Raw genomic sequence first — 114,882 nt, 5'->3', positions numbered from 1 at the left:
AATAATGCGATGGCAGCGGCATTTGGTAAGCTCAAAAAGTAAAGAGAAGACCAATCTCAAGCTAAGTATCAAAGTAATTACAGGCCCTAGTGGCCTGTAATATTTCTGTCATATATTTCTATATAATTGGAAATATGAAAAATATAGATGCTGTTCAAGCTTTTTTGGCTTTAGGCCAAGAATCTAGACTCAATGTCTTTCGTTTGATTGTGCAGCGAGGGGATGTTGGTCTAACACCAAGTCAAATTATTGAGAAGTTGGGTATTCCGAATGCTACTTTGAGTTTTCATCTCAAGGAGCTAGTTCATGCTGATCTCTTAATTGTTGAGAGGCAGAGTAGGAACTTAATTTATCGACCGAATGCCAAGCTTGTACAAAATCTCAGTGAATTTTTATTAGAAAACTGCTGTGGTGGGAAAGATTGCGGCACTGTCAAAGTAGTCAAAAGCTCTAAATCGGTATGAAGCAATACAACATTCTTTTTCTTTGCACTCATAATTCAGCGCGCTCAATCTTGGGGGAGGCATTGGCCTCTACACATCCAAGTGGCAAGTTAAGAGGTTTCTCAGCAGGCTCTACACCTGGAACCAGTGTTAATCCGATTGCGGCAGATATCGCTGTGGAACTTGGTATGGACCGCGCCTTACTCAAATCCAAAAGCTGGGACGTTTTTGGTGAGCCCAATGCGCCTAAGATGGATTTCATCGTTACTGTTTGCGACAATGCTGCGGGTGAGGTCTGCCCATTCTGGCCTGGTAATCCAGTAACGGCACACTGGGGCTTTCCAGACCCATCCAAAGTGCAGGGCACTGATATAGAAAAGAGGGCAGCTTTTAATGAGGTGATGAATGGTCTCAAAAAGCGCATCGATATCTTGGCAGCAATGCCATTAGATAAATTAGATTCCATGAGTCTCAAGAACATTCACGCACAGATACCAACAGCATCATGACTTCACTAACTAAAAAACTGTCTTTTCTAGATCGCTACTTAACAGTATGGATCTTTATCGCCATGGCGTTGGGCATAGGCTTGGGATACTTTTTTCCTGGAGTAGAGGGATTCATCAACTCATTTCAGGTGGGTAGCACCAATTACCCCATTGCCATTGGCTTGATTTTGATGATGTATCCACCGTTCGCAAAGGTTCGCTACGAAGACTTGCCAGACGTCTTTAGAGATAAGAAGATCTTTGCCATTGCCTTCCTAATGAACTGGATCATTGCACCTGCATTTATGTTTATTCTGGCGATTACATTTGTGCCTGACCAACCAGAGTACATGGCTGGACTGATCTTGATAGGCATTGCGCCGTGTATCGCCATGGTGATTGTTTGGAATGACATTGCTAAAGGCTCTACAGAATATGCAGCTGGCTTGGTAGCATTTAATGCCATTTTTCAGGTTCTATTCTTTAGTCTGTATGCCTATTTCTTTTTAACAGTACTGCCACCATACTTCGGATTGGCTGGCTCTAATGTCAGCATCACCATTGCCGAAATAGCTAAAACAGTCTTTATCTACCTGGGTATTCCTTGTATTGCCGGATTACTCACTAGATACATCACACTTAAATTTGTCTCTAAAGAGTGGTATCACGAACACTTTGTGCCAAAGATTGGGAAGATCACTTTAATCGCCTTGTTATTCACAATCGTGGTGATGTTTAGCTTGAAAGGCAAATTGATTCTGCAGTTACCTGGCGATGTATTAACTATTGCCATTCCACTGCTCGTTTACTTCGGTGTGATGTTTGTGATTACCTTTGTTATAACGACCAAGATGGGGATGGATTACAAGCGCTGCTGTACTTTGTCTTTCACAGCTTCGAGTAATAATTTTGAACTCGCTATTGCAGTTGCCATTGCCGTATTTGGTATTAATTCAGGAGCGGCATTTGCAGCGGTGATCGGGCCACTCGTTGAGGTTCCCATCATGATTGGCTTGGTTGCGGTTGCTCTGAGGATAAAAGACCGTTATTTCAATACCTTACGTAATTAGACAACGTTTTTGCTGAGAATTTCCCCCGTTGAAGTAACAAATTCTCTAAACTATTAGATTATTTGTTAAATCACGAAAGGCTAGGTTACTGTGAAAATGTCTAAATCAATTTTCCGCATTGCAGCAATTTCGCTGTGTGCATTAGGAGTCAGCATTTCTGCTGCCAAAGCAGCTGACTTCCCTGGTGATCGCCCAATTACATTAGTTGTCCCATTCTCCGCTGGCGGACCAACCGATAAGGTTGCACGTGAACTTGCTCTGGCTATGGGTAAGCAGCTCAAAGGCCAAGTGATCGTGGATAACAGTCCTGGTGCAGGTGGCACCATTGCTGCTAAGCGAGTGATTAACTCCAAGAATGACGGCTACACATTATTGATTCATCACATTGGCATGTCTACAGCACCAGCTTTGTATAAAAACTTGGGCTTTGATCCAATGAATGATTACGAGTATGTTGGTCAGGTTGCTGACGTTCCAATGATTTTGGTTGGCAATAAAGACCTGCCACCAAAAAACTATCAAGAACTTCTCCCGTACATGAAAGCTAACGTTAGCAAGATTGCTTATGCCAATGCTGGCGTGGGCTCTGCTAGTCACTTGTGTGGCTTGCTCTTCATGAGCCGTATTCAGTTGGATTTAACAACCGTTCCTTACAAAGGTACTGCGCCTGCATTGACAGACTTAATCGGTGGTCAAGTGCAGTTGATGTGTGACCAGACAACCAACCTCTCAGGTCAGTTGGCTACCAATACAGTGAAGCCTTATGGTTCAACAACTATGCAGCGCATTAAAGCCTTTGACAAGATTCCTACATTGAATGAGCAGGGCTTGAAGAACTTTGAAGTTAAAGTTTGGCATGGCGTATATGCGCCAAAGGGAACTCCTAAGGCAGAGATGGATAAGTTGGCTAAGGCATTACAAGGTGCAATTCAGGATCCTCTCTATAAGCAGCATATGGCTGAGTTGGGTGTAGAGATTCCATCACAAGCAAATGCCAGCCCAGAAGGCTTGAAAAAGCATTTGAAGGCACAGATTGATTTGTGGACTCCAATCATTAAGTCTGCAGGTATTTACGCAGACTAAGTTTCAAACACTTTGAAGAAGAGCCGCCTTAGGGTGGCTCTTCTTTTGAGGAGAAGCTAAATAGAAAACCGTACAGATGATTAATTTAAACTAGTAACCAAAAAGCATTTGCTAATGGGGTGTTATGAGAGTTAATTCAGAAGGGGTGTCAGCATCGCGGGTATATCTACCTGCTGATCAAGCTCATGCGAATTTGCTCAGCTTTTTTGTCATACAATTTCCTCATATTGCGAGAGAAGAATGGGTATCTCGTTTCAATGAAGGGCTGATTCTTGATCAAGAGGGCCATGCTCTAGCTCTCAATGATGCATATCTCCCTAATACGCATTTAATTTACTTCAGAAGGTTAGAGCGCGAGCCAGAAATTCCATTTGAAGAGAAAATTCTCTATCAAGACGAACATATTCTCGTTGCCGATAAGCCCCATTTCTTGCCGGTAACACCGAGTGGTCTTTATTTACATCAAACCTTGCTCAATCGCCTCAAGAAAACCACAGACATACAAACGCTAAGCCCAATTCATCGCATTGATCGAGACACTGCTGGCTTAGTTATCTTTTCGGTTAATCCAAATGAGCGTGCTCAATACCAGAATCTGTTTAGAGATAGAGCGGTGAACAAAGTCTATGAGGCTATTGCGCCTTTCTCAAAAGAGCTCGAACAAAAGCTCCCTATGACTTATCAAAGTCGTCTAGAGGAGTCTGAGCATTTCTTGCAGATGTGTGAAGTGCAGGGTGAGCCAAATTCAGATACCTTGATTGAGATTTTGGATATTAAGTCTCCATTCGCGAGATATCGTTTAACACCGGGTAGTGGAAAGAAGCATCAACTGCGTTGCCATCTCAATACCCTAAACATTCCCATTAAAAACGATCAGATTTATCCTGTTCTAACGCCATACCAGGAATACGACCTGGACTTTTCTAAGCCTTTGCAATTGCTAGCAAAAGCAGTCTCTTTTACGGATCCCATTACCCATCAATTAAGGGCTTTTTCCAGTCAAAAGACCCTTGAACTCTAGGAAATTTTTTTAACTCAGTCTATTTGATTTAAATCAAGCATAAATGACGTTTTGGAGTCTCTGGGGGAGTATTCTCAAAGGGTAGTCAATATTAATAATAGGAAGAATATGTCATTAAATCACGCAGTTATTTGGATTGATCACAAAGAAGCTCACGTTATGTTTTTGAGCGAACAGGCTAGTGAAGCCGAAGTGATTCGCAGCAAATCCACTCATACCCATCTCCATCACAAGGGTGGCGAAGTTGGTAGCGGTAAGCTCGCTCTAGATTCCAAGTATTTGCATTCAGTAATTAATGCCGTTAATGAATCCAAAGAAATTTTGATTCTCGGACCAGGCTCTGCAAAATTAGAACTCATTAAGCATGCTCATAAACATGACGCTAAGATTGCCGAAAATATTGTTGGTGTAGAAACTGTTGATCATCCTACTGATAAAGAGATTCTTGCTTATGCACGCAAGTTTTTCTATAAAGTAGATCAGATGCTCTAAATCTAGATATAAAGGAAAACGCAAATGACTCAAGAAGCTTTAGGGCCAGACGGTTTGCCGGGGCATGATTATTTTCTTGACGCAGTAAATCATATTGATGAGGCTGTAGCTAACAATACGATTGCTAGTGGTGCCGCCAAAGGAATTGTTTTTAGCCTGGTTGAAACGCTGGGTGCGATGGTTGGTGATCCTGATCTACCAAATCATCTCAAGTCTGGTTATATGGGCGCTTTAGATCTTGCGGTAGAGCTTGAAGCAAAGTTAGCAAAGCTCAAGTAAGTAAAAACAGCTTCTGTACACAGAATGGATAAGGGCAACTTCGGTTGCCCTTATCCATTTAAAATGGAGTCTAAATCGCACTTTTATTGAAGTTTATGACCCAACCCCAAAAGAAACGCTTACCTGTCGCCCCCATGATGGATGGGGGCGATATAGGCATCAGAGCCATATATAACAAGGCTTTATTTTTTTAAAAACCAATTTAGGGCAAATTTAGGACAAGAATTTAATGCGATTTTTTGATGTAAATATTCTTTACATTAAGTTGTCCTGAGTAATTATTACCAAACTAGCCAAGGGCTTTAGCGGCTTGTAGGTGACAGTCAGTTAGGCCAATTTACTGCTTGGAGAGTAGAAATATCCAACAGACTTAATTAGAAAACTGAGCTATATGAACTTGCATCTGGCCTTTGTTTATTGGGTTTATGAGCCGAGATAGTGCCGATGGTGATGAAGCACAGGGGCACCTCTTTATCCTTCAGTAAAAATAGCTCCCTCATCTTTTGGCTATAAAGAGCCTTACCGCTTGATAGCCCTGAGCCAAACCCTAAAGCATTAGCCATTAGTAAAATATTCTGAATTGCACATCCTGCGGAGATGAGTTTTTCTTGTTCGGGAATATTATCTAGCGAATTGTTTAGTCTGGCAGTTGCCAGTAGCAGTAAGGGACCCCGAAAGGCCTTCTGCTTTGCTTCATCAAGCTGATTTAGTGTTGCGTTGGGATCTCTTGATTTAAGGGCATTTGCAAATAGATCGCCTAATAAATTTCGACTTTCGGGACTGACTTCATAAAAGTGCCAAGGCGTTACTTTTCCATGATCGGGGGCGGCTCCAGCCGCATTCAGAATTTCTAATTTCTGGGATGGGCTGGGACCAGGCGCAATAAGTCTTTTAGGTGAAACATGCTGACGACTGTGGATCAGTGCATCTGCAAAGGTGCCGAGCGAATCTAAATTACTAGAAGCCAAAATGACTCAGTCCCGGGTGATCATCAGGCCGCCTTCCAAGGGGCCAAAAGAATTTTCGATCTGATTCTTTGATGGGTAGATCATTGATGCTGGCAAAACGTCTCATCATGAAGCCATTCTCATTAAATTCCCAATTCTCGTTACCAAAGCTTCGTGACCAGTTCCCAGAATCATCCCGGCACTCGTAAGCAAAGCGAACTGCGATGCGGTTATCTGTGAATGCCCATAATTCTTTAATTAATCGGTAGTCAAGCTCCTTGGCCCATTTGCGCCGAAGAAACTCTTTTACTTGATCTCGGCCTTTTGGAAATTCAGCTCTATTTCTCCAAATGGTATCTTCCGTATACACCAAGGAGACTTTTTCGGGATCGCGGGTATTCCAAGCATCTTCAGCCATTCGAATCTTTTGAATTGCCGTTTCTTTATTAAAAGGGGGTAGAGGTAGTTTTTGTTCCATGGCGCCTTATAGCTAATATTTCTGAATAATAAGAATAAACAGGGACTTGCATACAATAGACAAATTAGTACCACTTTTGGTGCATTTAAAATAAACCTTTATTGAGACCGCTTTTGAGACATTTCTTTAAAAAGTTAACTGCCATTCTTCTGCCGGAAGCTACCTCAGTTTCTTGGTTAGAGAGGATTAGATCAGTTTTAGGAGTTGTGCTAGGTTTGCTTGCAGTGGCAGCTCTTGGTTTATTGCTTGCAAGTTACGGAAACACATCACCATGGATTGTCGCCTCGATGGGCGCAAGCGCATTTTTATTATTTGTCTTGCCCTCAAGTCCAATGGCACAGCCATGGGCAGTTATAGGGGGTAGTTGCATTTCTGCTTTTGTAGGCGTTGCTTGTTCGCAGTTTGTCCATGAATTGCTACTCTTAATTCCTCTGTCGGTTGGACTTGCAATCTTGGCAATGTTTACTTTACGTTGTTTGCATGCACCCGCTGCAGCTTTAGCGCTATTAATCCCTTTGAACGGATTGACGGATTTTCATTTTGTGCTCTTTCCAGTCTTAGGCAATGCTGTCTTGCTAGTTTTGTGTGCAGTCATTTATAACTCCCTAACGGGCAAGCCATATCCGCAACGCCCTAAGGCAGCCTTAGATTCATCTCCGCTACAAAAACGAAATCGTAAGATTGAGGACCAGGAAATTAGCGCTGTCTTGGAGAGATATAACCAAGTCCTTGATATCAGTAAGGATGACTTGGCCAATTTGATTTCTCAAGTTGAGCATGGGGCTTATCAAAAGAAGCTACAAAGTATGTTGTGTAAAAATATTATGACCACAGATGTCATGTATGTGAGTATGGATTCGCCTTTGGATCAGGCATGGAATTTACTCCGCAAGCGTCATGTTAAGGCTTTGCCAGTCATAGATGGTGCAAGAAGGGTGCTTGGAATTATTACCCTAGAGGATTTTCTTAAAAGTGCAGCAGTGGATTTTCACCAAACCTTTGGACAGCGCATCAGGGGTTTTATGCGAACGGCTGTTCCCGGTTTAAATAGTTTGCCCAATGCTGTTGGGCAGGTGATGAGTAAGCCGGTAAGGGTAATTAGTGAAGATCGAAATATGCTTGATTTGGCCGAGATATTTTGTGGCGATGGGCATCACCATATCCCCGTGATTAATGATAATAGGCAGTTGGTAGGAATGATTACTCAATCTGATTTTGTGAAAGCGATTGACCAGTCCATTGATATTAGATGAAAAATATTTTCAATAAATTGAGCAACTTCTTAAATGAAATTGCACCACCACAGGGGCAATATTCTTGGTTCGATAGGCTCAGAATATCTATTGGTGTGGGCGTAACCATTCTTGCGATAGCATTCTTGAATCATTTATGGGGCGATATGACGCAAGATGAGAATATGGTGACGGCCGTATTTGGAGTAAGTGCACTATGTATTTTTCTCTTTCCCGATAGTAAATTCTTTTCTCCGTTGGTATTAATCGAGGCAAATTTATTGGCTTCCTGCATCGCCTTTATTTGTGTTTATATTTTTCCCTCGGTTTCCATAGGTATTACGGTCAGCATTATTGGCACGATCGCTGGGATGTACTTGCTAGGGTGTATCCATCCGCCAGCGGTTTTCTTAAGTATGTTTATTGTGATGGCCGGCACAAATAGTTATGACTTTGCCTTACATCCTGTTTTAGCCGACTCTCTTGTATTGGCCCTGGTGAGTTTTTCAGACAAAGCTTTAATAAAGCACTCGTCGGGCTAAGCTTTGCTAACCCCAAACACTCCAATCTTTGGATTGCGGTGAGGGTTCATTCCACTTCACTGGGTAATGCAGAGTTTTGCCAGGAGTGAGGCGACTCCAAATTGCTGCTACAACCGCAAGAATCGTCACGCCAACCAAGACAACCACTATAAGATGGCCAAAGCCAGCGTGAGTCTGGATCATGATGAGTGGATTGGCGCCAGCTGGAGGGTGCACCGTTTGGGTCAGCAATAAGACTACTAAAGTAATCACTTCTGCGAGCAAGTAAACCCATAAGGCATCATCAAAGAGCTGGTAACAGACAATGCCAATGAGTGCGCTGATGAGGTGCCCGCCAAATAAAGCTCTTGGTTGTGCTGCAGGGGCGCTTGTCAAGCCAAACAGAAATATTGTTGAGCCACCCAGTGATGCAAGTAGCAGGGGTGATGTTGGAGGTTTCGTCAAGAGTAGGGCTAGACCTAGTGCAATCATGGCTCCAAATGAAACCCATGCCAAACGTTTAACTGTTCTGAGCATGACTTAGTGTAAGCCGGCCATCGTTGATATTTGATCGGCTTGCCTGAGGATTGAGCTCGGACACCTGATCTCTCCTGAGAGTATCTGCTTGGTAATAGATGCTGTTGATAAGGCATCAATATCGAAAAATGGATTAGGGTCCGCGAAGCGTTCTTCTGGGCTGGCAACTTCATTTCTATTTGAAGGTAAAAAATGCATTTCAGGTAATCGTAGTAGGGAGGCAGTTGGCTCACCCTCACTCCCCCGCATCAAAATTGCATTGGCTGAACGAAGTTGGAAAAATTCCCGTAATTTTTCTGGGTATTCTGGGTGTGTGTAGTTAGAAACTTGCCAAGGGTTCTGAAGCGTTGGATTAATGAGTTTTGCTAGTACATGACCAGTATTCCGCAGGCCAATTCTTTCTCTGACGTCTAATAACCTTTGAAGCGCTGGGGAGATGATATTAAGAGGGCAAAAGATCGGTAGATTCAAAGCCAAGAGGGCGCCAAATTCATCTTTGGTCTTGAGAATTGGCCAGCCAAGGGACTTAAAGATTTCATGGCTCGTTACCCTTGTTTGATCTTTTTCGACCCCCTGAACAAGCACTATGAAACCATAACTAGCAAGCATGCCAGAAAGAAGTGGTGTGAGATTTGCCTGTTTTCTAGCCCCGTTATAACTTGGCAAGACTATGGTGGGGCGTGTGCCAAGATTCAGTAGATTGAGATGCGGTTGTAGGGCATCCATAAAGCCCATAAGCTCAGATACGGACTCACCCTTGATGCGCATAGCAATACAAAATGCACCTAGCTCAAGATCGCTGACATTACCATCCAGAATTTGAGTGAAGACTTCTTTTGCCTGATTGCGATCAAGATCGCCAGCGCCCTTGCTGCCTCGGCCAATTACCTTTAAGAATGATGTAATGCTCATTGCAAGATTATGCAGCTACTTCCACTTTATTGAAGAAGTTGACAATAATTTGCTTGACTTCGGGTTTACAGGATCCGCAATTAGTTCCGCACTGCGTTTCAGATTGAAGTGAGGTCATGGCATCATCAAGGGAAGTACCCGCTGGCATCTTGCTTAAGCATTCTTTCATTGAGTCCGCTGAAACATTGAAGCAGTTACAAATTGCCTTACCTTTGGGTTTAATTTCCACGGGGGGTTTGCTGACAGGTATCAATAAAGACCGACCAAGCGCTTTTGCATCTAAGCCGCTTTCTAGGTACTCCCTTAACCAAGTAGTACTTGCTAGGCTTTCAATGGAGCCAGTCAGCATTGCAGATAGAACCTTCTCTTGAGCGCGAACAAGTCGTACTACGCCTCTGCGCTTATCGCTATAGCGCATTACAGGCTCTCCAGATGTTTCATCTAGCTTGAATTTCTGCATCACTTGCTTTAAAGCTTGCGCGGCAAGAGAGCCTAATTCTTCAAGAGGGTCATCGTGGTGAGCGGCCTTGAATGAAACCCCAATAAGGCCGCTATCCTGCTCTCTCCCAAATAGAACGCATTGGGCGGAATCAAAATGAGGCAAGATGCTGCGCAAACTGTTTTGAATAAAAAATACTTCTTCTTTGGGAAATAAGCCGAAAGCCACTAAATGCCAGGGAAGGTTTGCTGGCAATATCTTGACGGCTGAATGTTTCAGTTCGGGCTGACCGGATACAGGGTCGATTATGTTGCAAGTAAGGCCGTTAACTCCGCGGCCAGGTGTTTTACCAGCAGCGCCTGAAATAAATTCAGAACCCCAGTGCATGGCAATAAAGGCTTGCGAGGAGGCGATATCGTCTGAGACTTTGATTGGGAAGATCTCACTACCTCTGCGACTAGTGACATGAACTAAATCACCATTAGCCAAATTCATCCTGCCTGCATCTTTAGGTGAAAGCTCTACGCAGGGTTCTGGTGAGTGGCCATAAAGAGTTCCGATGGTTCCAGTCCTACTCATACCGTGCCATTGATCTCTAAGGCGCCCAGTATTTAAGGCAAATGGGTAGCGAGCATCTACGGATTCTGCGGTTGCTTTATAGGGAGCGGCAATAAAGTGAGCTTTTTTATCTTTGGTAGGAAAAACACCATTTTCATAAAGTCGCTTCTTACCAAAGAAATCCCCTTTGGGCATAGGCCATTGTTGTGGTCCGCGTTCCTCAAGGATTTTGTAGCTTAGACCAGTAATGTCGAGATCGCGACCCGCTGTACTCTCGCGATGTTCATTCCAAATATCTTCCGGTCCGTTGTAAGGAAATAGAGTGGATGTTCCTTCTTTTCTATTGCCTGGTAATAGCGCTTCTAGAGCTAGCCCAATTTCAAGAGCGATCTGCCAATCATGTTTAGCAGACTCATAGGGGTCAATTGCGGGATTTACTTTAGAAATTCTTCGCTCTGAATTAGTAACTGTTCCTACTTTTTCTGCCCAGGTAGTGGCGGGCAACAATACATCTGCATATAGGGTAGTGGCTGTGTGTGCATAAGCTTCCTGCACTACAACAAATTCTGCCTTGCTTAATCCCTCGTGAACTGCATTGAGATCAGGCATTGATTGTGCGGGGTTTGTGCAGACAATCCATATAGCTTTTAATTTTTCAGTACGCAATGCCTCGAACATCGGTATTGCACTAAGCCCTGGTTTTTCAGGAACGGAGTGAACTCCCCATAGGTTGGCTACCTCTGCGCGGTGTTCTGGATTAGCAAGATCGCGGTGTGCAGATAACAGGTTGGCCAAGCCTCCAACCTCCCGGCCACCCATCGCATTGGGTTGTCCAGTCAAGGAGAATGGTCCAGCACCAGCTTTCCCTATTTGTCCGGTAGCTAAATGTAGGTTAACTAAGGCAGCGTTCTTTGCGGTGCCTGAAGCGGATTGATTTAGTCCCTGGCAGTACATCGATAGGGTTGCGGGAGAAGTAGCAAACCATTGAGCCGCTTGGAACAAGTCTTTTTCGTTAATTCCGCAGATCTGGCTAACTGCCTTGGGCGTGAAATCTCTAACCAAATCACGCAGCGCATCAAAATCCGCCGTATATGAGTTGATATAAGGCTCATCAATCCATTTCTCCCAGAGCATGATGTAAAGCATCCCGTGGTAGAGGGCTACATCAGTACCAGGCTGTATCTGTAGGTAGAGATCAGCTTCTTTGGCGGTATCGGTTTTTCTTGGGTCAACAACAATAACTTTGAGACTCGGATTATTTTTGCGTGCATCCTCAAGACGTCTATAGAGAATTGGGTGAGCAAAAGCAGTATTAGATCCGGTAATAAAGATCGTGGATGCTGAATCTATATCTTCATAGCAGCAGGGTGGGGCATCCATTCCCAAAGTTTGCTTGTAGCCAGCTACTGCGCTAGACATGCATAGGCGTGAATTAGTGTCAATATTATTCGAGCCAATTAAGCCCTTCATTAACTTATTGAAGATGTAATAGTCTTCAGTCAGCAATTGACCAGAGACATAAATGCCAACGGATTCTGGGCCATGCTCTTTAATGATATCGGCAAATTTTTGTGCAATAGTCTGAATTGCTTCAGGCCAAGAAATATCTTTGGGCTCTTCACCCTTTGTGTTGCGGATAGCTGGTGATCCCAGTCGAGCCTGCATCTGAAGGCTTGGGTTTGCAGTGAGATGAAGGGTTGAGCCTTTACTGCAGAGTCTGCCAAAGTTTGCAGGGTGATCGGGGTCGCCGCGAACCCCGGTTACCTCGATCTTCCCATTGCTTTCAGCGGTTTCAATAATGACGCCACAGCCAACACCGCAATAGCAGCAGGTGCTTTTAACTTCTGCCATGACTAGCTTGTAATTCCTCACGGTTTAGCCAAACAACACCAGACTCTACTTTGACTGCAAAGGATTTTGCACAGCCTTCATCTGGGGCAACGGCACAGCCGGTAGAGAGATCTATATTCCAGGAATGTAGTGGGCAGGTTACGGATTTTCCATGAACGATGCCCTGAGAAAGGGGGCCACCCTTGTGAGGGCACTTATCCAATACGGCAAATACTTCGTCCTCTGAATTTCTGAAAATTGCAATTTGACCGGCGGGAGCCTCAATAACGCGAGCGCCTAGGACTGGTATTTCTTCGACCGTTGTGATTTTTTGCCACTGATCAACTTGGGCGGTATTAGACATTTCCAACCTCGACTATAGGAATAGTTTTAAATTGACGAACATCTACACCAGCACGTTCAAAGTCTTTCCAGGGATCCGGAGCATCTTTTAGATCAAACAGCAGTCTTTCATAGAGAGCTTTACGACTTTCAGCATCGTCGACCACCTTTTGCTTAATGTATTCCATGCCAACTCTTGCCAAGTAATGGACAGTTCGATCCAAATACCAAGCTTCTTCACGGTACAGTTGTAAGAAGGCCCCAGAATATTCACGAACTTCCTCATCGGTTTTAACTTTACAGAGAAATTCCGCTACTTCTGTTTTAATGCCGCCGTTACCACCAATATAGAGCTCCCAGCCGGACTCAACGCCAATGATGCCAACGTCTTTGATGCCAGCTTCTGCGCAGTTTCGTGGGCAGCCAGACACCGCCAGCTTAACTTTGTGAGGTGCGTACATACCGAAGAGCATTCTCTCAAGATCTACGCCCATTTTCATGGAGGACTGGGTACCAAAACGACAGTGCTCATCACCAACACAAGTTTTCACTGTGCGAATTGATTTGCCATAGGCATGACCTGATGGCATATCCAACTCTTTCCAAACCGCTGGAAGATCATCCTTCTTGATCCCAAGTAAGTCAATTCGTTGGCCGCCAGTTACCTTAACCGTTGGTACTTGGTATTTCTCAGCAACGTCAGCAATTCTGCGTAGTTCAGAAGGGGTAGTTAGTCCACCAAACATCCGCGGAATAACTGAGTAGGTGCCATCTTTCTGAATATTGGCATGAGCGCGTTCATTAATGAAGCGGGATTGTGGATCATCTTTTGCTTCATGTGGCCATGTAGAGATCAAATAATAATTTAAGGCAGGGCGACAAGTCGCACAACCGTTAGGTGTTCTCCAGTTCAGTTCGGTGCGAACTTGCTCTTGAGAAATTAAGTGACCTGAGCGTATGGCTTGACGAATTTCATCATGAGAAAGATCGGAGCATCCACAAATTGATTTCTTTCTAGGGGTTGCTGAATAATCCGTGCCAAGAACATTCATCAGAACTTGCTCAACTAGGCCTGTACAAGAACCACAGGAGCTGCTGGCTTTGGTACATTTCTTTACTTCATCTAGTGTGAATAGACCCTGTTCTCGAATAGCCTTGACAATGGTGCCTTTAGTGACCCCATTGCATCCGCAAATTTCATCTGCATCAGTCATGCCGGCAGCTTTATTGTGACCTTGATGACCAACGTCGCCAATATTAGATTCACCAAACATCAACGTGTCACGAATCTCTGCAATGCTTTGTTCGTCACGCATGAGCTTGAAATACCAAGTACTATCCGCTGTATCGCCAAACATACAAGCACCAATTAAGCGATCATCTTTAAGAACTAATTTTTTATACACTCCGCCAATAGGATCGGCCAGAGTAATCTCTTCAGTACCTTCGCCTCCCATAAAGTTTCCAGCGGAGAAGAGATCAACACCTGTCACTTTCAGTTTTGTTGACGTTACGGAGCCCTCATAGCGACCGATACCGTGTTCGGCAAGGTGATTTGCACAAACCTTAGCCTGCTCAAATAAAGGCGCAACTAAACCATATGCAGTTCCACGATGGCTTGCGCACTCACCAACTGCATAGATTCTTGGGTCAAACGTTTGCAAAGTGTCATTAACAACGATGCCTCTTTGGCAATGTAAACCTGCAGATTCAGCTAAAGCTGTATTGGGCTTAATACCCGCCGCCATAACAACTAAGTCAGCAGGTATTTCTAACCCACCTTTAAAGCGGATATGGCCGACACGATCGCCTGCTGCATTTGGGGTAATTGCCTCGGTAGAAGTTTTCAGTAAAAACTTAAGACCTTTTTCTTCCAAGGATTTTTGAAGTAAATCAGCCGCTGTTTTATCTAGCTGTCTTTCCATCAACCATTCAGCCAGATGGACCACAGTCACACTCATCCCCCTGAGGGCCAGACCATTTGCAGCTTCTAGACCAAGTAGGCCGCCACCAATGACAACGGCATTTTTGTAACGCGTTGCCACATCAATCATCTCATTCGTATCTTTGATATCACGATACGCAATCACGCCAGGTAAGTTATTTCCTGGAACAGGCAAGATAAATGGTAAAGAGCCGGTAGCGAGCAATAAGCGATCGTAGCTTTCAACGGTGCCATCATCGGCAATAACAGTGCGCTCTTTGCGGTCAATCTTAGTTATGGTTTTGCCAAGATGAAGATGGATGCCATTACCCTTGTACCAATCGAGGTCATTTAGAACAATTTGCTCAAGAGTCTGTTCGCCAGCCAATACTGGGGACAGCAAAATGCGGTTGTAGTTGGGATGGGGCTCTGCACCAAAGATGGTGATGTCATAAAGCTCTGGGTCGAGCTTTAATAGTTCCTCGATGGTCCGGACTCCGGCCATCCCATTGCCAATCATGACGAGTTTTTGTTTTTTCATGCTTTGATCTTGAAGCTATCTGCATAAGCAGCAGGGTTGGAGCCATTCCATACAACACCATCAAATAATTTGCTGGAGCGCATATCGCTTTTTGGTAATGGGGTTTTGGAGGCCGTAGCCGCATCTTTGTAGATAGCGATGTTGTTAACCTTCTTCGCTACTGCCAAGTAATCTGGATGTTCTTTGAGTAATCCCCAACGCTTATGTTGAGTCATAAACCACATGCCATCAGACAGGTATGGGAAAGTTGCCAAACCGTCGTTATAAAACTTCATCGCATGAGGGTCATCCCAAGTCTTGCCGATACCATTGTTGTAGCGACCCATCATTCGATCTTGAATTACAGCAACGTCAGTATTCACAAATGAAGGTGCAGCGACAACTTCCGCAGTTGCATGCTTATTCGAAGTCGATGCATCAATATATTTTCCAGCCTCTAAGATTGCCGCCGTAACTGCACGACAAGTATTGGGATACTTCTTTGCAAAGTCGGAAGTTGTACCCAGCGCCTTCTCAGGATGATCTTGCCAAATTGCTTGTGTAGTAATGGCTGTAAAGCCAATGCCGTCAATGATTGCGCGGGCATTCCAGGGTTCACCTACACAATAGCCATCCATATTTCCGCTGCGCATATTTGCCACCATTTGAGGGGGCGGAACAGTGATAATTTTCGCGTCTTTAAATGGATTGATTCCGTAGTTCGCTAACCAGTAGTAGAGCCACATAGCGTGTGTACCGGTTGGAAAGGTTTGCGCGAATGTATAGTCACGCTTTTCTTTATCCATTACAGCTTTAAGGCTTGCGCCATCAGTAACGCCCTTTTGGTAAAGCGCTTTAGATAAAGTAATTGCTTGACCATTTTTATTGAGTGACATGAGGATAGACATGTCTTTTTGTTGGCCACCAATGCCCATCTGTAATCCATATACCAGCCCATACAGAATGTGCGACATGTCGTTTTCACCATTCACTAGCTTGTCACGGATTGCAGCCCATGATGCCTCTTTGGTGGGGATGATCTTGACGCCGTACTTCTTATCTAGACCAAGATGGTTGGCCATGACGACCGATGAGCAGTCTGTAAGGGCAATAAAGCTGACCTTCACATCCGTTTTTTCGGGGGCATCGGAGCCTGCTGCCCATGCTCCAGCTTTAACCATTGGATCTATTAAGGACAGAATGCTTGCAGAACCAATGCCTTGTATAAGTTTGCGACGCGTAGGATTGGCATCAGTAACAGTGGGGGTGGTGGCTTCTGGTGATAAGCCGCTAATGCTAGTTTTCTCTTTCATGCTGAGCTCCTTTGGTCGATAACTAACGATAAAGAAGTTGCGCTTGCCTCAATTGAGTTGATGGCTTGGTATTGGTGCACCAAATAATTACATGCGCCATTTTGGTTCACGTAAGAAATTTGAAGATATTGCCGGCTGTTAAAAATGAGGCATGAAACAAATTGCACCATTAACAGTCATTACCAATACAGCCCACTGTATTGAACCGGGCGTATTCCTTATTGGTGCTGGTCCCGGCGCCTCTGATCTTATTACTGTACGCGGTGCCAGGATTTTAGGTAATGCGGATATTGTTTTTTATGATGCACTCATTGATATTTCTATGTTGGAGTGGTGTGCTAGCACTAAGTTGGTGCAGGTAGGGAAAAGATGCGGATCACATTCGAGCTCTCAGCACTTCATTAACAAGCAATTGGTGGATGCTGCAGAAAAGTACTCAGTAGTTGTGCGCCTGAAAGGCGGGGATCCGATGATCTTTGGTCGTGCACAGGAAGAAATTGATGCTCTCGAGAAAGCAAATGTGCGCTATGAGATTGTTCCAGGCATCACCACTGCCTTAGCAGCCTCGGCAGAGTTAAGGCAGCCTCCAACCACCAGGGAGTTAAGTAGAACTCTGACGCTGACTACTCTTCCTGGCCGTTGCGCGCATGAAGATCATAAAACTGCTATTTACTATATGGCGCGTGATCAGCTATCTGAGGTCGCGACAACATTGATTGCTCAGGGCTACTCGATAGATACCCCGGTTTGCTTGATGGAATCGGTCAGCCTGCCATCGCAACGTAGTTTCGCCTGCACATTAGATGAATTACGCTTTGGTGATGTTCATCATCATTTTTTAGATAAGCAACCTGTTGTAGTGATGATCGGAGAGGTTTATAGAAAAAAACTGCATACGCTTATCCCATTGGTTGAGTCAAAAAACCATTTCAACGAATTGCAAGCCGCATCTTAATTACTTACTAGGAGCTATAAATGAATTCATATCGTCCATTTGATCCAGATAGACCTCTGTTTAGCAACCGCTGTAGCTGTGGACAGCATGCATCCGAGCTGGATCATGCAAACTCACTTTCAGCAATGATGGATGCCGAGCAGCAAAGCGCAGATTTTGTTGAGGCCAGCTTAGTTAAGGCTCTTTTTCCTCAAGAAGATCGTAGGCGCGCATTTTTAAAGGCTGTTGGAGTAGGTGGGGCAATGAGCGCGCTCTCAGGCTTCTTGCCAGTAGGCTCCTTGCAGGCAATGGCACAAGAAAAAGCTCCATTAGAAAAACCAGACCTAAAAATTGGCTTTATCGCAATTACTTGTGCGACTCCACTCATCATGGCTGACCCGCTGGGTTTTTATAAAAAACAAGGCCTGAACGTTACGCTTAATAAGACCGCAGGTTGGGCTTTAATTCGTGACAAGATGCTCAATAAAGAGCATGATGCCTCACACTTTTTATCACCAATGCCAATCTCAATGTCAATGGGCTTAGGTTCTGATCCTTCTCAGATGCGTGTGGCCACAATTCAGAACGTGAATGGTCAGGCTATTACACTAGCTAACAAGCACAAAGATAATCGCGATCCGAAAAATTGGAAGGGTATGAAGTTTGCCGTCCCATTTGAATATTCCATGCATAACTTCTTGCTACGTTATTACGTGGCTCAAGCTGGCTTAGATCCCGATAAAGATATTCAGATTCGCGTTACACCTCCACCAGAGATGGTTGCAAACTTACGTGCCGGCAATATTGATGGCTTTTTAGGGCCTGATCCATTTAATCAGCGCGCAGTGTATGACGAGGTCGGATTTATTCATATTCTGACTAAGCAGATTTGGGATGGTCACCCTTGCTGTGCTTTTGGAACTTCTGAAGAATTTATCCGTAAGAATCCAAATACTTTTGCAGCCCTCTATCGCGCAGTGCTCAATGCCTCCACGATGGCACGTGACCCCGCAAATAGACCTTTAATTGCTAAGGTAATTTCTACGCCGAATTACCTTAACCAGCCCGAGACGGTTGTCATGCAGGTTCTCACTGGTAAGTTTGCAGATGGTCTTGGCAATGTGCAGAACGTACCAGATCGTATCGACTTCAATCCAATCCCTTGGTACTCCATGGCAACTTGGATGTTGACCCAAATGCAGCGTTGGGGTTACGTCAAAGGCGATGTGAATTACAAGGACATCTCTGAAAAAGTATTTTTGCTGACCGACGCTAAAAAATATATGAGTGAGACTGGAATTGCAGTTCCACCATTGGCTAAAGTGGGATACAAAAAAGACAAGATTATGGGTAAAGAGTTCGATCCTAGCCAGCCAGCAGCCTATCTAAAATCTTTTCAAACCAATAAAGCGTGAATATAAGGTAAATGAATGAAAACAGCATCAATTAAGGTTAAGGGCGCAATTCTATCGGTTGTAATTTTACTCATGTGCTTGTTTATCTGGCATATGGCGACAACACAAAAGGTTACGCCGCCGCCTGGGGTATCAACTGCCTCTAGTGAGTACAGCAGCCTTATGGGTCAAGGTGGTAGTGAGCCCGTTCAAAAAACTGGATTTCCAACCTTAACGCAAATGGGGGAGACTATCTATAAGCAGTTGTCACACCCTTTTTATGACAATGGTCCGAACGATAAGGGAATCGGTATTCAACTTGCTTATTCTTTGGGGCGTGTTGCCTTGGGATTCTTGTTGGCAATGATTGTCGCTATTCCGTTTGGATTCTGGATTGGCATGTCACCTTTGGCTTATGAGGCATTTAATCCATTCATTCAAATCCTCAAACCGATTTCACCATTGGCTTGGATGCCTATTGCGCTTTACACCATTAAAGACTCTGCGATTTCTGGAATTTTCGTGATCTTTATTTGTTCCGTATGGCCAATGCTCCTAAACACAGCATTTGGAGTTGCCAATGTACGTAAAGAATTATTAAACGTTGCTAAAACATTAGAGGTTTCTCCTTTGCGGAAGGCATTTTTAGTTATTCTTCCTGCCGCTGCACCAACGATCTTGACAGGTATGCGCATCTCTATGGGGATTGCATGGTTAGTAATCGTTGCTGCTGAGATGCTTGTTGGCGGCACTGGAATTGGTTACTTCTTGTGGAATGAGTGGAATAACCTGTCACTCTCCAGTGTGATTTTTGCGATTCTTTTAATTGGTATTGTTGGAATGTTGCTTGATACAGCATTTGGCAAGTTACAAAAGGCGGTTTCTTATGCAGATTGAAAATACATTTCTAAAAGTTTCAAACCTCAGTAAGGCATATAAAGCTGATGCACCTCCGGTATTTGAAGGAATAGATTTTGAAATCGAAAAAGGTGAGTTCGTTTGCATCATCGGTCACTCCGGATGTGGCAAAACCACTATTTTGAATGTGCTTGCCGGTCTTGAAGAAGCCACTGGCGGCGATGCCATCATGCTTGGCAAGCGAATTCAGGGGCCTGGTTTAGAGCGTGGCGTTGTATTTCAAGGGCATGCATTAATGCCTTGGATGACAGTCCTGCAGAATGTGGCTTTTGCGGTGAAGTCAAAGTATCCCGATTGGTCAAAAGAGCAGATTACTGAGCATTCCAAAAAGTATCTAGCGATGGTCGGCTTGGTAAATGCTGAAAATAAAAAACCATCTGAATTATCCGGTGGTATGAAGCAAAGGGTTGGTATTGCAAGAGCTTTTGCAATTGAGCCAAAAATGCTACTACTTGATGAGCCATTTGGCGCCTTGGATGCGTTAACTCGCGGGGTTATTCAGGATGAGCTTCTCAAAATTTGCAAAGAAACGAATCAAACTGTATTTATGATCACCCATGATGTTGATGAAGCAATTTTGCTTTCTGACAAAATTATGCTGATGAGTAACGGCCCTAATGCACGTATTGCTGAAATCGTTGTCAATACTTTGCCCAAAGGAAGAAAGCGGGCTAATTTACATCATGATGCTATGTATTACCCAATGCGAAACCATTTGGTAGATTTTCTAGTCAATCGATCAAAGGATCTGCAGGTAAAAGGAGCTAATGGTGAGTTAGATGGTTACAAGCCTGTAATAGTGCTTCCAGGCGTTGATGCGGTTGTTGCTTAATAAACTAAAACTTAAAACTAGGAGAAAAAGATGGATCGTTCAGTAGTTACACAAAAAATTATCGAAGCCAAAGTTCGCAATGGCATGAAATGGAGTGAGATCGCAAAAGCAATAGGCGAATCAAAGGAGTGGGTTACTGCGGGTTGTTTAGGTCAAATGACCTTTACTAAGGCGCAAGCTGAAGCCGCTGGCAAGTTATTTGATTTGACTGATGAAGAAATGGCTTGGTTGCAAATTGTTCCTTATAAAGGATCCCTGCCAACTGCCGTGCCAACAGATCCATTGATCTATCGTTGGTATGAGATTGTGAGTGTTTATGGCACTACTATTAAAGAGCTAATCCATGAAGAGTTTGGCGATGGCATTATGAGTGCAATTGATTTCTCAATGGATATTCAGCGTGAGCCAGATCCAAAAGGAGATCGTGTTCAAGTCGTGCTGTCAGGCAAGTATCTTTCTTACAAGACTTACTAAAAATAGAAGCGCCTCCTGAGAACCACCTTCGGGTGGTTTTTTATTGGGGTATGCTTAGTCATAAATTACTTAAAAATAGAGTTTAAAAATGCCAAATGCTATAGATTTCGAAACACTTGTTAGCCAAATTGGCGAGGCTGTGATTATTTCCGATCGAGATGAGAATATCTTGTTTTGGAACGCATCCGCCGAGCGTGTTTTTGGATATAGCTCAGACGAGGCCCTAGGAAAAACTCTCAGTATTATTACGCCCGAGCGTTTTAGAGAGCGCCATTCAAAAGGATATTTTCATACCATTCAGACTGGTGTGACAAAGTATGGAAATGCCTTATTGAGAGTGCCTGCTGTCCATAAAGATGGTCGCTCTATTTCTATTGCTTTTTCAGTGAGCATGCTTTTTGATGATCAAAATCAACCTATTGCTATAGCTGCAGTTGTTCGGGATGAGACTGAGCGCTTCCAGGAGGAGCGTAATTTAAAGGCCAAGTTAGCTGCATATGAGAAGGTAGGTAACGCTCCAAACGGGTAATATTGCTGCAAAAATAGCCTTTTCAAATAGCTGCTTTGGGTCGTTAGCAGTCGTACAAATAGTCAAAAAATATGATGAATTTAGGGCAAATTTAGGACAAATTTCTCTGATAGTTTTTAGAAATGTCTAAATAATTAGTGTGACTTGTGTTTTCGTGATTCATTTTCCTTTGCGTAAACATTTCTCTTAAAGGCTCTAGGGATCAGGTTTTATTTGGCTTCCAGCCAAAACACACTAAAATAATCAGTAATAAATTATTGACAAAAAGTGTCTGTGGAAAACAAGAAAAAGAAGAGATTGTGCACTGCACCAATGATGGAATGGACTGACCGCCACTGCCGCTCTTTCCATCGCACGCTTACTAAAGAGGCTGTTCTATATACCGAGATGGTTACTACAGGTGCTCTGTTGCATGGGGATGTGCCACGTCATTTAGATTACTCACAAGACCAGCATACGGTAGTGCTTCAGCTTGGAGGTTCCGAGCCTTCTGATTTGGCTAAATCAGCAGAGCTAGCTCAGCAGTGGGGTTACGATGAAATTGACCTGAATTGTGGATGTCCCTCCGAGCGCGTCCAGCGCGGTGCCTTTGGTGCATGCTTAATGGCAGAGCCTAATTTAGTGGCTGACTGTGTCAAGGCAATGAAGAGTGCAGTTGATATTCCGATCTCAGTGAAACATCGGCTGGGCTTAGATTCCATGGATGCTGCAAACTCAGAAGCCGATTATCAATTTGCTCTGAACTTTATTCTGGCAGTTGCTGATGCGGGTGCTAGTCAAGTCACTATTCATGCGCGTAATGCAGTCCTAAAAGGTCTATCCCCAAAAGAGAATCGCAGTAAGCCACCATTACGTTATGAAGTAGCTGCACAACTTCGCTTAGATGCGCAAAAGCAATTCCCTACTTTAAAAGTCTTGCTAAATGGTGGTCTAGAAACTAATGAGCAAATTGCTGGTCATTGGGATGACTTTGATGGTTTTATGGTGGGAAGGGCGGCCTATCATTTCCCGGCATTGCTCCTGGGTTGGGATGACATGATCAATACTGATGGTGACGCTGCCGGATACCTCTTTAGTGAAACTGAATGGCATCGCATACAAATTGCATTGGTTAAGCAGGTCCACGCCTGGTTTGATGAATGCCAGGCTAAAGGCAAGCCTTTCTATATAGGCGCCTTCACAAGACATATTTTGGGGCTTGCTCATGGCAGGGCGGGCTCGCGCTATTGGCGTCAACGACTCTCGGATCACCATGCCTTAGCGAAGGTGCAGAGCAAGGCGGCTATCACAGACTTTTTCATAGATGCCAGCCTGTGCCTTGGAGATTGGGCGGCTTTTGAGTTCGAAAGCCCCTAAATACGGGCTGCAAAGAGGCATTTTTGACAGGTTTTTGAGCAAAAAGCTATAATCTATGTCTTCAGTGGCGGACGTAGCTCAGTTGGTAGAGTCCCAGATTGTGATTCTGGTTGTCGCGGGTTCGAGCCCCGTCGTTCGCCCCACTAAATATCTCGAGAGCTCCCAAGTGGAGCTTTTTCTATTACAGTCTCTGGTATGAAAAAATTTGATTTCTCTACCATCCTATTTGGTCTGCTACTAACGGCTATTGCTGCATACTTCATGCTGAGGTCATCTCCAAGTCAGGGTGCTCCAAAATCATCGATTCCTACGGTCCAAGTTGGTAATCTCGTTTGGGATCAAACCGAGATGAATATTGCTGATGTCAAAACATTTGCCACCTCGACTGGCTTTGTTAGTGCTGCAGAGAAGAAAGGTGGCGGTCTATCTTATGAAGGCAGTTTTGTTCAAAAACCAGGATGGACCTGGAAAACGCCTTATGGTGTACCTGCAAAAGATGCTGAGCCAGCAGTTCATCTAAATCAAAAAGAAGCAGAAGCGATTTGTCGTTACTACGGCAAACGTTTGCCAACAGATGCAGAGTGGACTAGCGCTGCTTTCCTGGAGCAAAGAAGCAATCCTCCGGCTGGGTACTCAAAGGGTCAACGCTATCCTTTCCCTGGTGGTACAAATCCGAGCCCTTCACACTGCCTAAGTGGATGTGGTGACTACAAAGGTTTGGCTCCAGCTGGTGCGCTTAATCGCGGCACTGGGCACGTGACTACCAACACTACTAAGCCTGGCGTCAATGGCATGCATGACATGGGTGGTAATGTCTGGGAATGGACTGCAACTGAGCGCAATGGTGGTTACATTACTCGTGGCGCTTCATGGTGGTATGGCCCCGAAAGACAGCAAGAGTCTGATGTGGAATCAAAACCAGGCGATATCGCTGTGGTTTACATCGGATTTCGGTGCGTGGCTGATGCCGTGAAACAATAGGGGATGTCTACCCCAATCCCGCAATCCTCCGATATAGAAATCACACCCGATTACGAGGCGGTGATAGAGGCTATAGAGCGACACGATCCTTATATCTTTGTAAGTGGTAAAGCGGGCACCGGTAAAACCACTTTAATTGGTTATCTACGTGAGGCTATTCCGGGTAATGTGGTGGTGGTTGCTCCTACAGGGGTGGCTGCATTGCAAGTCAAAGGGGTAACGATTCACTCCTTCTTTAGATTGCCACCGCGACTCATCTTCCCTGAAGAGGATATCAAGCCGCTGCGTGACAAGCGGCTTTACAAAGACATTCGATTACTCATCATTGATGAGATCTCCATGGTGCGTGCTGATGTAGTTGATGCGATGGATCTGTTTCTACGCGAGAACGGTCCGCAAAAAGGTCAGCCTTTTGGTGGCATTCAGGTGATGTTTGTTGGGGATTTATTTCAGCTACCTCCGGTGGTCTCGAGTAGCGATATGCAAGTACTGGCTGATCGTGGGTATGAGGGGCCTTATTTCTTCTGCGCTATGGCATTGCATCGTAAAGATGTCACGATGGTTGAGCTTTCTAAAATATTCCGGCAAAAAGATGAGCACTTTGCCGGTCTACTCAACCGCATTCGGATTAATCAAGATGTTGATGAGGCAATTGATATCCTCAATGCGCAGTGCTATCGCAAAGATGAGCAAGTTGATGAGCAGACTATTACTCTCACCACGACAAATGCCCGTGCTGATCAAATCAATGGAGCTGGGCTGCGAGCCATCACCACCGAGGGTAAGGTGTATGCCGGTAAATCGACTGGAAAATTCAATGTCGATGAGCGTAATCTACCGTCACCAAATAGTTTAGTACTCAAGATCGGCGCTAAGGTGATGTTTACAGCAACAGATCCAGGCTTTCCAAAGCGTTGGGTCAACGGTACGATCGGAGTCGTCCGTGAGATGCTGCCAGATAAGGTAAAGGTCATGGTACAAAACGGACCATACTCCAATACTGTTGAGGTAACAGGTCATCAGTGGGAATCCTATCGCTATGATCACGACATGATGTCAGGAAAGATCTCTCCGAGCATCATCGGCACTTACGTGCAGATTCCGCTAATGCTTGCTTGGGCAGTAACTATTCACAAGAGTCAGGGCAAGACTCTGGATAAGGTGAAGGTTGATCTCTCATCAGGTGCTTTTGCCTCAGGGCAGGTCTATGTAGCCCTCAGTCGTTGTAAAACGATCGAAGGCATTTCTCTACAAAGACCAATTGAACCTAGAGATGTAAGTTGTGATCAGGAGATCAAGCGCTTCTATATGAATTGCCTTCCTTCCGCCAAATAGGGGTATTTGAGTCTATTTGACTTGCCGTTTTTAATGTAATAACATTGTTATTACTATGAATAAAAGTCATAAATCTCCTCAACAAGCAAGCGCGCCTTTGCAAATAGCTATAAGACCTGTTGGTAACTCTAAGGGTGTGGTTATTCCAAAGATTATTCTTGAGCAAACTGGGATTGAGGGGGTTGTTGAGATGGCAGTTGACGGCGAAAAAATTATCCTCAGTAAGCCAAAAAATATATTGCGTGAACATTGGGCTCGGGATGCACAAAACCTTGTCAGGGCAGGAGAGGATGAATTGGTTCTCGGTGACTTTGCAAACGAGGAAGATGGAGACTGGGTTTGGTAAAAAGCATGGTGTCCCGCGGCGAGATCTGGCTTATCAACTTGGATCCAACAATTGGTAGTGAAATTAAAAAAACAAGACCCTATATTGTGGTTTCGCCGCAAGAGTTAAACGATCATTTACGAACAGTTATCGTAGCGCCAATGACCACCAAGGGTAGGCCCGCAGGCTTTCGAATTCCCATCACACACGACGGTAAAAAAGGACTGATTCTTTTGGATCAAATTAGATCCATAGATAAATTGCGCCTCGTTAAGAAAATTGGGAAGAGTAATCCCAAGACTTTATCTGCAAGTCTTAACGTTTTACAGGAAGCTTTTGCTCTTTAGGAAATTAAAAACCGGCTGCCAAACCGTCACGGCGATGATCGCTGCCGGCAATATAGGCTGAATTTGCGTCTTCACTTAACTTAGCAATCGCTTGTGCGCTACCAAAATCAAGGCTATTAGCAGGTTGTACGGCTACTTCATGGCCTAGAGCTTTTAAGCCCTCAACAACACTTGCTGGCATTGAGGCTTCAACCGTGAGCTTACCTAAATCATCAATGCGCCAGCGGGGCGCATCTGAGCAAGCCTGAGGGTTGAGATATTCATCAACAAAGCGCATCACAAACTGGATATGACCCTGAGGTTGCATGTTGCCGCCCATCACGCCAAATGCCATGGTGGGCTTGCCGTCCTTGGTCAGGAATGCGGGAAGAATCGTATGGAACGGACGCTTACCCGGCGCCACTTGATTGGGGTGCCCATCTTCTAATCTGAAGCTCATGCCTCGATTATGGAAAGCAATGCCACCTGGTGCAACTACGCCAGAGCCAAAACCTTTGAAGTTTGACTGAATATAAGAAATCATCATGCCGGATTCATCGGCAGCGCATAAATACACTGTGCCGCCAGAGTGAGGGTCACCAGCACCATAGCTGCCAGCTTGATGGTGATCAATCATGGCAGCGCGACTTGCTAGATACTCTCTATCTAACAAGCTTGTAACAGGCATTTTCATTGAGCGTGCATCCGAAACGTAGGCATACACATCGGCAAAGGCCATGCGCATTGCTTCAATTTGTAAATGAATACGCTGCGCAGAGTTAGCGGGGTATTGCTTGACGTTCGCTGCTTGCAAAATACCTAAAGCGATTTGGGCTGCTATACCTGAGCCATTCGGGGGAATTTCATGGAGGGTGTAGTCGCCGTAGTCAAAGGCGAGGGGCTCAACCCATTCGGATTGGTTGTCAGCAAAGTCTTGCATAGTGAAGCAACCACCGGTGGCTTGTGCAAAGTCGACCATGCTCTGAGCGAGTGGACCTTTATAGAAGGATTCGCCTTCTGTAGCGGCAATTTCTTTTAGCGTTTTAGCTTGCGCTGGGTATTTCCAGATTTGACCTGCCTGTGGAGATTTACCATCAATCAAAAATGACTCAGAAAAGCCTGGCTGATTCTTCAGAATCGGAATTGCTTCACGCCATTGACGTGCAATCACCGGAGATACCGGAAAACCATTTTCAGCGTAATCAATCGCGCGTTTGAATAATTGAGCAAACGGCAACTTTCCAAACTTGCGAGACAAGTCAATCCAACCCGCGACCATGCCTGGAACGGTTACCGTATTCCAGCCGATTAAATCCATCGCTGATTTGCCGGCAAAATACTCAGGCTTCCATGCCGCAGGAGCACGACCAGAAGCATTTAAGCCATGTAGCTTTTTCCCATCCCACAGAATGGCAAAGCCATCACCGCCTAAACCATTCATTGTAGGTTCGACAACGGTAAGGGTAATGGCAGTTGCCAACGCAGCATCAACCGCATTACCGCCGTTTTGTAAAACCTCAATTCCAGCTTGAGTTGCTAGCGGCTGAGAGCTAGCAACGGTATTTCTGGCCAGAACAGGAGCGCGGCCACCACCAAAGGGAGGGGAAATCAACATAGTAAGTCTTCTAGTTATGCAATGCGGTTACGAATGAATCAATTAATCAATTTTAATATTTGAAGCCTTCACAATCTTGGCCCACTTTTCATGTTCAGCAATGGTGATCTCAGCTAATTTTTCTGAATTAGCAAACTGAGGATGTATACCTTGATTAGCTAACTTAGTTTTAAAGTCTGGATTTGTCAGAATTTTGCGAATTTCTCTTTCCAGGCGTGCAACTATTGCAGGTGAAGTTCCTTTAGGTGCGTAGATGGCAAACAAATTCTCCACATCGAATTTTTTCATGCCATCTTGCTCAAAGGTAGGAACGTTAGGCATCAAAGGTGAGCGCTCTGAAGAGGCAATTGCGATTGGCCTTAGCTTACCGCTTTGAATATGTGGCAAAGATGCTGTAATGCTGTCAAACATCATCAAAGTATTGCCAGCGATTAAATCAGGCAATGCAAAGCTGCTACCTTTATAGGGGATGTGTACCCCGGTAGCGCCTATACGCTGCATAAATAATTGGGACTCTAGATGAGATAGGGTGCCATTGCCTTGTGATGCGTAATTAAAGTTGCCGTTCTTGGATTTAATAAATGCAATTAGTTCGGTCATATTCTTGGCGGGAACGCTTGGATTCACCTCTAAGACATGAGGTACTGAACCCACTAGTGCTACGGAAACAAAGTCTTTTTGCAAGGAAAAGGGCGGGTTGTTAAAAAGGGCTTGGGCAATTGCCTGATTTGTTAAGGCGCTAAAGTGAATTGTGTAGCCATCTGGATTTGCTTTGGCTGCGGCAGTCATACCAATCATTCCGCCACCGCCGGGTTTGTTTTCAATTACCACCGCCTGACCCAAGGCATCTCCTAATGGTGCAGCAATACTACGCGCAAAGACATCAGTTGAGCCTCCCGCAGGGAAGGAGAGAATCATTTGAATCGGTTTTTTGGGCCAATCAGTATCGGGTGCCGCAATGCTGACATTGACTAATCCAAGAGCAGCAGTGATGCCGAAGACGATGCGATGAATGAGATTCATGGGTGCCTTTGTAGAGTGTGAGTTGAGTTTTTGAGTGAGAGGATTATTTTTCATCTATGAGCCAATACCACTTATAGAGAAAGCTTTGCCCCAATCTTCTAAATGGAGCCAGTGTCTCCGAGCGCACTTTTCCAAAGAGATTAGGAAATTCGAGAGGGGAGTTATAAATCGGTAACTTAAATACTTCAGAATTGACTTTGCTTCCAGCCACTAGTTCAGCCAAGCGTTTGCCAGCCCAGGTAGAGAAGGAGACGCCATTACCACCATAGCCTAAAGCGTGCCATACCATTTGCTTTGGATCGGGTTGAGTGATGCGAGGCATCATGTCATGACTGACATCTACCCATCCCCACCAGGAGTAATCAATCTGAATACCTGCTAACGGTGGAAACTTTCTAGCGATAGCATCTGTTAATAGTTTGAGATGTTCTGGGGCATTTGCATCGGCACCGCTAATGGAGCTACGGCTACCTAACTGCAAACGATTGTCTTTCAGTAGGCGGTAATAAAAACGTAAAGTGCGTGTATCCGTCAAGAAAGTGTGTGTACGAAAATTACATGCTGCTATCTCTGCATCAGTCAGCGGTCTAGTCACCACTGAATTTGACAAAATTGGAAGGATGCGATTTTTGATGGGCTTTAAGCCCTGCACACCATAGCCGCCGGTGCAGATGGCAATCCGCTTGGCGCGAACAATGCCGCCGGGGGTTCTGATGTGATGAACGCCATTGATTGTTTCCCAAGATTCAACGGGGCTACTGGTATGGATCTTCACTCCCAAGCTTTGCGCTTTCCGAAGTAATCCATAGGTAAATTTGAGTGGATGAATGCCAACACCTTCACGCTCTAGAAGTGCTCCAGCAGCATCACGATCGTCGCAGTATTGCTCTCTTAGCTCTTGCGCACTCATGAGGAGTGGGTCGTAGCCAAATACTTCTTTTCGAACTTTCGCTTCATTCTGAAGGTAAGTCATCTTCTCTGTGCGATGGGCAACGTATAAGTGACCGCCATCAGTGGCATCACAATCAATTTGACTCACTAATTCTTTGAAGTTTTCAAAGCCGGTATAAATTTCTCGATCAAGTTTCTTGGCAGTATCTAAACCCCAGCGCTCAATCCATTGAGAGCGAGACAAGCGACCGCTGGCATTTTGTCCTTGACCACCGCTTCTGCTAGAGCAACCCCAAGCAGTTTGGTTAGCTTCCAGAATCACTGCCTTGATGCCATGCTCTTGTGCTAAGTAAAGTGCAGTTGAAATCCCGGTTGATCCCGAACCAATTACAACAACATCGGCATCAAAGTCTTGAGTGACGGGCCCATCATTTGGTGGAGGTGTACCGGCGCTTGCTACCCAGTAGCTTGGCGCATAGTCTCGACCTGTCCCAGGGTTTTGGGAGGTGAGGGGGTCATAAAGCGGGTCGTATTTCATCGGGATTTAGTCTAGGGCATTTCCAATTATTTTGCTGCCGGCAAATTCGGTCGATTCTTGCGAAAAACATTCTTTAGTTGAATCTTGCCATCTTTGAAAGTGAAGACATCTACCCCGTCAGCTTCTACGCGTGATCCATCGGCCGCCGTTCCAGTAAATGTCCACTCTGAGACTCCAAAATTCTCGTGAACAAAATGTCGATCATGAGTCCATTGGGCGTCTGGAAAGTTGATCCAGGCACTTTCAAATGCCGACCTTACTGCTTGAAGACCCTCATAGCGTGCTCCATACGCCTCCGGCCCTGCTGCAGTCTGAAAGACGCAGTCATCACTCATGAAGCTCATTAGAGAATCAATATCGTGACGATTCCAGGCGGCGCTGAAGGCTGCTAAGGTAGCTACTGTAATTGGTTCTTTAGTATTTGGCATAGTGCTTATTGCTTAAATTCATGAGGGTGATTAATGAAATTCAGTTTGATTGCTATAGTATCGAATAAATCCAATAAACACATATGAGACAAGCATGGACACTTCTGTAAAGTCAGTTGATATGTCAGCCTATTGGCTGCCTTTCACTCCTAATCGCTATTTTCAGCATCATCCGAAGATCATGCAGTCCGCTAAAGGAGCTTACTACTATGACGATCATGGACGAAAGCTATTTGATGGACTATCAGGGCTCTGGTGCTCCCCATTAGGGCACGCTGATCCGCGTATTGGTGCAGCCATCCAAAAACAATTTGAAACCATGGATTATTGCCCTGCGTTTCAGATGGCGAGTGAAACGGCATTTAGATTGGCGACCCGTATTGCAAAAATGGCGCCTGCGGGATTGGACAAAGTCTTCTTCACCAACTCTGGTTCAGAGGCAGTTGATACTGCATTAAAAATTGCAATTGGTTATCACCGTGTGATGGGTAATGCCTCGCGTACTCGCCTGATTGGGCGGGATCGCGCTTACCACGGTGTTGGTATTGCAGGTATATCAGTGGGTGGCATGGTTGCCAATCGCAAAATGTTTGCCAGTATGATGATGCCAGGCGTAGATCATCTACCGCACACGCTCAATCTATCGCAAATGGCTTTCTCAAAAGGGCAGCCAAAGTGGGGCGCTCATTTGGCTGAAGAGCTGGAAAAAATTGTCACATTACATGATGCCAATACGATTGCCGCAGTCATTATGGAGCCGGTACAAGGCTCTACAGGCGTTATTGTTCCGCCGGATGGTTACCTTCAAAAGATTCGTGAGATCTGTACTAAGCACGGCATTCTATTGATCTTTGATGAAGTGATTACCGGTTTTGGTCGCTTGGGTGCTAACTTTGGCGCAGATCGATTTGGCGTAACGCCTGACATGATTACCTTTGCTAAGGGAATTACAAATGGCGTCATTCCAATGGGTGGTGTGATTGTGCGTGGCGATATTTACGACAGCATCATTACTAATGGTGGTCAAGAACAATCCATTGAATTCTTTCACGGCTATACCTACTCAGGTCATCCAATACCTGCAGCTGCTGGTCACGCAGTGCTAGATATTTTTGAATCCGATGATTTGGTCAATCGTGCGCGAGCGCTTGAGCCTGTGCTTGAGGATGGTTTGCATGCACTAAAAGGCAAGTCCGGAATTTTGGATATTCGTAATTTTGGTTTGTCAGGTGCCGTTGAGTTAGATCCTGTACCAGGTAAGCCAGGTCTGCGCTCCATGAAAGTCCTAGAAGCTTGTATCGAAAAGGGCGCGCTAGTTCGTGTGGCTGGTGATGCGATTGCAGTAGGCCCTCCATTCATCTCCACGCCAGAAGAAGTGCAATTTCTCTGCAGCGTTCTAGGCGAAGCGATTGATGTCGCTATGCAGATTAAGTAATCAGATCAAGCAAGTTATCACTTATTGAATAAGTGATAAATCACAGGGATCGCAACGGCGCTCACTACGCCGTTCATTCCCATGGCTAGGCTGGCATAGGTTCCTGCTTCAGGGTGAATGCTAAAGGCTCGTGATGTACCAATGCCGTGCGCACCAATGCCAATAGCGAAGCCTCTTTGCCACCAGGCCTTCATGCCCAATGCATTGAGAACAAAAGGCGCCAAGATTGCACCTAGGATTCCGGTGCTCACTGCAAAGATAGCAGTGAGGGTGGGTGAGACACCAATACGCTCGGCGATACCCATGGCAATTGGTGCTGTAACTGATTTGGGATACATAGCCCCAGTAATGCTGGAGTCCGCCCCGAGTAGGGTAGCAATGCCCACAGCGCTAATGATCGAAACTAAGCCACCAGTACACAGCGACGCAATTAAAGGAATGGATCTTCCTTTAAGACTACTTAGGCCTCTATAAATAGGTATTGCCAAAGAAACGGTTGCCGAACCCAATAGGAAGTGAATAAACTGCGCACCCTCAAAGTAGGTTGAGTAGGGCATCTCAATAAATTGAATCATGCTCGCCACAATCAGAATGGCAATGGCCACTGGATTGGCTAGCGGATTCTGATGGGTTGCCTTGTAAATGGCTAGCCCAATTTGATAGGCGGCTAGGGTAATAAATAGGGCAAACAGCGGGCTCCCAGATAAGTAGACCCATATCTCGACTATGGAGTGCTTTTCACTCATGAGTTTCTTTCTTGCTCAGGAGGCGTGCAACAAAAGCACTGGAGGCGATAGTGAGTATGACGCTACCGATCAGGGCGCTAATAATGGCAAGAGCATTGGCTTGCAATTGAGGCAGAAATAGCACAACGCCAACAGCTGCTGGAACAAAGAGCAGGCCAAGGTATTGGCTGAAGCCGTCGGCAACCATTGCCAGCTCGGAATTGATCCCCTTGCGCAAAACTAGCCAAAGAACCAGAAGCACTAGCCCAATGACTGGTCCAGGTAGCGTCGGCAGTAGAAACTTAGAGACAAGCTCGCCAAGACTTTGAAAGAGAAGGATTTGTACAAGGCCAGAGATCATGTATTGATCTTACTGCTCAATAATTTATGTTGCAAAGCAATAAATCAATTCTTGGTTAAGATGAACGTACTAATAGGAGGGGTATTTTTAATACCCTAATAACAATAAAAGAGTTAACAGGAGACCACGCATGGCCGAACTAAATGTGAATGGCAAAAAGTACAAGCTGGATGTTGATCCAGAGACCCCATTGCTTTGGGTAATCCGCGAACAAATTGGATTAACTGGCACTAAATACGGTTGCGGTATTGGCGCATGTGGTGCTTGTACAGTTCTATTCGAAGGTCAGGCTGTCCGTAGTTGCGCTATCCCTGTTGCTGCAGTAGAGGGTAAAAAAATTGAGACCATTGAAAGCTTGGAAAAGAATGGCCAATTATCTAAAGTGCAAAAAGCTTGGGTTGATAACCAAGTGCCTCAGTGCGGTTACTGTCAATCTGGCATGGTGATGGCAACGACAGCTTTGTTGCGCAACACGCCGAAGCCAACAGATGCGCAAATCGATGCGGCCATCACTAATATTTGCCGTTGTGGTACTTTCCAAGAAGTACGTGCAGCTATTCATGCTGTAAGCAAGGCTTAAGGGGAAACACATGACTACAAATACAAATACTTCCCGTCGCCACTTTGTTATTGGTTCTAGTGCAATTGCCACTGGATTAGCAATTGGCTTTGATCTCTCCTTTATGTCTACTGCTCATGCTGCTATGGGTACTGGTACTACTGCAATGACTCCATTAGCCACCCCAGAAATTGGTGTGTGGGTTGTGGTGAAGCCAAACGATGATGTTGTCGTGCGTATTGTTCGCTCTGAAATGGGTCAAGGAACCATTACTGGTTTGGCACAGATGGTTGCAGAAGAGTTACAGTGCGACTGGAAAAAAGTTTCTTACGACTACCCATCTCCTGGTGAGAATTTAAAGCGTAACAAAGTTTGGGGAAGTTACTCAACTGGTGGTAGCCGCGGTATTCGTACTTCTGAACAATATGTTCGCAAAGGCGGCGCTGCAGCACGCATGATGTTGATTCAGGCCGCTGCTAATCAATGGAATGTACCTGTATCAGAATGTGTCGCTAAAGACAGCGTGATTACACACACACCATCTGGTAAGAAAACGACTTTCGGTAAAGTATCTGTTGCCGCATCACAGTTGGAAGTGCCAAAAGATGCACCATTAAAAGATCCAAAAGAGTGGAAGCTCATTGGTAAGTCTGTGAACCGTATTGACGGTGTAGCTGACAAGGTTACCGGTAAACAGGTCTATGCAATCGATCTAAAGATGCCAGGCATGTTGGTGGCTAACATTAAGGAATCTCCAGTATTTGGTGGCAAAGTTAAGAGCTATGATGCAACTAAAGCCCAAAGCATGAAGGGCGTTAAGAAAGTTGTTCAAGTTGGCGACACCGCAGTTGCAGTTGTTGCTGATACTTTCTGGCAAGCTAAAACTGCTTTAGACCAAGTCAATATTGTTTGGGATAACGGTTCAAATGGAGAGCTCTCTAGTGCTGGTATCAAGAAGATGTTGGAAGAGGGTCTAACTGCGAATGATGCATTTGCTCACAATACAAATGGTGATGTAAAAGCAGCTATGTCTAGCGCATCCAAGACATTGGAGGCAACTTACTTCTATCCATTCTTGAATCATGCAACCCTAGAGCCACAAACAGCTACCGCCAAATGGACGGCAGATTCATGTGAGGCATGGGTACCAACACAAGATGGTGAAGCATCATTAGCTGCTGTTATCGCTGCTTCTGGTTTGCCAGCCGATAAATGCAATGTGTACAAAGTGAACTTGGGTGGTGGCTTTGGTCGCCGCGGCGCTTTCCAAGATTACACAACGCAAGCGGTGAATATTGCTAAGCAAATGCCAGGCACGCCGATCAAGTTAATATGGACTCGCGAAGAAGATATGACGCAAGGTCGTTACCATCCGGTAATGATGTGCAAGATGTCTGCTGCAATCGATGATAAGAAGAACGTGACAGCGGTAAACATGCGTTTATCTGGCCAATCCATTTTGGCTGCTGTTCGTCCAGCTGTTGTAGCGGCAAACAAAGGTAAAGATCCTTTAGCGTTCCAGGGCGTAGATCCGACTGGTGAGCATGGAATTTGCTACAGCTTCCCTAATCTCAATATTGATTATGCGATGCGAAACACAACTGTACCCCCCGGATTCTGGCGTGGTGTGAACGTGAACCAAAATGCGATTTTTTTCGAAACCTTTATGGATGAGATGGCTGAGGCTACTGGGGTCGATGCAGTTGAGTTCCGTCGCAAGCATATGGAAAAGTATCCTCGTGCGGTAGCGGTATTGAATGCTGTCGCTGATGGCATTGGTTGGAATACTCCTGCTAAACCAGGCGTATTCCGTGGCGTTGCTCAAATGCGCTCATTTGGTAGTTATGTGGCTGCTGCCTGTGAACTTTCAGTGACGAATGGCAATGAAGTGAAGATTCATCGCATTGTTGCTGCTACAGACCCAGGTTATGTAGTGAACCCTGCGCAGGTAGCTCGTCAGGTATCTGGTTCATTTGTGTATGGCTTGTCTGCATTGTTTGAAGAAGAGATCACGATTGAAAAGGGTGCTGTTGTTCAGAAGAACTTCGATACCTTCGGTTCAATTCGCCTCTCGCAAATGCCTAAAGTAGAAACCATCATCATTCAAGGTGGCGGTAAGGACTGGGGTGGTGTAGGTGAGCCAACGATTGCGGTTGCTGCACCAGCAGTTCTCAATGCTATTTATCGTGCAACTGGCAAACGCCTGCGCACGGTCCCTCTCAAAAACAGCGGTATTAAGCTGGTTTAAGAGTTGACTCATTGAAATTGTGCTCATGAGAAAGAGGATTGCGCTAGCAGTATCTTTGCTAGTCATCCTTAATCTCCAGGTTGCACAGGCTCAAGTGATTAAGGGGGGTTCGATTATCGAACCCCTTTCTGTTGAGCCCGGTGATCCGGTGCGTGGTCGAGCAATTGTGGCAAGTCGTCAAACGGGCTTGTGTTTGCTGTGTCATAGCGGCCCCTTTCCGGAGGAGCGCTTTCAAGGTAACTTGGCTCCAGAGCTTAAAGCAAGCGTAGCTCGATTGAGTGCACCTCAACTCAGGGCGCGTATTGTGAATGCAGCACATTTCAATCCGCAAACCATCATGCCGTCTTATTACCAAACCAGCAATCTCAACCGGGTTTCCTCTAAATTTGCTGGGCAAACCATATTGACTGGCCAAGAGATAGAAGACGTCATTGCCTTTTTAGTGACCTTGAATAATTAATGAGCTATACGAAATCAAAATGAAGAAAATCGTTCATCATCGCCGGCGACGCTGGTTAAAGCAGGTACAAGGACTTGGTCTATTAGCCATAGCAACTTGCTTAACACCCCTGAAAGCCTTTGCAAAAAAAGAGGATGCAGATGAGGCGATAAAAAAAATCATTGGAGGAGCACCAATTAAAGATGGCAAGGTGACTTTGACGATCCCTCCATTGGTGGAAAACGGAAATTTAGTTGTTTTAAAGGTTAGCGTGGATAGTCCCATGACGGCTAACGATTATGTCAAGACGATTCATGTAATAGCTGAGGCCAATCCTTCGCCAAATATCTTTACTGTTTACTTGACGCCACGTTCAGGCACTGCAAACGTAACCACTCGTGTGCGTTTGGCTGACAGTCAAAGAGTTTGGGCAATTGCACAGATGAGTAATGGTAGCTTTTGGCGGGGCTCAGCTGAAACTTTGGTGACTCTCTCTGCCTGTACGGAGATGGTATGAGTAAAACCTCCCGCACATCAATCACTATGCCGTCAACGGCAAAGAAAGGTTCCATTATTGAGATTCGTGCGATTGCGCAGCATGATATGGAGTCAGGTTTCCGTTATACCGAAGGCGGTAAGCAGATTCCTCGCGACATTATTCGCACGTTTACATGTACCTATAACAATGTAGAGGTATTCAAGGCAGATTTCTATTCTGGTATTGGCGCCAACCCCTTAATTATCTTCACCACTGTCGCAGTAGAATCTGGAACTCTTGAATTTAAGTGGGTTGGAGATGGTGGTTATGAAGCAGTAAATCAGGCTAGTATTACTGTTTCGTGAACTTAGCTCTTTCTCTATTTCTTAGTGTTGGCTTTTTCACTCTGGGGAGCTCCCTTGTGCAGGGCGTTCCAAAAGAGGTCACAGTAAAGCAGCAATCTAGCTATGAGTTGATGTCTGCTGAAAACAAAGCAATGCAGGACGACCCTTCATTAAATCCTGCAATGTTTTGGCTGGGTGATGGCGAGACTTTATGGCAGCAAAAAATAGGCCCTCAAAATAAGTCCTGCAGCTCTTGTCATGGCGATGCAAAGAAATCGATGCGTGGTGTAGCCACTCAGTTTCCAAAGGTGATCAAAGGTAAATTGCAGACTCTGGAAGGGCAAATAAATCAGTGTCGCGTTGGAGCGCAGGGAGCATCCCCATTGACTTATGAGAGTAAAGATCTTTTGGCGCTAACAGCCTTTGTCGCTTTTCAATCTAAAGGCATGCCCATCTCCATCAGCGAGACTTCAGCAAATGCACCCTTTTTGAAGAAAGGTCGCCAGACATTTAATGAGAGGATGGGGCAACTTAATTTATCTTGTGCGCAATGCCATGAAGATAGGGCGGGTCTGAAGTTGGGTGGAAGTCTGATTCCACAGGGACATCCTAATGCTTACCCTATTTACCGTTTGGAATGGCAAACCTTGGGTTCTGTGCAACGTCGACTTCGTAACTGCATGAGCGGTGTTAGGGCTCAACAGTTTGAATATGGTTCGCCAGAGATGGCGCAGTTAGAGTTATTTCTGATGTGGCGTGCTAGAGGCTTACCTCTGGAGTCTCCAGGGGTAAGGCCTTAAACAGCTCCCACTATATTAGTCGGAGAAGACTACTGAAGTCGCGCCATTAATGAGAACGCGATCATGTAGGTAGTAACGTAGAGCTCTAGAGAGAACCGTACGTTCCAAATCACGACCCTTACGCACTAAATCGTCTGGTGTATCGCCATGCGTAACGCGTGTAACGTCTTGCTCAATGATCGGACCTTCATCTAAATCGCTGGTAACAAAATGAGCGGTAGCGCCGATGAGCTTGATGCCGCGGGCGTGAGCTTGATGGTAAGGTTTGGCACCTTTAAAGCTTGGTAAGAATGAGTGATGCACGTTGATACAGCGCCCAGAAAGCTTGGTTGATAAATCGTCAGACAAGATCTGCATGTAACGCGCCAATATCACCATATCCACTTTAGAGTCAGCGACGATCTCTAGCAGTTTTGCTTCTTGAGCCGGCTTGGTTTCTGGAGTCACTGGCAGGTGATAGAAAGGAATATCAGCAAAGTCGATGCTAGCGTATACGTCACGAGGGTGATTGGAAACAATACCGCAAATAATCATTGGCAATTCGCCGATACGCCAGCGGTAAAGCAAGTCAACCAAGCAATGATCTAGTTTTGAGGCCATGATCAAGACACGCTTGAGATCTTTGACGGCACGCAATTCCCAAGTAAGCTCAAAGCGCTTGGCAATTTCTAAAAAACCAGCTCTCAATGATTCGGCATTCGCAGGGCAGCTAAAGCTCACCCGCATAAAGAATCGTTTGGAGGCCTTGTCATCAAACTGTTGAGCTTCTTCAATGTCGCCACCCAGTTCAAAAATATAAGTAGAAACTGCAGCAACAATTCCGGGCTTATTTGGGCAGGTAAGGGTGAGGTAGTAGTTTTCTGTGGCCATATTAAATCGTCAGTTGATTGCTAATAAGTGCTAATTTTAGTCTGTTATGTCTTTGAGGGGGCAAGTAAAGCGCTATTGCTTAGCGGTGTCTTTACTTGAGTCCGCTGGACCCAATAAAGGTTCGCTTTTATCTGTGACAGTGGGTAAAACGACTTCAATGCAGATAGGTTTGGAGTCGATGACATTAAAGAAACTACATTCCTTTTTGGTTGCCGCGGATGCGGCATGTTCTAAGGGGGATTTTCCTGTCGCCGCGGTAGAGGCTAAGCTAGCTGCAGTACTGGGATTGGCAATCGCAGCAGTACCTGCAGTACTAGCTGCGGCTGTACCGCTACTGCTTAGGACTGCCAGCGGGGCGGCGCAAGCGGTCAATAATCCCAATGCAAAAATGAAGCCAAGCCCAAGGGCAGTTTTCCACCCCCAGTGATGATGTTTATTTGCTGCGACACGCAACATTAAATACTCCAGCTGCCCATGAGCCATTTGGAATGGCTTCAAAAACGCTATCAGGAGTTTTTTGATCTACGATGACTTTGCCCTTGCCGCGATTTCCAGTGAAAACTTTAAATTCAAGTGGGCGGTATTTCCCGGTGCTGCAATCATATTCATTCAAACCAATAATTGAATTTACGTTCTCTTTAGTTTGCGGATCTTGACCAGGTTTTAAAAAGTCCAACATCGACATGATTTGCGCCAAATTACCTTGGGTTTGCAAAGTGGCGGTATCCACAAATACAACTGATTGATCATTTTTACCAATCTCTTGCCAAGCAGCTAAAGCATTTCCACTAACGAGTAACGCAGCAGACATAGTAAGTAGGGTGGCAATGGATTTCATGGGAATTTAGTCCTTATTAATGACTGTTGACATTGATAGAGTATTTTAACTAGCTCTAGTTGATGTGCCAAAAAAAGCTTGGAACACTATTTATTGCTCAATTCTAGCTGGCGACTGATTTTTTCAGATTTCATCTGCAAGGGGAGGTAATCATTTTTAGCCCAAAGAGCATTCATATTGCGGTACAGCTTGCTTTGCACCCATCCCGACTGGCCCGTTTGATAGACAAAGACAGATTTTTCTAGGTCTGAGAAATCGAAGACAGTCCTTAAGCTAGGGGCCTGAAGGGTTTCATATGGATTTTTAGATTGCATTAGCTCTAAGCGTCCGACGTTGACTGAAAAGCTGTCTCCAGGGAATGGGGTTTTGATATTAAAGAAGTCTCCCAACAGAGGAATTTTGCTAAATGGACGATGCTCGGAGATGGCTAAGTGCGCTTTTCCCCAAGCCCAGGACTGAGGATCATTGCCATACTCTTTGCTGAGGTAATCCAGCGCCTTATCAAGAGCAAGATTAGCTGATTCCTGGCAAGACTCCACGCGCTCCGTTTTAGGGTTGTCACACCATGGGCTATTAGGATTTTGTACCTGGTTAAGTAGGGGTGCACGATAGTTTCGTGAGCCATAATTTTCGGTGAACAAATAACTTAAGCGCGAAAAGAGGTTGCGAGTAAGTTGATCTGCCCAGGCATTGAAAATAAGAGCGCCTGCGCTATCCACTTTCATATCACCATCAAAATTTCTGGCAATCTCCATTGCTTTTGCGTTTAAAGGGTGAGATGACTGGCTAGACTTAAAAAGATCTAGAAGTGGCGTGGCGGCAAGAGATAGGGTATCGCCTTGCATTGTTTTCATATCATCAAATGAGTGAATACTTTTTGCTTTGATGAGATCAACAATGCGGTGATAGCGCGTTGGCAATTCCCAGTCACCAGTCAAAGGATTAGGATCATTCGCTGCCATGATCTTTTGATTGGCTGTGGCAATCCACCCTTGCTCGGGATTGTTGCTGGCGGGAAGTTGCTCAAAGGGAACGTAACCATTCCAGTCGTATTGCTTCTCCCAGCCAAGCGCTGGAGCTACTCCATATAAACCATGATGCAGGAGTCGCTTTGGAGCAATGCCAGCGGCTTGATAGGCAATATTGCCTTCCGTATCAGCCATCACCACATTTTGCATGGGGGCGTAATTTTTTCGTAATGCTTGTTTAAATTGATCAAGATCGGCAGAGCGGTTCATTTCCAACAAACCAACCACAGATTGATTTTCAATATCAAGTGCCGTCCATCGAAGTGCTAACGCAAAGCGATCGGTATTAATCACACGTTTAGCTTGGCGGTATGAATCCGAAATCACTGGTCCATGTCGAGTTTCCTTTACTAAAAAAGTAAAAGAGGGCGCTCCTTTGATATCGATAATTTCTTGGTGAACTTTAAAAGGCAGTGGACCATCTGGACCGCGATACATACCGGGATTCTTGGTATCAATTTGTTCGATGTATAGGTCTTGTACATCTGGCCCAGTATTAGTAAAGCTCCATGCGTACTTATCCGTTCTTCCCAAAACAACTCCCGGAATTCCGGGTAGGGTTGCACCAATCACATTGATTCCTGGTGCCTCAAGATGTGCAAAATACCAAATAGCCGGAGCGGATAAGCCAAGATGGGGGTCATTGGCTAATAAAGGCTTTCCAGTAGAGCTTAACTTTCCGCTTAGGGCCCAGTTGTTTGAGCCGATACCATCTTTCCCGCCAAGTCGATACCACTGGCTTAACTCTGTTGCTGGCAAATTTTGAGGTTTAGCTTCTGCTGGGCCGGGAGTTGGATGAAACACTTGCAGATCTCGATATAGCTTGGAAAAATCCATATTGCTGACGGGTTCACCAGGTTCATTTGGTGGGGTAACTTCCCAAACTTGTTTAGTGCTGAGATATTGAGATAGCTCTAGCCTTTGCAATTCTTTATGCCAGTTACCACCAAGGTCGTAAGCCATCATGAGCATCCAGGCAACACTATCAGTTGGAGACCAGTGGCCCGGCTTGGATCCTGTCAAAAAATACTCAATTGGTAGCGCCCATCCCAGCTGCGCATTGCCAGCATTCACACCATCTGCATAAGCTTGTAATAATCTCTTGGCAGAAACAGGGTAGCGATCAAATTGACGTTCTGCTGCGCGCTTGATGCCCAAGGTGCGCACAAAGCGATCAATTTTGACAGTATCGTTTCCTAGAATTTCTGAGAGTCGACCACTGGCAATGCGGCGGTTCATTTCCATTTGCCACGAGCGCTCGCTAGCGTGAAGATAGCCCAAGGCAAAGTAAGCATCAGCCTGACTTTTTGCTTTGATATGAGGAATGTCGACCTCATCAAATGTGATTGCAATCGAGTCACCCAGACTCTTAATTGTGCGCTTGCCGGAAATATTGGATTGAGCCGAATATAAATAGGCCACAGTTACAGCTAATCCAGCCACAAGGCAAAGTCCGATAAGCCAAAAAAAGACCCGTAAAAACGTATTTGGTCTAGATGGTTTAGCCGGTAAATTCATGAAGGTATTTTAATTGCTTTATCAAGTCCGGCCTTGGTCAGCCGCCCAAAAGGAGCTTCAGGGGCTGGCAACAGGCTTGCATGCTAAAATTTCGCTTGTCTTGATTTATTTAGCACGGCTTTATTGTTTGTGCGAGCCCGAGTGGTGAAATCGGTAGACACAGCAGATTTAAAATCTGCCGACTCAAAAAAGTCGTGCCGGTTCGATTCCGGCCTCGGGCACCAAAGACACTCATACCTCACTTATGAATTTACCCAAACTTCTCATTTGCTCCTGCTTGACTATTTCATCTGCTCTTGCATGGGGTGTTGATGTCATGGAGTTTCAGTGCAAGCGTTCTGAGAAAGGTTATACCGAAGAATACGCAATGAAACTCATGCTTGCTTCTGGTTCCCAAAAGGCAAAGGTCTTTTTAGATGATCGCGACTTGGATCAGTCTGATGCTTTCGGATCACAGGTGGTGAAGAGTGTTACTCTTGCACGCCCGAATATTTTGATTTCTATCGAAGCAAAGTTTCAGCCAGAAGAGGTGATGGGAGTTTCCTATCCGGCAGGTAATGTCATTACCAATATCACTCTTGATCCGGTTACCGGCAAGTTCAAGAAGGTGGAAAAAATACAGGGTGGCATCCTAGGTGCCACCATAGGTAACGGTACTCACACTAGCGAGGAGACTTGCTTGCTATCCAAAGCGCCTTACAAGATTAAGTAAGCTCAACTATTGTCAGCCAAAACTTAGTTTGGCTCAGTCACAAATCCCAATTTAGTTAAACCTGCGCGGCGTGATGCAGCAAGAACCTGCGCTACGTATTCATACTTTACCGACTTGTCTGCCCGTAGGTTAATTTCCGGTTGTGGATCCTTCTGAGCGGCTTTTTCAGCATATCCATCAAAAGTCTTCAGATCAATTGCTGTGCTATTCCAGAAGATTTGACCATTAGCGTCAATAGAGAGCTGAACTGATTCTGGCTTCACTTCATTGCGTACGCTATTGGCCTTGGGCAACTCCACCTTCACCGCTTGTTGAATTACGGGAAGTGTGATGATGAAAATAATTAGCAGTACCAACATGACGTCCACCATCGGCGTCATATTGATTTCCGACATGATGCTATCGTCGTTTTGGTCGTCTTGAATATGAAAAGACATGACTATTCCCCGGAGTTAACGCGAGCACCAGTAACAAAGTAGGCCAATAAGTCATTGCCAAAGCGGTTTAAGTCCGCAACAAATAATTTGTTAGCACGATTAATGGCGTTAAAACCCAGAACTGCAGGAATCGCTACGGCCAAACCAAAAGCAGTCATGATGAGTGCTTCACCAATAGGGCCGGCAACCTGATCTATTTGTGCGCTACCAGAGCTGCTGATGGCGATTAATGCATGGTAGATGCCCCAAACAGTTCCGAAGAGACCAATGAAGGGGGCAATCGCGCCAGTAGAGCCTAAGAAGGTCAAGCCTTTTTGTAGTCCAGCAGCAATGGCATCAATACTGTTCTTTACGCTTCTAGCCATCCATTCGGAGTAATTCAGTGTTTGCAGTAATTCACGGTGATTAGAGGATTGGTTTTGGTGGTGGGCTGATGCCTTGGTCGCCAACTTTGCAATTTGATAGTAGGGATTGGATGAATGGTTGCTAAACACTTTTAGACCTTCATCAAAAGAGGTGGCACGCCAGAATTGCTCAAGCTCAGGTTTCAGTTTACGTAGATTGCGCAGATCCCAAAGTCGAGTGAGCAAGATTACCCAAGTCACAATAGAGCAGATGAGTAGAGCGATTGCAACGAATCTCGTAATTGCATCGCCTTCAAGCCAGAGATTTGCTATGCCAAATGGTGTATTCATATTGATTAATTCTTGAGGTTAAATTTAATTAAGAGATTAGTTGAAATTCTTTGGGGTGAGCCATTTACTACAAAAGGTTTAAAGCGATAACGTTTGCCAATTTCTGTTGCGGCACGATCCAACCTGGGGAAGGTGCTTGATTGCAGTAAGGCTACATCTTCTACGCTACCTGTTTCATCAATAATCAATCGAACTACAGCAGTTCCTTGCTCACCAGAGCGTTTCGAAAAGGACGGGTAATAAGCATCTGCATCAGGCTGATAAACCACAACCAGTTTACCAATGTCCGTTTGAATAGGAGTCCCACTAGCACCCCCACTGGTTGCAGGGGCTACCGCTGCATTCTGTGGTTGAGTCTCTGATTTGCTTTGAGATTGGTTTTGTTGCGCTGGAGGCTGTTGCGCCTGCGTAGGACTCGGCTTCTCAGATGGCTTTTCTTGAGGCTTTTCCTTTGCTACTTTCTTCTCTTCTTTGGGCTTTGGTGGAGTGGCGGCGGGCGGCTGTTGAGTCTTGCTAGCCTCTGGGCTAACTAGGTTTGCCATGACCCGTGTGTCGTCCATTGGAGGAGGGCGCTTACTGAGGTGTAAAAACTCTAACGCAGGCAGGGCGTGAAAGAGCAATACAACACCAATGATGATGCGTTCAGTTTTATTAAACGGTAGATGAGCGTCTAATTTTTTTAGCAAATCGCTCATCGAACTTCACCTAAGATCTGCGCCTCTACTGAATGTGATGCAAGATCTGCGGACATTAAGTCTTGCGCCATTGATAAAAGTAGATTTTCGTTTTTACTACTAAGCAAAAGTACTGATCCAAATTCAGGGGTAGCGCCACTGGATTTCAGAACATCTAACTGTCTCTTAAGTTGCCTCACAACAGCATCACTGGTGTCAATCAATGTGATGGATTCACCCAGTAACTTACGGATAGCTTTTCTGAGGAAGGGGTAGTGGGTGCAACCCAGTACGATGGTGTCAGCACCAGCATCCTGAATCGGTTCCAAATGTTTAGCTAACAACTCTAGAGTCTCTTGACCATCGGCTTTGCCAGATTCAATTAAGGGTACTAAACCAGCACCTGCTTGCTTAATGAATTGACAGTCGCTTGGCAAGGTTGCCAATAATGCGTTGAATTTATCGCTTTTAAGGGTTGCCTCTGTTGCCAACACTCCCACAATATGATTCTGCGATTGCATCGCTGCTGGCTTAATACCGGGCTCAACACCAATAATAGGAATAGATAACTCTTCCCGAATTTGTTTAATGGCTTCAGCTGTTGCAGTGTTGCATGCAATCACAATAGCATCGCAACCTTGATTAACTAGATGGCGGCAGAGCACTAGGCTACGTTGCGCTATCCAATCGCTAGATTTTTCACCATAGGGTGCATTAGCGGAGTCGGCAAGATAGATGTAATCATGTTGTGGAAGCTGACGCAGAGCCTCATCCAAGATGGATAAGCCTCCAACGCCAGAATCAAATACTCCGATGAGTGCCAATGAATTGCCGGTGTTTAAAGATAAATTACTAATTCAGTAATTAAGCCACCTTGACTGGAATACCAGCAATCTTGGCTTGCCACTCTTTAGGTCCAGTCTCGTGCATAGAGATGCCCTCTGAGTTCACGGCAACCGTCACCGGCATGTCTTTGACATCAAACTCATAAATCGCTTCCATACCCAAGTCAGCAAAGCCAACCACTTTGGACGTCTGTATCGCTTTAGAAACCAAGTAAGCGGCGCCGCCAACTGCCATAAGGTAAGCCGACTTATGTTTCTTAATCGCCTCAATTGCTACAGGACCACGCTCCGCTTTACCAATCATGGTGATTAAGCCTGTCTTAGCAAGCATCATCTCCGTGAACTTGTCCATGCGAGTAGCGGTAGTAGGGCCTGCTGGACCAACTGCCTCATCGCGCACTGGATCAACCGGTCCGACATAGTAGATTGCGCGATTCTTAAAGCTCACTGGCAACTCTTCACCTTTGGCGAGCATATCTTGAATGCGCTTATGAGCAGCATCGCGTCCAGTCAAAATTTTGCCGTTGAGCAATAAAGTCTCGCCTGGCTTCCAGCTCGCCACTTCTTCGGCGGTAAGGGTGTCCATATTAACGCGCTTAGATTTTTGAATATCTGGAGTCCAAGTCACGTCTGGCCAGTCAGATAGCGAAGGTTTTTCTAATTTAGCAGGGCCATCACCATGTAAATGGAAATGCACGTGACGGGTAGCTGCGCAGTTTGGAATCATTGCCACTGGTAATGAAGCGGCATGAGTTGGGTATTCCATGATCTTGATATCGAGAACGGTAGCTAAGCCACCAAGGCCTTGTGCACCAATACCGAGTTTGTTTACTTTGTCATAAAGTTCTAAGCGCAACTCCTCAGCGCGTGTTTTAGCGCCGCGAGCAATCAGTTCTTGAATATCAATTGGCTCCATCAAAGACTCTTTAGCCATAAGCATGGCCTTTTCTGGTGTGCCTCCAATGCCAATACCCAAAATACCAGGAGGGCACCAGCCAGCGCCCATAGTAGGAACAGTTTTCAGAACCCAATCCACGATTGAGTCAGACGGGTTGAGCATCACCATCTTGGCTTTGTTTTCTGAGCCACCACCTTTAGCGGCGCAAATCACTTCAACATCGTCGCCCGGAACAATTTCGTAATGAATTACAGCAGGTGTATTGTCTCCAGTGTTTTTACGTTTGCCAGCTGGATCAGCCAGAACTGAAGCGCGTAGGGTATTTTCTGGGTTGAGGTAAGCGCGACGAACGCCTTCGTTCACCATCTCAGTAACGCTCATCGTGGCATCTGGCCACTGCACATTCATACCAATTTTAAGGAAAACTACGGCAATACCTGTGTCTTGACACATTGGACGGTGACCTTCGGCGCACATCCGGCTATTGGTCAAAATTTGAGCAATAGCATCTTTAGCCCCATGACCCTGTTCTAGCTCATAAGCCTTACCCAAGGCGGTAATGAAGTCCTTGGGATGGTAGTAGGAGATGAACTGGAAGGCGTCAGCAACGCTCTGAATAAGGTCGTTTTGTTTGATATTTGTCATGGTTTTATGCTTATTTCCACATTATTAGTAAGGTTTGCCCTATTTTAAGGGTTTGCCATAGAGCAAATCCCCAGTGTTTTCACTTATCTTCTAAGGTCTTGAGGGTGTAAACCTGTCATTTTGCGACATTTTTTCGCATTTGTAGTTGATTTTAGATTATTGATTATTTGATAGAGGGGCTGTGAAGCATGGAACCATTAAAACAAGAAAACCGCGTATTTAACCCACCTGCAGACTTTGTGAAGAGCGCGGCAATTCCAGGCATGGAAGCCTATAAGAAGCTTTGTGATGAAGCAAATTCAGATTACGACGGTTTCTGGGGTCGTCTTGCTAAAGAGAACATCTATTGGAAGAAACCATTTACTAAAGTTTTGGATGAGTCCAAAGCCCCTTTCTACAAATGGTTTGAAGATGGCACAACCAATGCGTCATACAACTGTTTAGATCGTCAAGTTGAAGCTGGTCTTGGTGACAAGACAGCCATTATTTTTGAAGCCGATGACGGCACTGTAACTAAAGTAACTTACAAAGAGATGCTTGAGCGCGTTTGCAAAATGGCAAACGCATTGCGCAAGATGGGCGTTAAGTCTGGTGACAGCGTCATTATTTATATGGCAATGACCATCGAAGGCATTGTGGCCATGCAAGCATGTGCTCGTATTGGCGCAATTCACTCAGTAGTGTTTGGTGGCTTTTCAGCCCAAGCATTGCGCGATCGCATTATGGACGTTGGCGCAGTAGCAGTGATTACTGCTGATGGCCAGTTCCGTGGTGGCAAAGCATTGCCATTGAAAGCTATTTGTGACGAAGCTCTCTCAACAGGTGAGTGCCCTAAGGTTAAGCATGTCATCGTGAGCAAGCGCACTGGCACTGATGTTGCTATGCAAGCAGGTCGCGATGTTTGGATGCAAGAAATCGTTGCTAATGAAGCAACTACTTGTGAACCAGAGTGGGTAAGCGCTGAACATCCGCTGTTCATTCTGTACACATCCGGTTCAACCGGTAAGCCAAAGGGTGTGCAGCACTCAACAGGCGGCTACCTCTTGTGGGCGATTCTCACAATGAAGTGGACTTTTGACATTAAGCCAAACGATGTGTTCTGGTGTACTGCCGACATTGGTTGGGTAACAGGACACTCCTACATTACTTATGGTCCACTTGCAGTTGGCGCTACAGAGATTGTGTTTGAAGGCGTTCCTACATATCCAAATGCTGGCCGTTTCTGGGACATGATCCAAAAACACAAAGCAACCATTTTCTACACAGCACCAACAGCAATTCGTTCATTGATCAAAGCATCAAGCAATGACCAAGCTGTACATCCAAAGAGCTACGACTTGTCATCACTCCGTCTCTTGGGCTCAGTTGGCGAGCCAATTAATCCAGAAGCATGGATGTGGTACTACGAGAATGTAGGTGGTTCACGTTGCCCAATCGCCGACACCTTCTGGCAAACAGAAACTGGCGGTCACATGATTTCTCCATTGCCAGGTGCAACACCAATGATTCCAGGTTCATGCACATTGCCATTGCCAGGTATTCAGGCAGCGATTGTTGACGAAGCTGGTGTTGATGTACCTAACGGTCAAGGCGGTATCTTGGTGGTTAAGCGTCCATGGCCTTCCATGATTCGTACGATTTGGAATGACCCTGATCGTTTCGTGAAGTCTTATTTCCCAGAAGAGTTGGGTGGCACTTTGTATCTAGCAGGTGACGGCGCAATCCGTAACAAAGATACTGGCTACTTCACTATTACCGGTCGTATCGATGACGTGTTGAACGTTTCTGGTCACCGTATGGGAACCATGGAAATTGAGTCATGCTTAGTTGCAAACCCATTGGTTGCCGAAGCTGCGGTAGTAGGTCGTCCAGACGAATTGACTGGTGAAGCGATTTGCGTATTCGTAGTTCTCAAAGGCGGTCGCCCAACAGGTGAAGAAGCTAAGAAGGTTGCTACGGAGTTGCGTAACTGGGTTGGCAAAGAGATTGGCCCGATTGCTAAGCCTAAGGACGTACGTTTCGGTGATAACTTGCCTAAGACCCGTTCTGGCAAGATCATGCGCCGTCTCTTGCGTGTGATTGCTAAAGGCGAAGAGGTTACTCAAGACACCTCAACCCTTGAAAATCCACACATCTTGGACCAGCTCAAAGAGTCTCTGTAAGCTCCTAAACAAGCTTTTAGAGGAAACCCTTTCGGCAATCGTATAATCATCGGTTCCGGAAGGGTGGATGAGCGGTTTAAGTCACACGCCTGGAAAGCGTGCGTAGGTTAATAGCCTACCGCGGGTTCGAATCCCGCCCCTTCCGCCAAGTAATGCCTAAACCACCTTCGGGTGGTTTTTCTTTTGCAACTTCCCGTAGTATCTAGTTAGTTATGTATTAAAAATAGAACCAAGTAATGGAGAAAATATGATTTTTACAATGTTATTGATGGATCGTCCCGGCACTGCTGACTTGCGCGTGCAAGTTCGTCCTGAGCACCGCGCGTATCTGGCAAAAATGGCTGACCGCATGGCTTTTGCTGGACCGTTGACTTCTGAGGATGGAAAAACCACTTTGGGTAGTTTGATTGCAATCGACTTTCCAAGCAGGGCAGATGTAGATGCATGGTTAAAAGACGAGCCTTACACCAAGGCCGGTGTTTATGAGAAACCGATCATCAACGTATTCAACAATATGTGGACTCAGAAGGTTGGCTTTCCGCCAGCACAATAATTGGTTGTGTCTTAGTAGATATTTTGCATTGCATTAAATGGTTTTGATTCAATTGCCTCGTCTCAAAAAATGGCTGATCAGGCTCACCGGCTTGGTGCTCTCTTGTGTCGTCATCTTTTGGGCGGGAGCCCATCTCTTTGTTCCCAGTTTTATTAAAAAATCAACCTCGGAATTTGCTGCCAAGATTGGTTATGACATTGGCTATCAAGATCTCAGTATTTCTCCATTAAGACTGAAGATAGAGCTAGATGGATTTCATTTGGCAAAGTCGGGCGGTTCAAAATTACTGGAATTTAAAAAGTTAGCTATTACTGCCAAATGGACAAAGTTAGTCCTAGGTGAGCTAGGTTTTGATGAGATTTTGTTGGTCGAGCCCAAGATCTTGGTGGAGAAGAAGCTATCAAAGGGCGCGCATCCAGGAGTCTGGAATTGGCAGGAATTGATTGCTGCTATTGAGAAATCAATGCCGCCCACAGATCCCAGCGAGTCCAATAAACCGCAAAAAATATCTATCGATGAACTGCTGGTGAGTTCCGCCTCATTAAGTTTGTTAGACGACTCCACGAAGTTGAAAGAAGAACTTAAGCCTTTTACGATGAAATTGCTTGATGTAGCCAACTACGACAAGCAGGGCGTGGTGTCGGGTGTTCGCGGTCAATACGACTTTAATCTTGGTGCTTTACAGGTTTTAGTGCCCGGCATTAACAAAACCATTACTTATCAGCATGTTGCCATTGCGGGTGGATTGGATAATCCTCAGCCTGGTAAGTTGGGTGTGCAATTGAATGTGAAGTTAGATGATGGCGCTATTCGCTCTCACTGGGACTTCAATACAGAATCAAAATCGGTAGATGGAAAGCTGGAGCTTGAGAATCTAGCAATCGCTCCACTCGTTGCGCTCTTGCCGGCCAATAAAGAGTTAATCGGTAAAAGTGGCGCAATTCATTCAGCGCTCACTATGAAATTTGGACCTGAAGCCGATATATTTGCGGGCGACATTCATATTTCAGATTTAACGGTTCTAGAAAAAGATCAAAAATATCCGCTAATTGTTTGGAAGATGGCCGATATTCGTCAGTTCGAATATAAAAGCCTGAAATCTAAACAAGCATCTAGTAGCAGCCTTTCAATTGATGAGTTGATTATTGATTCACCAACGCTTCAATTTGAAATCAATGAAGAAGGGTTTTCTAATTTCCGAAGATTATTTGCAAAGCCTGCAAGCGAACAAAAAACTGATACAGCTGATAGCGCCAAATCGAAAGATGCCACTGGATTCAATCTAGATATTCGCTCTACTAACCTCAAGAACGGCGAAGTATTCTTCTCGGACTTGGCGATGCGTCCGCATTTCAAAGTGGACATTAAGAAATTTAATGCAACTCTCTTAGGGGTTAGTAATACGCCAGGGCGTTTTGCAACTGTTGCAATGGATGGCGTGGTTGCAGGCTCTGGAAGTATGCGAGCAAAAGGGCAGGCATCCTTTGATGACCCCCGTCGTAATCATGACATCTTGATGGCGTTCCGCAATTTGCCTTTGAGCGCTTTCAATCCGGCAGTGATGACATTTGCCGGCTACCAGATAGCGAGTGGGCGCTTAAACCTCAACTTAAATTACCGCGCAAAGGATGGCGAGTTAGACGGCAGCAATCAGATCATCATCAAGAAGGTTGTGCTGGGTGATGAGGTGCCAGACTTTACAGGCAAAAAATTACCCTTAGGTTTAGCAATTGCTTTACTCGAAGACTCTGATGACACCATCGACGTCACCGTCAAAATTGCAGGCAATGTCGACTCTCCAGAATTTAGTGCTAGTGGCTTGGTATGGCAGGCTATTAGCAATGTTTTAACGAATATTGCTACAGCACCCTTTAGGGCCTTGGCGGCATTAGTGGGTATGGGTAGTGAAGAGGGCATTAATGCCGTTCCTGGTGAAGCGGTATTTTTAGCTGTTGACCAAGACCGCTTAGAAAAGTTTGGCGAGTATCTTGTTAAGCGACCAAATTCAAGTTTGGAAATTATTGGAACCTACGATCTTGTGCAAGATAGAAAAGAACTTGCTAGGGCTAAGGCTGATTCAGCTATTTTGATAGATGCCGGATTTAAATTAACACCCGGCGAGCCAATACCTGTGCCTAGCTTGCAAGATCCAAGGGTGCAATCAGGGCTAAAAGCTGCTTACGCTCAATACATTGGCCGCATTAAGTTGGGCCAGCGTCTTTTGACGCTGCCAGATGGCGAGAAGCGTAACGAGCAATTGCATGATGAGTTGATTGCTGGCATAGAAATCACTGATTCCGAGCTAAAGGAATTGGCGAAAAATAGAGCTAAAACGGCCTATGGATTTATGACTAAATCCGAAGCCACCCTTAAGGATCGCATTCAGCTTGGCGAGGTCAAGACGGTAGAGGCAGGAAAAGAGGGGATTCCACTCGATGTTGAGATCAGAATCAAGTAGACTTGAGGTCATGAATTCAACAAAAAGGCGTATTTTCTCAAGCTTGGCGGCACTTGTCGTTTTGGGTCTAACTGGCTGCGGTTCTATTGAATCAGCCGCTCAAGACGACTGCACCTCCATCGGCTGGCAAATTGGCAGCAAAGGCTATCAGGATTGCTACAAAGCAAGGCTTTACGAGCGCAAGTTGGATTACTCACTTCCCCCTGGCGACAAGCCTTCCCCATCCCTTCTATAACTAGGGTAAACCCTGAATTCAAGTCCTTGAGCGCCGTCAAGGACTTGGGGTGTTAAATAACCCAAAATAAAGCGTTATTTTGCGTATTGCAGGTCTGCTAAGTATTTGGCTTGGCAGGACTTTTAATGGGCAAGATGGGTAAAACTCTGCATTCGTGCAAAGCAATAAATATAAAAAATTAGAGACTACAAAATATGAATCATCCAAAGCCTTCTGGAGAAGTCAAAGCGGTTGCTGTTGCAACGGCAGATGATTTGAGGGAAACCATTCGTCGTAAGAGTAAGTTGAAGGGTCGTCAAGTTGATGATGCTTCTGTTTCAGAAGTGCGCAAGCTGATTGGAGACGCTCCACATCGTCGTGACTTGCTCATTGAAAATCTTCACAAGCTCAACGATGAGTATCGCGCTTTGCATGATCGTCATTTAGTTGCCTTAGCAAAAGAAATGAATTTGCCAATGGCAGAGGTATACGAAGTTGCTACTTTCTATCACCACTTTGAAGTTGTGCGCGGTAACGATCCAGTAGCAGACATCACGATTCGTGTTTGTGATGGCATCGCCTGTGAATTAGCTGGCGCGCAAAATCTATTAGCCAAATTGCCAGGCATCTTGGGTAATTCCAATGTTAAAGTCATTGCAGCCCCATGCGTAGGGCGTTGCGAGCAAGCTCCTGTAGCGGTGGTACATCAATACCCAGTGCTATTTGCTACTACCGATAAAGTTTCTGCTGCCGTAAAAAATAAGTTGACCACACAGCCGATGGCTAAAGATGACGCTGTATTTGAGCCTGCTGCTTTAGCTGAGCAGGGCGTATCACCGCAAGGTGAGATGCAGGCCCTTTCTCCTGACTATGTTGGATACGAGTCTTATCGTGCGCAAGGTGGTTATGCGCTTGCTAAAGAAATCCATGAGGGTAAGAAAGATGCGGAGAGCATCATCAAGGCCATGGAAAATTCTGGATTGCGTGGATTGGGTGGTGCAGGATTTCCGGCGGGTCGTAAATGGCGCATTGTGAAAGACCAAGTTGCCCCTAAGTTAATGGCTGTGAATATTGACGAAGGCGAGCCAGGAACATTTAAAGACCGTACTTACTTAGAGCGTGATCCTCATCGCTTCCTAGAGGGCTTGTTGATTGCTGCTAATGTAGTGGGTATCGATGCTTGCTACATCTACCTGCGCGATGAATACCATGGCTGCAGAGAGTTACTAGAGGTTGAGTTAGCAAAACTGAAAGCTAATCCGCCATTCAATTTGCCGACGATTGAATTGCGTCGTGGTGCTGGTGCTTACATCTGCGGTGAAGAGTCCGCCATGATTGAGAGTATTGAAGGCAAGCGTGGCGAACCACGTATGCGTCCTCCATACATTGCACAAGTTGGCTTGTTTGGCAGGCCAACTCTTGAGCACAACTTTGAGACTTTGTACTGGGTGCGCGATATTGTTCAGCGCGGACCAGAATGGTTTAGTTCATTTGGTCGTCATGATCGCAAGGGCTTGCGTAGCTTTAGCGTGAGCGGTCGCGTGAAGAAGCCTGGTGTGAAGTTGGCTCCTGCCGGTATCACCATTCAAGAGTTGATTGATGAGTACTGCGGTGGCATGCAAGATGGCCACAAGTTCTACGGCTATTTGCCTGGTGGAGCATCAGGCGGTATTTTGCCGGCTACTATGAATGACATTCCACTCGACTTTGATACCTTGCAACCTTATGGCTGCTTCATTGGCTCTGCTGCAGTGATGGTGTTTAGCGATAAAGACAAAGCACGCGATATGGCTTTGAACGTCATGCACTTCTTTGAGCATGAGAGTTGCGGTCAATGTACTCCTTGCCGTGTAGGCACAGGCAAAGCCGCTCAATTGATGCAAGCCAAATCATGGGATCAAGAAACCTTAGAAGACTTAGCCACAGTGATGGTGGATGCTTCTATTTGTGGTCTAGGTCAAGCTGCACCAAACCCCATTCGTTGTATTCATAAATATTTCCCAGAAGAAGTAGCTTAATAAAAGTACATATAAAAAATCAGGGAATAACGAGACAAACATGAACGCACCCACAAATCCTAAAGAACTTGAATTACAAACCGTAGAGTTCAAGCTAGACGGCAAGACGATTGTTTCCTATGAAGGTGAAACCATCCTCAAGGCAGCCAAACGCCACGGTATTGATATTCCACATCTATGCTTCAAAGATGGCTATCGCCCAGATGGCAACTGCCGTGCTTGCGTAGTGGAAATCAATGGTGAACGCACTCTGGCGCCAAGTTGCTGCAGAAGCGCAACCCCTGGCATGGAAGTCAAAGCCAATAGCGAACGTGCCGTGAAGAGTCAAAAGCTTGTTTTAGAGATGTTGCTCTCCGATATGCCTGATGAGGGTTTTAAGTGGGTGGGCGATACCAAGGAAGAAGAGCAAAAGAACCAGCATGGCGAGCTCAGCACTTGGGCTGCACGCATGGACGTTACCGTTCGCCCAGAACTCAAAGCAATTCGCCGCGCAAAAGTCAGCAGCGATGTTTCTCATCCGGCGATGGCTGTCAATCTAGATGCTTGTATCCAATGTAATCGCTGTGTACGTGCATGTCGTGAAGAGCAGGTCAATGATGTGATTGGTTACGCCATGCGTGGCGCTCATAGTGAAATCGTCTTTGACTTGAACGATCCAATGGGCGACAGTACTTGCGTTGCTTGCGGCGAGTGTGTACAAGCCTGTCCAACTGGCGCATTGATGCCTAAAGGTTTAATCGGTTCGCAAACAGTCGACCGCAAGGTAGATTCAGTATGCCCATTCTGTGGTGTGGGTTGTCAAATCACTTATAACGTTAAAGATGAAAAAATTGTTAGCGTAGAAGGTCGTGATGGCCCAGCCAACCACAATCGCCTTTGCGTTAAAGGCCGCTTTGGTATGGACTATATCCATAATCCACAGCGCCTGACTAAGCCACTTATTCGTAAAGCAGGCGTTCCTAAGGATGAGTCCATCCTAGATGGCAAGCAAGACTGGTCAGATATCTTCCGTGAAGCAACCTGGGAAGAGGCTCTGGAATTTGCAGCTGGCGGCCTCAAGAAACTCAAGGATCAACACGGCTTAAAAGTGTTAGCAGGTTTTGGTTCCGCAAAAGGTAGTAATGAAGAGGCGTACTTATTCCAAAAACTAGTACGCACTGGTTTTGGTAGCAATAACGTAGATCATTGCACACGTCTATGCCACGCATCATCTGTTGCCGCGCTCCTAGAGGGCGTAGGCTCAGGTGCTGTAAGTAATCAGGTGAATGATGTTGAGCATTCCAGCATGATTTTCTTGATTGGCTCTAATCCAACAGCAAATCACCCTGTGGCGGCTACTTGGTTTAAGAACGCAGCTAAACGTGGCGCAAAAATTGTTTTGTGCGATCCACGTGCAACAGATATCAGCAAGTATGCATGGCGAATGATGCAGTTCAAGCCGGATACTGATGTGGCGATGCTCAATGCCATGATCTATACGATCATTGAAGAAGGCTTAGTAGATAAAGACTTTGTTGAAAATCGGGCTAATAATTTTGCAGCTCTAAAAGAAAATATCAAAGGCTATAGCCCAGAGGCGATGGCACCGATCTGCGGTATTCCAGCAGAGACGCTGCGAGAGGTTGCTCGTGAGTTTGCGACTACCAAGTCAGCTATGATTTTGTGGGGCATGGGCGTCAGTCAGCACGTTCACGGTACAGATAATGCACGCTGCCTAATTGCTTTGGTGAGTATCACTGGTCAAATTGGTAAGCCAGGCTCAGGATTGCACCCATTGCGCGGTCAGAACAATGTGCAGGGCGCAAGTGATGCTGGTTTGATTCCGATGATGTTCCCGAACTATCAACGTGTGGACAATCCAGAAGCACATGCTTGGTTTGAAAAGTTCTGGGATACGCCGCTTGATAAAAAGCCAGGGTACACAGTGGTAGAGATCATGCATAAGATCACTGCGCCCGATTCTGATCCGGACAAGATTCGTGGCATGTATGTCGAAGGCGAGAACCCTGCGATGAGTGATCCAGACTTAAATCATGCACGTCATGCATTGGCATCTTTAGAGCATTTGGTCGTACAAGACATCTTCATGACAGAAACAGCGCTGTTAGCGGATGTGGTTCTGCCTGCAAGTGCTTGGCCTGAGAAGGTAGGCACGGCTAGCAATACTGACCGTATGGTGCAGATGGGCAAGAAAGCCATTAATCCTCCTGGCGATGCAAAGCCGGACTTGTGGATTATTCAGGAAATTGCTAAACGCATGGGTCTCAATTGGAATTACCAAGGTCCTGATGCTGGCGTTGCTGCTGTTTATGACGAAATGCGTCAAGCGATGCATGGCGCCATCAAAGGCATTACTTGGGAGCGCCTAGAAAAAGAATCTAGCGTGACTTACCCATGCTTATCAGCTGAAGATCCAGGTCGCCCAATTGTGTTTGATGATCAATTTGCTACAGCGGATGGTAAAGTGAAGCTGGTTCCAGCAGACATCATTCCAGCAAATGAACGTCCTGATGATGAGTATCCATTTGTATTAATTACAGGTCGTCAGTTAGAACACTGGCATACGGGCAGTATGACGCGTCGTGCTACCGTGTTAGATGCCATTGAGCCTATGGCTACCGTATCTATGAATGGTGAAGATATGACTCAATTGGGAGTATCTGCTGGCGATGTGATCACTGTGCAGTCTCGTCGTGGTGAGGTAGGAATTCACGTTCGAAGAGATGACGGCACACCAAGAGGCGTGATCTTCATTCCGTTTGCTTACTATGAGGCTGCTGCAAACTTGATCACCAATCCTGCCTTAGATCCATTTGGCAAGATTCCAGAGTTTAAGTATTGCGCAGTGAAGCTGGCCAAAGGCGGTGAAGTGTCTCAAATCATGGGATATGGCACCAATGCCCCAGGCGGATCTAAGGTCATGTCTAACGTCTAATAGCCGTTCCAGCAAATCACAAAAGGGCTCCCTAAAGGAGCCTTTTTGTATTTAAACCGTGGAAAACCATTGCCCTTTAGAATACGAGCTCAATGGCCAGTTCAAAACCCTCCTCAAACACCAGCGATAAAGCAGAACTCCCTGTCCTCATTATTGGGGCTGGGTTAGCGGGCTTAACCGTCGCATTGCATATGGCCGAGTCTCAGCCAGTGATTCTGATGGCAAAGCGCGGTTTGGGTGAAGCCGCAACCGCTTGGGCGCAAGGCGGTATTGTTGGGGTAGTAGATAAAGAGCATGACAGTATTGATTCGCACGTAGCCGATACTTTGGATGCCGGCGCAGGTCTCGTAGTTGAATCGACAGCGCGTTACATTGCTGAAGAAAGCGCTGAAGCCATTCGTTGGTTGGTGGAGCAGGGCGTTCCATTCACAACCGATGAATCTGGTCCAATGGGCTTGCATTTAACTCGCGAGGGTGGCCATAGTCATCGTCGCATTGCGCATGCCGCAGATGCCACTGGCAAAGCCATTCATGAAGTACTTTTGGATAAAGCCAGGGCTCACAAAAATATTCAGATCTTGGAGCATTGGATTGCGCTGGATCTCATAACCAATCGACAGCTAGATGCCAAGACGCAACGTAGCAAGCCTAATCGTTGTTATGGCGTATACGCACTCGATATTAAAAATAATCGTGTAGAAACTATTGAAGCAAAGTCAGTTGTCTTAGCTACAGGTGGTGTAGGAAAGGTTTATCGCTACACCAGCAACCCTGATACCGCTACCGGCGACGGCATAGCCATGGCCTGGCGTGCAGGCTGCCGAGTGGGCAATATGGAATTTATCCAATTTCATCCGACATGTTTGTATCACCCGAGTGATCGCACTTTCCTCATTACTGAAGCGATGCGCGGTGAGGGTGGTTTATTGAAGTTGCCTGATGGCACCCGTTTTATGCCTGAGCATGATGAGCGCCATGAATTAGCACCGCGAGATATTGTTGCACGTGCAATTGACTTTGAAATGAAAAAGCACGGTTTGGACTATGTTCATCTAGATGCAACTCATTTGGGTGAAGTATTTATTAAAGAGCATTTCCCAATGATCTATGCCCGTTGCATGAGCCTCGGTTTAGACATTACCAAAGAGCCAATTCCAGTAGTACCTGCAGCGCATTACACCTGTGGTGGTGTAGTCACCGATCTTAAAGGACGTACTGATTTGCCTGGGCTCTACGCAGTAGGAGAGGCAACTTACACCGGCTTACATGGAGCCAATCGTTTAGCTAGTAACTCCTTATTGGAGTGTGTTGTTATAGGTAAGGCCGCTGCAGAAGACATCTCCAGTCTAAAGACCCCAGCAATGCCGAACTTGCCTTTGTGGGATGAGAGTCAGGTTGAGGATGCTGATGAGCAAGTGGTGATTGCCCATAACTGGGATGAATTACGTTCGCTGATGTGGAACTACGTTGGCATCGTGAGAACCAATCGCCGCTTAGAGCGCGCATTACATCGAATCAAGCTACTCAGATATGAAGTACAGGAGTATTACGCGAACTTTAAGGTTACACGTGACTTAATTGAGCTACGCAATCTTCTGGAGTGTGCGGAACTTATTGTGCGTTCAGCGCTAATGCGCAGGGAAAGCCGCGGCCTTCATTACAGTCGCGACTACCCAGGCACTTGGGCAGTTTCTTATCCAACTATCCTGACTCCCCAGGCAGAAGGCTCTGAAGGCGATTCAGCCCCTTAAAAGCCTTTACCAAGGCTATAAAACAGCATTTTTGGTGATAAGCTAGTCATATCTCAAGAGGAATTTCATGGCTAGCTTTAAAGAGGAAGTCTACGAACATATTTCTGCGGTATATCAAACTGCCGCAGATGAAATTAAGAATGGCCTCAGCTTAATTAAAGAAGTGTGGCCTCTTATCTTTTTATTGTTTCTTGCTCTAGCCGTTCTCATCTGGTTTGCTAAACCCGCACCACCCGATAAAGTTTTAATGGCCACAGGTACCGGTGGATCCTACAAGGTCTTGGGTGAAAAATATAAAGCCTATTTTGAAAAAAGAGGTATTGAGCTAAAACTCATAGAGACTCATGGCTCTAAAGAAAACCTACAACATTTAATTGATCGCAAAGATCCTATTCAAGCGGCTTTTGTACAGGGTGGCATGATTGCCGTAGATAACTTATCTGGTGTGCAATCTCTGGGTAGCGTTGACTATGAGCCTGTATGGATTTTTTACCGCAAGAACACTTTTAACGAAGGCATTCATGTTTCTGATCGAGATATTACCAAGCTCAGAATCAATATTGGACCCATTGGCAGCGGTACTCATGCTCAAGCAGTCAGCATTCTGAAGCAAAATCATCTCACATCTACTGCACCCAATTTATTGAGTATGAATAATGCCGATGCTGTTAATGCTATTGAGCAAGGAGAAATTGATGCCGTATTTTTGGTTGACGGCTATGACTCGCCAAATGTGCAAAGACTGATAAAAAACCCGAATATTCGCTTGGTGACGTTTAGCCGTGCAGATGCCTACACGCGTCTTCTGCCATATTTTGAAGAGTTGGGAGTGCCTATGGGTGGATTTGATCTGGGAAAAAACATACCAGACCACCCTATTCAGTTGATCTCTACCACGACAAATCTATTGATTGATGATCGCCTACATCCGGCGATTCAGGTCTTATTCTTAGAGGCTGCAAAAGAAATCAATGGAGCAAAATCGTATTTCTCAAGAGTGGGGGAGTTCCCTGTCTATATGAATACCGAAGCACCCCTGAGTAATGAAGCAAAGTTCTTCTATGAAAAAGGTACGCCAACCTTGATGAAGTATTTGCCATTTTGGTTGGCAGAGTTTTTGGAGCGCATGTTCTTCCTCTTACTTCCTTTTGCTGCTTTTGCTTACCCCATCATTAAGTCAATTCCTAGCTATAGAACCAACTTGGCAAAGAAGCAGATCAATTCAATATATAAAGACTTGGATAAATTTGAGCAGAATACAATTCAAACTTTTGATCCTAATCGTCGAGGCGAATATATTGAAGTGCTCAATGATATGGAGCGAAGGGTGCTGGCCTCTAAAGCGGCCAAGCTAGCTACTGCTGACTGCTATAGCCTAAGAAACAATATTGAATTTATTCGTAATGCCCTTGAGAAGCAGGTTATTTATAAGGGTAGGTAAGAGTAAATTAAGCGCGTATTTTGCCGATAGGCTTTGCATGTAAACATAGGCCAAGAGCTGCCAGTACTTTAAGGACCGTATCAAAGCCAGGTATGCGATCACCAGAAAGCGCTTTATAAAGACTTTCTCTTGATAGTCCGGATTCTTTCGCTACCTGAGCCATTCCTTTGGCACGCGCTATATCTCCAAGTGCTCTGGCAATAAAAGCTGCATCTCCATTGGATTCCTCAATACATGCCTGGAGATAAAGTGCCATTTCTTTTGGTGTGCGTAAATGTTCTGCTACATCATAGGGGCTGGTAATCGTTTTTTCCATTTCATTCTTTACAAATTTTTAGCCAAAAGTTTAGCGATCTGAATATCCTTAACCTGAGTTCTTTTGCTGCCTCCGATAAGGAGAAGGTAAACCGTATTCTCTTGTTTTGCGTAATAAATCCTGTAGCCCGGTCCAAAATCAATTTTCATTTCAAAGACTTTGCTTCCAACTGATTTCACATTTCCTTGGTTGCCTTCTGCTAGCCGTTTAATTCCTGCTTGTATTTTTGCCCTTCCCATTAAGTCATTCAGAGTATCTAACCAAGCTTTAAATTCTTCTGTTTTCCTTATTTCGTGCATTCATTAATGTAGCCAATAGGATACATTAAGTCTGTAAGAAACTCTATAATTTAGCTAAGAATCTACTGAAAAACCTTAAAGAATGCGCATCGAGAAATCAACTGCGTTTACATCTTTGGTCAGCTTGCCAAGAGAGATGCGGTCTACGCCAGTGCTAGCAATAGCGCGCATTTGATCTAAGTTGATGCCGCCAGAAGCTTCTAGCAAAGCACGCCCAGCGGTGATTGCAACTGCTTGCTTCATTTGATCGGTATTGAAGTTATCGATCAAGATGCTCTTGGCGCCTGCAGCTAAAGCTTCTTCCAGTTCAGCAAAGTTTTCTACTTCAATCTGAATATCCACACCCGCATTTAATGCTTGAGCATTTTTTAATGCTGCCGTAACACTACCAGCTGCAGCAATATGGTTCTCTTTAATGAGGATTCCGTGCCAAAGTGCTAAACGTTGATTCTTGCCGCCACCAACGAGTACGGCGTATTTCTGAGCCTGACGTAATCCTGGGATCGTTTTGCGAGTATCTAAAACGGCGCAACCTTGAGGATTCGGGCTGGCGCCAGCGATGGCATCAACGTGCTGACGAGTAATACTGGCCGTCCAAGAAAGTGTTTGCAAGAAGTTAATGCAAGTGCGTTCAGCAGAGAGTAGGGCCTGAGAGTCGGCTTCAATATCGCAAACCTTGGTATCGGGTTTCATTAAGTCGCCTTCAAGGTAATGCCAAGTAACTTTGGCATTGGGGTCGAGTTTTTTGAGTGTGCCTTCAAACCAATCTACGCCACAAAGTACGGCTTCTTGACGAACAATGAGCTGAGCCTTTACCGGCATACTAGGAACAAGCTTTGCTGTCCAATCGCCACTGCCAATATCTTCCATGAGCGCATCATGAATATTGCGTTGACGGGCCTGTTCTAAAGTTTCGTTGTTATCAAACATATATAAATATAAAAATTAAGCAGCGCCAATATTTTTTACAAAGCCATGCTGTGCTTTAGCTAAGAGGTCGGGATGATTTTTGGTGAAATCGAGCATACGCTCGATACAGCCCAATGCCTCAACCCGAATAGGCTCTTCGATGAAGATTTCACCAGAAGCGTTTTCTAAGCAATCTAAAATTCCTTGCAAGCCATTCATGGCCATCCAAGGGCAGTGCGCGCAGCTTTTGCAAGTGGCGCTATTACCAGCGGTAGGCGCTTCAATCAATTTTTTGTTTGGAGCCAGTTGCTGCATACGATGCAAGATACCCTTATCTGTAGCAACGATGTACTCGGTAGCAGAGCCTTCTACTACGGCCTTAATCATGGCGGAGGTAGAGCCCACAACGTCTGCAAGGTCGACCACTGCTTGCGGAGATTCAGGGTGAACTAGGATCATTGCATTGGGATGAGCCGCCTTCAAAATCTCAAGCTCCACCGCTTTAAATTCGTCATGAACAATACAAGCGCCATTCCAAAGCAACATATCTGCACCAGTTTGGTCTTGAATGTAACGACCAAGGTGACGATCTGGTGCCCACAATATTTTTTTGCCTTCAACTTTGAGCTGATGAACAATTGCTAAAGCGCATGAGCTCGTGACCATCCAATCAGCCTGTGCTTTTACTGCAGCGCTAGTGTTTGCATATACAACGACAGTACGATCTGGATGTAATGCACGAAATTTGGCAAAGTCACTAGCGTCACAACCTAAGTCCAGAGAGCAGGTTGCATCTAAGTCTGGCATGAAGACGCGTTTTTCTGGGCTGAGAATTTTGGCGGTTTCACCCATGAAGCGTACACCAGCAACAATCAAATTCTTGGCAGCATGATTTTTTCCAAAGCGTGCCATCTCCAAAGAGTCAGCAACATAGCCGCCAGTAGATAAAGCTAAGTCCTGAATGTCCCCATCTACGTAGTAGTGGGCAACTAAGGTGGCGTGTTTCTCAACCAAGAGCTGCTTGATGCGGGCAATCACTGCCGCTTTCTCGGTGCCATGAAGTTGGGGTGGAGTCTTGGCCCAAGCTTGGGCGGTACAAGTAGCGCCAGCAGCATCTTGCTGGGGGTAATCAAAGGAAATGGGGGTGCTTACAGTTGAATTCATACGAAATCTTAATCGACCCTAGTAATCTTTGTTGGATTGCTAGAACGGCAGCTTTGCATCTGGCTTAGCGGCAAGTAATACGGCCTTAAACTCCGCCTGAATTCGGGCAATCGCCTCTTCGCTGTCTGCTTCAAAGCGCATCACGACTACTGGAGTCGTATTAGATGGTCTGGCCAAACCAAAGCCATCGGCATATTCAACGCGCACACCATCGATCGTATTAATCGATTCAGAAGTAGGGAACTTGGCATTCGCTTTAATGGCTTCCAATAAGGCAAATGGTTCACCTTCGGCACAAGCCAGTTGCAATTCTGGCGTGCAGATCGCATTTGGTAATTCATTCAGCGTTTGATTAGGATCTTTTTCCTTAGAGAGGATTTCTAATAAACGTGCGCCGGTGTAAAGGCCATCATCAAAGCCAAACCAACGGTCTTTAAAGAAGATATGACCAGACATTTCACCGGCAAGTGGTGCACCAGTTTCCTTAAGCTTGGCTTTAACTAGAGAATGACCTGTTTTCCACATCAAAGGCTCGCCACCATGCTGTTTCACATAGGTTGCGAGATTGCGGGTGCATTTAACGTCATAAATAATCTGCCCACCAGGATTTCTGGAGAGAACATCTTTAGCAAAAAGCATCATTTGGCGGTCTGGGAAAATCACCTGACCATCTTTGGTAACAACGCCCAAGCGATCAGCATCACCATCAAAGGCAAGACCTAATTCATTATCGGTAGTCTGTAAGTTCTTGATGAGATCTTGTAAGTTCTCAATATGCGCGGGATCTGGATGGTGGTTTGGAAAATGACCATCTACCTCACAAAAGAGTTCTTGGACTTCGCAGCCCAATGCTCTGAAGAGCTTACCAGCAAAAGCACCGCCAACACCATTGCCACAGTCGACAGCAATCTTGATAGGGCGGGCTAGTTTCACATCACCCACAATGCGCTCTAAGTACATTGGGAAAATATCGAACTCACTTCTGTTGCCTTGACCAGTAGCGAATTTCTTCGCCTCAATGCGTTTACGTAGCGCCTGAATTTGATCGCCGTAGATTGCTGCGCCACCCAGAACCATCTTGAAGCCGTTGTAGTTAGGGGGGTTGTGGCTGCCGGTAATCATGATGCCGGACTTTGGCTTTTTGCCATTGAGCGTTTGATTGGCGCCAAAGTACACCATCGGTGTAGCCACCATTCCTAAGTCAATCACATTAATGCCAGTTGACAACAAACCTTCAGTTAAAGCTTCAATCAAGCTAGGGCCAGATAGGCGACCATCACGACCAATCACAATTTCTGTTTCGCCTAGTTCACGCATCTCGGTGCCAAATGCTTGACCGATCAATTTCGCAATCGATGGATCTAAGGTCTCATCAATAATGCCGCGGATGTCATAAGCTTTGAAAATGGATGGAGAGAGTTGCATAAGCGTTCTTTCGATGTCTAGCCTGAGGCTAGAGCTAATAAAACTATTGATTAAATAAGTTAATACGGGCGGCAGTGACTTCATCAATGCCGGCATTGGCTTGTACAGTGCCATCATTCTTCAGGGCAGCTTCAATTGGCTTAGCCAATACTTTGCCAAGCTCAACACCAGGTTGGTCAAAGCTATTGATATTCCATAGCGCGCCAAGTGCAGCAGTGCGATTCTCATAAAGCGCTAAGAGTGCGCCTAAGTAGAAGGCGTTCAGCTTAGGCAGGATCAGCAAGTTGCTAGGACGCTTACCTGGGTAGGTATTATTTGGGTTATCAGTCTTCTTGCCATTTGCCAAAGCTTGCGCTTGCGCTAAGCAGTTGGAAAGCAAAATGCGGTGATGCGCTTTTGCCTCAGGCAAATTACTCATCGGTTCACGTACCGCAATGAAATCAATTGGAATGATTTCTGTACCCTGGTGCAACAACTGGAAATACGAGTGCTGTGCATTGCTGCCTGAGCTGCCAAAAACAACCGGGCAAGAAAACTTCACTGGCTTGCCATCGCGATCGACGCTTTTGCCATTGCTTTCCATATCAAGCTGTTGCAACCACTTCGGAAACCAATCTAAAGCATCCGCATACGGAATGACAGCGTATGACTTGATGTTGTGTTTCTCTTGCTGATACAGCAAGCTAAGTGCCATGATGACAGGTAGATTTTCTTCAAGAGGCGCAGTTTTAAAGTGCTGATCAATGGCCTGTGCACCTGATAAGAATTCTTTAAAAGTATCAAAGCCGTATTGCAACGCGATTGGTAAGCCAACTGCGGACCAAACAGAGTAACGCCCGCCAACCCAATCCCAGAAAGGATAGATATGGTCTTGATCAATACCAAACTCTTTGGCTGCAGGTACATTGGCTGTAACAGCAAAGAGTGATTTACCAATTTGACTATCTGTAAGACCGTTGATCTTGAGCCATTTGACTACCGCCTTGGCATTCATGGTGGTCTCAAGAGTCGTAAATGACTTAGAGACAATGATGACTTTAGTGCTGTGCGGTAATGCGCGCTGCAAAATACGATTGAGTTCTGCTGTGTCGATATTAGCCAGGAAATGCAACCGCATGCCACGGCTATCAATGTCGGGAACATGAGCTAATGCTTCGATCGCTAGGCGTGGACCAAAATCAGATCCACCAATACCGATATGAATGACATCAGTTACTCCAACCCATTTATTGCATAAAGCCTCAATGCGATGCCAAACTTCTGCAACGTCTGGCATGACATCTTTACCGTCCACCAAAACGGGTGACTTATCTAAATTGCGTAAGGCGGAATGAAGGGCGGGGCGATTTTCTGAATTATTGACCGCTTTACCAGCAAAAAGATCGGCAATAAATTGTGCTAATTTCGCGTCTTTGGCTTGTTGAAACAAGGATTTCCAGCCAGCCTCATCAATACCTTGATAGGCGCTATCTAAAACGATGCCGTTGGTTTGATGGAGGGGGTGCGAGTTCTTTGCTACGGGTTTTAAAGACATCTATGAATTTTATCAATAACTGACCCTCATAAACCCCAAAAACCACCTTAAACCACTGAAAATGTTACGATTTCACCATGAATATAAGCAAATCTAGACGCAGGATCGGGTAAATGGACCGGGTTGACTGTGTTGTTATTGGGGCTGGGGTCATTGGCCTGGCTGTCGCCAGGGAGATGGCTCTTCAAGGCCGAGAAACGATTTTGCTCGAACGGGAAAGTACATTTGGCACGATTAGTAGCGCCCGCAATAGCGAAGTAATCCATGCTGGTATTTATTACCCCAAAGATTCTCTCAAAGCAAAGCTATGTGTTGAGGGTAATCGCATGCTTTATGAGTACTGCCGCACCCATCACGTTGCCACTCAGCCCTATGGCAAACTCATCGTAGCCAGTGATGATTCTCAATTGGATGACTTGCAAGCAATCCTATACAAAGCACAACAAAACAACGTCCCAGAAATCAAAATGCTCACTGGTGAGCAAGCAAAATCTATGGAGCCTGAGCTCCAATGTTCTGCTGCCTTACTTTCAGCTTCAACCGGTATCGTTGATAGTCATGGTTTCATGCTGTCCTTGCTGGGTGGCTTTGAAGATGCTGGCGGCATGATCGCCTATCAGTCACCCCTGATCAGCGCTAAGCCAATAGGATCAAAGGCTCAAGACGGATTTGAATTAGAAATCGGTGGATCAGACGCCATGAAAATTCAAACGAAGCTTCTGATTAATTGTGCCGGCATGAGTGCGCCAGCTATTGCGAAAAAAATTGAAGGACTTGCACAAGAGCAAATACCCAAAGCCTATTTTGCAAAAGGCAATTACTTTTCTCTTTCAGGTAAATCACCGTTTAAGCATTTGATTTATCCCATTCCAGAGCCTGGTGGTCTAGGAGTACATCTCACCTTAGATATGGGTGGCCAAGCTAAATTTGGACCTGATGTTGAATGGTTAGAAATCGATGATGAGAATCAAATCGATTACACAGTGAATCCAAAGCGGGGCGATGGCTTCTATGCGGCAGTCAGAAAGTATTGGCCAGGTCTCAAAGACAATGCTTTGCAACCAGATTATTCGGGGGTGAGGGCAAAAATAGTCCAGCCGAATTCACCGGCAGGCGACTTTTGCTTCAATACACCCAAGGACCACGGCCTAGAAGGGCTCTTTAATCTATATGGCTTTGAGTCGCCCGGGCTGACCTCCAGCCTGGCTATTGCCAAGTATTTAGAGGGTCAAATCAAAAGTTCTCTATAATCTAGCACTTGAATTAACCGTGATTCACAGTAAGTCGAATTAAAGGAAGAGTGGCAGAGCGGTTGAATGCACCAGTCTTGAAAACTGGCGAGGATGAAAGTCCTCCGTGAGTTCGAATCTCACCTCTTCCGCCAAGTCAAATGAAAAAGCCCGCTAATAGCGGGCTTTTGTTTTTCTTACTACTAGAAAAGTTTGCAGTCTTACTTCTTCGCAGCTGGCGCGCTTACTACTGCAGCAATTGCTTCTGTGTAAACCACTTTAACTTGATCATTTACAGCAATATCTTTCAATAGTTCAGCGTTTTTAACCTTAACCTTGAAGATGTTTCCTTGAGGACCTTTTAAAGAAACGATATTTTTAGCTGCATCAATAGCTTCAACGTTAGCAGTTGCAGTCACAGTATTAGTAGTGATCATGCCTGGCTTATCACCTTGTGGAGCAGTTACAGTGCTGGTGCTAACTTGTTCACCAACTGCGCCTGGATTTTTAACCTTAACCAACTCAACAGCAATAGCCATTTCATAAACAACGTCAAAGCGGTCACCAACTTTAATTTCTGCAAAGTTCTTCACTTCAGGGCCGGCAACGATAGAGGTTTCACCGTCTTGATTTTTGAGGGTAACAGTGCGAGTTGCAGCATCAATCTTGGTTACTTCACCGTCATAGATTAGAGCAGCTTCTTGAGCGGCTACACCAGCTACAGGAGCTTTAGGTTTTGTGAGCATGAAGTAGGCGCCGACCGCGATAGCTGCGATAACAACAGCAATGATAATTTTTTTCATAATAGTTAGATCCTTAAGGTAAATAAAGCGCACCAGCATTCGGAGGTGATGCGGCAAAGTGTTGATACTACGTTGTTAGTTCTAGTATCTACGGCTATTGTATTGCTCTTATCAGAAGCTGGCAGCTAGTCCGATGGAGGTGCCGTGCACGTTCTGGCCAAATTGATAGCGGAAAACGACCCTGACACGACTAAAGATGGGGTCCGAGGCGCTTCGATCCAATTCAATGCCTGTGCCTACCGAAGAGAGTGAGTTAAATCCTAAAGCTCCTCGTAAGTCACCAAGGAACTCAGTATGGGCGAGTTCAAAGACTGCACGCAGAGGTCGATCTAATAATGTGATTGGCGTTGGAATCCGACTTCGAGCCCAAAGAGCCAGACTTTGAGAGTCCGCAGAGCCTTGGACAGCAGTAGAGCTATCAAAAGTCTGGACAGGAATATTGGTGTAACGCAATTCCACATCAATTTCTTGATTGGGTTTGTAGTTCTCATAGTCGAGCATAACTGAGCCACCTAAACCATAAGAGTTCATGCGACCGCCATTTAGAAATTGCATGTCAACTCCCTTGCGATTTTCAATCACGCGAGAGGCGATTGAGAGGTCGCTCTCTAAATGCCCGAGCATGACGTTCGCAATTGGTCTAAAGCGTAATTCATCCGTAATCGGAAAATCCCAGCCAATACCTCCGGTACCGGTAACGCTATTCCAGTGGACGGGAACAGTAACCGAGCTGTTGCCTATGCCGTCTGAAAAAGTGGGGTTGTAGCGGTTTACTGCAATGGTGCCTTCAAGATAAAGTGGAAAGTTGGCGCTAATACGATCGCCGCCACCTAAAGAGATCATTTGTAAATCAGAGTTGTCGCCATCTTTATTGCGGATCGATAGGGAGCCAGTGGTGACATCTGGTGTAAGCGAGTAACCAGTAATCGTCATGAAGGCATCCGCACGTTTTTTGAGGTAATTATTTGCAGCGTTATATAAAACAGATTGTGCGTATGCGCCCCTGGGCAAGCCAATCATGAGGCAGAGGGCGACTAATAGATATGGGGTAAACCGCAGGCGCATGCCAAAAACTATCAATGAAAATCAGAAGGAATTCATTTTAAGCGACTGGAATACTAGCTCTAGGGCTAATATAAGTTAATTTTCTGGATGTACCATATAGCTTATGAAGCCAATGCTCGCACTTTATTTTTTTATATTAGCTACGATCCAGTTAGGCTTATTATTTGGCGTCAATCATTACTATCGTGCACATAAGTCCATTAAACCCAGTATTTATTGGATGGGTTCACTCACTTCAAGCATCTTTGCCTTAAGCATATTTGGTGTTGGAATATTGCTCAATGACAGAGGCACAGAAAATCCTGAATTTGGATTTACGATTGCCAACACACTATTTTTTATCGCAGCAATCTTACAAGGATTATTTTGCTATTCGCTTAATAGGACTGTTACTAAAAAACATCAGGTCATCTGTATTGTAATTTCACTACTATTTTTCTTGATATTTGAGCCAATGCGCCAATTTGCAACATTTGAGATCCGCACGATTTTTATATGCGTTGTCTTAAGTAGTTTATTTGGTTGGCAAATTTATGAGTTGTCATTTAAGCGCAAGAGAAGTCCATCGAGACAGTTGCAATATTTGCAATATGCAAGTTCCGCTGAAATGATATTTGCGCTTGGAAGGCTATTTATCTTAGTGTCACTTTCTTTTACGATTAAACGTATAGATGACCTGCCACAAGTTTTAATCTTCTTCACCATTATGCAAATAGTGATGAATACCTTGTCCTACATTGCGATTGGTAGTTACTGGTCCGAACAAATTGCTTTTTCAAGTCTTAAGTCAAGTCAAGAAAATCAGGAGATTAAAGCGTTACTGCAAGAGCGTGAGACCCTTATAGGCTCATTGCTTAAAGCTAATAAGACCGCCAGTACTGGTGCTTTATCTGCTGCTATTGCACATGAATTAAATCAACCGCTGGGTGCGTCAAGTCTGAATATTCAATTTTTACAAAAGAAGCTTTCAGAGGGACAGTTAAACCCGGCTCTTGAGAAGGAAATTTTTGCTACCTTGCTTGCTGATAATCAGCGTGCTGCAGGAATCATTCGCTCATTACGATCGATTTTTTCCGATGAAAAAGTAGAATCTTCCAAGGTTGATCTTGCAGAGTTAATTGAAGCAGTTCTCAGCATTGCAAAACCTGAGATAACTGCAAAATCTATTCAGATAGTCTTGAGCGTCCAACCCCATTTAATGATTCAGGCCAATCGCGGTGAGATTCAGCAGGTGCTATTAAACCTGGTAAATAACGCCATACAGGCTTTAGTAACCTCCTCTCAACAAGTTAAGAAGTTGAATATTGACGCTCAACATACTGAGGGTGGCGTGTTGTTAACTGTTGCAGATAATGGCGATGGCATTCCTGAGGCATCTCGGAATCAGTTATTTGAACTGCTTTCTAGTAGTAAGTCGTCCGGTATGGGTCTTGGTCTATGGCTTTGTAAACACATCGTTACTCGCCATGGCGGCTCTATCGTATTTGAGCCGAATCCTGGAGGCGGGGCTAAGTTCCTAGTTCGACTTCCTGTTGATTCAGAAGTTACCTAATTCACGTAACTCACTCAATTATTAGCTCTTAAGCTAATTGCCTTGGATTTAACGCGCCATATCATTTGTTATGTAGATGTTTTATCAATATTTTCATTTGGACAGAGATATGAAAACCAAACTTTCTCAAATTGCCATACTGGCATCTTTTATGACTTCAGGTTTAGTTGTCGCTGCTGGTGGAGGGGGTGTAGTTGCTGACCCTGGCGCCATGCAAGGTAAGCATTTTGACTCCAAGGGCAAAATGCCATCGAGCTACACGGTAGAGCTCCAAAATGGTTTGCGCAAAACACTGCCATTTGAAGATAAGCGTGATTTTGAGGAATCTAAAAGAGGTTTTATTGCTGCGCCAACTTATAAAACCATCATGGCCGATGCTGGCAACGTTGCATGGGATATGGGTAGTTACGAATTTCTCTTGCAGGGCAAAGATTTTGATAGCGTACATCCATCCTTGCAACGCCAAGCGATTCTCAATATGGGCTATGGCTTATATGAGGTAGTACCGGGCAAGATTTATCAAGTTCGCGGCTTTGACTTATCAAATATCAGTTTTGTTAAAACGAATACCGGATGGATTGTGTTTGACCCATTGACCTCAAAAGAAACTGCTAGAGCGGCTATGGAGTTGGTTAATGAAAAACTAGGCAAGCGCCCAGTCGTTGCTGTTGTGTACTCCCACTCACATGCCGACCACTTTGGTGGTGTTCGTGGCGTAGTGGAAGAGGCTGATGTGAAGAGCGGTAAGGTGAAAATCATTGCTCCAGCAGGCTTTATGGATCATGCCGTAGCAGAGAACGTATACGCTGGTAATGCCATGACACGACGCCTGTATTTCCAGTATGGCGTCTTATTGCCGCGTAGCCCATTTGGTCACGTTGATCAATCGATTGGTAAAAATACTGCTGCCGGCAATCTGGGCTTAATTGAGCCAACCATTTTGATTAACGAGCCATTTGAAAAAATGACGGTAGACGGTGTGGAGATGGAGTTCCAAAATACACCAGGAACAGAAGCACCAGCCGAGATGAATACGTATTTCCCGCAGTTCAAGGCATTCTGGGCTGCTGAAAATATTACCGGCACTATTCATAACATCTACACATTACGTGGCGCTCTAGTACGTGATGCTTTGGCATGGTCTAAGAACATTAACAATGCTTTGTATCGCTATGGCAATGAAGCTCAGGTAATGTTTGCTTCGCATTCTTGGCCGCGTTGGGGTAATGAGCGTGTTCAGGAAGTGATGCGCACTCAACGTGATAGCTATGCGCACTTGAATAACGAGGTGCTTCATTTGGCGAACAATGGTGTCACGATTAATGAAGTCCACAACGTCTACAAACAACCTGAGAGTTTGAAAAAGCAATGGGCAGCGCATAGCTACCACGGATCAGAAGAGCACAACAGTCGTGCTGTGATCAATCGCTACTTGGGCTACTGGGATGCCAATCCTGCCACTTTGATTCCGTTGTCACCAAAAGATTCCGCGCCGCTATATGTGGAGATGATGGGCGGTTCTAGCAAGATCATGGCAAAGGGCAAACAGCTCTATCAGCAAGGTAAATATCGCGAAGCGATGGAAATCGTAAACAAGTTGGTTTATGCAGAGCCTAACAATACTGCCGCTAAAGACTTGCTGGCAGATATTTTTGAGCAAATTGGCTATCAAAAAGAAAGCCCTAGCGTACGCAATAGCTTCCTAGGTGCTGCATACGAATTACGTCATGGCATGCCTTCTGGTGCATCACCGAAGACCAATGGCCCTGACATGATCAGAGCAATGACTACGGAGCTGTGGCTCAATGCTCTAGCAATCAGCATGGATAGCAAAAAAGCGGCTGGCATGAAGTTCACTATCAATCTGAGTACTCCAGATAATGGTGAGAAGTTCGTTGTGGAGATGAGTAATTCTGCGCTGACCAATATCAAGGGTTATCAGGATAAAAATCCAAACCTCACTATCACCGTGAATCGTAGCGACTTAGAAAAAGTCATGGGTGGTCAAACTACTTTTGAAAAACTTCAGGCCGAAGGTAAAGCCAAGTTTGAAGGTGATCGTAAAGTCTTTGATCAGCTGCGTAGCACCATGACAACCTTTACTCCAGATTTTGAATTAATGCCTGGCACCAAGGCTAAAGCTCCACCAGCCAAACCAAGTAAGGATCCATTTGAGGCTCCTCCAATTGCCAATTCTGATGGCGCCTAAGCCATTCAGCGGGTAGGTAAGAAAGAAATGGGCTCCTAGGAGCCCATTTCTTTAATCCGAAACAGAGGAATTTCTCAGGCCGTAAATGCGCCGCCAGCTTCCAACGACTTCAGTTCTTCGCCGGCAATGCCTAATTCTGCAAGAAGCTCGCTGGTGTGTTCGCCCAGTAAAGGAGGGTGGCGATAAACCTGCTGAGGAGTGCCATTCATCTTGACGGCAAAGCCAATATTGGGAACTTTGCCTTCAATTGGGTGATCAATTTCCATGCGCATCTTGCGATGACGGCCATGTTCACTATCAAATGCCTCTGGATAAGTGTTGATTGGGCCGGCGGGTATTCCTGCTGCAAGAAGTGCATCCACCCATTCATCGCTGGTTTTCCTGGTAAATGATTTTTCTAATTCAGCGGCGAGTTCTAAGCGATTTGCTAAACGAAGAGGATTTGTTTTAAAGCGCGCATCTTCAAACAGTTCCGGACGCTCAATTTTGTCACAGAGAAGCTTCCACAATTTTTGATTCGTAGCGCCCATCACAAAATAACCATCTGATGCTTTCATGGCTTGATAGGGGGCACTCATATGATTTGCTGTACCCAGTTTGTATGGCTCAACACCAGTGCCCCAATACTGAGCGGTATCCCAAATCGAGAATGCCAAAGCAGAATCAAACAGTGAGGCATCAATAAACTGACCTTCACCCGTTTTAGTTTTACCAATATAGGCAGACAAAATTCCGTACACAGCGAATAGTGCGCAGCCAATATCAGCAACCGGTACACCAGCTTTGACTGGTGGCCCATCAGGATATCCAGTAACACTCATTACGCCAGACATGGCTTGCGCCATTAAATCAAACCCAGGGCGATCAGCCCATGGACCCGTTTGCCCAAAACCGGAGATGCTGGCATAGACCAAGCCTGGATTTATCGCTTGTAATGAAGGGTAGTCAATGCCCAATTTTTTCATCACACCGGGACGGTAATTTTCAACCAAGATGTCGGCCGTTTTGACCAACTCAAAGAAAACTTTTTTGCCTGCTTCTGTTTTCAGGTTAAGAGTGAGGCTGCGTTTATTGCGATTCATATTCAGAAAGCCCATGCTGTCTGAACCTTTCATCTTGAATCCCATTGCGCCACGGGTTTGATCTCCAGTGCCTGGAGGCTCGATTTTGATGACATCGGCACCAAGGTCAGCCAAGAGCATGCAGCAGTAGGGGCCTGCCATTACTTGACTTACGTCAAGAACACGCACTCCAGATAGGGGTAATGGCTTGGTGGATCCATGGTGCGCGCCATCTATAGCGCTATTTATAGGTGTTTTCGTCATTGTCTCAATTGTTTTTATATGTTTAGAATTACCCTGCAATATTAACAAACACAATTAAAACAATTTTGGAGACTTTATGTTGGTTAAAACGCCTAAATGGGCTATGCGTAGCTTGCTCGCAATCACGCTAGCCACAAGTTCATTTTTTGCGGTGGGTCAGCAGGCCTACCCATCAAAACCGATTCGCCTGATTGTGGGTTTCGCGCCTGGTGGCGGCACTGACATTGTTGCGCGTGCAATTGCGCCAAAGATGAGTGAAATCTTGGGGCAAAGCGTCATTATTGAAAATAAATCTGGAGCTGCCGGCACGATTGGTGCGGATTTGGTTGCCAAGTCTAATCCTGACGGCTACACCTTGCTGATGGGGCACTCTAATTCGAATGCGATTTCTCCATTTGTATTAACAAATGTACCGTATAACCCAGCAACGGATTTCACGCCGATTACCTATTTGGGCTATGTGCCAAACGTATTGGTTGTGAAATCTTCATTGCCAGTAAATTCAGTAGCGCAATTGATTTCCCTTGCCAAGCAAAATCCAGGTCAGATGACCTACGGATCATCAGGCATTGGCAGTACTCAGCATTTGGCTGGTGCTTTGTTCTCTAAGATTGCTGGTATCCAGATGAACCATGTCCCTTACAAAGGCAGCGGTCAGGCGATTGTTGACTTGCTTGGCGGTCAAATCACGATGAACTTTGATACTTTGCCACCAAACTTGCAACAAATTCGTCAAGGCAATTTAAAAGCATTGGCAATTTCAACTCCAAAACGCTTATCACTCTTGCCTAATGTGCCAACATTTGCAGAAGTAGGTATTGTTGGTTTTGATGTTACTAATTGGTACTCCGTGATGGGGCCAAAAGCGATGGACCCAGCTGTTGTTAATAAAATCGATCAAGCAGTTAAAGCTGCTATGAATGATCCAGAAATCAAAAAGACATTGGATGCCCAAGGATTGCAGCCAGAAGGCCCTGCGACGCCTGCGGCATTTAGTTTGTTCTTGGCTGGTGAGCTTGCTAAATATCAGCGTCTTGTGAAGAGCTTAAATATCAAAGCTGAATAGTTTGCATGAGTGAGTCCGGTAAAGAGGGTAATGTTGCGCAAGTCGCATTAGAGATACGCGACAACATTGCTCACGTTACCTTTGATCATGTGGCGGCGCGCAATGCGATGACCGTCGCTATGTATCAATCTTTGAAGTCTATATGTGAAGATCTAACCAGTAACCCAAAGGTCCGAGTGGCTATCTTTCGTGGTGCTGGAGGTAAGTCCTTTGTCTCTGGCAGTGATATCGCGCAGTTTGCTGGATTTAAGAGCGGTAATGATGGCGTACGCTATGAAGAGGGTATCGAAAGTTATCTTGCCCCTCTTGCTACTTTGCCAATCCCAACCATTGCTGTGATTGACGGCATGGCAGTAGGTGGTGGTCTGGCTATTGCTAGCTGTTGCGATTTTCGACTTTCTTCACCGGGAGCCAAATTTGGCGTACCCATAGCTAAAACCCTTGGTAATTGTTTATCAGCGGGCAATATCGCTTGGCTCGTGGCACATCTAGGTATCAATATTGTGAAACGGATGTTGCTGTTAGCGGAAATGATTTCTGCTGAAGAGTTGGTAAAGCAAGGCTATGTTCTAGCCATTCATGAACAGGAGAACTTGGGTAAAGAGGCTTATATGCTTGCAGAGCGCCTCAGCAAATTAGCGCCCATTACACAAAAATCGAGCAAGCTTGTTCTTGCAAGACTTATTAAAAATAATCTGCCAGATTGCAATGATCTCATTAGCGAAACTTATGGCAGCACTGACTTTAAGAATGGCGTTGCTGCATTTTTAAAAGGTGAGCCACCAACTTGGATTGGTAAGTAGGAATCTAGAGCTCCAGACTTAATCTCAATCAATCCAAAAACATTTCTTGCAGATTATTGAGGTAGCGGATGCCTAGTTCAGTTGCTTTTAGTCTGCTAGGATTTTCATCTAACAATCCTTTTTTACTTGCCTCATCTAAGCCTTTGCTAATAACGCTTAAAGGCAAGCCCGTACGTTCGCTAAAAGTACTGGTATCAACCCCATCGGTCAACCTTAGTGTGTTGAGCATAAATTCAAAGGGAATATCTTTGGCTGCTATCTCACGGTTTTCAATGAGCGCATTACCTTTCGACTCCATCGCAGTCATGTAGGCCTCAGGTTGGCGCTCTCGGACTTGCCGCGTAATTCGATCTGGGTAGGAAACTTTGCCATGCGCTCCTGCTCCGATTCCAATGTAATCACCAAAACGCCAGTAGTTCAGATTGTGTTTGCACTCTTGATTCTTCTGGGCGTATGCAGAGACTTCGTAACGTTGATAGCCTGCCTTAGTGAGTAAATCTAAATTCTGCTCATAGATCGCATCTATTTCGTCTTCACTAGGAAGGTTTGGTGGAAAGCTAGCAAAGTAGGTATTAGGTTCTAGGGTGAGGTTATAGAAAGACAAATGGGGCGTCTTGAATGACAGAGCAGTTCCTATATCCGCCTTTGCTGCTTCAAGGGTTTGCTTGGGTAATCCGTACATTAAATCTAGATTCACGGATTTAAAGTGTTGTAAAGCGATTTCAATTGCTCGCTTCGCTTCTTCGCCATTGTGAATGCGACCTAAAGCTTTAAGCTGCTCATCCTGAAAGCTCTGAATACCCAAGGAAACCCGATTGATGCCGGCCTTGGCGAAACCGGCAAATTTTTCTGCTTCGACCGATCCGGGATTAGCCTCCATCGTGATCTCAGCATCCGGCTCTAGGTTCACTCTGGCACGTATAGCGCAAAGCAATTGATCCATGCCTTCTGCAGAGAGTAGGCTCGGTGTGCCGCCACCAATAAAAATACTGTGAACTTGTCGTCCCCAAGTGTTAGGTAGCTCCGTTTCTAAGTCAGCAATTAGTGCGTTGATATACCGAGCCTCATCAAAACCCGCTTTTCCTTCTTTAATTTGATGCGAATTGAAGTCGCAATAAGGGCATTTCTTTTCGCACCAGGGAAAGTGGATATACAAAGCCAATGGTGGCAATGCACTCAGACTCACTTTATTAGGATTGGAATTAAGCACGAGCTTTGAGTTGTGTAATCAGTTCGCGTAGTGCTTGACCGCGATGACTTATGAGATTCTTTTGGACAGGATCCAGCTCGGCAGCTGTACAGTTTTGATTCTTCAAAAAGAAGTGAGGGTCATACCCAAAGCCATTGCTGCCGGACGCTTGGTCAACAATTTGCCCGTACCAGCGAGTCTGGACAATGAGGGGCTCAGGATCATCTGCGCTATTGACAAAGACAAGGGCGCAAACATAATGCGCACCTCGATCAACTTGATCTTTTAATTCTTGAATGAGTTTTTGATTATTCGCTGAATCATCGCCTTGCTCGCCTGCAAAGCGGGCTGATAAAACACCGGGCTTGCCATTTAAAGCATGGGCACAAATGCCGGAGTCATCGGCCAAGGCAGGCAGACCCGATGCAGCGCTAGCGTGACGTGCTTTGGCTAATGCATTTTCTACAAAAGTGCAGTGAGGTTCTTCTGCAGAAGGAATGCCTAATTCACCTTGGGGAATGACCTGAAAATTCAGGGGAGCTAAAAGCGCCTGAAATTCCTTTACCTTGCCAGCATTATTGGAGGCGAGAACTAGCTTTTGCATTGGGATCTTTATTTCAATGCATCGATTTGCATTTGAGTAAGCTCACGAATACCTTGTTCAGCAAGATCCAGGAGTGCGTTGAGTTCATTTCTGGAAAAAGCAGCACCTTCAGCAGTACCTTGTACTTCAATCATGCCGCCTTTACCTGTCATGACGACATTCATGTCGGTATCGCAAGAAGAGTCTTCTGGGTAATCTAAGTCAAGCACTGGAGTGCCTTGATAGATTCCAACAGAAATGGCGGCTACGCTATCAATGATTGGATCCTTGGTGAGTGCACCACTTTTTAGAAGTTGGTTAACTGCATCTCTTGCAGCGACGTATGCGCCCGTAATAGAAGCTGTGCGCGTACCGCCGTCAGCTTGCAACACATCACAATCCAGATGAATGGTTCTTTCGCCTAAAACTTTCAAATCAAAAACGCTACGCATTGCGCGACCAATCAAGCGCTGAATTTCTTGGGTGCGACCAGATTGTTTGCCGCGGGCAGCCTCACGATCGCTGCGGGTATGAGTGGAGCGGGGGAGCATGCCGTATTCGGCAGTTACCCAGCCTTCGCCAGAACCCTTTTTGTGGGGTGGCACCTTTTCTAGGATGCTCGCAGTGCAAAGGACCTTGGTGTCCCCAAAAGCAATCAATACCGATCCTTCGGCATGCTTTGTAAAGGCTCTGGAGATAGTTACTGGGCGCAAGTCTTTTGGCTGACGGCCGCTCGGACGTGCAATATTGGCTGGATTGGCAGTGCTCATGGAAATGGGGTCCTGTTGTTTTGGTCTGGATCAATAATGAATCTACAATGTCCATATGATATCGAGCATGACTGGTTATGGCAGCGCTTCTCGCCAAGTCTCCCTGGGAGCTGGTGTAGTTGCAGATCTGCAGGTGGAATGTCGGGCTGTAAATAGCCGCTTTCTGGATCTTGGTTTTCGTCTCCCGGATGAATGCCGTGGGGCTGAGCCTGCCTTACGGGAAATAGCCACCCAAAGCCTCTCTCGTGGCAAGGTCGAGTTCCGGGCTGCATGGCGAGTCAATTCAGGTGCGGCTAATTCAGCCAAATCCAATCCCCACGCTCTAGGTGCTATCAATAAAGATCGCCTTGATGCCTTATATACCTTGCAAGAAAAAGCCCAAGACGCTTTTCCAAAGGCGCAAGAGCTGAGCATTGCTGAGGTATTGCGTTGGCCTGGCGTTGTCTCTGAGCCTCGCGGTGAAGAAGATAGTTGGATTACTGCCGCCGTTGAAGCTGGGCGAGCAGCTCTAGCAGCTCTCATGGAAAGTCGTCATGCTGAAGGAAAAGCCTTAGTTGGCGTTCTCACCAGTATTACTGGCAAGATGCGTGACATCGTTAAGGTCATAGAACCTAAAGTTCCTGAATACGTAGCGCAATATCAAGAGAAGTTAACTGAGCGATTATCAGAAGCTCTGGCGGCACAAGAACAGGCCAAAGCTGGTGCTGAGCTCATGGAGCGCATCCGCCAAGAGGTTGTTCTGTACGCTGTTCGTATCGATGTTGCTGAAGAGTTTGCCCGTTTAAAAACCCATCTGCAGGCTGTGGATACAGCACTTGCAGGCAAAGGTCTGGTAGGTAAGCGTTTAGATTTTCTAATGCAAGAACTTAATCGCGAAGCCAACACCTTGAGCTCCAAATCTGTTTCAGAAGAATGCACACAAGCAGCGCTAGAGCTTAAATTGTTTATTGAGCAAATGCGTGAGCAAGTTCAAAATCTTGAGTAAACCTCTGAGTAATTAATTCATGACTAACTCTACTACGACCCCATCCTATCAAGGCAGTATGTTGATGATTGTTGCGCCTTCTGGTGCGGGCAAGTCTTCATTGGTTAATGCTTTATTAAAAGATGATCAGGGATTGAAATTATCTTTATCAACCACCACTCGTGCACCAAGACCTGGTGAAGTAGATGGCAAAGACTATCGTTTTTTGGGTAAAGAAGATTTTCTGCAAGAGCGCGATCAAGGTCACTTTTTAGAGTGGGCGGAAGTGCATGGTCATTTTTATGGCACATCAAAACCGTGGATTGAGTCTCAAATGCAAGCAGGTAGTGATGTCATGCTGGAGATCGATTGGCAGGGTGCTCAGCAGATTCGTAAATTAATTCCATCAGTTCAGTGGATCTTCATTTTTCCACCATCTATTGAGGCACTGGAAGAGCGCTTGCGTAAGCGTGGTCAGGATGATGAGGCAACCATTGAGCGCCGTTTAGCGGCTGCCCATATCGAGCTCACGCACGCCCATGAGGCGGATTACATCGTTGTGAACGATTCCTTTGATCAGGCTTTGGTGGATTTAAAACATATTTTGGCTTCCAGTCGCCTGCGCTCCGGGCCCAGTATGGCCAGAAATCCAGCGCTTTTGAAGCGTCTCGGGGTCTAATCAGTTATCCTATAGGTATTGAAGCTAAATTAAGTGAGTTCAGCATGGCCCGTATTACTGTAGAAGATTGCCTTAAAACGATTCCAAACCGATTTGAATTGGTTTTGGCTGCTACTTATCGTGCACGCCAATTGGTGCAAGGTCACTCCCCACGTGTTGAGTCCAGAGATAAAGCTACTGTAGTTGCATTGCGCGAAGTAGCTGCTGGCGTAACTGACCGTGACATGTTGACCAAAGTACCTCTGTAATTAAGGAGTTCCGGTGTGGAGCTCCCTTTAGGAACAGTTAAAACATCGGAAAAAGTAGGAAGCGGCTTGCCTAAAGACGCTTCGCTTGACTTAGCTCAAGCGCAATTGTTGGATATAGATTCCAACTCATCCCAAAGTGGTAGGAAATCTGTCATTGCGAGTTTGTTGGCGCAATCGAGTCGTCATTTGTTTGGGCCTACCTCAGCGCCCAATCTTCCTCTCAAACATCAGGTAGTTTCAATTGAGGGATTGTTATCGAAGCTCTCTTATCTCAAGCCTGAAGAGATCGCGCAAATTAAGAAAGCATTTCAGTTTTCTGATGCTGCGCATTTAGGTCAATATCGTCATAGTGGCGAACCATATATCACCCACCCAGTTGCCGTAGCAGAGCTCTGCGCAACCTGGCGCTTAGATGCTCCCTCAATCATGGCAGCGTTAATGCATGATGTGATTGAAGATACTGGCTGTACTAAAGCGGATTTAGTAGAAAAATTTGGCAACAAAGTAGCCGAGCTGGTTGAAGGCTTAACCAAGCTCGATAAATTAGAATTTCAGAGTCATGCAGAGGCGCAAGCGGAAAGCTTTCGCAAAATGTTCATGGCCATGGCGCGCGATGTTCGTGTCATCTTAGTAAAACTGGCTGACCGCACGCACAATATGCGTACTCTCGATGCGGTACCGATGGAGAAGCGTCGCCGTGTAGCCGCTGAAACAATCGAAATCTACGCACCCATTGCCCACCGTCTTGGTTTGAACGTCATTTACCGCGATCTACAGGATCTGAGCTTCCGTTATTCAATGCCAATGCGTTTTAGGGTGATTGAAGGAGCGGTCAAACGGGCGCGTGGCAATCGCAAGGAAATGGTCGAGAAGATTTTGCAGGCTTCTCGCATGGCATTTGCCAAAGCAAATCTAGAAGTTGATCTTCGTGGCCGTGAAAAGACACTCTTTAGCATCTATAACAAGATGCGTTCTAAGCATTTAAGTTTTTCACAAGTATTGGATGTGTATGCTTTCCGCGTGACAGTCCATTCCATTGATGAATGCTATCGCGCTTTAGGCATTTTGCACTCCTTGTATAAGCCAATGCCTGGGAAGTTTAAGGATTACATTGCCATTCCAAAATTAAATGGCTATCAATCTTTACACACCACCTTATTGGGTCCATCAGGTGTGCCAGTAGAGTTTCAAATTCGCACGACTGATATGCATGCAGTTGCCGAAGCTGGCGTAGCTGCTCATTGGGCCTATAAAGATGGTTCGCCTGATATGAGTGAGGTGCAGAACCGTGCTCATCAATGGCTGCAGTCTCTGATTGATATTCAAGATAGTAGCGGCGACTCACAAGAATTTTTAGAGCACGTCAAAATCGATTTATTCCCGGATGCGGTATATGTATTTACGCCAACTGGACAGATTAGGGCTCTTCCGAGGGGTGCTACCGCGCTTGATTTTGCGTACTCCATTCATAGCGATCTCGGTAATACTTGCGTGGCCGTCAAGATCAATGGCTTGCAATTACCACTGCGTAGTGAGTTAAAAAATAGTGACATTGTTGAGGTCATCACTTCTGCAAGCTCACAGCCCAACCCGGGATGGCTTGCTTTTGTTCGCACCGGCAAAGCCCGAGCTTCCATCCGCCATTCATTAAAGACAAAACATTATTCCGAGTCACTGCAGCTTGGGGAACGCTTGTTAGCAAATGCATTGCGCCAGCAGGGCGTAGATGCTGCCTTGCTTAGCCCAGAGATCTGGGAAAAGCTGACTCACTGGACTGGTGACAAAACCAGGGAAGAGGCTTGTGTCAACATTGCTCTAGGTAGGCGATCTCCACAAGAGTTGGCAATTCGTCTGAAGATTTTGATTGATGACGAAGGTGGTTCCGAGCAGATGCGCTTAGGCGCTTCTGATTGGGTTGCACCAAATCAAGAAATTAACCATCATCAACGACAGGCGATTCTGGTTGATGGTCGCGAGGGTAATTCAATTCATTTCCAGGGTTGCTGCCATCCGATTCCAGGCGATAACATCATCGGCTATCTCGGTAAAGGCGAAGGCCTCCAAGTTCATACCAACGATTGTCCGGTCGCTTTGCGCATGCTTTCCAAGGATAGTGACAAATGGGTTGAGGTGGAGTGGGGTAAAGAGCTCAATCGTGAGTTTGAGTTAGACCTAGCAATTGATACTCGCCAAGGCAAGGGCGTATTAGCAAGAGTTGCTAGCAGTGTGACTGCTGCTGATTCAAACATCATGAATGTTTCGATGGAGGATCGCTTCAAGGAGGACTCCGTGACAATCCGCTTTACGATCCAAGTTTACGATCGCCTGCATCTCTCTAAAGTGATGCGTAGCTTGCGTGCTAATCCTGATGTTATGCGTGTCACTCGTACCCGCGCTATATAGCTCTAAAGATACTGAACGTCTAGGATTTCAATTTCAGTAGGTCCAGTTGGCGTTTGAATAAAAACGCAATCACCGATTCGGGATTTGATGAGTGCTTTGGCTATTGGCGATACCCAGCTCACATGTCCCTTATCTAAATCAACCTCATCTACCCCAACAATCGTAATAACCGTCTGTTTGCCTGCTTGGGGCCCCTCTAGGGCGGAATAGGTGACAGTTGCCCCAAAGAAGACCTGGTCGGCGTCATTTTCACCGGATTTTCGGGCTAAATTGTCCACAACTACGGCAAATTCAAGGCGCTTATTGAGGAATCGAATTCGCCTATCTATCTCTCTAAGGCGCTTTTTTCCATAGATATAGTCCCCATTTTCGGATCGGTCACCATTGCTGGCAGCCCAGTGCACAACCTTGACAACCTCCGGTCTATCAAGGTTTAAGAGCTTTAGGAGCTCGGTCTTGATGCGTTCGTGACCAGCGGGGGTGATGTAGTTCTTCTCTTCCATGGCATAATTATGGATGTTGCGGCTGTAGCTCAGCTGGATAGAGTACTTGGCTACGAACCAAGGGGTCGTGGGTTCAATTCCTGCCAGCCGCACCAACTTATATGAGGGCCTAGTTGCAAAACTGGGCCCTTTTCATTTTTCAGCGTTTTATATAACTTAAACCTGTATCCCTTATAGTTGGGTTATGAGCATTTCTGACACCATTTCTGACGTTTCTGAGGCCCCAGTTGCTGTTTGGTCACAGATAGACGCCACTTCTGCAATGGTATCGCTCAGCGGGATTGTGAACGTCTATTCCTTGGGTGGAGTTTGGACCCAGATTCGCGATGCTCAAGATGCATGGTTAAAGCAGGGCGACGTCAAAGCCAAAACACTCACTGTCGATTCTGCAACAGTGGGTTCCTTGGATGGTGCTGGCATTGCTTTTTTAATTGCTATTGAAGAGGCGCAGATAAATGCTGGCGCTAAGTATGAGTTATCAGGTTTAGATCCACGCTATCAACCTCTGCTTAAAGAGTTTGATCCCATTAGTAATTTATTTCCAGTGCCAGCAGTAAAGCCTAAGAGAAGTTTTGTAGTTAGCACGGGAATGGCAGTTCAAAACTTAATAGATGACACAGTAGGGCTGATTACTTTTACAGGGCATCTATTTTCTGATTTAGTGTGGTCGGTTCGAAATCCAAAGCAAGTCCGTTGGGGTGATTTTATTAATGCCGCAGTCGAAGCAGGTATTGCAGCGCTCCCAATCGTTGGCTTGGTGGCCTTTTTGATCGGCGTGATTTTGTCATTCCAGGCTGCTATTGGTATGCAGCAGTTTGGCGCAGTCTCGTTTGTTGGTCCTTTGGCCGCTCTGGGGATTGTGCGAGAAATGGGCCCATTAATTACCGCTATTTTGTTAGCGGGTCGATCTTCGGCAGCTTTTGCTGCTGAGATTGGCACGATGACAGTTAATAGCGAGGTAGACGCTTTAGTTTCAGGTGGCTTAAGTCCTATTCGTTTTTTAGTAGTGCCACGCGTTTTAGCTGGCATCCTCGTGGCTCCAATTTTGACTTTGTTCGCTGATATCGTTAGTATTTTTTCTTCGATGTTGACGATGTTGATTTACGGTATACCGTTTGTGAATTTTTATAACGGCATGCTATCTGCTGTCGACGTAGAAGATATTCTTTCTGGCCTATTAAAAGCAACTCTGTTTGGTGTCGTTGTTTCAGCAATGGGCTGTTTGCGCGGTATGCAAACTGGCACTGGTGCAGCCGCTGTTGGTATCTCCGCAACTCGTGCAGTAGTTAGCAGCATTGTGATGATCGTCATTGTTGACGGTATTTTTGCCTTCATCTCCTATAAAACAGGCTTCTGATGGACGCACAAATTACTCCGAATAATTCTCCTTACGCAATTGATGTCCAGAACCTTACGGTAGGTTATGGATCTAAGGTGCTTATGCAGAACTTGAATTTCACTGTTAACAATGGTGAAATTTTTGTGATTCTTGGCGGCTCAGGCTGCGGAAAATCCAGCCTTCTAAAAAACTTATTCGGCTTGTATCAACCCCTGGCTGGCAATGTCCTGATCGAGGGTCAAAACATCACGACGGCAATAGGTGCAGAACGTCAAAAGATCATGACTAGTTTTGGTGTGATGTATCAGCAGGGCGCGTTATTTGGATCTATGAATCTCCTAGATAACGTCACCTTGTTTATGCAGGAATATACCCAGCTGACGCAGGCGCAAATGGATCTCTTGGCACGCTGTAAACTTGATTTGGTTGGTCTCTTGCCTTACGAGACTTATATGCCCAGTGAAATCAGTGGCGGCATGCAAAAACGCGCAGCGATCGCAAGAGCGATGGCGCTTGATCCCAAAATTTTGTTTTTGGATGAGCCTTCAGCAGGTCTTGATCCAATTACCTCAGCAGATCTCGATAGCACTATCCAAGATTTATCAAAGAACTTGGGTATTACCTTTGTAATCGTTTCTCATGAGTTGGCTAGTATTTATGCCATCGCTGACAAGGTCATCATGTTGGATAAGGATTCCAAAGGCATCATTGCCGAGGGCGATCCAAAAGTGTTACGAGATACCAGTAAGGACCCTAGAGTGCATCAATTCTTCAATCGCATTATGAGTAAGGACGCAGCATGAGTAATAACTCAAATCCGAATTATTTCCGCCTAGGCGTTTTTGTTCTGGCCGCAATTGGGGTGCTATTGGCGGTTATTTTGATCTTTGGTTCTGGTCAGATCTTTAAAAAATCATTCTACGTTGAAACTTATATCAAACAGTCCGTCACAGGCTTAGACGCGGGTGCATCCGTGCGCTTTAGGGGCGTCAAGATTGGTCAAGTAACCATGATTGGACTCTCTGGCGACATGTATGAAAGAGATTTGCCTTTTCATGACCGTCGTCAATACGTTGTTGTCAGAATGCAGATTTTTGGCGATAAGGTGAATGAAGATCAGATCGGAGAGTTTGTAAAAAATAATTTGCGGGCTCGTGTTAAGTCAATGGGTATTACCGGAGTGAACTACGTCGAATTTGACTTCGTTAGCAATGCCGCTGACTCACCGCAACTTCCGTATTCATGGAAGCCTGAGTATCCAGTGATTCCTTCTTTGCCAAACCAGGCAGATGAAATCATCTCTGGTATTCAAAAGCTCATTGGTGCGCTCAATGATATGAATATTGATGGCACTCAGAAGAAACTCGATGCCTTATTGGGTAATTTAAATGTATTAATGGCTGGTGATGGCAAAAGCAATGAAGGCGTGATTGAATCTGTTAAGCAGCTCAACGTGATCATGGCTCGCATTGCCAAAGTAACCGATAAAGATGAGCTCAGTATCTTGATGCGAGAGTTGGTTGGCACGATGGTTGCATTACGTCAAACTGTTACCAGCATTCAGGGCGATACTAGCGCAACGATTGAGAATCTGAAGCAGGCCAGCGAGAATCTCAACGAATTTAGTCGCATTGCAAGTCAATCACCATCTAGCTTGATATGGGGTGAACCGCCAGCGAAAATTACACCGCCGCTAAATGGTTCAAGCAGTTCTGGAGCGCAAAAATGATTAAACGAATTCTCTTTTTTACGGCAATCTTGGGTATGGTTTCTTGTTCCCTTCCAACACGAGCGCCAGTGGCCCCCACAAGTTGGATGATTGCGCCTGAACGAACTGCTGCACCACTCAAAACCCGGTCTGACCTTTGGTTAAAGATTGGGGCAGTCTCGGTAGCGCCACCATTTGATGCAAAGTCTTTGATTTATCGCTTGGGCGATCAACGTTATGAAAAAGATTTCTATAACGTGTATACCGTCATTCCTTCGGAAATGATCTCAAATGCAGAGCGCAAGTGGTTTAACCAAGCGAATATTTTTGCGGCAACCGTTGGTCAAAGCAACAGTTTTTTTCCTTATTACACGTTGCAGTTATCGGTAAATGAGTTTTATGGTGATTACCGCGTTAAACCTGAGGCAGTGGTGAGTGTTGAATTTTTCTTAACTGTAACCAATTCGGGCAAGACCAATCCCTTGATTGGTGCAAATCGTTATACAAAACGAGTGGCTCTTAAAGACAATACTCCAGAGGCGCTTGTATTAGGTCAGCAGCAAGCCTTAGCAGAAATCTTTCAAGAGTATGAAGTGCAGCTTTCTAAATATGCAGCCAATTTACCCAAACCTATAGGTCAGTAAGTTTATGAAATTCACTAAATTAAATCTTCTTAAATTCATCAGTGCGACTGCTCTTTTGGCGGCGGGTTCTGTGGTTCAGGCGCAAAATTTTCCTGTGAAGCCAATTCGTTTGGTGGTTCCATTTGCGCCAGGTGGTAGTACTGACATCATCGCTCGTGCAGTAGGTGATGCCTTGGGACGCCAATTGGGTCAGCCTGTCATTGTGGAAAACAAGGCGGGTGGCGGTGGCTCCATTGGTGCATTAGAGGTTATGCGTGCCCCCAAGGATGGTTACACCATCGGAATGGCAACCGTCTCTACGACAGCTGCTAACCCGGCTATCAATCCAAAGATTGGCTACGACCCAATTGCTGATTTCACGGCTATTAGCAATATTGCGGCAACACCAAACATTATTGCGGTTAATCCATCCTTTCCGGCAAAAGACTTTAAAACCTTTATGGAAGTACTAAAGGCAAATCCTGGCAAGTACTCCTACTCAAGTTCTGGCACAGGCGGCATTGGTCATCTGCAAACGGAATTATTTAAAAGCTTGACTGGTGTGTTTATCGTGCACATTCCTTATCGTGGTGCTGGCCCGGCATTGGCTGACACGGTTGGCGGACAAGTGTCGATGATTTTTGATAATTTACCTTCATCATTGCCGTTTATTAAAGATGGCAAGCTAGTCCCGATTGTGGTTGCTGCTCCTAAGCGTTTGGCTCAACTGCCTAATGTCCCAACTTTTGCTGAAGTTGGTTTGGCGCCAGTCAATCGCATGGCGTACTACGGCTTGTTAGGCCCCGCTGGCATTCCAAAAGAAGTGGTAGATAAATACAATGCAGCGCTACAAAAAGTAGTTGCCGACCCGGCTGTGAAAAAGCGCATTGAAGACACGGGGTCTATCATTAACGTGAATGGATCTGAAGCCTTTGCGAAAGAAATTAAGGCTGTGTACACTGTTTATAAAGAAGTGGTTGCTAAACAAAAATTGCAGTTAGATTAAATATAAAAATTAGCTTTTGGAGACAAAATGGATTTAGGAATTCAGGGTAAGGTTGCCTTAGTAATGGCTTCTAGTCGTGGCTTAGGACAGGCCATGGCTGTATCCTTAGCACGCGAGGGCGTCAAAGTCGCTGTTACCGGTCGCAATGCGGCTGGCTTGCAGGAGTCTGTCAAGTTAATTGAGGCGGCTGGAGGAAAGGCTTTAGCCCTGAATTGGGATTTATCAGACCCATCAGTTATTGATGGCTTAATCTCAAAAGTTGAAAAAGAGCTAGGTCCAATTGATATCTTGATTAATAACACTGGTGGTCCGCCGCCAACTCCTGCCGCTGGTCAAGACCCAGCGCTTTGGCAAAAAAGCTTTAACGATATGGTGCTATCACTTATCGCCATTACTGATCGTGTTTTGCCAGGTATGCGCCAGCGTAAATGGGGTCGCATTATTACCAGCACGACTTCAGGTGCTATTGCTCCCATTAAAAACTTAGCTATTTCAAATACTTTGCGCGCAGCACTACTGGCTTGGTCAAAAACCTTGGCGTCAGAGGTTGCTTCTGATGGCATCACTGTCAATATCATCATGCCGGGCAGAGTGGCTACAGATCGCTTGCGTCAGCTTGATGAGGCCCGCGCCAATCGCGAAGGCAAAAGCTATGAAGATGTAGTCAAGCTAAGCTTGGCTCAAATTCCGATGGGGCGATATGGGGATCCAAAAGAATATGGTGATACAGCTGCATTCTTAGCCAGTCAAAATGCCTCCTTCATTACTGGTACCGTCATGCGTGTTGATGGCGGTCAAATTCAGGCAATTTGAGCCAATTGATCTTTCGCTTCTTTAGTGGTCTGAAGCGCGATTTTCGCTCTACTGAGTTAGCTTGGCTTTTTATTGCGCTAACACTTTCTGTTACAGCGCTTTCCAGCGTAAGTTTCTTGGCAGACCGAATGCAAAGGGCGTTTGCATTCGATGCTAGGCAACTCTTAGCATCAGACTTGCTGATTGTTTCTGACCAGCCGTTACCAAGCTCATTTCTAAATGAAGCGCAAAGCAAAGAATTAAAAATAGCGCAGACGGTAGTATTCCCAAGTATGGCTACCACTGGTTCTAGCAGTAAGCTTGCATCACTTAAAGCGGTAAGCACTCAATATCCATTGCGCGGTACATTGCGCGTTCAGACAGGCTCCGAAGGTAAGACTCTAAGTAGTGGGCCTGAGAAGGGTTCCGTTTGGGTTGATCCGGCGATGTTAGCAAGCTTGTCTGCCAAAGAGGGTGACTCCATACGGCTGGGTGATAAGACCTTTGTAATTGCTGGCGTTCTTGAGCGCGAACTTGATCGTGGCGCAGGTTTTATGAACTTCGCACCTCGAGTCATGATGTCCTTGGATGATTTAAGTTCAACAGGATTAATTGGGTTAGGTAGTCGAGTAACTTATCGTTTGTTACTTGCGGGTTCAGACCAGCAAATTTCTGCCTACGGCGCATGGGCAAATCAATATATTGAAAAAGAGGGTCTCAAGGGTGTTCGCATTGAAACACTTGAGAATGCTCAACCCATGATGCGCAAAACGCTTGAGCGCGCAGATCGATTCCTGTCTTTGATTGCGTTGTTGACGGCCATGGTAGCCGCTGTTGCAATTGCTTTGTCTGCACATCGTTACACGCGTAAACAGGCGGATGCTTGTGCAGTTCTAAAGTGCTTGGGAGCAAAATCAAAAGTAATTCTGATTCGGCAGGGTCAAACGCTTTTAATGCTTGGTTTGATTGCAGCCTTTTTGGGGTCTCTATTGGGCTATCTTGGTCAAAATGTCTTAACGCTGTTATTGGGTAATCTTGTAATGTCGGATCTGCCACAGGTATCCATATGGCCAGTGCTCTGGAGTGTTTTAGTTGCCTGGAGCTTGTTGTTTGGCTTTGCGGGCCCAGCTATTTTCAGATTAGTGAAGGTTTCACCAATTCGTTTGATCCGCAAAGAATTTGATGGTGTAGATGTCTCAACAATTTGGACTGTTACTTGTGGGCTGGTAACCGCGCTAGGGTTAATCATGATTGCTGCACGCGATTGGAAATTAGCTTTATGGACCAGTCTCAGTTTTACTGCTGCAATTGCTATCTTTGCTTTTGTCTCTTGGGGATTTTTAAGGCTAGCTTGTTCTATGCCAACTAGGCGATTCGCCCTTGGTTTTGTGATCCTTTCGCAAGGTCGAAGAACGGGTCTTGCCATCGTCCAAATTACAGCCTTAGGCATAGCGCTCATGGCTTTACTGTTGGTTCTTTTGTTGCGTGCGGACTTTTTGAGTGCTTGGCAAGGCAATATACCTAGCGATGCACCTAATCGCTTCATGATCAATGTTCAAGAGGATCAAAAGCAGGGGCTTACGCAGTCTTTGCAAAATGTAGGCGTGTCTGCGCCGCAGTTTTATCCAATGATTAGAGGTCGATTAACCGAAATTAACGGCAAAGATATAACACCAAATAGTTATGCTGAAGAAAATGCCCGGCGCCTTGTAGATCGTGAATTTAATTTATCGTATACAGAGCAATTACCATTAGGCAATCAACTGTTGGGAGGTAAGTGGATCGAGGGCGATGCGCCGCAGATCTCCATGGAAACAGGTATAGCCAAAACCTTGAAGCTGAAAATAGGCGACCAACTGACTTTTGAGGTGGCAGGTGAAAAAATTACCGCTCCAATCACCTCATTGCGCAAATTAGATTGGGGTTCAATGCGAGTGAACTTCTTTGTGATCATGCCTGCAGCTCAATTGCAGTCACTGCCGCAGTCATGGATTACTTCTTACTATCAATCGCCAAAACAGGAATCCTTAGATTTTCAGTTGAGTCAAACTTATCCCAACTTAACGATTGTGGATGTATCAGCCTCCTTGCAACAAATTCAAGAGGTGTTGAATAAGCTTTCATCGGTCTTGGGCTTGCTACTAGCATTTACTATCGTTGCTGCTATTTTGGTTTTAATGTCGGCTATAGCTGCCACGCAGGATGAGCGTTATAAAAACGCAGCCCTTTTAAAGGCATTGGGGGCCTCTCGCATTACATTGTCGAATATTGCCAACATCGAGTTGTTAATGATTGGGCTGGTATCGGGAGTATTGGCCGGTCTTGCTTCTGGGATTGCCGCCTGGGCTTTGGGTCACTACGTAATGGAAATTCAATTTAATGCGTTTGGTGAGGCGCTATTTATGGGCGTAACCTTTGGCGTAGTTGCTTGTCTGGCTTCGGGATATCGTTTCCAAAAGAGGATTCAAAAGGCTACCGCAATTGAATGTCTACGTGAGGCGTAAGACGTAGTCATCACTTCAGTGTCACGAGATTTTTAGGCAGCTCGACTAAGCGGGTTCCTGCAAAGCGATCGGGCAGACTTTGGCGATATAGATTGTTACGGCGGTCTAAGTAAGTAGTCAATGGCCAAATAAATAACGCTACCGCAAAAAGCATCTCAATGATTTGCCATTTCTCTAAATGAAAAGCCCATTGCAATAAAACGCATGGAATTAGCCATAGAGAGCCATAGACATAGCGCCAAAAGGCTTGTCGTTTAGTGAGGGTATGCCCACCTGTGCCGATGATGCGAACACGCCATGTTTGCATGGCAAGCGTCTGGCCAGACTTGGTCCAATACCAAACAAAATAAATTCCTAAGACGGCGTATAGATACAAAAAGGTAAGCCAACTCGGCAATGAAATACCGAAGAGAATTCCTAAGCCAAGATTTGGAACCAAAAACGTAAATGCTATTACCCCCAGCAATACAAGTTGCTCATAGAGGCAGCATGAAACGCGACGCCAAAATTGAGGGGAGGGTAATGCGTTTAGTTCAGCAGGCGTCATAGACTGCTTAATTATTTGGTGAATTGCTTGATGAGCTAGCGGGTGAGCTGCTCTCTGCGGCAGATCCTGAGCCCTCTGAAGGCGCTGGTGCGCTTGGAGCTATAACAGCGGGCGGTAGAGCTGCTTTTGGAGATATTGGGTGCTGTTGCAATGTTGGTGCATTAGCAGCAGTTGGCTTTTTCTTTGCTTCAGATTCCGCTAGCTTCTTTTTTTGCTCATCACTTAGCTTTTGGTAAGCAGTCCAGGCCTCAGCTTTTTTCTCCGCAGGGAATTTGAGGCTAGCGAGATAGTTTTCACGTGCTAGGCGACGCTCTTTTTGAGAGAGGTTCGACCAGCTGGTCATACGAGATTGAAGGCGCTCTTGATCTTGAACGCTCATCTTTGGATAAATATTGGCGACTTGAATCCATTTCTTGCGGCTATCGGGCAACATGTAATCCCAATCGCTTTCAAGTGGTGCAAGTATTTTTTGTTGAGCTGGCTTTAAGCCTTCCCATGTCCCATCAGGTTTTTTCTCGGGAATGTTTGCTACCTTACCGTTTGATGTGCTTGGTGGTAGCTGTGCAATTGCCGGACTAACGATCAGTGCGCACACTAAAGCGCAAATCGCTAGTCCACAAGTCTTTTGCGTTCTAGTTTTTAATGACATCGAATGAGTCGGAATTATTTGCTTTGAATCGTGTCTGATGGGCTATCTGACTCAGATAGAGGGCCATTTTTAAGAAAGGCCATAAATCCGCTATCAGCATAAGCATCTGGTGGTACGTCATCAGACAATAGCGCCGCATCTACTTCAGCAATGTCATTGATGCGAGAATCATCTTGCCATTGAGCGATACCAATCAAACCAAATACCAAAACTACCAGTGGAGCAATCCAGCCCAAGGTATCCCAAGCGCTGCTTGATCCAGGTGTCCAGTTACGGCCAGATCCAGCTAAAACTTGCTTTTGAATGCGTACTTTTTCAGGTTTTTTGACGGATAGCGCCTTCATACGAGCTGCGTATAGGCGATCTTTAATGTTCTGAGGAATGGTGTGAGCACCTTGATGGAGCAGGGCAGCGCTAGCCTGACCAAATTGGTCTGCTTGGGTCTGGGTTAGTTGGTCATCTAAGTGTTTCACAGCGTAATTCCTTTTAATTTCAATGCTTTAGCTAATGTTTGGGTGGCTCTAGAACAGTGGGTTTTGACGCTACCTTCGCTACAACTCATTGCTAGTGCCGTCTCAGTAATGCTTAGCTCATCCCAATAACGCATCAGGAAGGCTTCTCGTTGACGTACAGGTAATTTAGATATTTCTGACTCCAAAGCCTGTAAAAGCTGACTTTTTTCAAGCTTTTGAGCCCCATCTTGGTGAATTTCACTGTCATCAGGGGCAGAAAGGGACTCTAAGGGGTCAAAATCATCGCTTTCATCAGCCTTTTTGCCCATATTGGAAAAAAGGGTGACCCAGGTATTTCTGACTTTTTGCCTTCTAAACCAGTCATGAATTCGATTTTGCAGAATTCTGGTGAAAACTAAGGGCAACTCTGCTGCCGGCCTATCACCATATTTTTCAGCCAGTTTGATCATGGCATCCTGCACAATATCTAATGCTGCGTCGTCGTCACGCACGGCGTATACCGCCTGCTTAAAGGCGCGCTGCTCAACACTGCTGAGAAAGTCAGATAGTTCTTGGGCTGATGCCATGAAATGGATTAGACCTGAATCGGTAAGAATTCAGCCATTTTAGGGGATTGCTATAGAATATAGGGCTTACTACCTAGAATCTCATTCAAGAAGTGGTTTTTTCCGGTAGCAGCGCCGTTCGAACTCAGGCCATAAGCAAGAGACAGAACAGACCAATCAATTTTTTGCCGAAAATTGCAAAGGACGAAAGAAGATGAATACAAGCAGCGCCGAATTTTTAGCTAGCAAAGCTAACAAAGACTCAACAAATACAAACAATGATGCAGCGCCTCCAGAAATGATTGGCGCAGAGATGCTCGTTCATGCATTGCACAAAGAGGGTGTTGAATTCGTTTGGGGTTACCCAGGCGGCTCCGTTCTCTTTATTTATGACGAAATTTTTAAGCAGGACAAGTTTGAACATATTCTTGTTCGTCATGAGCAGGCAGCTGTTCATGCTGCTGATGGCTATGCTCGTGCAACCGGTAAGGTTGGGGTAGCACTAGTTACCTCAGGCCCTGGTGTTACCAACGCGGTTACTGGTATTGCAACCGCATACACTGATTCGATCCCTATGGTGATCATCAGCGGTAACGTTCCGACTCATGCTATCGGTGAAGATGCTTTCCAAGAGGCTGACACTGTTGGTATTACGCGCCCAGTTGTGAAGCACAACTTCCTTGTGAAAGACGTTAAAGATCTTCCGCTAGTTTTGAAGAAGGCCTTTCATATCGCGCAAACTGGTCGTCCAGGTCCTGTATTGATCGATATTCCTAAAGATGTGTCAGCTGCAAAAGGCCCGTTCGTTTATCCAGAAACACTGGAGATGCGCTCTTACAACCCTGTTGTTAAGGGTCATAGCGGCCAGATTCGTAAAGCGGTTGCTTTATTACAAGAAGCTGAGCGTCCATATATCTACACCGGTGGTGGCGTGATTCTGTCAGACGCTGCTCCTGAGTTAAAAGAGTTCGCCGATTTTTTGGGTTATCCAGTTACCAATACCTTGATGGGCTTGGGTGGATTTCCTGGAACAAGTCCACAATTTGTGGGCATGCTCGGCATGCATGGAACGTACGAAGCCAATATGGCTATGCAGCACAGTGATGTGTTGATTGCGATTGGCGCGCGTTTTGATGATCGCGTGATCGGTAACACTGCACACTTTGCAAGTCACCCAAGAAAAATCATTCACATTGATATCGATCCTTCTGTGATCTCTAAGCGCGTGAAGGTAGATGTTCCTATCGTTGGCAACCTCAAAGAAGTTTTGGTTGAGATGACTGCTCAAATCAAGGCAGCTGGCCCACGTAAGAATGGCGATAAGGTTGCTGCCTGGTGGGATCAGATTAATGAGTGGCGAAAAAAAGATTGCTTGAAGTACGACGAAGCTTCTCAAATTGTGAAGCCACAGTACGTTGTGCAGAAATTGTGGGAACTCACGGGTGGTGATGCATTTATTTGCTCCGACGTAGGTCAGCATCAAATGTGGGCTGCTCAGTTCTATAAGTTTGATAAGCCACGTCGTTGGATTAATTCTGGTGGTCTTGGCACCATGGGTGTTGGCTTGCCATACGCCATGGGCATCAAAAAAGCATTCCCTGAAAAAGATGTGTTCACCATTACTGGTGAGGGCTCCATTCAGATGTGCATTCAAGAGTTATCGACTTGTAAGCAGTACGACACTCCTGTGAAGATTGTGTCCTTGAATAACCGTTACCTAGGTATGGTTCGCCAGTGGCAAGAGCTCACATATAACAAGCGCTATTCGAGCTCATATATGGACTCCTTGCCTGACTTTGTGAAGTTGGCTGAAGCCTATGGTCACGTTGGTATGCGTATTGAAAAGAAATCCGATGTTGAGGGCGCACTTAAAGAAGCGATTCGCTTAAAGGATCGCACTGTATTCATGGACTTCCAGACTGACCCAGAAGAAAACGTTTGGCCTATGGTTCAAGCGGGTAAGGGTATTACTGAAATGCTTTTGGGTAGTGAGGATCTCTAATGCGTCATATTATTTCTGTACTGATTGAGAACGAGCCTGGTGCCTTATCGCGCGTAGTAGGTCTTTTTTCTGCTCGTGGTTACAACATTGATACATTAAGTGTTGCACCGACCGAAGATCCGTCCTTATCTCGCATGACAATTGTTACCTTTGGGTCCGATGATGTCATTGAGCAAATCACTAAACACTTAAACCGTTTGGTTGAAGTCGTTAAGGTATTTGATTTGAGTGAAGGTCCTCATATTGAGCGCGAGCTCATGATGATCAAAGTTCGTGCTGTAGGAAAAGAGCGTGAAGAGCTCAAACGCACTACCGATATCTTCCGCGGTCGCATCATTGATGTGACTGACAAGAGTTACACCATCGAGTTGACTGGCGATGGTGCCAAGCTGGATGCCTTTATTGATTCGATCGATCGCGCATCGATTTTGGAAACTGTCCGCTCGGGTGGTTCTGGAATTGGTCGCGGAGAGCGCATCCTCAAGGTTTAATTTTTTTAACTAATTACTGCATTAATTACATTTTCAATACAAGGAAAGAGCATGAAAGTTTTTTACGATAAAGACGCTGATTTGTCCCTCATTAAGGGCAAGAAAGTCACCATCATTGGTTATGGTTCACAAGGTCACGCGCACGCATTGAACCTCAAAGATTCTGGCGTTAACGTTACTGTTGGTTTGCGTAAAGATGGCGCTTCCTGGAGCAAGGCGGCGAATGCTGGCTTGACAGTAAAAGAAGTTGGCGAAGCTGTTAAAGATGCAGACGTAGTAATGATGCTCTTGCCTGATGAGCAAATCGCTGATGTTTACAACAAAGAAGTTCACGGTAATATCAAGCAGGGCGCAGCTCTTGCTTTTGCTCACGGTTTTAACGTTCACTACGGTCAAGTTCAGCCACGTGCTGATTTGGACGTGATCATGATCGCTCCTAAGGCTCCTGGCCACACAGTACGCGGTACTTACGCACAAGGTGGCGGCGTACCTCATTTGATCGCTGTGTACCAAGACAAGTCTGGTTCCGCACGTGATGTTGCTTTGTCATACGCAACTGCAAACGGCGGTGGTCGTGCTGGCATCATCGAAACAAACTTCCGTGAAGAAACTGAAACTGACTTGTTTGGTGAGCAGGCTGTTCTCTGTGGTGGCGCAGTTGAGTTGATCAAAGCTGGTTTTGAAACTTTGGTTGAGGCTGGTTACGCTCCTGAGATGGCTTACTTCGAGTGCTTACATGAGCTCAAGTTAATCGTTGACTTGATCTACGAAGGTGGTATCGCCAACATGAACTACTCAATTTCTAACAATGCTGAGTACGGTGAGTATGTTACTGGTCCACGCGTAGTTACTGAAGATACTAAGAATGCAATGCGTCAGTGCTTGAAAGATATTCAAACAGGTGAATACGCTAAGAGCTTCATCTTGGAAAACAAAGCGGGTGCACCTACTTTGATTTCTCGTCGTCGTTTGAATGCAGAACATGACATCGAAGTAGTGGGCGCTAAATTACGCGCTATGATGCCTTGGATTGCTAAGAACAAGTTGGTTGACCAGACTAAAAACTAAGCAACCAACCAATTGAAGTAAATAAAAAGGCTCAGAACAAAGATGATGTATCCACACCCCATTATTGCGAAAGAAGGTTGGCCGTATTTAGCGTTAGTGGGGGCAGTGACCTTACTTGTCCACTATCTCGGTGGCATTGCTTGGTCTTGGCCGCTTTGGATCATCTTTATCTTTGTTCTGCAGTTCTTCCGCGATCCGCAACGCATTCCTGCGATGGGTCGTGATTTAGTTTTATCTCCGGCTGATGGTCGTATTGTGGTCGTTGAGAAAACCAATGATCCTTATGCTGGTCGTGAAGCGCTCAAAATTAGTGTATTCATGAATGTATTTAATGTTCACTCTAACCGTAGCGCAGTCAATGGCTTGGTGAAAGAGATCCAGTATTTCCCTGGTAAGTTTGTAAACGCAGATTTAGATAAAGCATCAACAGAGAATGAGCGTAATGCCGTTGTGATTGATGCCAATGGACAAATCGTGACTTTGGTTCAGGTTGCTGGTTTGATAGCCCGCCGCATTCTTTGCTATATCCATGTTGGTGACCGCCTCAAGGCGGGCGAGCGTTATGGATTTATTCGCTTTGGTTCGCGCGTAGATGTGTATTTACCACTAAGCGCCGAACCATTGGTGAGTGTTGGTGATAAAGTATTTGCAACAAATACAGCTTTGGCCCGTTTGCCAAGCTTAGATTGATTCGAAATATTATTCACTAGGATATTTTTTGACAACATTTCGCCGTCGTGGTCGCATAGACCGGAGTCGTCTCTCCAATAGAAATACTGCTACTTCTGATCAACAGTGGGCAGAGGAGTTGGGCGATGAGATTGATTACGAAGTAGAGGAGTTGCATCCTCAAAAGCCTCGCTTACGCAGCAAGGGCATTTATCTTCTACCAAACGCATTTACTACCGCCGCTTTGTTTTGCGGTTTCTTCGCCATTGTTAATGCGATGAACCATCAGTTTGAAATGGCTGCTATTGCTATCTTTGCATCCCTAGTCTTGGATGGAATGGATGGTCGTGTAGCGCGCATGACTAACACTCAGAGCGCGTTTGGCGAGCAGTACGATTCACTAGCCGATATGGTCTCCTTTGGCGTTGCACCTGCATTAGTCGCTTACGAATGGGCCTTAAAAGATTTGGGTAAATGGGGTTGGTTGGCTGCATTTACTTACTGTGCTGGCGCAGCTTTGCGCTTAGCCCGCTTTAATGTGAATACAGGCGTAGTGGATAAGAAATTTTTCCAAGGCTTACCAAGTCCAGCAGCTGGTGCCTTAATGGCTGGCTTCATTTGGTTGGCTGATGACAACAAGATTCCGGTGCGAGATACGGCGATTCCCTGGGTAACCTTCTTTATCGCTGTTTATGCCGGCCTCACTATGGTTTCTAATGCCCGTTTTTATAGTGGCAAGGCCCTAGATGTTCGCTACCGTGTACCTTTTGGTGTGATGGTTTTGATGATCCTCACTTTTGTTTTGATCTCATCGAATCCGCCGTTGACTCTATTTGGCTTGTTTGTGGTCTATTCCATATCCGGCTACGTCATTTGGGCCTGGGAACGACTCAGTGGAAAGCGTTTTAGCTAATTCCATAATTTTGGGGTATAGTAATTCTATGACTATGAATTTCCCACTTTTATCTAGCCTTCTTCTGCTAGCACTAAGCCTAAAGCTTGGGGCGGGTAAGGCCTGAGTTAATGAGATAAAAGAAATTCATTAGCCACCACATACCAGCCCCAGCAAATTGCTGGGGTTTTTGTTTTATAAGATTGAATTAATGAGTTCAGCAGTATTTAAAACCGGAGAGTAGTAATGAGCGACAAAGTAATCATTTTTGATACCACCTTACGTGATGGCGAGCAGTCACCAGGCGCTTCAATGACTAAAGACGAAAAAGTGCGGATTGCCCGTCAATTAGAGCGCCTCAAAGTTGATGTAATCGAGGCAGGTTTTGCTGCTAGCTCTGAAGGTGACTTCCAGGCTATTTCTGCTGTAGCAGCTGCCGTCAAAGATTCGATTGTTTGCTCACTCGCTAGAGCCAATGACAAGGACATTACCCGTGCTGCTGATGCCTTGCAAGCAGCTAATGCTAAGCGCATTCATGCATTCTTGGCAACGAGCCCATTGCACATGGCTGTGAAGTTGCGCATGTCCCCAGAGGAGGTTTTGGAGCAAGCTAAGCGTTCCATTCGTTTTGCGCGTAACTTGGCTGCTGATATTGAGTTCTCAGCAGAAGATGGTTATCGCTCAGAGATGGACTTCTTATGCAGAGTCGTTGAGGCCGTAATTAATGAAGGTGCATCCACCATTAATATTCCAGATACGGTTGGTTACGCAACCCCTGAGTTGTATGGTGAGTTTATTAAGACCTTGCGCACACGAGTGCCAAACTCAGATAAAGCAGTGTGGTCAGTGCATTGCCATAATGACTTGGGTATGGCTGTTGCGAACTCTTTGGCTGGCGTAAAGATCGGCGGAGCTCGTCAAATCGAGTGCACGATTAACGGATTGGGCGAACGCGCAGGCAATACTGCATTAGAAGAAATTGTGATGTCATTGCGTACCCGCAAGGATTACTTTGATATGGTTTGCGGTATTGATGCTACCCAAATCGTGCCAGCATCAAAGTTGGTTTCTCAAATTACGGGTTTTGTAGTTCAACCTAACAAAGCAGTGGTTGGGGCTAATGCCTTTGCACACACATCAGGGATTCATCAGGACGGTATTTTGAAAAACCGTGACACCTATGAAATCATGCGCGCAGAAGATGTGGGTTGGTCAGCAAACAAGATCGTTTTGGGCAAGTTATCAGGTCGCAATGCCTTCAAGCAACGCTTGCAAGAATTGGGAATTGCGGTTGAGGCTGAGGCTGATTTGAATGAAGCATTTACTCGTTTTAAGGCTTTGGCAGATCAGAAGTCTGAGATTTTTGATGAAGATATTATTGCCATCATGTCTGATTCAGCTGCAGCAGAAGAGGGCGAGCATTACAAATTTATCTCCTTAAGCCAGCATTCTGAAACTGGTGAGCGACCTAAGTCACGTGTGACTTTCCGTATGGGTGACAAAGAGATTAGTTCAGAAGCAGAAGGTAACGGTCCAGTTGATGCTAGCTTGAATGCTATTGAAGGCATTGCTAAGAGTGGAGCAGAACAGTTGCTTTATTCGGTTAATGCGATTACTTCAGGAACGCAATCGCAAGGCGAAGTGACCGTGCGTTTAGCAAAAGGTGGCCGTATTGTGAATGGTGTGGGTACTGATCCGGACATCATTGCAGCCTCTGCGAAGGCCTACTTGTCAGCCTTGAACAAGTTACATGACCCGAGTCAGGCCAAGCTCAATGCGCAGATGACGCCTTAAGCGTCATCACGTCTATTTATTTAAGTCAGTATTTTTATAGTACTTGGTGCCTTTGCCGGTGATTTCAGCGGCAAGGCCTGAGTCCGTCAGTTGGTACATCAAGACCCCTGGAGCAACAACTGTTGCATCTTGATAGGCGTCACCATCTTTTTCATACTTCGCTGCTGCAGTAACTTGCCCACCAAAAGTCCAGCCTGAATTCACAAAATCATTCATTGCTGCATCAGTTTGAAAAACAAATATGTTCTGAAAGGATTTAATTCCAATTCCTAGACCGGCTTGAACCTCGGCCATATTCATATACACAGGCTTTTTATCTTTACCCAATACAACGCCGCTACCCGTACCACCGCCGGCTATCAATATCTTCATACCAAAATTGCTAAAAGTCGCATAGCCAGCAGATTTTTCGATCAAATCTTTTGCTTTAGGCTGTGCTGCATAAAGTTGCTTCAGTATGACTTGGTTTTTAACCAAAATATCTTGGCGTTGCTGGGCAACCGTCTTGTCTGCGGCAAAGGGGTTTGAAAATTGGGCAAAAACAGGGGTGTTTAGGCCAAAAGCTAAGAAAAAAAGGGTGCTGATAGCTTGATAAAAGGAAGGCATATTTGTAAGTTGTTGATTTATATATATTATTTTCAGTTAAACAAGGTATTCACTACTAGAGAATACCAATACTTGAAAGCCAATTCCCTCTTTTGGGGTGCTGTCTGATACAATTCGATGGCTTTGATTTTTAAAGCTTTTTTGTTTTATTTTGTTAAACACGCACGACACTTAATGGGTGAAAGCTCAGGTGTTCGCAAGTTAGGAGTATTAAAAATGGCAGTTGCTGATATTAAAACGGCGGAAATCGTCAAAGAAAACGCGCGCAGCGCAAACGATACGGGTAGTCCTGAAGTTCAAGTTTCATTGCTCACAGCCCGCATCAATGAATTAACCCCCCATTTCAAGGCTAACGCTAAGGATCATCACAGCCGTCGTGGTTTGTTGAAGATGGTTTCACGTCGCCGTCGCCTCTTGGATTACCTCAAAGGCAAAGATTTGGATCGCTATCGCGCATTGATTGAGAAATTAGGTCTCCGTAAGTAATTCTTATCGGTATGCAATGCCATCTTTCTTAAGGTTGTTTCCTAGCAGGATCAGTCTTAAGCAGATGGCATGTTTTTTTGGGCGCTTTAGATCATTTGTGTAGGGGATTGTGTCATTCCAATGAGTTTCTGGGTTGTATGCAGAGCCTCCCTGGAATGGCATCCCTTGTGATCCGAAATCGCTCCAGTGTTGTCGTGACACTGCTTTATCCCACGACAAGCGCAATGCTCATGTGAGTCTTGCGTGAACAATTTGGAGAAGATCAGAATGACAATGTTTAAAAAAGCAGTAAAAAGTTTTCAATGGGGCAATCATCAAGTAACAATGGAAACTGGCGAGATTGCTCGTCAAGCTGGTGGTGCCGTTATCGTTAACGTAGATGACACAGTAGTAATGGGTACGGTTGTTGCTTCTAAGTCTGCAAAGCCAGGCCAATCATTTTTCCCATTGACTGTTGATTACTTAGAAAAAACTTACGCAGCAGGCAAGATCCCTGGTGGCTTCTTCCGCCGCGAAGGTCGTCCATCTGAAGGCGAGACATTGATCTCCCGTTTGATTGACCGCCCATTGCGTCCTTTATTCCCAGAAGGTTTCTTGAACGAAGTTCAGGTTGTGGTGCACGTGTTGTCAATCAACCCAGATGTACCTGCTGACATTCCTGCTTTGATCGCTGCATCTGCAGCCTTAGCTGTTTCAGGTATCCCATTTGCCGGCCCAGTTGGAGCAGCACGCGTTGGTTATGCAAATGGCCAATACCTCTTGAATCCAACACGTACAGAACAAGCTACTAGCGAACTCGATTTGATCGTTGCTGGTACACAAGCAGCTGTATTGATGGTTGAGTCTGAAGCAAATCAATTATCTGAAGAAGTCATGTTGGGCGCAGTTGTATATGGTCATGACCAAATGCAAACAGCGATCAACGCTATTAATGATTTAGTTCGTGAAGCTGGCAAACCTGAGTGGGATTGGACTGCTGCTCCTAAGGACGAACCATTCATCGCTAAGGTAACTGCATTGGCTGAAGCACCATTGCGTGAGGCTTATCAGATTCGTCAAAAGGGCGCACGTTCCGACAAGCTCAAAGAAATTTCTAAAGAAGTATTGGCTAAGTTATCCGAAGAGGGTGATGTTGATGCTGTTGCTGTGAGCGACATCATGTTTGAAATCGAAGCGAAGATTGTTCGTAGCCAGATTTTGAATGGTGAGCCACGTATTGATGGTCGTGATACTCGTACTGTTCGCCCAATCGAAATTCGTAACGGCGTATTGCCACGCACACACGGTTCAGCATTGTTTACTCGTGGTGAAACTCAAGCGTTGGTTGTTGCAACATTAGGTACTGCACGTGATGAGCAAATTATTGATGCGCTCGAAGGTGAATACCGCGATCGTTTCATGTTTCACTACAACATGCCTCCGTTTGCCACTGGTGAAACAGGTCGTGTAGGTAGCCCTAAGCGTCGTGAAATTGGTCACGGTCGTTTAGCTAAACGTGCATTGATTCCAGTATTGCCAAGCGCAGAAGATTTTGCATACAGCATTCGTGTGGTTTCAGAGATTACTGAGTCCAATGGTTCTTCTTCAATGGCTTCTGTTTGTGGTGGCTGTTTAGCAATGATGGATGCTGGTGTTCCAGTTAAAGCACACGTTGCTGGTGTGGCAATGGGCTTGATCCTTGATGGCAATCGTTTTGCTGTGTTGACAGACATCTTGGGTGACGAAGATCACTTAGGCGATATGGACTTTAAAGTGGCTGGTACAGCGAATGGTATTACTGCATTGCAGATGGACATCAAAGTACAAGGCATCACTAAAGAAATTATGCAAGTAGCTTTGGCGCAAGCTAAAGAAGGCCGCTTGCACATCTTGAGCAAAATGCAAGAAGCGATGGGTTCAGTTCGCACAGAATTGTCGGCACACGCTCCACGCATGGTTTCTTTCAAGATTCATCCAGACAAGATTCGTGAAGTGATCGGTAAGGGCGGCGCAACAATTCAAGCGTTGACTAAAGAAACTGGTTGCAGCATCGACATTAAAGATGACGGCACTGTAACTATTGCTTCTACATCTGCTGAAGGCATGGCAGAAGCAAAAGCACGTATCGAAGGCATTACTGCTGAAGCCGAAGTTGGCAAGATCTACGAAGGTCCAGTTGTGAAGTTGCTCGAATTCGGTGCTTTGGTAAACATTCTTCCAGGTAAAGATGGTCTCTTGCACATCTCAGAGATTTCTAATGAGCGTGTAAAAGAAGTTAAAGACTATTTGGCAGAAGGCCAAGTAGTTCGCGTGAAATTGTTAGCTGCTGATGAACGTGGTCGTTTACGTTTGTCACTAAAAGCTGCGATGGCTGATGAGGGCGGCACGATTGCTCCTTTAGCTGGCGCTACTGAAGTGGCTGCTGAGGCTGCTCCAGCGGCTGGCGAATCCGCTTAATTACTTTTTAGCTAGCAGGAGTATTCATGCGCGTAGTTGAAATCAAAGAGTTTGGCGCTCCAGAGATGCTGGTTCCGGCCAGTCGTCCAGATCTAGTGGCTCCAGCTGCCGGTACTGGCGAAATTTTGATCAAAGTTTTGGCCGCTGGCATTAACCGCCCTGACGTTTTACAACGCAAAGGGCATTACCCAGTTCCAGCGGGCGCATCCGATATTCCTGGTCTTGAAGTGGCTGGTGAGATTGTTGGCGGTGATTTATCTCATTCTGACAATGTGTTTGGATTGAAGCTTGGCGATAAGGTGTGTGCATTAGTTCAAGGTGGTGGTTATGCGGAACTATGTACCGCACCTGTTGCTCAGTGTCTGCCATACCCTAAAGGATTTAGCGACCAAGAAGCTGCTGCTTTACCAGAAACGTTCTACACCGTTTGGAGTAATGTTTTCATGCGTGGCGAGTTAGCTGAAGGCGAGACTTTATTGGTTCAGGGTGGTTCCAGTGGTATTGGGGTTACTGCAATCTTGATTGCCAAAGCTTTGGGTCATAAGGTATTTGTTACAGCTGGTACAGATGAAAAGTGTGCTGCTTGCGTGGCTTTAGGTGCCGATCTTGCCATCAATTACAAGACACAAGATTTTGTTGAGGAAGTCAAAAAAGCTACAGATGGCAAAGGTGTCAACGTCATTCTGGATATGGTTACCGGCGCTTATGTGCAAAAGGAAATCGATTGCCTGGCTGACGACGGCCGCATCGTGATCATTGCCATCCAGGGTGGCTCTAAAGCGGAAGTGAGTACCAATCAGATTTTGCGTCGACGCTTGACTATTACTGGTTCAACATTGCGTCCACGTCCAGTTTCTTTCAAGAAGCAAATTACTAAACAGTTATTTGAAAATGTTTGGCCTTTGCTTAATGCTGGCAAGCTCAAACCAGTTATCTATAAAACATTTACGCTAGATCAGGCCGCTGATGCTCATGCATTAATGGAGTCATCTGAACACGTTGGCAAAATCGTTTTAACTGTTTAGATAATTCAACACCCCTATGCGACCACTCATCGTTATTGGTAATTGGAAAATGAATGGCAGTCTTGCAAGCAATCGAGACTGGATCAAGACCGTTGCTCGTGGCATGGAGAGTGGAATGCCATCAGGTCGTAGATATGCTGTATGTCCACCATTTCCATATTTGCCGCAGTGTGCCGAGCTAATCAAAGCGCATTCAATGGCCTTTTTAAGCTTAGGCGCGCAAGATGTCTCAGCTTTTGGCTCTGGAGCTTATACCGGTGAGGTAGCGGCTTCAATGCTCAATGAATTAGGTTGTACTTACGTCATTGTTGGTCACTCTGAGCGTCGTCAAATGCATCATGAGGTTGATGAGCTTGTAGCTGCTAAAGCTCTTCAGGTTTTAGATAACGGCATGACCCCGGTCATTTGTGTTGGTGAGACGGCTGACGAAAGAAATTCTGGTAGAGCAGAAGAGATTGTTTGCTCACAGATTGCTAAACAGGTCAGCGTGCTGCAGGATCGCTTAGCAGACTGTCTGATTGCCTATGAGCCTGTTTGGGCGATTGGCACTGGTAAGGTTGCCAGCGCTCAGGTGGCTCAGGACATGCATCATGCTATTCGTCAGCAATTAGCCGAATTTAACGAAGATGTAGCGTCTCATGTTGGAATTTTGTATGGCGGCAGTGTCAAACCTGACAATGCCGTTGAATTGTTTGCCATGCCGGATATTGATGGTGGATTGATTGGGGGTGCTTCACTGAATCCTCAAGACTTTCTAGCTATCTGCCAGGCATAGATTTTTTATTTGGAGATAAGCTGTGGAATGGTTTAAGACTTTATTGATCGTATTGCAGGTAATTTCAGCCTTGGCTGTGATTCTCTTGGTTCTGTTGCAGCAGGGCAAAGGCGCCGATATGGGTGCAGCCTTTGGTTCTGGCTCTTCTGGCAGCCTCTTTGGCGCTAGTGGCTCAGCCAACTTCCTTTCTCATGCGACAGCTATTTTTGCTGCCGTTTTCTTTATCAGCACTCTGGGTATTACCTGGATTGGTAACAAGAAAGAAGTGAGTCCTGGTGTGCTTTCTGGTACGGTAGCCCCAGCAGCGGCGCCAGCAGCTCCTGCTGCTCCAGTTCAAGACCCAAGTAAGCCAGCAGTTCCTAAGTAAAAAAGTAGGTTTTTACGTATTTAAATGCCCTAAAAATGGGGTAGTAGAGTGGTGCAATGCAGTAGAATTGATGGGTTTTGCAAGATGCCGACGTGGTGAAATTGGTAGACACGCTATCTTGAGGGGGTAGTGGCTTAGGCTGTGCGAGTTCGAGTCTCGCCGTCGGCACCAAAAACGAGTATTGATAAGGGTTTTTGCTCTGAATCAATACTTTATGTAGTGGAATAATTAATAATTTGCTGCTTTTAGGATTTACTAGACAAACGAATCAGGGCTATTTTGAATCTCGCTAATTACTTTCCTGTTCTGCTTTTTATCCTCGTAGGTATTGGGGTGGGATTAGTCCCCATGTTCCTCGGAAAAATATTAGCTCCTTCGAAGCCTGACGCTGAAAAACTCTCTCCGTATGAGTGCGGTTTTGAAGCTTTCGAAGATGCGCGTATGAAGTTCGACGTACGCTACTACTTAATCGCCATTCTCTTCATCCTGTTTGACTTAGAAACTGCATTCCTATTCCCATGGGGTGTAGCACTACGTGATATTGGATGGCTTGGCTACGCCTCTATGGTGATTTTCTTGTTGGAATTCATTGTGGGATTTGTATATATCTGGAAAAAGGGCGCTCTCGACTGGGAGTGATAGATATGGCATTAGAAGGCGTTCTCAAAGAAGGTTTTGTAACCACTACAGCTGACCAGTTGATTAACTGGACTCGTAATGGCTCTTTATGGCCAATGACCTTTGGTCTGGCCTGCTGTGCGGTAGAGATGATGCATGCTGGCGCATCCCGTTATGACTTAGACCGCTTTGGCGTGGTATTCCGTCCATCTCCGCGTCAATCAGACTTGATGATTGTGGCTGGTACTTTATGTAACAAGATGGCTCCAGCTTTGCGTAAGGTTTATGACCAAATGCCTGAACCACGTTGGGTAATCTCAATGGGTTCTTGTGCAAATGGCGGTGGCTACTACCATAACTCGTATTCAGTTGTTCGCGGTTGTGACCGCATCGTGCCAGTGGATATTTATGTTCCTGGTTGCCCTCCAACTGCAGAAGCGTTGATCTACGGAATTATTCAGCTGCAATCCAAGATCGCGCGTACCAGCACGATTGCGCGGAAGGCTTAAATCATGTCAGATCGCTTAAATCAATTAGCCGCCAATTTAGAAAAAGTTTTAGGTAAGCGCGTTCAATCAATTGAGATTGCATTAGGTGAAGTTACTGTTGTTGTTAATGCAGACACCTATTTTGAATCCGCCATGTTGTTGCGTGATGATCCATCTCTTGCCTTTGAGCAATTGATTGATTTATGTGGCGTGGATTATCAAGACTTCCGTGAAGGTGCGTGGGGCGGTCAACGCTTTGGTGTTGTGAGCCATTTACTTTCTATTGAACATAACTGGCGCTTGCGTGTGCGTGTGTTTGCGCCAGATGATAGCTATCCATTGGTTGCCTCAATTACGCCGGTATGGAATTCTGCTAACTGGTTTGAACGTGAAGCGTTTGACCTATACGGTATTTTATTTGATGGTCATGACGACTTACGTCGCATCTTGACTGACTATGGCTTTATTGGTCACCCATTTAGAAAAGATTTCCCAATTAGTGGCAACGTTGAAATGCGTTACGACCCAGAGTTAAAGCGCGTTGTCTATCAGCCCGTCACTATTGAGGCTCGCGAAATTACTCCACGGATTGTTCGTGAAGAGCAGTACGGAGGTCCGGTTTAAGTCATGGCACAAATTAAGAACTACACCCTCAATTTTGGCCCTCAGCATCCTGCTGCGCACGGCGTATTGCGTTTAGTGCTTGAGCTCGACGGTGAGGTGATCCAACGCGCCGATCCGCATATTGGTTTGTTGCACCGCGCCACTGAAAAATTAGCTGAAACTCGTACATGGATTCAAAATGTTCCATACATGGATCGTTTGGATTATGTTTCGATGATGTCCAATGAGCATGCCTATGTCATGGCCATTGAAAAGTTATTACAAGTGGATGTTCCTTTGCGTGCTCAGTACATTCGTGTGATGTATGACGAGCTAACTCGCCTATTGAACCACTTACTTTGGATCGGTTGTCACGGCCTTGACGTTGGTGCGATGGCGGTGTTCCTTTATGCCTTCCGCGATCGTGAAGATATCTTTGATATGTACGAAGCTGTATCTGGCGCACGTATGCATGCTGCTTACTATCGTCCAGGTGGCGTATATCGTGATTTGCCTGATCAAATGGCTCAATACGATAAATCCAAGATTCGCAGTGCTTCTGCAGTAAAGCGTTTGAATGAGAACCGCAGCGGTACCTTGTTGGATTTCATTGAACAATTTACGAATGGCTTTGATGCCAACGTCGATGAGTATTGCAATCTCTTAACCGATAACCGTATTTGGAAGCAGCGCTTAGTCAATATCGGTATTGTGAGTCCTGAGCGTGCATTGCAACTGGGCTTCACTGGTCCAATGTTGCGTGGTTCTGGCATCGAATGGGATTTACGTAAGAAGCAGCCATACGAAGTGTATGACCGTCTCGACTTTGATATTCCGGTTGGTGTGAATGGCGACTCTTATGATCGTTATTTAGTTCGCATGGAAGAAATGCGCCAATCGAATCGCATCATCAAACAATGCGTGGCTTGGTTGAAAGCAAATCCAGGCCCTGTAATGAGCGATAACCATAAGGTTTCTCCACCGAAGCGCGTGGATATGAAAACCAATATGGAAGAATTGATTCACCATTTCAAACTCTTTACTGAAGGCATCCACGTTCCTGATGGTGAGGCTTACTCTGCTGTTGAGCATCCAAAAGGTGAGTTTGGTATTTACTTGATTTCAGATGGCGCCAATAAACCATACCGCATGAAGATTCGTGCACCAGGTTTCGTGCATTTATCTGCAATGGATGAGATGTCACGTGGCCATATGTTGGCTGATGCGGTAACCATCATCGGTACCCAAGATATCGTGTTCGGGGAGATTGACCGCTAATTAGCGTGCCAAGGATTATTTAATGACTACAACTCTTCAACTATCCGATAAAACAATGGCTGATATTCATCGCAATATCGCTAAGTACCCACCAGAGCACAAGCAATCAGCGGTAATGGCTTGTTTGATTGCCGCTCAAACAGAGGTGGGCTGGGTTTCTCCTGAGGTGATTGAAACTATTGCTCAGATCTTAGAAATGCCAAGTATTGCTGTTGATGAAGTGGCTACTTTCTACAACATGTACAACACCAAGAAAATTGGTAAGTACAAATTGGTAATTTGCACAAACTTGCCATGCCAGTTAACGCATGGTGAAACTGCTGCTACATACCTCAAAGAAACGCTTGGCATTGGCTACAACGAGACAACTCCATGCGGTACTTTCACACTAAAAGAGGGTGAGTGCATGGGTGCATGCGGTGATTCACCAGTAATGCTCGTGAATGACAAGCGTATGTGCAGCTTCATGAGCAAAGAAAAGATTGATGCATTGTTAAATGAATTACGTGCAGAAGGGAAAGCAGCATGACCAGCTTGCACGATCGTCATATCAAGCCTTTGATCCTCGCTGGATTAAATGGTGACAACTGGCGTCTAAAAGATTACGAAAGCCGTGGCGGTTATCAGCAATTACGTCGTTTAATCAACGATAAAGTTGCGCCTGATGCCATCATTGCTGAATTAAAAGCTTCATCACTGCGTGGACGTGGTGGTGCGGGCTTCCCAACGGGTTTGAAGTGGAGCTTTATGCCACGTCAATTTCCAGGACAAAAATATTTAGTTTGTAATAGCGACGAAGGCGAGCCTGGTACTTTTAAAGACCGCGACATTATGCGCTACAACCCGCATGCTTTGATTGAAGGCATGATTATTGGTGCGTACACCATGGGTATTACAACTGGCTACAACTATATCCATGGCGAAATCTGGGAAGTGTATTCACGCTTTGAAGAGGCTTTGGAAGAAGCGCGCGCTGCAGGTTATTTAGGCGACAAAATTTTAGGTAGTGATTTTTCATTCCAATTGCATGCATCTCCAGGTTGGGGTGCTTACATTTGCGGCGAAGAAACTGCATTGTTGGAGTCCTTGGAGGGTAAGAAGGGTCAGCCACGCTTTAAGCCTCCTTTTCCAGCAAGCTTTGGTTTGTATGGAAAGCCAACAACAATTAACAACACCGAAACATTCGCTGCTGTGCCATTCATTTTGGCAATTGGTGGTCAGTCTTACTTAGATCTTGGTAAGCCGAATAACGGTGGAACAAAAATCTTCTCTATCTCTGGGGATGTAGTTCATCCTGGTAACTATGAGATTCCTTTGGGCACCCCATTTGCAGAGCTATTGAAGCTTGCTGGTGGTATGCGTGATGGCAAGACATTAAAAGCGGTTATCCCTGGCGGCTCATCTTCGCCTGTTGTGCCTGGCGCGCAAATGATGGAACTCACAATGGATTACGACAGTATTGCTAAAGCTGGTTCGATGCTGGGTTCTGGTGCCGTCATTGTGATGAATGAAACGCGTTGCATGGTTCGCGCATTAGAGCGCTTGTCTTACTTCTATCACGAGGAATCATGTGGCCAGTGCACTCCTTGCCGTGAAGGTACCGGTTGGTTATGGCGCATTGTTCACCGTATTGAGCACGGACAAGGGCGTCCAGAGGATTTGGATTTGCTTAATGACGTAGCAGCCAATATTCAGGGCCGTACGATTTGCGCTTTAGGTGATGCAGCGGCGATGCCAGTGCGTGGCATGTTGAAGCATTACATGGATGAATTTGCGTATCACGTAGAACATAAGCGCTGCTTAGATTCTGCGAAACCTTTATAAAGATTTAGAGCACGGGATATCTAAAAGTGAGCATGGTAGAAATCGAATTAGATGGTAAGGCAGTAGAAGTTCCGCAAGGTTCGATGGTGATGCACGCCGCGAACAAGCTCGGCACCTACGTTCCTCACTTCTGCTATCACAAGAAATTATCAATCGCTGCTAACTGCCGTATGTGCTTGGTTGAAGTTGAAAAAGCACCAAAACCTTTACCTGCATGTGCAACACCAGTTACCCAAGGTATGAAGGTATTTACGCATTCAGCTAAGGCGGTAGAAGCGCAGCGTTCTGTAATGGAATTCTTGCTCATTAATCACCCATTGGATTGCCCAATTTGCGACCAAGGTGGTGAGTGCCAGTTACAAGATTTGGCGGTAGGTTACGGTAAATCCAATTCTCGTTACGACGAAGAAAAGCGCGTTGTATTCCATAAGAATGTTGGACCATTAATCTCCATGCAGGAGATGACCCGTTGCATTCACTGCACACGTTGCGTTCGCTTCGGCCAAGAAGTTGCTGGAGTAATGGAATTAGGTATGGTCAACCGTGGTGAGCATTCAGAAATTACTACTTTCGTAGGTCAGACTGTAGATTCAGAGCTTTCTGGAAACATGATTGACTTATGCCCAGTAGGAGCGTTAACCAGCAAGCCATTCCGTTACGCTGCACGTACCTGGGAATTGGGTCGTAAGCGTTCAGTAAGCCCGCATGACAGCTTAGGTGCGAACACTTCAGTTCAAACTAATGCAAATAAAGTGATGCGCGTTGTTGCGTTAGAAAATGAAGCAATTAATGAATGTTGGATTAGTGATCGCGATCGCTTCTCTTACGAAGGATTAAATAGCTCTGATCGTGTCACAACACCAATGGTGAAGCAGGGCGGTCAATGGTTAGAAACAGATTGGCAATCAGCACTTGATTATGTTGCACATTCTTTGAAGACTATTTCAGCGGAAAGTGGTCCTGAGGCAATCGGTGCTTTAGCTCACCCAATTTCCAGTACAGAAGAATTGCATCTCTTACAAAAGATGGTTCGCGGTTTAGGTTCAAAACAAGTAGAAACCCGTCTGCGTCAATCTGATGTGGCTGCTTCTGCAAGCGCGCCATGGCTCGGCATGCCGATTGCCAAAATCAATGAATTAGATCGCCTTTTAGTCGTTGGTAGCTTCTTGCGTAAAGATCAGCCAGTGTTGGCCGCTCGTATCCGTACTGCAAGCAAACGTGGATTACAAGTAACTCGTATTGACGCTGGTGGTGACGACTGGTTAATTCCAAGTAATGGTATCGCTGCTGCTCCAAGCACATGGCTCAATGCATTAAGTGAAGTTGCTCAAGCAGTAGCCAAAGCAAAATCAGTCAGCGCACCAGCTGGCACAGCTAACTTAGCAGTCTCACCAGCAGCCCAAAAAATTGCAGACAGCCTAATTTCCGGTGAATCAGTGGCTGTATTGCTAGGTTCTGCTGCTATTGCTCACCAACATGCATCTGATTTACATGTGCTGGCTCAATTTATTGCAGAGCAAACTGGTGCAACTTTAGGATTCTTGCCTGTTGGTGGCAATTCAGTTGGTGCTTCATTGGTTAACGCTAACGGTGCTGGTGTTGAATCATTGCTGTCTGGCGAGCGCCGTGCAGTGTTCTTGATGAATATCGAGCCTGATGCAGACCTTCCAAATCCAACTGCAGCACGTGCTGCTTTGGCTAAGGCAAACACAGTCATCGCATTGAGCGCTTATAAGAGTGCAGATTTACTTGAGGTGGCTGATGTCATTCTGCCAATCTCAACATTCTCAGAAACAGTTTCTACGTTTGTAAACCTAGAGGGTAGAGCCCAAACTGTTCAACCTTCAGTAAAACCATTAGGCGATTCACGTCCGGCATGGAAAGTCATTCGTGTGCTCGGCGGTCTTCTGGGTCTTGATGGTTTCTTATTTAATCTTCCTGAAGAAGTCTTGGGAGAGGCATTACCTGAAAACTATTGCACTCGTCTGAGTAATAAAACTTCAGCTACTTCTATTGCCAATGGAAATGCGGCTCCTTTGAATGGTCTTGAGCGTTTGGCTGATGTCAATATTTATGCCGGCGATCAAATTGTTCGTCGTTCATCAGCGCTGCAACTTACACGTGATGCAAAACGCGGCAATCAAGCTGGCTTAAATCAAAAGACATTCTCTGAATTGGGCTTGAAAGAGGGCGATGCTGTGCGCGTTACTCAAGGCAGTCAGACAGTAGATATGCCAGCAACATTAGAAGTAAACCTAGCGCCAGGCGCCGTCAGAATTTCTGCTGGCACTATGGCTAGTGCGAAATTGGGCTCTATGTTTGGCCCTGTAACTGTTAGTAAGGCATAAGGTCAGAGATGGATAATTTCTTGAACCTCGTTACCACCCAAGGTGAAGCCATTTTTGGTTCTTTGTGGCCATTGGTTTGGGCTTTGGTGCGCATCGTCATTATCGTATTGCCAATGTTTGGTTGTGTAGCTTACTTAACCCTCTGGGAACGAAAGCTCATCGGTTGGATGCATATTCGTCTTGGGCCAAACCGTGTTGGTCCATTAGGTTTGTTGCAGCCAATTGCAGATGCATTAAAGCTTTTGATGAAGGAGATTATTGCTCCTGCACAAGCAAGTAAAGTTCTTTATTTCATAGCGCCAATTATGGTAATCATGCCTGCGTTTGCAGCATGGGCAGTCATTCCATTTCAAGCCAAGATGGTTTTGGCTGATGTTAATGCTGGTTTGCTTTACATCATGGCTATTTCATCGATCGGTGTTTATGGCGTGATTTTGGCTGGCTGGTCATCTAATTCAAAGTATCCGTTCCTTGGTGCCATGCGCGCATCAGCCCAAATGATTTCATACGAAATTGCGATGGGCTTTGCATTGGTAACCGTGTTGCTTACTTCTGGCTCTCTAAACTTAAGCGCAATCGTTGCATCTCAAGAACAGGGTGTATTTGCAGATATGGGTCTGAATTTCCTTTCTTGGAATTGGCTCCCATTGCTACCGATGTTCTTGATTTACTTTATTTCCGGCGTTGCTGAAACTAACCGTCATCCATTTGACGTGGTTGAGGGTGAATCTGAAATTGTTGCTGGACACATGGTTGAGTATTCAGGCATGTCTTTTGCGATGTTCTTCTTAGCTGAATACGCCAACATGATTTTGATTGCTGCTGTTGCTTCAATCATGTACCTAGGCGGTTGGTTACCGATTGTTGATTTGCCAATCTTGCGCGATATTCCAGGTTTCTTCTGGTTATTTGGCAAGACATTCTTCCTCTTGTCTTGTGTGATCTGGTTGCGTGCCACATTGCCGCGCTATCGCTATGACCAAATCATGCGTTTGGGTTGGAAGATCTTTATTCCCATCTCCGTTTTCTGGGTGGTTGTTATCGGCGCATGGGTCGTATCCCCATGGAATATTTGGAAATAAGTTGACCAATCATGTTTAAGAAAATTTCCCAATTCCTCGATAGCTTGATGCTCAAAGACATCCTTACTGGTATGTCGATTACTGGTCGCTATCTTTTCAAGCCAAAAATCACTGTTCAGTATCCGGATGAGAAGACGCCATTGTCTAATCGTTTCCGCGGTTTACATGCACTCCGTCGTTATGAAAATGGTGAAGAGCGCTGTATTGGTTGCAAACTCTGTGAAGCAGTATGCCCAGCCTATGCAATCACTATTGAAACCGCTGAGCGTGAAGACGGCACTCGTCGTACCAGTCGTTATGACATTGACTTAACAAAGTGTATTTTCTGCGGCTTCTGCGAAGAGGCGTGCCCGGTTGACGCGATTGTTGAAACCAATATTTTTGAATATTTCGGTGA

Annotated in this window: 115 protein-coding genes and 6 tRNA genes (2 of these 121 cut by a window edge); 79 read left to right on the top strand and 42 right to left on the bottom strand. The window is 45.5% G+C overall.

What is annotated here, in order from left to right; translation table 11 throughout:
• The 8 genes from JaK3_RS08295 to JaK3_RS08260 form a co-directional block, all read left to right on the top strand.
• Positions 1-42, top strand: the 3' end of a protein-coding gene (locus tag JaK3_RS08295; protein WP_068323339.1) for a Tex family protein. Its footprint begins 2,322 nt before the window's first position; the window shows 42 of its 2,364 coding nt (coding positions 2,323-2,364); its start codon lies beyond the left edge, outside the window; the stop codon is at positions 40-42.
• 92 nt (positions 43-134) lie between these two features.
• A complete protein-coding gene (locus JaK3_RS08290; protein WP_068323334.1) occupies positions 135-464 on the top strand; it encodes an ArsR/SmtB family transcription factor in 330 nt (109 codons plus the stop codon).
• Positions 461-952 carry an arsenate reductase ArsC gene (locus tag JaK3_RS08285; protein ID WP_068323332.1) on the top strand — a complete coding sequence of 164 codons (492 nt, stop codon included), beginning with the start codon at positions 461-463 and terminating at the stop codon, positions 950-952. The genes JaK3_RS08290 and JaK3_RS08285 overlap by 4 nt, the downstream gene beginning before the upstream one ends.
• Positions 949-2,001, top strand: a complete 1,053-nt coding sequence (arsB, locus tag JaK3_RS08280) for an ACR3 family arsenite efflux transporter (RefSeq protein ID WP_068323330.1) — start codon at positions 949-951, stop codon at positions 1,999-2,001. Before JaK3_RS08285 ends, arsB begins: the two co-directional genes overlap by 4 nt.
• Positions 2,002-2,097: 96 nt before the next feature.
• Positions 2,098-3,084 (top strand): tripartite tricarboxylate transporter substrate-binding protein, encoded by a 987-nt coding sequence (locus tag JaK3_RS08275; protein WP_068323328.1) that lies wholly within the window; start codon positions 2,098-2,100, stop codon positions 3,082-3,084.
• A gap of 124 nt (positions 3,085-3,208) precedes the next feature.
• On the top strand, positions 3,209-4,105 hold the full coding sequence (locus JaK3_RS08270; protein WP_068323326.1) for a pseudouridine synthase: 897 nt from the start codon (positions 3,209-3,211) through the stop codon (positions 4,103-4,105).
• Positions 4,106-4,213: 108 nt separating this feature from the next.
• Complete coding sequence (locus JaK3_RS08265) at positions 4,214-4,597, top strand: translational machinery protein (RefSeq protein WP_068323324.1); 384 nt, start codon at positions 4,214-4,216, stop codon at positions 4,595-4,597.
• Positions 4,598-4,621: 24 nt separating this feature from the next.
• Positions 4,622-4,876 carry a hypothetical protein gene (locus tag JaK3_RS08260; protein ID WP_068323321.1) on the top strand — a complete coding sequence of 85 codons (255 nt, stop codon included), beginning with the start codon at positions 4,622-4,624 and terminating at the stop codon, positions 4,874-4,876.
• A 374-nt stretch (positions 4,877-5,250) separates the two neighbouring features.
• Here JaK3_RS08260 and JaK3_RS08255 read toward each other — a convergent pair whose 3' ends face one another.
• The gene (locus tag JaK3_RS08255; RefSeq protein WP_068323318.1) at positions 5,251-5,844 is read right to left on the bottom strand and encodes a nitroreductase family protein; all 594 of its coding nucleotides are present in this window, start codon (positions 5,842-5,844) and stop codon (positions 5,251-5,253) included.
• The gene (locus JaK3_RS08250; protein WP_068323313.1) at positions 5,834-6,301 is read right to left on the bottom strand and encodes a nuclear transport factor 2 family protein; all 468 of its coding nucleotides are present in this window, start codon (positions 6,299-6,301) and stop codon (positions 5,834-5,836) included. The genes JaK3_RS08255 and JaK3_RS08250 overlap by 11 nt, the downstream gene beginning before the upstream one ends.
• A gap of 113 nt (positions 6,302-6,414) precedes the next feature.
• Between JaK3_RS08250 and JaK3_RS08245 the strand changes: the two genes are divergently transcribed.
• Positions 6,415-7,554, top strand: a complete 1,140-nt coding sequence (locus JaK3_RS08245; RefSeq protein ID WP_068323306.1) for an HPP family protein — start codon at positions 6,415-6,417, stop codon at positions 7,552-7,554.
• Positions 7,551-8,075: an HPP family protein gene (locus JaK3_RS08240; protein ID WP_068323304.1), complete on the top strand. Its 525-nt coding sequence runs from the start codon at positions 7,551-7,553 to the stop codon at positions 8,073-8,075. Before JaK3_RS08245 ends, JaK3_RS08240 begins: the two co-directional genes overlap by 4 nt.
• A 6-nt stretch (positions 8,076-8,081) precedes the next feature.
• Here the strand turns inward: JaK3_RS08240 and JaK3_RS08235 are convergent, their stop codons facing one another.
• The 6 genes from JaK3_RS08235 to JaK3_RS08210 are packed head-to-tail and all read right to left on the bottom strand — an operon-like array spanning position 8,082 to position 16,429.
• Positions 8,082-8,591, bottom strand: a complete 510-nt coding sequence (locus JaK3_RS08235; RefSeq protein ID WP_068323301.1) for an HPP family protein — start codon at positions 8,589-8,591, stop codon at positions 8,082-8,084.
• Positions 8,592-8,594: 3 nt separating this feature from the next.
• The gene (gene ybiB / locus JaK3_RS08230; RefSeq protein WP_068323291.1) at positions 8,595-9,503 is read right to left on the bottom strand and encodes a DNA-binding protein YbiB; all 909 of its coding nucleotides are present in this window, start codon (positions 9,501-9,503) and stop codon (positions 8,595-8,597) included.
• A 7-nt stretch (positions 9,504-9,510) separates the two neighbouring features.
• The gene (locus JaK3_RS08225; protein ID WP_068323288.1) at positions 9,511-12,351 is read right to left on the bottom strand and encodes a nitrate reductase; all 2,841 of its coding nucleotides are present in this window, start codon (positions 12,349-12,351) and stop codon (positions 9,511-9,513) included.
• Entirely contained in the window at positions 12,338-12,694 is a 357-nt protein-coding gene (nirD, locus tag JaK3_RS08220; RefSeq protein WP_068323285.1) for a nitrite reductase small subunit NirD, read from the bottom strand. Before nirD ends, JaK3_RS08225 begins: the two co-directional genes overlap by 14 nt.
• Positions 12,687-15,137 (bottom strand): nitrite reductase large subunit NirB, encoded by a 2,451-nt coding sequence (gene nirB / locus JaK3_RS08215; RefSeq protein WP_068323282.1) that lies wholly within the window; start codon positions 15,135-15,137, stop codon positions 12,687-12,689. The genes nirD and nirB overlap by 8 nt, the downstream gene beginning before the upstream one ends.
• On the bottom strand, positions 15,134-16,429 hold the full coding sequence (locus tag JaK3_RS08210; protein WP_068323279.1) for a CmpA/NrtA family ABC transporter substrate-binding protein: 1,296 nt from the start codon (positions 16,427-16,429) through the stop codon (positions 15,134-15,136). Before JaK3_RS08210 ends, nirB begins: the two co-directional genes overlap by 4 nt.
• A 151-nt stretch (positions 16,430-16,580) precedes the next feature.
• Between JaK3_RS08210 and cobA the strand changes: the two genes are divergently transcribed.
• From cobA to JaK3_RS08150, 12 genes are all read left to right on the top strand, one after another.
• Complete coding sequence (gene cobA, locus JaK3_RS08205; protein ID WP_082786407.1) at positions 16,581-17,384, top strand: uroporphyrinogen-III C-methyltransferase; 804 nt, start codon at positions 16,581-16,583, stop codon at positions 17,382-17,384.
• A gap of 20 nt (positions 17,385-17,404) precedes the next feature.
• A complete protein-coding gene (locus JaK3_RS08200; RefSeq protein ID WP_068323276.1) occupies positions 17,405-18,778 on the top strand; it encodes a CmpA/NrtA family ABC transporter substrate-binding protein in 1,374 nt (457 codons plus the stop codon).
• A 15-nt stretch (positions 18,779-18,793) separates the two neighbouring features.
• A complete protein-coding gene (ntrB, locus tag JaK3_RS08195; protein ID WP_068323273.1) occupies positions 18,794-19,654 on the top strand; it encodes a nitrate ABC transporter permease in 861 nt (286 codons plus the stop codon).
• Positions 19,644-20,507: an ABC transporter ATP-binding protein gene (locus JaK3_RS08190; RefSeq protein ID WP_068323272.1), complete on the top strand. Its 864-nt coding sequence runs from the start codon at positions 19,644-19,646 to the stop codon at positions 20,505-20,507. The genes ntrB and JaK3_RS08190 overlap by 11 nt, the downstream gene beginning before the upstream one ends.
• Before the next feature lie 30 nt (positions 20,508-20,537).
• Positions 20,538-20,981, top strand: coding sequence for a cyanase (gene cynS, locus JaK3_RS08185; protein WP_068323271.1), 444 nt, complete (start codon positions 20,538-20,540; stop codon positions 20,979-20,981).
• 88 nt (positions 20,982-21,069) lie between these two features.
• Entirely contained in the window at positions 21,070-21,510 is a 441-nt protein-coding gene (locus JaK3_RS08180) for a PAS domain-containing protein (protein ID WP_068323269.1), read from the top strand.
• A 273-nt stretch (positions 21,511-21,783) separates the two neighbouring features.
• Positions 21,784-22,866 (top strand): tRNA dihydrouridine(20/20a) synthase DusA, encoded by a 1,083-nt coding sequence (gene dusA, locus JaK3_RS08175; protein WP_240480922.1) that lies wholly within the window; start codon positions 21,784-21,786, stop codon positions 22,864-22,866.
• Between the two features lie 67 nt (positions 22,867-22,933).
• Positions 22,934-23,009, top strand: a tRNA-His gene (locus JaK3_RS08170).
• Positions 23,010-23,061: 52 nt separating this feature from the next.
• Complete coding sequence (locus JaK3_RS08165) at positions 23,062-23,847, top strand: formylglycine-generating enzyme family protein (protein ID WP_068323267.1); 786 nt, start codon at positions 23,062-23,064, stop codon at positions 23,845-23,847.
• Between the two features lie 3 nt (positions 23,848-23,850).
• Positions 23,851-25,182, top strand: a complete 1,332-nt coding sequence (locus JaK3_RS10910) for an ATP-dependent DNA helicase (protein WP_068323263.1) — start codon at positions 23,851-23,853, stop codon at positions 25,180-25,182.
• A 55-nt stretch (positions 25,183-25,237) separates the two neighbouring features.
• Positions 25,238-25,528 (top strand): AbrB/MazE/SpoVT family DNA-binding domain-containing protein, encoded by a 291-nt coding sequence (locus tag JaK3_RS08155; protein WP_068323261.1) that lies wholly within the window; start codon positions 25,238-25,240, stop codon positions 25,526-25,528.
• A gap of 5 nt (positions 25,529-25,533) precedes the next feature.
• Entirely contained in the window at positions 25,534-25,854 is a 321-nt protein-coding gene (locus JaK3_RS08150; protein WP_068323752.1) for a type II toxin-antitoxin system PemK/MazF family toxin, read from the top strand.
• A 4-nt stretch (positions 25,855-25,858) separates the two neighbouring features.
• On the opposite strand, the gene JaK3_RS08145 is transcribed toward JaK3_RS08150, so the two are convergent.
• From JaK3_RS08145 to JaK3_RS08130, 4 genes are read right to left on the bottom strand one after another with little or no spacing between them, the layout of a single operon-like run.
• Positions 25,859-27,448, bottom strand: coding sequence for a gamma-glutamyltransferase family protein (locus tag JaK3_RS08145; protein WP_068323257.1), 1,590 nt, complete (start codon positions 27,446-27,448; stop codon positions 25,859-25,861).
• 42 nt (positions 27,449-27,490) lie between these two features.
• Complete coding sequence (locus JaK3_RS08140; RefSeq protein WP_240480921.1) at positions 27,491-28,525, bottom strand: Bug family tripartite tricarboxylate transporter substrate binding protein; 1,035 nt, start codon at positions 28,523-28,525, stop codon at positions 27,491-27,493.
• Entirely contained in the window at positions 28,515-29,900 is a 1,386-nt protein-coding gene (locus tag JaK3_RS08135; protein ID WP_068323254.1) for an NAD(P)/FAD-dependent oxidoreductase, read from the bottom strand. The genes JaK3_RS08140 and JaK3_RS08135 overlap by 11 nt, the downstream gene beginning before the upstream one ends.
• 26 nt (positions 29,901-29,926) lie before the next feature.
• Positions 29,927-30,328, bottom strand: coding sequence for a nuclear transport factor 2 family protein (locus tag JaK3_RS08130; protein ID WP_068323252.1), 402 nt, complete (start codon positions 30,326-30,328; stop codon positions 29,927-29,929).
• A 94-nt stretch (positions 30,329-30,422) separates the two neighbouring features.
• On the opposite strand from JaK3_RS08130, the gene aptA reads away from it, so the two are divergent.
• On the top strand, positions 30,423-31,763 hold the full coding sequence (aptA, locus tag JaK3_RS08125; RefSeq protein ID WP_068323249.1) for an omega-aminotransferase AptA: 1,341 nt from the start codon (positions 30,423-30,425) through the stop codon (positions 31,761-31,763).
• Between the two features lie 17 nt (positions 31,764-31,780).
• Here the strand turns inward: aptA and JaK3_RS08120 are convergent, their stop codons facing one another.
• Positions 31,781-32,509, bottom strand: coding sequence for an LrgB family protein (locus JaK3_RS08120; RefSeq protein WP_068323247.1), 729 nt, complete (start codon positions 32,507-32,509; stop codon positions 31,781-31,783).
• Positions 32,502-32,849: a CidA/LrgA family protein gene (locus tag JaK3_RS08115; RefSeq protein WP_068323245.1), complete on the bottom strand. Its 348-nt coding sequence runs from the start codon at positions 32,847-32,849 to the stop codon at positions 32,502-32,504. Before JaK3_RS08115 ends, JaK3_RS08120 begins: the two co-directional genes overlap by 8 nt.
• Before the next feature lie 130 nt (positions 32,850-32,979).
• Here JaK3_RS08115 and JaK3_RS08110 point away from each other — a divergent pair, with 130 nt between their 5' ends.
• From JaK3_RS08110 to soxA, 6 genes are read left to right on the top strand one after another with little or no spacing between them, the layout of a single operon-like run.
• A complete protein-coding gene (locus JaK3_RS08110) occupies positions 32,980-33,429 on the top strand; it encodes a (2Fe-2S)-binding protein (RefSeq protein WP_068323243.1) in 450 nt (149 codons plus the stop codon).
• A 10-nt stretch (positions 33,430-33,439) separates the two neighbouring features.
• Entirely contained in the window at positions 33,440-35,656 is a 2,217-nt protein-coding gene (locus tag JaK3_RS08105) for a xanthine dehydrogenase family protein molybdopterin-binding subunit (protein WP_068323240.1), read from the top strand.
• A gap of 25 nt (positions 35,657-35,681) precedes the next feature.
• On the top strand, positions 35,682-36,116 hold the full coding sequence (gene soxX / locus JaK3_RS08100) for a sulfur oxidation c-type cytochrome SoxX (protein WP_068323232.1): 435 nt from the start codon (positions 35,682-35,684) through the stop codon (positions 36,114-36,116).
• A 19-nt stretch (positions 36,117-36,135) separates the two neighbouring features.
• Positions 36,136-36,612, top strand: coding sequence for a SoxY-related AACIE arm protein (locus tag JaK3_RS08095; protein WP_068323231.1), 477 nt, complete (start codon positions 36,136-36,138; stop codon positions 36,610-36,612).
• Complete coding sequence (locus tag JaK3_RS08090) at positions 36,609-36,938, top strand: thiosulfate oxidation carrier complex protein SoxZ (RefSeq protein ID WP_068323229.1); 330 nt, start codon at positions 36,609-36,611, stop codon at positions 36,936-36,938. The genes JaK3_RS08095 and JaK3_RS08090 overlap by 4 nt, the downstream gene beginning before the upstream one ends.
• Positions 36,935-37,717, top strand: coding sequence for a sulfur oxidation c-type cytochrome SoxA (gene soxA / locus JaK3_RS08085; protein WP_240480920.1), 783 nt, complete (start codon positions 36,935-36,937; stop codon positions 37,715-37,717). Before JaK3_RS08090 ends, soxA begins: the two co-directional genes overlap by 4 nt.
• Before the next feature lie 15 nt (positions 37,718-37,732).
• Here soxA and purU read toward each other — a convergent pair whose 3' ends face one another.
• From purU to JaK3_RS08065, 4 genes are all read right to left on the bottom strand, one after another.
• The gene (gene purU, locus JaK3_RS08080; protein WP_068323227.1) at positions 37,733-38,587 is read right to left on the bottom strand and encodes a formyltetrahydrofolate deformylase; all 855 of its coding nucleotides are present in this window, start codon (positions 38,585-38,587) and stop codon (positions 37,733-37,735) included.
• A gap of 72 nt (positions 38,588-38,659) precedes the next feature.
• The gene (locus tag JaK3_RS08075) at positions 38,660-39,043 is read right to left on the bottom strand and encodes a hypothetical protein (protein WP_068323222.1); all 384 of its coding nucleotides are present in this window, start codon (positions 39,041-39,043) and stop codon (positions 38,660-38,662) included.
• Positions 39,021-39,425: a surface-adhesin E family protein gene (locus tag JaK3_RS08070; protein ID WP_068323213.1), complete on the bottom strand. Its 405-nt coding sequence runs from the start codon at positions 39,423-39,425 to the stop codon at positions 39,021-39,023. The genes JaK3_RS08075 and JaK3_RS08070 overlap by 23 nt, the downstream gene beginning before the upstream one ends.
• A gap of 86 nt (positions 39,426-39,511) precedes the next feature.
• Positions 39,512-41,971: a penicillin acylase family protein gene (locus tag JaK3_RS08065; RefSeq protein WP_068323210.1), complete on the bottom strand. Its 2,460-nt coding sequence runs from the start codon at positions 41,969-41,971 to the stop codon at positions 39,512-39,514.
• Positions 41,972-42,106: 135 nt separating this feature from the next.
• Here JaK3_RS08065 and JaK3_RS08060 point away from each other — a divergent pair.
• Together JaK3_RS08060 and JaK3_RS08055 are read left to right on the top strand one after the other, a co-directional pair.
• A tRNA-Leu gene (locus JaK3_RS08060) sits at positions 42,107-42,195 on the top strand.
• A gap of 53 nt (positions 42,196-42,248) precedes the next feature.
• The gene (locus JaK3_RS08055; RefSeq protein ID WP_240480919.1) at positions 42,249-42,683 is read left to right on the top strand and encodes a hypothetical protein; all 435 of its coding nucleotides are present in this window, start codon (positions 42,249-42,251) and stop codon (positions 42,681-42,683) included.
• A 23-nt stretch (positions 42,684-42,706) separates the two neighbouring features.
• Here JaK3_RS08055 and JaK3_RS08050 read toward each other — a convergent pair whose 3' ends face one another.
• Genes JaK3_RS08050 through JaK3_RS08030 form a run of 5 tightly spaced genes read right to left on the bottom strand, consistent with a single transcriptional unit; the run spans position 42,707 to position 46,877 of the window.
• The gene (locus JaK3_RS08050) at positions 42,707-43,120 is read right to left on the bottom strand and encodes an ExbD/TolR family protein (protein WP_068323207.1); all 414 of its coding nucleotides are present in this window, start codon (positions 43,118-43,120) and stop codon (positions 42,707-42,709) included.
• 2 nt (positions 43,121-43,122) lie between these two features.
• A complete protein-coding gene (locus JaK3_RS08045) occupies positions 43,123-43,815 on the bottom strand; it encodes a MotA/TolQ/ExbB proton channel family protein (RefSeq protein WP_068323204.1) in 693 nt (230 codons plus the stop codon).
• Between the two features lie 5 nt (positions 43,816-43,820).
• The gene (locus JaK3_RS08040; protein ID WP_068323201.1) at positions 43,821-44,510 is read right to left on the bottom strand and encodes an energy transducer TonB; all 690 of its coding nucleotides are present in this window, start codon (positions 44,508-44,510) and stop codon (positions 43,821-43,823) included.
• On the bottom strand, positions 44,507-45,313 hold the full coding sequence (murI, locus tag JaK3_RS08035; RefSeq protein WP_068323198.1) for a glutamate racemase: 807 nt from the start codon (positions 45,311-45,313) through the stop codon (positions 44,507-44,509). Before murI ends, JaK3_RS08040 begins: the two co-directional genes overlap by 4 nt.
• 40 nt (positions 45,314-45,353) lie before the next feature.
• Positions 45,354-46,877, bottom strand: coding sequence for a fumarate hydratase (locus JaK3_RS08030; RefSeq protein WP_068323195.1), 1,524 nt, complete (start codon positions 46,875-46,877; stop codon positions 45,354-45,356).
• Between the two features lie 188 nt (positions 46,878-47,065).
• Between JaK3_RS08030 and acs the strand changes: the two genes are divergently transcribed.
• The 9 genes from acs (at position 47,066) to JaK3_RS07985 (ending at position 60,409) form a co-directional block, all read left to right on the top strand.
• Positions 47,066-49,039 (top strand): acetate--CoA ligase, encoded by a 1,974-nt coding sequence (gene acs, locus JaK3_RS08025; RefSeq protein ID WP_068323192.1) that lies wholly within the window; start codon positions 47,066-47,068, stop codon positions 49,037-49,039.
• A gap of 57 nt (positions 49,040-49,096) precedes the next feature.
• Positions 49,097-49,187, top strand: a tRNA-Ser gene (locus JaK3_RS08020).
• Between the two features lie 99 nt (positions 49,188-49,286).
• Positions 49,287-49,592, top strand: a complete 306-nt coding sequence (locus tag JaK3_RS08015) for a YciI family protein (RefSeq protein ID WP_068323188.1) — start codon at positions 49,287-49,289, stop codon at positions 49,590-49,592.
• A gap of 37 nt (positions 49,593-49,629) precedes the next feature.
• Complete coding sequence (locus JaK3_RS08010; protein ID WP_068323183.1) at positions 49,630-52,050, top strand: DUF748 domain-containing protein; 2,421 nt, start codon at positions 49,630-49,632, stop codon at positions 52,048-52,050.
• 10 nt (positions 52,051-52,060) lie between these two features.
• On the top strand, positions 52,061-52,285 hold the full coding sequence (locus JaK3_RS08005) for a hypothetical protein (protein WP_068323180.1): 225 nt from the start codon (positions 52,061-52,063) through the stop codon (positions 52,283-52,285).
• A gap of 194 nt (positions 52,286-52,479) precedes the next feature.
• Entirely contained in the window at positions 52,480-54,282 is a 1,803-nt protein-coding gene (locus JaK3_RS08000) for an NAD(P)H-dependent oxidoreductase subunit E (protein ID WP_068323177.1), read from the top strand.
• A 40-nt stretch (positions 54,283-54,322) separates the two neighbouring features.
• Positions 54,323-57,217: a formate dehydrogenase subunit alpha gene (gene fdhF / locus JaK3_RS07995; RefSeq protein WP_068323174.1), complete on the top strand. Its 2,895-nt coding sequence runs from the start codon at positions 54,323-54,325 to the stop codon at positions 57,215-57,217.
• 92 nt (positions 57,218-57,309) lie between these two features.
• A complete protein-coding gene (nadB, locus tag JaK3_RS07990) occupies positions 57,310-58,968 on the top strand; it encodes an L-aspartate oxidase (RefSeq protein WP_068323171.1) in 1,659 nt (552 codons plus the stop codon).
• A 67-nt stretch (positions 58,969-59,035) separates the two neighbouring features.
• Positions 59,036-60,409, top strand: coding sequence for a TAXI family TRAP transporter solute-binding subunit (locus JaK3_RS07985; protein ID WP_068323168.1), 1,374 nt, complete (start codon positions 59,036-59,038; stop codon positions 60,407-60,409).
• Positions 60,410-60,416: 7 nt separating this feature from the next.
• Here the strand turns inward: JaK3_RS07985 and JaK3_RS07980 are convergent, their stop codons facing one another.
• The 6 genes from JaK3_RS07980 to pgi form a co-directional block, all read right to left on the bottom strand.
• A complete protein-coding gene (locus tag JaK3_RS07980; RefSeq protein ID WP_068323165.1) occupies positions 60,417-60,725 on the bottom strand; it encodes an addiction module antidote protein in 309 nt (102 codons plus the stop codon).
• Between the two features lie 8 nt (positions 60,726-60,733).
• A complete protein-coding gene (locus tag JaK3_RS07975) occupies positions 60,734-61,024 on the bottom strand; it encodes a type II toxin-antitoxin system RelE/ParE family toxin (RefSeq protein ID WP_068323162.1) in 291 nt (96 codons plus the stop codon).
• Between the two features lie 75 nt (positions 61,025-61,099).
• A complete protein-coding gene (nadC, locus tag JaK3_RS07970) occupies positions 61,100-61,954 on the bottom strand; it encodes a carboxylating nicotinate-nucleotide diphosphorylase (RefSeq protein ID WP_068323159.1) in 855 nt (284 codons plus the stop codon).
• 15 nt (positions 61,955-61,969) lie between these two features.
• Complete coding sequence (nadA, locus tag JaK3_RS07965; RefSeq protein ID WP_068323156.1) at positions 61,970-63,097, bottom strand: quinolinate synthase NadA; 1,128 nt, start codon at positions 63,095-63,097, stop codon at positions 61,970-61,972.
• A 39-nt stretch (positions 63,098-63,136) separates the two neighbouring features.
• Positions 63,137-64,522, bottom strand: a complete 1,386-nt coding sequence (locus JaK3_RS07960; RefSeq protein WP_068323153.1) for a phosphomannomutase/phosphoglucomutase — start codon at positions 64,520-64,522, stop codon at positions 63,137-63,139.
• Between the two features lie 43 nt (positions 64,523-64,565).
• Positions 64,566-66,056 (bottom strand): glucose-6-phosphate isomerase, encoded by a 1,491-nt coding sequence (pgi, locus tag JaK3_RS07955; RefSeq protein WP_068323150.1) that lies wholly within the window; start codon positions 66,054-66,056, stop codon positions 64,566-64,568.
• A 113-nt stretch (positions 66,057-66,169) separates the two neighbouring features.
• Here pgi and JaK3_RS07950 point away from each other — a divergent pair, with 113 nt between their 5' ends.
• Together JaK3_RS07950 and JaK3_RS07945 are read left to right on the top strand one after the other, a co-directional pair.
• Positions 66,170-67,306 (top strand): NAD(P)/FAD-dependent oxidoreductase, encoded by a 1,137-nt coding sequence (locus JaK3_RS07950; protein WP_068323147.1) that lies wholly within the window; start codon positions 66,170-66,172, stop codon positions 67,304-67,306.
• Between the two features lie 44 nt (positions 67,307-67,350).
• Positions 67,351-67,440, top strand: a tRNA-Ser gene (locus JaK3_RS07945).
• A gap of 66 nt (positions 67,441-67,506) precedes the next feature.
• Here the strand turns inward: JaK3_RS07945 and JaK3_RS07940 are convergent.
• Both JaK3_RS07940 and JaK3_RS07935 read right to left on the bottom strand, forming a co-directional pair.
• On the bottom strand, positions 67,507-68,088 hold the full coding sequence (locus JaK3_RS07940; RefSeq protein ID WP_068323144.1) for a hypothetical protein: 582 nt from the start codon (positions 68,086-68,088) through the stop codon (positions 67,507-67,509).
• 111 nt (positions 68,089-68,199) lie between these two features.
• The gene (locus JaK3_RS07935; protein WP_068323141.1) at positions 68,200-69,153 is read right to left on the bottom strand and encodes a hypothetical protein; all 954 of its coding nucleotides are present in this window, start codon (positions 69,151-69,153) and stop codon (positions 68,200-68,202) included.
• A gap of 112 nt (positions 69,154-69,265) precedes the next feature.
• On the opposite strand from JaK3_RS07935, the gene JaK3_RS07930 reads away from it, so the two are divergent.
• Together JaK3_RS07930 and JaK3_RS07925 are read left to right on the top strand one after the other, a co-directional pair.
• Positions 69,266-70,705 carry a sensor histidine kinase gene (locus tag JaK3_RS07930; RefSeq protein WP_240480918.1) on the top strand — a complete coding sequence of 480 codons (1,440 nt, stop codon included), beginning with the start codon at positions 69,266-69,268 and terminating at the stop codon, positions 70,703-70,705.
• Between the two features lie 109 nt (positions 70,706-70,814).
• Positions 70,815-72,914, top strand: a complete 2,100-nt coding sequence (locus JaK3_RS07925; protein WP_068323135.1) for an alkyl/aryl-sulfatase — start codon at positions 70,815-70,817, stop codon at positions 72,912-72,914.
• Between the two features lie 74 nt (positions 72,915-72,988).
• Here JaK3_RS07925 and JaK3_RS07920 read toward each other — a convergent pair whose 3' ends face one another.
• A complete protein-coding gene (locus JaK3_RS07920; RefSeq protein WP_150114241.1) occupies positions 72,989-74,239 on the bottom strand; it encodes a CaiB/BaiF CoA transferase family protein in 1,251 nt (416 codons plus the stop codon).
• A gap of 76 nt (positions 74,240-74,315) precedes the next feature.
• Here JaK3_RS07920 and JaK3_RS07915 point away from each other — a divergent pair, with 76 nt between their 5' ends.
• Entirely contained in the window at positions 74,316-75,305 is a 990-nt protein-coding gene (locus JaK3_RS07915) for a Bug family tripartite tricarboxylate transporter substrate binding protein (RefSeq protein WP_068323133.1), read from the top strand.
• A gap of 5 nt (positions 75,306-75,310) precedes the next feature.
• Positions 75,311-76,108 carry an enoyl-CoA hydratase/isomerase family protein gene (locus JaK3_RS07910; RefSeq protein WP_068323130.1) on the top strand — a complete coding sequence of 266 codons (798 nt, stop codon included), beginning with the start codon at positions 75,311-75,313 and terminating at the stop codon, positions 76,106-76,108.
• Positions 76,109-76,136: 28 nt separating this feature from the next.
• Here the strand turns inward: JaK3_RS07910 and hemW are convergent, their stop codons facing one another.
• The 3 genes from hemW to rph are packed head-to-tail and all read right to left on the bottom strand — an operon-like array spanning position 76,137 to position 78,650.
• Positions 76,137-77,318, bottom strand: coding sequence for a radical SAM family heme chaperone HemW (hemW, locus tag JaK3_RS07905; RefSeq protein ID WP_068323127.1), 1,182 nt, complete (start codon positions 77,316-77,318; stop codon positions 76,137-76,139).
• A complete protein-coding gene (rdgB, locus tag JaK3_RS07900) occupies positions 77,311-77,901 on the bottom strand; it encodes an RdgB/HAM1 family non-canonical purine NTP pyrophosphatase (protein WP_068323124.1) in 591 nt (196 codons plus the stop codon). The genes hemW and rdgB overlap by 8 nt, the downstream gene beginning before the upstream one ends.
• 8 nt (positions 77,902-77,909) lie before the next feature.
• Entirely contained in the window at positions 77,910-78,650 is a 741-nt protein-coding gene (gene rph, locus JaK3_RS07895) for a ribonuclease PH (RefSeq protein WP_068323121.1), read from the bottom strand.
• Positions 78,651-78,705: 55 nt separating this feature from the next.
• Between rph and JaK3_RS07890 the strand changes: the two genes are divergently transcribed.
• The 4 genes from JaK3_RS07890 to JaK3_RS07875 are packed head-to-tail and all read left to right on the top strand — an operon-like array spanning position 78,706 to position 82,944.
• Positions 78,706-79,635 (top strand): YicC/YloC family endoribonuclease, encoded by a 930-nt coding sequence (locus JaK3_RS07890; RefSeq protein WP_068323119.1) that lies wholly within the window; start codon positions 78,706-78,708, stop codon positions 79,633-79,635.
• Positions 79,636-79,654: 19 nt separating this feature from the next.
• Positions 79,655-80,293 (top strand): guanylate kinase, encoded by a 639-nt coding sequence (gene gmk, locus JaK3_RS07885; protein ID WP_068323116.1) that lies wholly within the window; start codon positions 79,655-79,657, stop codon positions 80,291-80,293.
• 44 nt (positions 80,294-80,337) lie between these two features.
• The gene (gene rpoZ, locus JaK3_RS07880) at positions 80,338-80,541 is read left to right on the top strand and encodes a DNA-directed RNA polymerase subunit omega (protein ID WP_011902918.1); all 204 of its coding nucleotides are present in this window, start codon (positions 80,338-80,340) and stop codon (positions 80,539-80,541) included.
• A gap of 15 nt (positions 80,542-80,556) precedes the next feature.
• The gene (locus JaK3_RS07875) at positions 80,557-82,944 is read left to right on the top strand and encodes a RelA/SpoT family protein (protein ID WP_068323112.1); all 2,388 of its coding nucleotides are present in this window, start codon (positions 80,557-80,559) and stop codon (positions 82,942-82,944) included.
• A gap of 2 nt (positions 82,945-82,946) precedes the next feature.
• Here the strand turns inward: JaK3_RS07875 and greB are convergent, their stop codons facing one another.
• A complete protein-coding gene (gene greB / locus JaK3_RS07870) occupies positions 82,947-83,447 on the bottom strand; it encodes a transcription elongation factor GreB (protein WP_068323109.1) in 501 nt (166 codons plus the stop codon).
• Positions 83,448-83,465: 18 nt separating this feature from the next.
• Between greB and JaK3_RS07865 the strand changes: the two genes are divergently transcribed.
• From JaK3_RS07865 to JaK3_RS07830, 8 genes are all read left to right on the top strand, one after another.
• A tRNA-Arg gene (locus JaK3_RS07865) sits at positions 83,466-83,542 on the top strand.
• Positions 83,543-83,631: 89 nt separating this feature from the next.
• Positions 83,632-84,804, top strand: a complete 1,173-nt coding sequence (locus JaK3_RS07860) for an ABC transporter permease (protein ID WP_068323105.1) — start codon at positions 83,632-83,634, stop codon at positions 84,802-84,804.
• The gene (locus JaK3_RS07855) at positions 84,804-85,589 is read left to right on the top strand and encodes an ABC transporter ATP-binding protein (protein ID WP_068323102.1); all 786 of its coding nucleotides are present in this window, start codon (positions 84,804-84,806) and stop codon (positions 85,587-85,589) included. The genes JaK3_RS07860 and JaK3_RS07855 overlap by 1 nt, the downstream gene beginning before the upstream one ends.
• A complete protein-coding gene (locus tag JaK3_RS07850; protein ID WP_068323099.1) occupies positions 85,586-86,515 on the top strand; it encodes an MlaD family protein in 930 nt (309 codons plus the stop codon). Before JaK3_RS07855 ends, JaK3_RS07850 begins: the two co-directional genes overlap by 4 nt.
• A complete protein-coding gene (locus JaK3_RS07845; protein WP_068323096.1) occupies positions 86,512-87,138 on the top strand; it encodes a PqiC family protein in 627 nt (208 codons plus the stop codon). The genes JaK3_RS07850 and JaK3_RS07845 overlap by 4 nt, the downstream gene beginning before the upstream one ends.
• A gap of 4 nt (positions 87,139-87,142) precedes the next feature.
• The gene (locus tag JaK3_RS07840) at positions 87,143-88,123 is read left to right on the top strand and encodes a tripartite tricarboxylate transporter substrate binding protein BugE (protein WP_068323093.1); all 981 of its coding nucleotides are present in this window, start codon (positions 87,143-87,145) and stop codon (positions 88,121-88,123) included.
• Positions 88,124-88,150: 27 nt separating this feature from the next.
• On the top strand, positions 88,151-88,936 hold the full coding sequence (locus JaK3_RS07835; RefSeq protein ID WP_068323090.1) for an SDR family oxidoreductase: 786 nt from the start codon (positions 88,151-88,153) through the stop codon (positions 88,934-88,936).
• On the top strand, positions 88,933-91,419 hold the full coding sequence (locus tag JaK3_RS07830; protein WP_205627522.1) for an ABC transporter permease: 2,487 nt from the start codon (positions 88,933-88,935) through the stop codon (positions 91,417-91,419). Before JaK3_RS07835 ends, JaK3_RS07830 begins: the two co-directional genes overlap by 4 nt.
• 10 nt (positions 91,420-91,429) lie before the next feature.
• Here the strand turns inward: JaK3_RS07830 and JaK3_RS07825 are convergent, their stop codons facing one another.
• Genes JaK3_RS07825 through JaK3_RS07810 form a run of 4 tightly spaced genes read right to left on the bottom strand, consistent with a single transcriptional unit; the run spans position 91,430 to position 93,654 of the window.
• Positions 91,430-91,966, bottom strand: coding sequence for an RDD family protein (locus JaK3_RS07825; RefSeq protein WP_068323088.1), 537 nt, complete (start codon positions 91,964-91,966; stop codon positions 91,430-91,432).
• Between the two features lie 7 nt (positions 91,967-91,973).
• Complete coding sequence (locus tag JaK3_RS07820) at positions 91,974-92,615, bottom strand: DUF3106 domain-containing protein (protein WP_082786405.1); 642 nt, start codon at positions 92,613-92,615, stop codon at positions 91,974-91,976.
• A 14-nt stretch (positions 92,616-92,629) separates the two neighbouring features.
• A complete protein-coding gene (locus JaK3_RS07815) occupies positions 92,630-93,088 on the bottom strand; it encodes a DUF3619 family protein (RefSeq protein WP_068323085.1) in 459 nt (152 codons plus the stop codon).
• Entirely contained in the window at positions 93,085-93,654 is a 570-nt protein-coding gene (locus JaK3_RS07810; RefSeq protein WP_068323083.1) for an RNA polymerase sigma factor, read from the bottom strand. The genes JaK3_RS07815 and JaK3_RS07810 overlap by 4 nt, the downstream gene beginning before the upstream one ends.
• 193 nt (positions 93,655-93,847) lie before the next feature.
• On the opposite strand from JaK3_RS07810, the gene JaK3_RS07805 reads away from it, so the two are divergent.
• The 6 genes from JaK3_RS07805 (at position 93,848) to JaK3_RS07780 (ending at position 100,549) form a co-directional block, all read left to right on the top strand.
• A complete protein-coding gene (locus JaK3_RS07805; protein WP_068323080.1) occupies positions 93,848-95,635 on the top strand; it encodes an acetolactate synthase 3 catalytic subunit in 1,788 nt (595 codons plus the stop codon).
• Entirely contained in the window at positions 95,635-96,126 is a 492-nt protein-coding gene (gene ilvN, locus JaK3_RS07800; RefSeq protein ID WP_011902903.1) for an acetolactate synthase small subunit, read from the top strand. The genes JaK3_RS07805 and ilvN overlap by 1 nt, the downstream gene beginning before the upstream one ends.
• A gap of 51 nt (positions 96,127-96,177) precedes the next feature.
• A complete protein-coding gene (gene ilvC / locus JaK3_RS07795; protein WP_068323077.1) occupies positions 96,178-97,194 on the top strand; it encodes a ketol-acid reductoisomerase in 1,017 nt (338 codons plus the stop codon).
• 42 nt (positions 97,195-97,236) lie between these two features.
• Complete coding sequence (locus JaK3_RS07790; RefSeq protein WP_068323074.1) at positions 97,237-97,884, top strand: phosphatidylserine decarboxylase; 648 nt, start codon at positions 97,237-97,239, stop codon at positions 97,882-97,884.
• A 28-nt stretch (positions 97,885-97,912) separates the two neighbouring features.
• Positions 97,913-98,776, top strand: a complete 864-nt coding sequence (gene pssA, locus JaK3_RS07785; RefSeq protein WP_082786404.1) for a CDP-diacylglycerol--serine O-phosphatidyltransferase — start codon at positions 97,913-97,915, stop codon at positions 98,774-98,776.
• A gap of 225 nt (positions 98,777-99,001) precedes the next feature.
• Positions 99,002-100,549, top strand: coding sequence for a 2-isopropylmalate synthase (locus JaK3_RS07780; RefSeq protein WP_068323071.1), 1,548 nt, complete (start codon positions 99,002-99,004; stop codon positions 100,547-100,549).
• Positions 100,550-100,561: 12 nt separating this feature from the next.
• Here JaK3_RS07780 and JaK3_RS07775 read toward each other — a convergent pair whose 3' ends face one another.
• Positions 100,562-101,155 (bottom strand): lipid-binding SYLF domain-containing protein, encoded by a 594-nt coding sequence (locus JaK3_RS07775; protein ID WP_068323068.1) that lies wholly within the window; start codon positions 101,153-101,155, stop codon positions 100,562-100,564.
• Positions 101,156-101,371: 216 nt separating this feature from the next.
• Between JaK3_RS07775 and rpsO the strand changes: the two genes are divergently transcribed.
• Complete coding sequence (gene rpsO / locus JaK3_RS07770; RefSeq protein WP_068323724.1) at positions 101,372-101,641, top strand: 30S ribosomal protein S15; 270 nt, start codon at positions 101,372-101,374, stop codon at positions 101,639-101,641.
• A gap of 3 nt (positions 101,642-101,644) precedes the next feature.
• Here rpsO and JaK3_RS10630 read toward each other — a convergent pair whose 3' ends face one another.
• Positions 101,645-101,842, bottom strand: coding sequence for a hypothetical protein (locus tag JaK3_RS10630; protein ID WP_150114239.1), 198 nt, complete (start codon positions 101,840-101,842; stop codon positions 101,645-101,647).
• 66 nt (positions 101,843-101,908) lie between these two features.
• Between JaK3_RS10630 and pnp the strand changes: the two genes are divergently transcribed.
• The 14 genes from pnp to nuoI all read left to right on the top strand — a co-directional run.
• Entirely contained in the window at positions 101,909-104,077 is a 2,169-nt protein-coding gene (gene pnp / locus JaK3_RS07765) for a polyribonucleotide nucleotidyltransferase (protein WP_068323065.1), read from the top strand.
• 26 nt (positions 104,078-104,103) lie between these two features.
• Positions 104,104-105,102, top strand: coding sequence for an NAD(P)H-quinone oxidoreductase (locus tag JaK3_RS07760; RefSeq protein ID WP_068323061.1), 999 nt, complete (start codon positions 104,104-104,106; stop codon positions 105,100-105,102).
• Positions 105,103-105,118: 16 nt separating this feature from the next.
• Positions 105,119-105,877 carry a triose-phosphate isomerase gene (gene tpiA / locus JaK3_RS07755; protein ID WP_068323059.1) on the top strand — a complete coding sequence of 253 codons (759 nt, stop codon included), beginning with the start codon at positions 105,119-105,121 and terminating at the stop codon, positions 105,875-105,877.
• Positions 105,878-105,899: 22 nt separating this feature from the next.
• Positions 105,900-106,244 (top strand): preprotein translocase subunit SecG, encoded by a 345-nt coding sequence (secG, locus tag JaK3_RS07750; RefSeq protein WP_068323057.1) that lies wholly within the window; start codon positions 105,900-105,902, stop codon positions 106,242-106,244.
• Positions 106,245-106,330: 86 nt separating this feature from the next.
• Positions 106,331-106,415: transfer RNA gene (locus tag JaK3_RS07745), tRNA-Leu, on the top strand.
• A gap of 108 nt (positions 106,416-106,523) precedes the next feature.
• On the top strand, positions 106,524-106,883 hold the full coding sequence (locus JaK3_RS07740) for an NADH-quinone oxidoreductase subunit A (RefSeq protein ID WP_012357790.1): 360 nt from the start codon (positions 106,524-106,526) through the stop codon (positions 106,881-106,883).
• A 5-nt stretch (positions 106,884-106,888) separates the two neighbouring features.
• Positions 106,889-107,371, top strand: a complete 483-nt coding sequence (locus JaK3_RS07735; RefSeq protein ID WP_011902891.1) for a NuoB/complex I 20 kDa subunit family protein — start codon at positions 106,889-106,891, stop codon at positions 107,369-107,371.
• 3 nt (positions 107,372-107,374) lie between these two features.
• Complete coding sequence (locus JaK3_RS07730; protein ID WP_068323054.1) at positions 107,375-107,974, top strand: NADH-quinone oxidoreductase subunit C; 600 nt, start codon at positions 107,375-107,377, stop codon at positions 107,972-107,974.
• A gap of 3 nt (positions 107,975-107,977) precedes the next feature.
• Positions 107,978-109,231 (top strand): NADH-quinone oxidoreductase subunit D, encoded by a 1,254-nt coding sequence (locus JaK3_RS07725; protein ID WP_068323051.1) that lies wholly within the window; start codon positions 107,978-107,980, stop codon positions 109,229-109,231.
• Positions 109,232-109,253: 22 nt separating this feature from the next.
• Complete coding sequence (gene nuoE / locus JaK3_RS07720; RefSeq protein WP_068323048.1) at positions 109,254-109,760, top strand: NADH-quinone oxidoreductase subunit NuoE; 507 nt, start codon at positions 109,254-109,256, stop codon at positions 109,758-109,760.
• Positions 109,757-111,055, top strand: coding sequence for an NADH-quinone oxidoreductase subunit NuoF (gene nuoF, locus JaK3_RS07715; RefSeq protein ID WP_068323045.1), 1,299 nt, complete (start codon positions 109,757-109,759; stop codon positions 111,053-111,055). Before nuoE ends, nuoF begins: the two co-directional genes overlap by 4 nt.
• 32 nt (positions 111,056-111,087) lie before the next feature.
• A complete protein-coding gene (gene nuoG / locus JaK3_RS07710; protein WP_068323042.1) occupies positions 111,088-113,403 on the top strand; it encodes an NADH-quinone oxidoreductase subunit NuoG in 2,316 nt (771 codons plus the stop codon).
• A gap of 8 nt (positions 113,404-113,411) precedes the next feature.
• On the top strand, positions 113,412-114,485 hold the full coding sequence (nuoH, locus tag JaK3_RS07705) for an NADH-quinone oxidoreductase subunit NuoH (RefSeq protein WP_068323039.1): 1,074 nt from the start codon (positions 113,412-113,414) through the stop codon (positions 114,483-114,485).
• An 11-nt stretch (positions 114,486-114,496) separates the two neighbouring features.
• A protein-coding gene (gene nuoI, locus JaK3_RS07700) for an NADH-quinone oxidoreductase subunit NuoI (protein ID WP_068323035.1) crosses the window boundary here: on the top strand, positions 114,497-114,882 show its 5' portion. It continues 106 nt past the right edge of the window; 386 of the gene's 492 nt are visible here — the first part of the coding sequence; its start codon is at positions 114,497-114,499; its stop codon lies beyond the right edge, outside the window.

The organism is Polynucleobacter yangtzensis, assembly GCF_001595965.1.
Classification (GTDB): Bacteria; Pseudomonadota; Gammaproteobacteria; order Burkholderiales; family Burkholderiaceae; genus Polynucleobacter; species Polynucleobacter yangtzensis.
This window is presented reverse-complemented; position numbering and strand designations above follow the sequence as displayed.

Bases quoted from the DNA above. Each gene is read 5' to 3' on its own strand.
- JaK3_RS08290 (WP_068323334.1), top strand. From the start codon at position 135: ATGAAAAATATAGATGCTGTTCAAGCTTTTTTGGCTTTAGGCCAAGAA.
- JaK3_RS08285 (WP_068323332.1), top strand. From the start codon at position 461: ATGAAGCAATACAACATTCTTTTTCTTTGCACTCATAATTCAGCGCGC.
- arsB (WP_068323330.1), top strand. From the start codon at position 949: ATGACTTCACTAACTAAAAAACTGTCTTTTCTAGATCGCTACTTAACA.
- JaK3_RS08275 (WP_068323328.1), top strand. From the start codon at position 2,098: ATGTCTAAATCAATTTTCCGCATTGCAGCAATTTCGCTGTGTGCATTA.
- JaK3_RS08270 (WP_068323326.1), top strand. From the start codon at position 3,209: ATGAGAGTTAATTCAGAAGGGGTGTCAGCATCGCGGGTATATCTACCT.
- JaK3_RS08265 (WP_068323324.1), top strand. From the start codon at position 4,214: ATGTCATTAAATCACGCAGTTATTTGGATTGATCACAAAGAAGCTCAC.
- JaK3_RS08260 (WP_068323321.1), top strand. From the start codon at position 4,622: ATGACTCAAGAAGCTTTAGGGCCAGACGGTTTGCCGGGGCATGATTAT.
- JaK3_RS08250 (WP_068323313.1), bottom strand. From the start codon at position 6,301: ATGGAACAAAAACTACCTCTACCCCCTTTTAATAAAGAAACGGCAATT.
- JaK3_RS08240 (WP_068323304.1), top strand. From the start codon at position 7,551: ATGAAAAATATTTTCAATAAATTGAGCAACTTCTTAAATGAAATTGCA.
- JaK3_RS08235 (WP_068323301.1), bottom strand. From the start codon at position 8,591: ATGCTCAGAACAGTTAAACGTTTGGCATGGGTTTCATTTGGAGCCATG.
- ybiB (WP_068323291.1), bottom strand. From the start codon at position 9,503: ATGAGCATTACATCATTCTTAAAGGTAATTGGCCGAGGCAGCAAGGGC.
- JaK3_RS08225 (WP_068323288.1), bottom strand. From the start codon at position 12,351: ATGGCAGAAGTTAAAAGCACCTGCTGCTATTGCGGTGTTGGCTGTGGC.
- nirD (WP_068323285.1), bottom strand. From the start codon at position 12,694: ATGTCTAATACCGCCCAAGTTGATCAGTGGCAAAAAATCACAACGGTC.
- nirB (WP_068323282.1), bottom strand. From the start codon at position 15,137: ATGAAAAAACAAAAACTCGTCATGATTGGCAATGGGATGGCCGGAGTC.
- JaK3_RS08210 (WP_068323279.1), bottom strand. From the start codon at position 16,429: ATGAAAGAGAAAACTAGCATTAGCGGCTTATCACCAGAAGCCACCACC.
- cobA (WP_082786407.1), top strand. From the start codon at position 16,581: ATGAAACAAATTGCACCATTAACAGTCATTACCAATACAGCCCACTGT.
- JaK3_RS08200 (WP_068323276.1), top strand. From the start codon at position 17,405: ATGAATTCATATCGTCCATTTGATCCAGATAGACCTCTGTTTAGCAAC.
- ntrB (WP_068323273.1), top strand. From the start codon at position 18,794: ATGAAAACAGCATCAATTAAGGTTAAGGGCGCAATTCTATCGGTTGTA.
- JaK3_RS08190 (WP_068323272.1), top strand. From the start codon at position 19,644: ATGCAGATTGAAAATACATTTCTAAAAGTTTCAAACCTCAGTAAGGCA.
- cynS (WP_068323271.1), top strand. From the start codon at position 20,538: ATGGATCGTTCAGTAGTTACACAAAAAATTATCGAAGCCAAAGTTCGC.
- JaK3_RS08180 (WP_068323269.1), top strand. From the start codon at position 21,070: ATGCCAAATGCTATAGATTTCGAAACACTTGTTAGCCAAATTGGCGAG.
- JaK3_RS08165 (WP_068323267.1), top strand. From the start codon at position 23,062: ATGAAAAAATTTGATTTCTCTACCATCCTATTTGGTCTGCTACTAACG.
- JaK3_RS10910 (WP_068323263.1), top strand. From the start codon at position 23,851: ATGTCTACCCCAATCCCGCAATCCTCCGATATAGAAATCACACCCGAT.
- JaK3_RS08155 (WP_068323261.1), top strand. From the start codon at position 25,238: ATGAATAAAAGTCATAAATCTCCTCAACAAGCAAGCGCGCCTTTGCAA.
- JaK3_RS08150 (WP_068323752.1), top strand. From the start codon at position 25,534: ATGGTGTCCCGCGGCGAGATCTGGCTTATCAACTTGGATCCAACAATT.
- JaK3_RS08145 (WP_068323257.1), bottom strand. From the start codon at position 27,448: ATGTTGATTTCCCCTCCCTTTGGTGGTGGCCGCGCTCCTGTTCTGGCC.
- JaK3_RS08140 (WP_240480921.1), bottom strand. From the start codon at position 28,525: ATGAAAAATAATCCTCTCACTCAAAAACTCAACTCACACTCTACAAAG.
- JaK3_RS08135 (WP_068323254.1), bottom strand. From the start codon at position 29,900: ATGAAATACGACCCGCTTTATGACCCCCTCACCTCCCAAAACCCTGGG.
- JaK3_RS08130 (WP_068323252.1), bottom strand. From the start codon at position 30,328: ATGCCAAATACTAAAGAACCAATTACAGTAGCTACCTTAGCAGCCTTC.
- aptA (WP_068323249.1), top strand. From the start codon at position 30,423: ATGGACACTTCTGTAAAGTCAGTTGATATGTCAGCCTATTGGCTGCCT.
- JaK3_RS08120 (WP_068323247.1), bottom strand. From the start codon at position 32,509: ATGAGTGAAAAGCACTCCATAGTCGAGATATGGGTCTACTTATCTGGG.
- JaK3_RS08115 (WP_068323245.1), bottom strand. From the start codon at position 32,849: ATGATCTCTGGCCTTGTACAAATCCTTCTCTTTCAAAGTCTTGGCGAG.
- JaK3_RS08110 (WP_068323243.1), top strand. From the start codon at position 32,980: ATGGCCGAACTAAATGTGAATGGCAAAAAGTACAAGCTGGATGTTGAT.
- JaK3_RS08105 (WP_068323240.1), top strand. From the start codon at position 33,440: ATGACTACAAATACAAATACTTCCCGTCGCCACTTTGTTATTGGTTCT.
- soxX (WP_068323232.1), top strand. From the start codon at position 35,682: ATGAGAAAGAGGATTGCGCTAGCAGTATCTTTGCTAGTCATCCTTAAT.
- JaK3_RS08095 (WP_068323231.1), top strand. From the start codon at position 36,136: ATGAAGAAAATCGTTCATCATCGCCGGCGACGCTGGTTAAAGCAGGTA.
- JaK3_RS08090 (WP_068323229.1), top strand. From the start codon at position 36,609: ATGAGTAAAACCTCCCGCACATCAATCACTATGCCGTCAACGGCAAAG.
- purU (WP_068323227.1), bottom strand. From the start codon at position 38,587: ATGGCCACAGAAAACTACTACCTCACCCTTACCTGCCCAAATAAGCCC.
- JaK3_RS08075 (WP_068323222.1), bottom strand. From the start codon at position 39,043: ATGTTGCGTGTCGCAGCAAATAAACATCATCACTGGGGGTGGAAAACT.
- JaK3_RS08070 (WP_068323213.1), bottom strand. From the start codon at position 39,425: ATGAAATCCATTGCCACCCTACTTACTATGTCTGCTGCGTTACTCGTT.
- JaK3_RS08065 (WP_068323210.1), bottom strand. From the start codon at position 41,971: ATGAATTTACCGGCTAAACCATCTAGACCAAATACGTTTTTACGGGTC.
- JaK3_RS08050 (WP_068323207.1), bottom strand. From the start codon at position 43,120: ATGTCTTTTCATATTCAAGACGACCAAAACGACGATAGCATCATGTCG.
- JaK3_RS08045 (WP_068323204.1), bottom strand. From the start codon at position 43,815: ATGAATACACCATTTGGCATAGCAAATCTCTGGCTTGAAGGCGATGCA.
- JaK3_RS08040 (WP_068323201.1), bottom strand. From the start codon at position 44,510: ATGAGCGATTTGCTAAAAAAATTAGACGCTCATCTACCGTTTAATAAA.
- JaK3_RS08030 (WP_068323195.1), bottom strand. From the start codon at position 46,877: ATGACAAATATCAAACAAAACGACCTTATTCAGAGCGTTGCTGACGCC.
- acs (WP_068323192.1), top strand. From the start codon at position 47,066: ATGGAACCATTAAAACAAGAAAACCGCGTATTTAACCCACCTGCAGAC.
- JaK3_RS08015 (WP_068323188.1), top strand. From the start codon at position 49,287: ATGATTTTTACAATGTTATTGATGGATCGTCCCGGCACTGCTGACTTG.
- JaK3_RS08010 (WP_068323183.1), top strand. From the start codon at position 49,630: ATGGTTTTGATTCAATTGCCTCGTCTCAAAAAATGGCTGATCAGGCTC.
- JaK3_RS08005 (WP_068323180.1), top strand. From the start codon at position 52,061: ATGAATTCAACAAAAAGGCGTATTTTCTCAAGCTTGGCGGCACTTGTC.
- JaK3_RS08000 (WP_068323177.1), top strand. From the start codon at position 52,480: ATGAATCATCCAAAGCCTTCTGGAGAAGTCAAAGCGGTTGCTGTTGCA.
- fdhF (WP_068323174.1), top strand. From the start codon at position 54,323: ATGAACGCACCCACAAATCCTAAAGAACTTGAATTACAAACCGTAGAG.
- nadB (WP_068323171.1), top strand. From the start codon at position 57,310: ATGGCCAGTTCAAAACCCTCCTCAAACACCAGCGATAAAGCAGAACTC.
- JaK3_RS07985 (WP_068323168.1), top strand. From the start codon at position 59,036: ATGGCTAGCTTTAAAGAGGAAGTCTACGAACATATTTCTGCGGTATAT.
- JaK3_RS07980 (WP_068323165.1), bottom strand. From the start codon at position 60,725: ATGGAAAAAACGATTACCAGCCCCTATGATGTAGCAGAACATTTACGC.
- JaK3_RS07975 (WP_068323162.1), bottom strand. From the start codon at position 61,024: ATGCACGAAATAAGGAAAACAGAAGAATTTAAAGCTTGGTTAGATACT.
- nadC (WP_068323159.1), bottom strand. From the start codon at position 61,954: ATGTTTGATAACAACGAAACTTTAGAACAGGCCCGTCAACGCAATATT.
- nadA (WP_068323156.1), bottom strand. From the start codon at position 63,097: ATGAATTCAACTGTAAGCACCCCCATTTCCTTTGATTACCCCCAGCAA.
- JaK3_RS07960 (WP_068323153.1), bottom strand. From the start codon at position 64,522: ATGCAACTCTCTCCATCCATTTTCAAAGCTTATGACATCCGCGGCATT.
- pgi (WP_068323150.1), bottom strand. From the start codon at position 66,056: ATGTCTTTAAAACCCGTAGCAAAGAACTCGCACCCCCTCCATCAAACC.
- JaK3_RS07950 (WP_068323147.1), top strand. From the start codon at position 66,170: ATGGACCGGGTTGACTGTGTTGTTATTGGGGCTGGGGTCATTGGCCTG.
- JaK3_RS07940 (WP_068323144.1), bottom strand. From the start codon at position 68,088: ATGAAAAAAATTATCATTGCTGTTGTTATCGCAGCTATCGCGGTCGGC.
- JaK3_RS07935 (WP_068323141.1), bottom strand. From the start codon at position 69,153: ATGCGCCTGCGGTTTACCCCATATCTATTAGTCGCCCTCTGCCTCATG.
- JaK3_RS07930 (WP_240480918.1), top strand. From the start codon at position 69,266: ATGCTCGCACTTTATTTTTTTATATTAGCTACGATCCAGTTAGGCTTA.
- JaK3_RS07925 (WP_068323135.1), top strand. From the start codon at position 70,815: ATGAAAACCAAACTTTCTCAAATTGCCATACTGGCATCTTTTATGACT.
- JaK3_RS07920 (WP_150114241.1), bottom strand. From the start codon at position 74,239: ATGACGAAAACACCTATAAATAGCGCTATAGATGGCGCGCACCATGGA.
- JaK3_RS07915 (WP_068323133.1), top strand. From the start codon at position 74,316: ATGTTGGTTAAAACGCCTAAATGGGCTATGCGTAGCTTGCTCGCAATC.
- JaK3_RS07910 (WP_068323130.1), top strand. From the start codon at position 75,311: ATGAGTGAGTCCGGTAAAGAGGGTAATGTTGCGCAAGTCGCATTAGAG.
- rdgB (WP_068323124.1), bottom strand. From the start codon at position 77,901: ATGCAAAAGCTAGTTCTCGCCTCCAATAATGCTGGCAAGGTAAAGGAA.
- rph (WP_068323121.1), bottom strand. From the start codon at position 78,650: ATGAGCACTGCCAATCCAGCCAATATTGCACGTCCGAGCGGCCGTCAG.
- JaK3_RS07890 (WP_068323119.1), top strand. From the start codon at position 78,706: ATGATATCGAGCATGACTGGTTATGGCAGCGCTTCTCGCCAAGTCTCC.
- gmk (WP_068323116.1), top strand. From the start codon at position 79,655: ATGACTAACTCTACTACGACCCCATCCTATCAAGGCAGTATGTTGATG.
- rpoZ (WP_011902918.1), top strand. From the start codon at position 80,338: ATGGCCCGTATTACTGTAGAAGATTGCCTTAAAACGATTCCAAACCGA.
- greB (WP_068323109.1), bottom strand. From the start codon at position 83,447: ATGGAAGAGAAGAACTACATCACCCCCGCTGGTCACGAACGCATCAAG.
- JaK3_RS07860 (WP_068323105.1), top strand. From the start codon at position 83,632: ATGAGCATTTCTGACACCATTTCTGACGTTTCTGAGGCCCCAGTTGCT.
- JaK3_RS07855 (WP_068323102.1), top strand. From the start codon at position 84,804: ATGGACGCACAAATTACTCCGAATAATTCTCCTTACGCAATTGATGTC.
- JaK3_RS07850 (WP_068323099.1), top strand. From the start codon at position 85,586: ATGAGTAATAACTCAAATCCGAATTATTTCCGCCTAGGCGTTTTTGTT.
- JaK3_RS07845 (WP_068323096.1), top strand. From the start codon at position 86,512: ATGATTAAACGAATTCTCTTTTTTACGGCAATCTTGGGTATGGTTTCT.
- JaK3_RS07840 (WP_068323093.1), top strand. From the start codon at position 87,143: ATGAAATTCACTAAATTAAATCTTCTTAAATTCATCAGTGCGACTGCT.
- JaK3_RS07835 (WP_068323090.1), top strand. From the start codon at position 88,151: ATGGATTTAGGAATTCAGGGTAAGGTTGCCTTAGTAATGGCTTCTAGT.
- JaK3_RS07825 (WP_068323088.1), bottom strand. From the start codon at position 91,966: ATGACGCCTGCTGAACTAAACGCATTACCCTCCCCTCAATTTTGGCGT.
- JaK3_RS07820 (WP_082786405.1), bottom strand. From the start codon at position 92,615: ATGTCATTAAAAACTAGAACGCAAAAGACTTGTGGACTAGCGATTTGC.
- JaK3_RS07810 (WP_068323083.1), bottom strand. From the start codon at position 93,654: ATGGCATCAGCCCAAGAACTATCTGACTTTCTCAGCAGTGTTGAGCAG.
- JaK3_RS07805 (WP_068323080.1), top strand. From the start codon at position 93,848: ATGAATACAAGCAGCGCCGAATTTTTAGCTAGCAAAGCTAACAAAGAC.
- ilvN (WP_011902903.1), top strand. From the start codon at position 95,635: ATGCGTCATATTATTTCTGTACTGATTGAGAACGAGCCTGGTGCCTTA.
- ilvC (WP_068323077.1), top strand. From the start codon at position 96,178: ATGAAAGTTTTTTACGATAAAGACGCTGATTTGTCCCTCATTAAGGGC.
- JaK3_RS07790 (WP_068323074.1), top strand. From the start codon at position 97,237: ATGATGTATCCACACCCCATTATTGCGAAAGAAGGTTGGCCGTATTTA.
- JaK3_RS07780 (WP_068323071.1), top strand. From the start codon at position 99,002: ATGAGCGACAAAGTAATCATTTTTGATACCACCTTACGTGATGGCGAG.
- JaK3_RS07775 (WP_068323068.1), bottom strand. From the start codon at position 101,155: ATGCCTTCCTTTTATCAAGCTATCAGCACCCTTTTTTTCTTAGCTTTT.
- rpsO (WP_068323724.1), top strand. From the start codon at position 101,372: ATGGCAGTTGCTGATATTAAAACGGCGGAAATCGTCAAAGAAAACGCG.
- pnp (WP_068323065.1), top strand. From the start codon at position 101,909: ATGACAATGTTTAAAAAAGCAGTAAAAAGTTTTCAATGGGGCAATCAT.
- JaK3_RS07760 (WP_068323061.1), top strand. From the start codon at position 104,104: ATGCGCGTAGTTGAAATCAAAGAGTTTGGCGCTCCAGAGATGCTGGTT.
- tpiA (WP_068323059.1), top strand. From the start codon at position 105,119: ATGCGACCACTCATCGTTATTGGTAATTGGAAAATGAATGGCAGTCTT.
- JaK3_RS07735 (WP_011902891.1), top strand. From the start codon at position 106,889: ATGGCATTAGAAGGCGTTCTCAAAGAAGGTTTTGTAACCACTACAGCT.
- JaK3_RS07730 (WP_068323054.1), top strand. From the start codon at position 107,375: ATGTCAGATCGCTTAAATCAATTAGCCGCCAATTTAGAAAAAGTTTTA.
- JaK3_RS07725 (WP_068323051.1), top strand. From the start codon at position 107,978: ATGGCACAAATTAAGAACTACACCCTCAATTTTGGCCCTCAGCATCCT.
- nuoE (WP_068323048.1), top strand. From the start codon at position 109,254: ATGACTACAACTCTTCAACTATCCGATAAAACAATGGCTGATATTCAT.
- nuoF (WP_068323045.1), top strand. From the start codon at position 109,757: ATGACCAGCTTGCACGATCGTCATATCAAGCCTTTGATCCTCGCTGGA.
- nuoG (WP_068323042.1), top strand. From the start codon at position 111,088: ATGGTAGAAATCGAATTAGATGGTAAGGCAGTAGAAGTTCCGCAAGGT.
- nuoH (WP_068323039.1), top strand. From the start codon at position 113,412: ATGGATAATTTCTTGAACCTCGTTACCACCCAAGGTGAAGCCATTTTT.